This is a genomic window from Ochrobactrum sp. 19YEA23 (assembly GCF_029909865.1).
Lineage (GTDB): Bacteria > Pseudomonadota > Alphaproteobacteria > Rhizobiales > Rhizobiaceae > Brucella > Brucella gambitense.
This window is the reverse complement of the sequence record NZ_JASAMQ010000001.1, coordinates 343,718-459,060: the sequence shown is the minus strand read 5'-3', so window position 1 is coordinate 459,060 and position 115,343 is coordinate 343,718. Positions and strand designations below refer to the sequence as shown.

Sequence of the window (115,343 nt, the reverse complement as noted above, 5' to 3'; positions counted from 1 at the left end):
GCGTGTCGTAGGCGGTGAGGCCTGCGAAGATCAGAACGCCGATCACCGAGATTGCAAACTGCAATGCCGAGGAGCCGAGGAAGATATTGACGACCGAAGCCAGGATCAGGCCGAACAGGCCCATGATCAGGAACGAGCCCATAGCGGACAGGTCACGCTTGGTCGTATAGCCGTAGAGCGACAGCGCACCGAAGGACGCAGCCGTCACGAAGAAGGTGCGAACGATGCTCTGGCCGGTGAAGACCAGGAAGATCGACGACAGCGACAGGCCGACGAGAGCTGCATAGCCCCAGAAGACGGCGTTAGCGGTCGAGACCGAAAGACGTTCGATGCGGAAGCTCAGGAAGAACACTGCCGCCAGCGGCGCAAGCATCACCACCCAGCGCAGCGGCGAGGTGTAGAGCGCGACGCCAAGGCCCGTGAGCATCTTGCCGTTAGCAAGCTGCGCGACGGCTGCGGACGGGTCCGTCGTCGTTGCGAGTGCCGCAACGGCGAATGCAGCAAGGCCGGTAACGGCCAGGCCGATAGCCATCATGTTATAGACGCCCAGCATATAGCTGCGCAGACCCTGATCGATGCCTGCATCGGCGCGAGCGCCGCCTACCGGCCTCTGCTGCGCCTGAATATTGCGAAAGTCAGCCATGACTTAAATCCTCTTGCCATGTCCCGTCCGGTGTCGGGGCGCTCATTCCGGCGAGCCGCCGCCAGGCGCCGCTGGCGGGACTCCAGCATGCCTGCCTGACATTATGGGGATTATGGCCCTCACGTACAAGTACCGCCTGTAAAAAAACGCGAGGGTCACGGCGAAAAACCGAACCGCATTCTCCATACGATCCAATGGCTTATGCTTTTTGAGCCCTCCACATTACAAATCGCTCATATAGTCCGGAGCACTTGTGCAGGCTTCTGGCCCAGCACGCGCCATGTACCGGCCAATCCGAAACCGACCGTCAGCACCAGCGCAACCGCCACGGTCATCAGCGCCACATCAGGCAGGAAGCTCGCCTTGAGCTTCATGATTTCCACCACGACATACCAGCCAGCCGCACTGCCGGCGGCAAGTGCAAAAAGGGCTGTCGCGAGACCGAGCAGCATATATTCCATGACATAGGCTGCGATCAGCGTGCCGCGTGTGGCCCCCAGCGTCTTCAGGACGACAGCATCGTGCACCCGGGCGCGGTTGCCCGCAGCCAGCGCACCGCCCAGCACCAGAACCGAAGCGGCAAGCGCAATGGAAGCCGCAGCGCGAATGGCCGTCGCCAGCTGACTGATGAGATCGTTGGCGACATTCAGCGCATCGGTCACGCTGACGGTCGTGACAGCGGGCCATGTCTTGGTGACTTGTCGGAGCACATCGGGCGCGCGGTTTTTCTGGCCGTCCGGAATGGTCAGCGTCGCAAGCCATGTCGCGGGCGCACCGGCGAAGGTGTTTGGCGAAAACACCATGACGAAATTCATCGCCAGTGTTTCCCACTGCACCTGCCGGAAGCTCGCGATCTTTGCGGTGATGTTGCGGCCCAGCACATTGACCGTCACCTTGTCACCGAGCTTCAGGCCCAGTTCCTTGCCTTCCCGTTCGGAGAAAGAGACCAGCGGCTCACCGCTATAATCGGCAGGCCACCATTCGCCCTCGCTCAGCGTCGAATTATCCGGCACCTTGTCGGCAAATGTAATGCCGCGGTCGCCACGCAGCACCCATACCGCCTCGGGCGGAATGGTCATGTCGCGCACATTGGTTCCGTTGAAAGCCACGATACGCCCGCGCAACATCGGGCCGGAAGTGAGCTTGCCGTCTGGCACGATGCCGCTCACCAGCTTGGTGAAATCGCCAATGTCGCGGTTCTGGATATCGACGAAAAAGAAGTCCGGCGCCTGTGCGGGAATATTCTCCGTAACCTGACGGCGCAGGTTGCCGTCGATCAGCGCAATCGCCACCATCAGCGTGAGGCCGAGGCCGAGCGAAAGCACCACCGAAGGGGTCAGCGCGCCGGGGCGGTGAATATTGCCGACTGCAAGCCGAAGCGCCGTCGAGCGTACACGCGGTGCGCGACGGGCGAGCCAGCGAATGCCATCAGCCACAAGCCGCAGCACGCCGAAAGCGGCAATGGCCGAGACGATGAAGATCGCCGCGATGCGCCGGTCATAGGCAACGTAAAGCGCCAGAGCGGCCAAAGCCGCAATCAGCAGAACCGCCAGCCCCAGATAAAGCAGCGGCGGCAGGCCACGCTGCTCAAAACCCTGCTCACGGAACAGGGCCGTCGCCGGAATATCGCGGGCGCGACCAAGCGGAATGATTGCAAAGGCGAGCGTGGTGATCAGGCCGAAGACGGCAGCAAGCGCCAGCGCGCCGGGAAAGAAACCGCCGCCACCGGCAACCGGCAGATAATTGGCCAGCACTATCCCAGCAGCAAACGGAATGATCGCCGCCAGAATGAGCCCAAGCACAATGCCGATCAGGCCGATCACCATGATCTGCACCAGATAGACCAGAACCGCAAAGCGCGCAGGCGCACCAAGCGACTTGAAGGTCGCAATCACGCCGCGCTTGCCATCGAGATAGGCGCGCACCGCATTGGCAACACCGACACCACCGACGATCAGCGCCGTCAGGCCTACCAGCGTGAGGAACTGCGAAAAGCGCTCGATATTAGCGCTCAGCGCCGGAGCGGCATTGGCACGGGAGCGGATATTCCACCCTGCATCCGGAAAATCGGCGGTCGCCAGACGTCTGACTTCGGCAATTGCCGAATCTGGCGCGCCATTGGGAAGCGCGACCTTATAAACATGGTCGACAAGGCTGCCCGGCTGGATCAAACCCGAAGCCCGCAAGCCATCAAGCGAAACCAGAAAACGCGGTGCAAAATTGAAACCGGACGAAAGAAGGTCCGGCTCGCTTTCGATCACACCACGCAATTCGAATGTTTGAGAACCGAGCAGCACCTTTGCACCGAGCGACAATCCCATGCGATTGAGAAAATCCTGGGAGACCGCAGCGCCGTAAACATCGCCTTTGACAGCCGTCATATCGGCCAGCGACTGTTCTGGTGCGACCTTCAACGTGCCATAGAGCGGATAGGCAGCATCGACCGCTTTCACCTCGACCAGCGACTGGTCGGAACCATCCGGCATGCGGGCCATGGAGCGCATTGTCGCGCTTTCGGCCATCCTGCCCTGCTTTTCGATGAAGGCGCGCTCTTCCGCCGTTGCTTCGCGCTGATTGAGCGCAAAACTGACATCCCCGCCAAGAATGCTCTGTCCTTCCGACGCAATGCCGGTGCTGACCGACCGCGCCACGGAATTGACACCGCCAATGGCCGCCACGCCAAGCGCAATACAGGCCAGAAAAATATAGAACCCGGCAAGCCCGCCGCGCATTTCGCGCAGTGCAAAGCGGAGTGCCAGCGAAAGCGACGTCGCAGATTTCATGCGCCAGCCACCAGTTTCTCAAGCACCGCACCACCCTTGGCAGGTTCTTCGATGCGACCGGAACGGACGGGAATCTCGCGGTCGCAACGCGCAGCCAGCGACGGATCGTGGGTAACGAGCACCATGGTCAGCCCGTTTTCGCGCTGTTTGGCGAAGAGCAGATCGGTAATCTGCCGCCCCGTCGTTGTGTCAAGATTACCGGTCGGCTCATCGGCGATCAGAATTTTCGGCGACGGCGCAAGCGCGCGTGCAATCGCCACGCGCTGCTGCTCGCCGCCGGACAGTTCGGACGGATAATGCGTCAGACGTTCGCCAAGTCCGACGGCCTTCAACTCGCGTTCCGCAACTTCGAAGGCATCGCGGCGCCCGGCCAGTTCCAGCGGAACCGCCACATTTTCCAGCGCGGTCATATTGGGAATCAGGTGAAACGACTGGAAGACGATACCGATATTGGCCCCGCGAAAAGCAGCTGCCTGATCCTCGCTCATCTGGCTGATCGTCTCGCCCGCAATCTTCACAGTTCCGTTATCGACATGCTCCAGCCCTGCCAAAACCATGAGAAGTGTGGATTTGCCCGAACCGGACGGACCGACAATGCCCACCGACTGGCCGCTGGCAATATTGAGGGAGACACCCTTCAGCACATGCACCGATGATGCAGCATGGCCAAGCGTCAGATGAACATTCTCAAGTTCGATAATCGGGCCAACAGCCTGTTCCGTCACGCGGTTTTCTTCCTATATGAATACTAGTGGTCTGATTTCGACATTTGCCTACGGTGTTACAAGCGCCGAGCAAATGTCGAAATCAAAAAGACCACTAGCAAGTTTATGTACCTAGTGGATTTTTCGAATTTGACGTTTGAACATGTGTCTCTGTCGTGCGGTTTCCAAACGTCAAATTCAATCCACTAGAACTGAAGAGCGCGCCACAAATTTGAACTTATGTTGCGCCAACACTTGAATAAATCACGTGAGCTGTCGCTCACCCTTTTACCGAATATGGGTTGCCAACGATGCGTTTCAAACTCTCAATTCCGGCATGGCTCTCGATTTTTGCGATCCTCGGATCGGTTTTTGCTGGCAGCGTCTATGCCCAGCAGGAGCCGGCACAGGAAGACCCGACGGGTCTTGAAGACGCTCTGCCGACCGAACAGCTTTCGCAAGTCAAAATTGTCGGCTTCGGTGACAGCCTGATGGCCGGCTATCTCCTGCCCGTCAACGCCGCCTTTCCGCAGCAGCTTGAAAAGGCGCTGAACGACAAGGGCGTCGAGGTTTCAATTGAAAATGCAGGCGTGTCGGGCGATACGACCACGGGCGGCCTGTCACGCATCGACTGGTCCATCCCCGATGGAACCGATCTCGTCATTCTTGAACTCGGAGCCAACGATGCCCTGCGCGGCATCCAGCCCGACATCACGGAAAAGAACCTCGACGATATGCTGGCGCGTCTCAAGGAACGCGGCATTTCCGTCATTCTGGCAGGCATGATCGCCCCACCCAATATGGGCAAGGACTATGCCGCCAAGTTCAACCCCATTTATCCGAAGCTGGCGCAGAAATATGGCGTACCGCTCTACCCGTTTTTCCTCGACGGCGTAGCAACGAAGAAGGATCTTCTGCTCGAGGATGGAATGCACCCCAATGAAAAAGGTGTCGAAGCAATGGTGGCAAACTTTATGCCTACTATCGAAAAAAGCCTGTCCGACGTACAAAACAAGGGGACATCGGGAGGCTGAAACCCGTGAGGCACATAAACAGCTTGCTCCGGGACTCAAACGATGATTCGCTACAAATGCATCGACTTAGCCGAATCGATTTCTGACAGGTACGATGTTTTGACTCTCTAGGTTAGAGTGTCCTTTATGCGTCCACGACGCATAGCGCTCTGACACAGAACGCTTCGAGGAGGATGCCTTATGCCGCGTCTTTTCACTGCCCTCGAAATCCCGCGCGATGCTGCGCTCTCGCTGTCATTATTGCGAGGCGGTCTCCCCGGCGCACGCTGGATTGATGTCGAAAACTACCACATAACGTTGCGTTTTATCGGAGATGTGGAAGGCCATGTGGCCGATGAGGTTGCCAATGCGCTTGATCGTGTGCGGCGACCCGAATTCATGCTCAACCTGTCGGGTGTCAATGCGTTCGGCTCCAAAAAGCCGCACAGCATTTATGCGGGGGTATCCCCGTCGCCTGAACTCAACGCATTGCAGGCGGAAATCGAACGCATCTGCCAGCGGTTTCACATTCCCGCCGACCCGCGCAAATTCACACCCCATGTGACGCTTGCGCGGCTTCGCAACGCTCGCATCGACGATGTCGTGCGTTACCTCTCCTCACGCGGCAATTTCGCGACGCCATCCTTCAAGGTGGGTCGCTTCGTGCTGATGTCGTCGCGCGATTCCGTGGGCGGCGGACCTTACATTGTTGAAGAAGCCTGGCCTTTGGTGGCATCCGCCCGCCAGAACTGGTCGGCCAGCGCTTTCGAGGAAGCCAGAACCATTCGGTAAACCAGCTCGAAATCCCCGGTTCCGCCATAATAGGGATCGGGGATCTCAACCGCCTTTCCCTCTGCAATCTCGGTGAACAGCCCAACATGCGCGCTTGCATTTGCAGGCTGTCGTTGCGCGATCATCCGCATGTTGTAGCGGTCCATCCCAAGGATCAGGTCGAAACGGCTGAAATCGGCGGAGATCAGCTGGCGGCATCGTTGTGCGCTGATGTCGAGACCATGACGGGACGCAACGCTGATGGACCGTTCGTCGGGTTCTTCTCCCGTGTGATAACCGTTCGTCCCTGCCGAATCGATCAGCACATTGCGGATGCCACGCGCTTCAAGAACATGTCCCATCACGCCCTCAGCAAGCGGTGAACGGCAGATATTGCCTGCGCAGATGAAAAGAATGCTGGTCGGTTTCTCTATGGTCACGGAACCCTCGCGCTCATGATAAGTTAGTTCAAGAACCGCAACATAGGCGAAAGACGATGGCACGCAACCGGCTGACTGCAGACGAACTGAAACAGGCGCTGGCCGAACTGGAGGGCTGGCAGAAGGTGGAGGATCGCGAGGCGATCACCAAGAGCTTCAAGTTCAAGGACTTCAACACCGCTTTCGGCTTCATGACACGGGCGGCACTTTATGCCGAAAAACTCGACCATCATCCCGAATGGTTCAATGTCTATAACCGCGTCGATGTCACACTCGCGACCCACAGCGAGAATGGCGTTACCGAGCTGGACATCAAGATGGCGCGCAAGATGAATGCGATTGCCTGACCATGATGATCATCGCCTAGACCTTTGAAATATAAACCATGATAGTCTTCTTCTGGTAAGTGAAGCTGCCATCGCGGTTCCGGCATGAATAGGGCAGCGCTTTGGTGAGATCGATGCGATCACTCCAGTTCTGGCCAAGCGCGCCGCCATTGATGCTTCGGATAAAGACATCACCGACCGCAATGGCCGAGTGGAAAATATGCCCGGCCCTGACATCGTAGAACCCGATGGCGCGGCCATAGGTGATGGCGGAATAGCCGTTCCATTGCTCTCCGGCGCGGAAGTTCAGCAGTGGAATCCAGTTCTGCCCGGAGGTTCCGCGTAAGGTATGTTCGGAAATGCCCGCCCCCAGAAGAAAACGCATATAGGCCGTTGCGTCGTAGCAAACATTGTCTTTCACATCGACGGTGATGTGGTCGCTTACATCCTGCGCCGATGCAAGCTGGTTTCCGCGATAGAACTGACTTGTCCGGTCAGCACGGACAAAGTTCTCTCCATAGCCGGTAAGATGCATGAACAGTCTCCATTCAATCAGGTCAAGAAGCTGACCCAGACCCAAAACTGACCTTGGGCTGGCCGGACCTATAATCCGGTGATTTGGGATAGAGGTTGTAGCTGATGGTTCTTGCAGGATGCTCCCTGCCCTGAACGGGCAAAAACTTGAAAACCGGGGCGTTACCCCCCATTTTCGATCATGTCATTTTCGGCCCCTCATACGCCGCGATCTGACTGACAGGAGTTTGCTCGACGATGGATAGCGTCAAAATTGGTGAAATCCTTGAACCCGGCAGCGAAAGCGATTTCAAGAAACGCAGCGAACGGGTGAAACAAGGTTTCTGGAAGGCCGCGCGCCGCGCCGGTCGGATGGTGCCCTTCATGGATGAAGTGGTGGCCGCCTATTATTGCGCGCTTGACCAGAACACACCGACACGCGTGCGCATGACGCTGATGGCGGCGCTTGCCTATTTCGTGCTGCCCTTCGACATTATCCCCGACATGCTGGTCGGTATCGGCTTTACTGACGATGTCGCCGTGCTGATGGCGGCCCTGACCGCCGTGCGCACGCATATTACGCCCGCACACCGGCTTGCGGCGCGTCAGGCGCTGGAAGAGGCTGAGGGAGTAAGGGAGTAAGGGAGTAAGGGAGTAAGGGAGTAAGGGAGTAAGGGAGTAAGGGAGTAAGGGAGTAAGGGAGTAAGCTCTTACAATCCTGAACCCGTACAAGCCCTTAAAACGGCGAGAAGCCAGAGCATATTTGTCGTCATTGGCGGCCCGGATGGCGACTTTCGGATCAGACACTTAATTGTGAAGCCGCAGCTTCGCCCTTTATCCCCTATTCCCTTATTCCCCTACTGCCCTACTCCCCTCCTGTCATATTCCAGCCGCTTTCTTTGCATTGATGTGGAGCCTGGGGTGGCGATCAGCCCTTGCTCGTTCAAGTTTTCTTTCAAAACTTCACCGTTTGGTAACCCAGATTAAGGCACTTTAATCGGCAACTGAGCGGGGCGGCGTGTAGAACGGCGGCATCCCGATATTCGAGTTTGAAGCAAACGAAAGAGAACCGGTAAAAGACCATGCTTGGAAAATCGATCGTCGCGGCTTCGGTGTTTATGATTGCAATGGCGGGCTCGGCCCTCGCCCAGACACCGACCCAGATTAAACAGTTCGACGCCTGGGGCGCCTATAGCTACAAGGCGGGCAACGGCAAGGTTTGCTATGTCCTCTCCGTCCCGACTGTGAAGGCTCCGGCCTCGGTCGACCACGGCGACAATTTCTTCCTGATCAGCCAGAAGCCGGGCCAGAACATCTCGTTCGAGCCGCAGTTCATGGCGGGTTATGACCTGAACCCCAATGCCAAGGTTACCGTCGGCGTCGGCAGCAACCGTTTCACCATGTTCGTGAACGGCAAGTCGGGCTGGATGGAAAATGCCGCTGAAGAGCCGAAGCTCATCGCAGCCATGAAGTCCGGTCAGGATCTCAAGGTCGAGGCGCAGTCGAAGCGCGGCACCAAGACTAATTACACCTATTCGCTGAAGGGTGTTTCGGCAGCTCTTGCCGCGATCCAGAACTGCAAGTAATCGACGTTTCGTCGAATACGGACTGTTTTTCAGAGCCGGAGCCTTTGCTCCGGCTTTTTTCTTTTGTGTCAGTTCCGCCAATCTTGCATGACAGCCGGGATGATCGAACGGGATGACGGACGCCTTATTCTATGCTAAGAGCGCGCGGAACAAGGCTCGCATATGCTGATGACAGAGCCCATATATACTCCTTGCAATCACGGCAATCGGGCCCAAATTGATCGGCGCGCGTCATCGCGGTCGCCCCTTAACAGTTGAAAACAGATGTCTATTTCGTTCGACCTTACCATTGATGATACGCGCGACCAGCTTGCCCGCCATGTGCGCGCCAATCTGGAAGCAAAGCCGTCGCTCATCGGCATGTCGCGCGAGGAGATGGCCGAAGCGCTCATCAAGGCCGGTGTGCCGGAGCGTCAGGTGAAGATGCGCATCAGCCAGCTCTGGCACTGGCTTTACGTACGCGGCGTTTCCGATTTCGCCGACATGCGCAATATTTCCAAGGATCTGCGCGCCATGCTGGCGCAACATTTCACCATTGCGCGCCCGGAAGTGGTCGAAGAACAGATTTCGCAGGACGGCACCCGCAAGTGGCTGTTCCGCTTTCCGCCGCGCGGCGCAGGTCGCCCGGTCGAGATCGAAAGCGTCTATATTCCCGAAGAAGGTCGCGGCACGCTGTGCGTTTCCAGCCAGGTCGGCTGCACGCTCACCTGCTCGTTTTGCCATACCGGCACGCAGAAGCTGGTGCGCAATCTGACCTCGGAAGAAATTCTGGCGCAGCTTCTGACCGCCCGCGACCGGCTCGGCGACTTCCCGGACAAGGATACGCCCGACGGCGCCATGGTGCCTGCCGAAGGCCGCAAGATCACCAATATCGTGATGATGGGCATGGGCGAGCCGCTCTATAATTTCGAGGAAGTGAAGAAGGCCCTGATCATCGCTTCCGATGGCGACGGCCTGTCGCTTTCCAAGCGTCGCATCACGCTTTCGACCTCGGGCGTCGTGCCGGAAATCTACCGCACCGGTGATGAGATCGGGGTCATGCTCGCCATTTCGCTGCACGCCGTGCGCGACGAATTGCGCGACATTCTCGTGCCGATCAACAAGAAATATCCGCTGGAACAGCTGGTCAAGGCCTGCCGCGAATATCCCGGCCTGTCGAATGCCAAGCGCATCACGTTCGAATATGTGATGCTGAAGGACATCAATGACAGCCTTGAAGATGCAAAGCTTCTGGTGAAGCTGTTGCAGGGTATTCCGGCCAAGATCAATCTCATTCCGTTCAACCCGTGGCCCGGCACCAACTACCAGTGCTCGGACTGGGAGCAGATCGAACGTTTCGCCGATTACGTCAACGCTGCCGGTTATGCCTCGCCGATCCGCACGCCGCGCGGTCGCGACATTCTCGCTGCCTGCGGCCAGTTGAAGTCGGAATCCGAACGCATGCGCAAGAGCGAACGCCTTGCGCTGGAAGCCATGATGATCGCCGGACACGGCGAATAAACCGGACAAGCGAGCGCGCGTGAACGATACATTCGACTACATAATGCGCTTCGTCGTTATTCTCTTTGGCTATTGCTGCGGCCTTCTGGCAACCGGCTGGTTTCTGGCTGCCATCCTGTTTCGCAGCATCGGCGTGGATGCGCTGATGGACGATTTTGCCATGATGGCTGGTGCCGGCAATATGGAAGCCGCCACCCTTTGGGCGACGACCAGTTTCTGGAGCAGCGTTTTCGTCGGCGGTATCGTTGTAGCCATGCTGGCGGGCGGCATCAGCTTTCTGCCTGCGGCAATCGTCATTCTGCTCGCCGAAGCGCGCGGCTATCGCTCGTCGGTATTTTATTGCGTTGTGGGAGCCATAATCGGTCTTGGAACCGCTGGAAGCAGCATTCCATTTCGCGGATCCGACGAGTGGCCGGAAATGCCGCTCTGGATCGCGGCCTTCGTCGGCGCGGGTATTGTAGGCGGCTTCATCTACTGGCTGATCGCAGGCCGCAATGCCGGACGGCTTTCCGACCGCCCGACAGGGTAATCAAGACACAAAGCTTATTTCGCCTGCGCGGTGATGATTTTCAGCGCGAAAGCCGAGAACACACCGGCAAACAACCAGTCCACGATGCGCGTCACCGTCGGGTTCTTCTTCAGAAGGCCCGCGAACCTGTCGGCTGCGACGACCATTGGTACGGTAAAGGGCAGCGCCAGCGGAATGAAAGACAGGCCGAGGAAAAACAATTTGCCCATCGCATGCGGGTCAGTTACCGAGACGAACTGCGGCAGGAAGGTCATGTTGAACAGAATGATCTTCGGGTTGAGCAGATTAATGCCAAGCCCTGTCGCCCAGTTCTGAACCAGCGTGTGCTTTTTACCGCCGTTCTTTTCCGGCGAGAACGCCGAGCCCTTGCGGATTGCCTGTACGGCGAGCCAGACGAGATAGCCCGCCCCCACCACCTTCAGCACAGTAAAGGCAGCCGGAGACGCAATAATCAGCGCCGAGAGGCCCAGCGCCACCATGGTTGTATGGATGACGATGCCGGTATTTGCGCCCGCCATGCAGGCGAAACCGGCCGCCTTACCTTCGGACAAGGCGCGCCCCACGAAGAGTGTCATGTCCGGGCCGGGAGTGATGGAAAGAATAGCGGTTGCAATCGCGAACTGGACGAAAATGGTCCATTCGGGAATGAAGGTCAGGTTTGTCAGGAATGACATGCGCGTAGCTCCGAAAATTCGCGGCAAGCTAACGCGATTTCGGCTTTACTGCTACTGGATTCTCTCGTCTTTTCGATAAGTCGCAGCCATCCTGCTTGCACGTGGCTTAGCAACTGATAAAAGGACAGCAACATCCAATTCCCAAGCCCTGCGGATGCTCTTCCCGAGCGGACAATGGGGCATCCATCGTATCGGAAGTTGACTATGAGCAAGTGGAAAGACGTTAAGAAGGTCGTGCTCGCCTATTCGGGCGGTCTCGACACCTCGATCATCCTGAAATGGCTTCAGACGGAACTCGGCGCGGAAGTCGTGACTTTCACCGCCGATCTGGGCCAGGGCGAAGAACTTGAACCGGCCCGCAAGAAAGCTGAAATGCTGGGCATCAAGGAAATCTTCATTGAGGACGTGCGCGAAGAATTCGTGCGCGATTTCGTTTTCCCGATGTTCCGCGCCAATGCCGTCTATGAAGGCGTTTATCTGCTCGGCACGTCGATTGCCCGTCCGCTTATTTCCAAGCACCTCATCGAGATTGCCAGGAAGACCGGCGCCGACGCCATTGCGCACGGTGCGACCGGCAAGGGCAACGATCAGGTTCGCTTCGAGCTTTCCGCTTATGCGCTGAACCCGGACATCAAGATCATCGCCCCATGGCGCGACTGGTCGTTCAAGAGCCGCACGCATCTGCTCGAATTTGCCGAACAGCACCAGATTCCGGTTGCCAAGGACAAGAAGGGCGAAGCGCCGTTCTCCGTCGACGCCAACCTGCTGCACTCCTCGTCCGAAGGCAAGGTTCTGGAAGATCCGGCACTCGAAGCACCGGAATATGTGCATATGCGCACCATTTCCCCGGAAGCAGCACCCGACAAGGCAACGATCATCAAGATCGGCTTTGAAAAGGGCGATGCCGTTTCGATCAATGGCGAGCGTCTTTCGCCTGCGACGCTTCTTGCCAAGCTCAATGACTATGGCCGCGACAACGGCATCGGTCGTCTCGACCTCGTGGAAAACCGCTTCGTCGGCATGAAGTCGCGTGGCGTCTACGAAACGCCGGGCGGCACGATCCTGCTGGCAGCTCACCGCGCCATCGAATCGATCACGCTCGACCGTGGTGCTGCTCACCTCAAGGATGAGCTGATGCCGCGCTATGCGGAGCTGATCTATTACGGCTTCTGGTTCTCGCCAGAACGCGAAATGCTTCAGGCCGCAATCGATCTCAGCCAGAAAAACGTCGAAGGCGAAGTCACTCTCAAGCTCTACAAGGGCAATGTGATGGTGATCGGCCGCGAATCGGACAAGTCGCTTTATTCCGACAAGCTCGTGACCTTCGAAGACGATCAGGGCGCTTACGACCAGAAGGATGCAGCGGGCTTCATCAAGCTCAACGCGCTGCGCCTGCGTACGCTGGCTGCACGCGACCGCAAATAAGCAGACCCAGTATTGAGAATATGAAACGCCCTCCCTCATCGGAGGGCGTTTTTCTTTGTCCTGAATTTTCTTTTCTATGAAGAATCCGACACGCTGACAGGGATCGGACGTTTCCCCGCTTGACTCTTTTCAGAGTCGATTCAATACTGGAACAAATAGAGAACGAAAGCGACTTCGGTAAAACCGGCAGGCAGGCTTGCCTCCGGAACCGCGCAATCAAACACAGACAGATTACAGGAATTTCGACGTGAGCGGCATCGACATCGCGACGTTGCGGCGCATGGTTACCGCCATTGAAGGCAACGATCCGCAAGGAAACTTTTCTGGCGATACAGGTGCCGGTTTCGGGCGCACAAACAGTTTCGCACTGGGCCACGCGGCGACGGACGCAGCCTTTCCGCATGGGCTTGCTGGCGATGCCTTGCATGAGGTTTTCGCTGAAAATCCCGGTGCGCATATGGCGGCAACCGGCTTTGCGCTCGCCATGGCATTGCGAGCCACACAAAAGCAGCGACCGATCATCTGGATCGAGGAGGAAACGGCGACAAGCGAATATGGCGGGCTCTATCCGCCGGGACTGAATGCTTTCGGCATCGATCCGCACCGGTTGCTGATCGTACGCTGCCCGAATGCGCAGGATGTGCTGAAGGCCGCCAATGATGTGCTGGAAGCAGGAACCGGCGGCAAGGCTTCGCATCTCGTTTCCGGCATCGTTGCCTCGATAACCGGCCAGCCGAAATGCCTCGACCTGACGGCCTCGCGCCGCCTGCTGCTGGCAGCGGAGACAGCGCAACTGCCGGTCATCCTGCTTCGAAGCCATCGCACCGGCGTGCAAAGTGCTGCCGTCAGCCGATGGCGTGTGGCCCCTGCGCCCTCGCGCTCCAGCGGAGCCAATGCGCCCGGGAAACCGGCTTTTCTAGCCGTCCTGGAGCGCAACCGTCATGGCACATGCGGCCAGTGGATCATGGAATGGAACAATGAAACCCTTGAATTCGGCATCAGAGAACGGGAAGGAAGCGGTAGCGTCGGCATTCATGGCGTCCTCCATGGCGTTCATGGCGCTGTGGTTTCCGTTCCTGCCGACGGACAGGTTGCACCGCGCCGGGCGATCTGATGCGTCCTCCAGGCAAGCATCCGACGCGCTGCCGCTTGTCATTACCGAGCGCACCGCCAATGCGCTGCGGCTGACGGCCATCGACGTCAAGGCCGCCAAGCTCGGGCTTTATCCCGGCATGGCGCTGACCGATGCGCGAGCGCGCGTGGAAAGGCTGGATGTAGCCAATGCCGAGCCGGAGCGCGATGCCGCCCTGCTCAATAGCATGGCCCATTGGTGCGAACGCTATACGCCGCTTGTCGCCTTCGATCCGCCGCACGGGCTGATGCTGGACATTACCGGTTGTGCGCATCTGTTCGGCGGATTGGCCGCCATGCATGCCGATGTGATCCGGCGCATCGAGCGCGCCGGTCTGCACATACAGGCGGCCATTGCCGATAACAGCTTTGCTGCGCGGCTTCTCGCCCGTGGCACGAGAGGCGGTGTCTTCGACAAAGTGCAAGCCGACGCCGTGTTGCCGCGCCTGCCGCTTTCCGCACTTGAACTGGCCAATGCCGCTGAAACAGGCCTCAAGCGTGCGGGCCTGAAACGGATCGGCGATGTGATGGCGCTGCCGCGTGCCGCACTCACCGCCCGCTTCGGCCCCGATCTCGCCACCCGTCTCGGTCGCCTGACACGGCAGGAGCGCGCGCCCATCTCGCCGCTGCGCATGGTGCCGCTCGCAACGACTGAACGTCGCCTGTCCGAGCCTCTGACCGCCATGGAACTGGTGGAGCGCATCCTGCAGGAACTGGCGCTGGAACTGTTCGCCCGGCTTGAAACAGAAGGCAAAGGTGCGCTTCTGATCGAAGCGTCCTTCTTCCGGGTCGATGGCGCGATACGCCATATTCATATTGAGACTGGCCAGCCTCTGCGTGATGACAGGGTTTTTCTGCGCCTTGCGCGCGAAAGGCTCAACGCCCTTACCGATCCGCTGGATGCCGGGTTCGGTTTCGACATGATCAGGCTTGCCGCCTTGCGCAGCGCCGCGGTCGCACAACGCCAGACCGGGCTGGACCAGCATGAGGAAGACGATGCCGGTTTCAGCCAGCTGATCGACCGGCTCTCGGCGCGTCTGGGGCCGGAACGCGTGTTGGTGCCCTTCGCGCGCGATACGCATATGCCGGAGCGCGCTTTTGGCCTGCGCCCTGCCCTACATGGCAGCCGCGCAAACGGGACCGACTATGAAAGCAGTGCGGTATTAGCCGGTGATCCGCCAGCACGCCCCATAAAACTGTTTCGTCCGCCGCAGCCCATCGAAAGCGTGGCGGAAGTGCCTGACAGCCCGCCCTCGTTTTTCCTGTGGCGGCGGGTTCGCCATCATATTCGCCTTGCCGAAGGGCCGGAGCGGATCGAGCCGGAATGGTGGCTTTCCATCGGTCATGACGTACCGGAGCTGCGCGATTATTACCGGGTGGAAGATGAGAACGGCCAGCGCTTCTGGATTTTCCGCGAAGGGCTTTATGACGGCGCCAATCATCCACGCTGGTTTCTGCATGGGTTGTTTGCCTGATGACACAGATCGGCAAAAACCCCGCTTATTATGAAATGGCTGTCGCCAGCAATTTCTCCTTCCTGTGCGGCGCATCGCATCCGCAGGAACTGGTATTGCGCGCGCACGAACTTGGTCTGTCCGGCATCGGCATTGCTGATCGCAACACGCTGGCCGGTGTGGTGCGGGCGCATGCCGCATGGAAGGATTTTCGTGACAAAAGCGACTTCCGGCTTTTCATCGGCTGCCGCCTGTCCTTCATCGACGGCACGCCGGATATGGTCGTCTACCCGCGCGACCGGCCTGTTTATGGGCAATTGTGCCGCCTCCTGACCGAGGGCAAAAGGCGCGCTGCCATCAAGGGCGAATGCCATCTGCTCTGGGCCGACCTGTTGTTTCGCGCCCGACAGTTTCAGATCGCCGTCATGCCCCCGGAAGACAACGATCCTGACTTTCCGGCGCGCCTGTCGGAAATTGCCACGGCGGCACAAGGCTGCGTCTGGCTGGCGCTGGCCATGCCGCATCAGGGACATGATGGACGCCGGGCCGAGCGCATCGCCCGTTTTGCAGCAGACGCGGGCGTGCCGCTTCTCGCCACCAATGACGTGCTCTATCACCACCCCGACCGCCGCGCGCTTCAGGATGTGCTGACGGCGACCCGCCATCACAGCACGGTTTTTGCCGCCGGGCGGCTGCTGGAGAAAAACGCCGAGCGTCATCTGAAGCCAGCGCGGGAAATGGTCCGGCTTTTCCGCGCCTATTCGCAGGCGATTGCTGCGACCGCCGATTTCACCGCGCCCATCACCTTCCAGCTCGACGAGTTGAAATATGATTATCCCGACGAGCCCGTGCCGCCGGGAAAGACGCCGCAGCAGCATCTGCATGATCTGGCCTGGGAAGGTGCCGCCCGACATTACGGCGCGGACAGCATACCGGAAAAGGTGCAGGCGCTGATCGTCAAGGAACTGGCGCTGATCGAAAAGCTGCAATATGCAGCCTATTTCCTGACCGTCCATGACATTGTGCGCTTTGCCCGCTCGCAAGACATTTTGTGTCAGGGGCGCGGTTCGGCGGCAAATTCGGTCGTCTGCTTCTGTCTTGGCATAACCGGTGTGGACCCTACCGAAGTGGACCTGCTGTTCGAGCGTTTCATCTCCGCCGAGCGTAAGGAGCCGCCGGATATCGACGTCGATTTCGAGCATGAGCGGCGCGAGGAGGTGATGCAATATGTCTATAATCGTTACACCACTGATCGCGCGGCAATTGTCGCGACCGTCATCAGTTATCGTTCCCGCAGTGCGATCCGCGATGTCGGCAAGGCGCTGGGGCTGACCGAAGATGTGACAGCGGCGCTTGCCAATACGGTCTGGGGCATATCCGGCGGCGGCATCGACAAAGAACATATTCGTCAGACGGGCCTCGATCCGGAAAATCCAGTCATCCGGCGCGCTGTGGAACTGGCCATAGAGCTGATCGGCTTTCCGCGTCATCTGTCGCAGCATGTGGGGGGCTTTGTGCTCACACGCGACCGTCTGGACGAGACTGTGCCCATCGGCCCGGCGGCGATGGATAAGCGCTCTTTCATCGAATGGGACAAGGATGACATCGATGAAGTGGGGCTGATGAAAGTGGATGTGCTGTCGCTCGGCATGCTGACCTGCATTCGCAAGGCCTTCGACCTCATTCACCAGCACAAGCCGCAGCTTTATGGCGGTCAAAAAATGACCCTCGCCACCCTGCCCCGCGACGACAAGACTGTCTATGACATGCTCTGCAAGGGGGATTCGCTCGGTGTGTTTCAGGTGGAAAGCCGCGCGCAGATGAACATGCTGCCGCGTTTGCGCCCGCGCGAGTTCTACGATCTTGTCATCCAGGTCGCCATTGTGCGCCCCGGTCCGATTCAGGGCGATATGGTGCATCCCTATCTGAGACGAAGAAACGGACAGGAGCCCAACACCTTGCCGTCGCCTGCCCCGGAACATGGCCCACCGGACGAGCTGCGGCAGATACTGGACAAGACCAAAGGCGTGCCGCTGTTTCAGGAACAGGCGATGCGTATTGCCATCGAGGCGGCAAAGTTCACGCCCGACGAAGCCAACCAGCTGCGCCGGGCCATGGCAACTTTCCGCAAGATGGGCACCATCCACACCATGCAGGAAAAGATGATCGACGGCATGGTGAAACGAGGCTACGACCGGACCTTCGCCGAGAATTGCTTCAACCAGATCAAGGGTTTCGGTGAATATGGGTTTCCGGAAAGCCATGCGGCAAGCTTTGCGCATCTGGTCTATATTTCCGCGTGGATCAAACATCACCACCCGGAAGTCTTTGCCGCCGCGCTGCTCAACTCGCAGCCGATGGGTTTTTATGCGCCAGCGCAGATCGTGCGCGATGCGCGTGAGCATGGCGTGACGGTTCTGCCGGTCGATGTGAATTTCAGCCAGTGGGATAATCTTCTGGAAGACATTCCCGGACCATATCCAGCTGTACGGCTTGGCTTCCGCCAGATCGACGGCTTTTCCAAGGATGACACAAAGCTGCTGCTTGCCGACCGACATGAGCCTTATCGCACCATTGAGGATATGCATCGCCGCCTGCGCCTCGACCGGCGCGCTTTCACCGCGCTCGCCGATGCGGATGCTTTCGGCTCGCTCGATATCGACCGCCGTGCAGCACTCTGGGCTGTGCGCCGCCTGCCCAATGATGAGACCCTTCCGCTGTTCCGGGCTGCGGCCACAAGCGAACTGGCGGAAGAACCGCGCACCAAGCTGCCCGAAATGGCCGCCGCTGAACATGTCATTGCCGATTACGAAACGACCCGGCTTTCGCTGAAAGGGCATCCGCTGCAATATTTGCGCGAGGGGCTGGCAGCGGAAGGCGTTTCCACCTGTCGCGCCGTGCAGGAAGGCACCGATAGCCGCCGCATGAAGGTGGCAGGTATCGTGACGGTGCGGCAGCGCCCCGGCAGCGCGAAGGGCGTTGTGTTTCTCACCATCGAAGACGAGACTGGCATCGCCAATATCGTCGTCTGGCCGAAGATCATGAAAGCATTTCGTCGCGAGGTGATGGGCGCGCGTCTGGTCCGCATCGAAGGTCGCGTCCAGCGAAGCCCGGAAGGCGTGGTGCATGTGGTGGCGGCCAAGATCGAGGACCGCTCCGGTGCCTTGCTGGATCTGAGCGGGCGCGAAGCACAACGCCTCGTCGCACCGTCACAAATGGCACATCACCCCAGAAATGTGCGGATCATGCCGAAGTCGCGAGACTTCCATTGAGAGTTTCAGTTCCACGCGCCAACAAAAAACACAGCACAATAATGCAGCATCGCCCCAACGACGACAAAGCCATGCCAGATAGCGTTCTGGAAACGCAGCCGCTGCCAGACGTGAAAGATCACACCCAGCGAGTAAACGATGCCGCCTGCTGCGATCAGCCAGAACACGGTGGTCGGCAGCGATTGAGTGATCGTGTCGTAAACCATAATGCCGCTCCATCCGAGCGCCAGATAAAGCAGGATCGACAGCCGATCGAAACGACCGGGCAGAAAAAGCTTCAGCATGATGCCAACAAAAGCCACACCCCACACGAAGAGAAGCAGCGGCACGGCGCGGTCGCCCATATGCATGGCGAAAGGCGTGTAGGTCCCGGCAATCAGCAGGTAGATGGCCGAATGATCGAACCGGCGCAGGAACCATTTGGTCGGCGACACCGGCCAGATATTATAGACTGCCGAAATACCGAGCGCGCCCAGAAGGCATGCCAGATAGACACTGGAGGAAATCGATGTCGCCGCAGGACTGTTCGGCAGGAAATAGATCAGCATGGCGATTGCACCGGCAAAGGCCAGCGCCACGCCGAGCACATGGATGACCCCATCCGCCCAGAGCTCCGCCCTGTCGTAATGCCATTTGATTGTATCTGGCAGTTTCATAGTCTTCGCCCTGTCCGATTTTCAGACAGAAAACTGCCATTGCTCTGCAGCGTCAATATGACAGTTAAACGCATCGTTCTTTCCAAAAATCGATTCCGATTTTTGGGCCGATGCTCCAGTCTATATCGGGAATTACACCGGCGACCAAGCCGCCGCCGGGAGAAGCTTATTGTGCAGGGGCGTAAGAGGCCTGAATCGGCGCAACACCCGGCAACGGGGCCGAAGAACCGCTTGGCAGGGAAACCGGCTCGATAGAAGCCGCAGCATCGCGTGTCGGACCGTTACGGAAACCGCCATCCATGCCGGTTTCTTCCAGCATACCCTGACGCTTGGCGTCGTAATAATAGCCGCGTGCATAGTAACGCACGGCCTGGCTTTCATTGCCGCCGGCAACCTTATACGCGCCCGACAGATAGCGAACGGCATATTTCAGGTTCGTTTCGGCATCGAGCAAGCCCTTCGGCGCGCCCTTATAGCCCATGCCGCGTGCCGTCGGATGGCTGATCTGCATCAGACCCCAATAAGGTCCATTGCGCGCACCGGGATTGAAGCGGCTCTCGCGATGCACGACCCGGCGCACCAGACGCTCAGGTACATCATAAGCGACGGAATATTTGGCAATCAGCGCGTCGATATCTTTCGGCGCATGCTCCGGCGTCTCAAAAGCCATATTGGCGGCAACCGAGGCAGGCGAAGCCGCAGCACGTGCGCCAGCATAGGCCATCATCGGCTGCGAAACGCCACGTTCGCCTGGAATAGGAACGACAGCTGGCAGGGCAGGTTCGGCGGAAGCAACTGCTTCTGCACCCGCTGCGGGAACACCGGGAACGGCAGTGCCGTCCGTCGCGGTGGCTGCGGCAATAGCGGCAGCGCCGCCCGTTGCAGCCGGACCAGCAGCCATGGCCGTAGCAGTCGTGCCGACAGCCGCATCAGCGGCAGGCGTAGCCCCCGGAACCGTAGCAGCACCAGCGGCGGCGGCAGGCGTACCAGCCACAGCAACAGCCTGCGGCGCAGCAGTAGCGCCGACAGCGGCACCCGCTGCACTTGTCTGCGGTGCGGTATCGGCTGGAGAAATCAGAGCCGTTTTGACCGGCTTGCCATCATTGGTGGTATTGCAAGCACTCAGCGCCACGGCGCAGCCCAAAAGCAGGACACCCTTGCGTGCAAGGGAAGCGGATGCAGAAGAAAAAAGCGCGAAACGCATAGCTGGACCCGTTCTCAGGAATCGAAATCTTTTTCGATGCGTTTTTCAAGCTCGACCAGATCGTCAGGCAGCGGCAAACCGTTCGCACGGAGCGCATTCAGCTTTTCGCGAACCGTTTCGCGGATTTCATGGGCGTCCTGCGGCTGATTCACCATTTGCTCAAACAGCAGCGCAATTTCCGCCTTGATGTCCTCGAATGCCATCCAGATCCTCTTGGCTTAACGGCCTCCAGGAAGCCCGTTGCAGTCAATATTCTTTCGGTCGATGACAGTTCTGTACCACGCAAAAGACGAAAAACGGAAGCGCTAAACGTCAGGGTCGCGCCAAAATGAATATTTCAAATGGTAACAAAAGGATTAACGCGCTCAGAGAATGCGCGGCAGCATCGTATCTATGATATTGAAATCCAAGGCGAAAATTCCAAGATCGTCGAAGTCCAGCCCCCCGTTCGGATCGAAGAGATAAATGCTCATCCAGACAAGCGCGATGACCAGCAAAATGGCAAGAATCGTGAGAATCAAAAGGCGTTTGCCAAGCGCCGCCTTGCGACCCGCGCCCTGATTTGAATGCTTGGCCATCGTCACTTGTCGCCCCGGCTCTGGTGCTTCGGCGTTGTGTCGGACGCGCTAATCATCATTGGTCGCATTCAGTTCTTCCGGCGGCGTGCCATGTTCCGGCGCCGTCGGCAGATAGCCTTCATGGACCAGCCACTTGCGCAAAATCAGCGTTATGGCTTCTGTCAGGTTCAGACCCGGATGCTTCTCAGCGATGACGCGCTCCAAAGCATCATGCACATCATCGGGAAGATAGGTGCTCATTCTGCCTCCTCCGCTCAACAATAAACCTCAGGCAACCGTTACGGACAGGCTGCCGACACCATCCACCTTGCCCACGAGACGGTCACCGCGCTGCACGGGACCAACGCCTGCGGGCGTGCCTGTGAATATAAGATCGCCCGGCTGCAGCTCAAAGAGCGACGAAAGATAGGAAATCGTTTCGGCCACTTTCCAGATCATCTGGTTGAGATCGCCGGACTGGCGCGTCTCACCATTGATAGACAGCGAAATCGATGCCGATTGCGGATGGCCCACATCTGACACAGGCGCAATGGCCGAGCACGGTGCGGAATGTTCGAAAGCCTTGGCGACCTCCCACGGGCGCCCCGCCTTTTTAGCGACCGCTTGCAGGTCACGCCGCGTAATGTCGATCCCGACCGCATAGCCGTAAACGTGATCCAGCGCCTTCTCGACCGGAATGTCGGTGCCGCCGGTCTTCAATGCGATCACCAGCTCGATCTCGTGATGCACATCCTCGGTCTTGGGCGGATAGGGAAAATCACCGCCATTGATGACCAGATTGTCCGGATTCTTCTGGAAGAAGAACGGAGGATTGCGGGTCGGATCGCCGCCCATTTCGATGGCGTGATCGGCATAATTCTGCCCGACGCAATAGATGCGATGCACGGGAAAAAGCGCGTCTGTTCCCTTCACGGGCAGAAAAGGCTGCGGGCGCGGCGCGAAAACGTAATCGGTCATTGGGGATTATTCCGATCGGAAATTGCAGGTGACTATGAATTGACCCCCATCATGCAGACGCAAGCGCATCCTCGCAAGCCTTGAAAGCAGCAATTCCCCGTTATCGCCCGTCCGAGACCACGACAAAATCCGCCTGGCGCGATTGTTCCACGACGAGCTGGGCATTGGGAATGTCGTTGGAAAATGCGCGGCTGCGCGCCGTCTCCTCGTCGAAACCATAGGAAAGCCAGCGGTCGATCAATCGGCGCTCCAGCACCGGAAAAGGCACATCAAGGCGGATCGTCATGTCGAAAAACGGCTCCAGTCTCGACCATGGTTGCTGGTCGAGCAGTAGATAATTGCCTTCCACCAGAAGCACCCGATGCTCAGGGCCGACCACCGAGGCCGCCGCACGGGAAAGCTCCAGCGCACGGTCGAACACCGGAATGAACACTTCCTCCCGCGCGTGTTTCAGCCGTTCGAGCAGCGCTGCAAACCCGGCGCAATCGAAAGTCGGCGGCGATCCTTTGCGACTGCGCAAACCGCGCTGATCCAGAATCACGTCATCGAGGTGAAATCCGTCCATCGGCACCACAATGGACGGCGCGTCTTCACCCTTGTTGAGCGCGGCGCGAAGCTCTTCAGAGATGGTGGACTTGCCTGCACCCGGAGGGCCAGCAATGGCGACGATCAGCCGGCTGTCATCCCTGGCAAGCCGCGCAAGAATTTCTGAAGGCAGGTCTTCGCGCTCGATAGGCGTCATGTCCAGTTTCCGTTTCGTGGTCGTGCGGACAGATGTCCCGATTCGAGCGGTCCACTCAAGAAAACTATGCGGCCTCGGCCTTCGGTCGCATTGCGCCCGTCATCAAAGCCACAGCGTCAGACATCGAATATTCCTTCGGATCAATAACCGTCAGGCGGCGTCCGAGCCGGTGAATATGAATGCGGTCGGCCACTTCGAACACATGCGGCATGTTATGTGAGATGAGCACGATCGGCATGCCTCGCGCCTTGACGTCCTGAATCAGTTCCAGCACGCGGCGCGATTCCTTCACGCCGAGCGCTGCCGTCGGCTCATCCATGATCACGACCTTGGACCCGAAAGCGGCTGCGCGCGCCACCGCAACGCCCTGACGCTGCCCGCCGGACAGCGTCTCCACCGCCTGACCGATATTCTGGATGGTCATCAGACCCAGCTCCGTCAGCTTGTCGCGGGCGATCTTCTCCATCGCGCCTCGGTCGAGCATACGGAACACCGAACCGAGCGGTCCCTTGCGGCGGATTTCCCGCCCGAGAAACAGGTTGTCGGCGATGGAAAGCGCGGGCGACAAAGCAAGGTTCTGGTAAACCGTCTCGATACCCGCATGCCGGGCTTCCATCGGCGAATGGAAGCTGACCGGCTTGCCGTCGAGCTGGATTTCGCCTTCGTCGGGCTTGATCGCGCCGGACAGCGCCTTGATGAGCGATGATTTACCGGCGCCATTGTCGCCGATGACAGCGAGGATTTCGCCCGGATAGAGATCAAAATCGGCATGGTCGAGCGCGGTGACGCGCCCATAACGCTTGACCAGACCTTTTGCCGAGAGAACAGGTGTAGCCGAGTTTGTCATGCGGCAGCCTTTCTGATCCATTGGTCGATGGCGACAGCAGCGATGATGAGAACGCCAATCAGGAGATAGGTCCATTGCGGATCGGTGCCCCACAGACGCAGGCCCAGCGAGAACACACCGACAATCAGCGCGCCGAACATGGTGCCGAGGATGGAGCCGCGCCCGCCGAAGAGCGAGATGCCGCCGATCACCACGGCTGTGATGGATTCAATATTGGCAAACTGGCCTGCAGTTGGTGACACGGAACCGAGGCGACCAATCATCGCCCAACCGGCCAGAGCACAGATGATACCGGCCAGAACATAGACCGACATCAGGATCGGCTTGACCGAAACGCCTGAGAGCTTTGCGGCCTCCGGATCATCGCCAATGGCATAGACATGGCGACCCCAGGCGGTGTGGTTCAGCACATACCAGAGCAGCAACACCAGCAGCACCATGGCGATCACGCCATAGGTGAAGACCGCGCCGCCGACACGAATGCTTTCGCCGAAAAACTGCAGGATTGGCGCTTGCGCAGTGATTTCCTGCGCGCGGATGGTTTCATTCGCCGAATACAGGAAATTCGTGGCGAGAATCACCTGCCACATGCCCAGCGTGACGATGAAGGGCGGCAGGCGAACATAAGCGACAAGAAAGCCGTTGATAAAGCCGCACAGCGCACCGGTTGCGAAGCCAAGCACGATGGAAAGCTCGGCTGGCAGGCCATAGCGAAAGGTGAACTGGCCCATCACCACCGACGACAGTACCATGATCGCGCCGACCGAAAGATCGATACCGGCGGTGAGGATAACCAGCGTCTGGGCCACGGCAATGATGCCGGTGATGGCGACCTGCTGGAGAATGAGCGTAAGCGCAAAGGCGGAGAAGAATTTGCCGCCCAATGTGACGCCGAACACCACCAGCGACAGAACCAGCACGATCAGCGGCACGGCTGCCGGATTGTGATGCAGGAACTGGCGGACGCGGTAAACGGTCGAACGATCGCCCGCATCGAAGGAGGCGACGTCGGTTGCGCTTTGCGACAGGGTTGTTTCAAACGCCTGCATCGACGGTTTTTGTGCAGCGGATGCCGCCTGTGGCTCACTCATGATTGTCTCCTGCTTTCGCCCGCAGAGCGGTCCGGCAAATCTGACACTACAGTTGCATTCTTCGTGATGCCGGTCTGCAACGAGCAATTTCCTGTGCTCCGGTGCTCACGTACATTGAAGTACGCTCCGCTCCGGTGCTCGGAAATCACTCGTTTCGCCACGGCCTGACGAATTTGCAACTGTAGTGCTAACAACCCGCCAGGCCGTCATTTCAACGAAGGATCAGCCCCAGCACTTGCCGAGCGCCGTCTTGGTATCGATGGACGGCACGCCATCGACAGGCTTGTCGGTGACGAGCGTCACGCCCGTATCGACGAAGGTTTTGCCTTCGGTCGGCTTTGGCTTTTCACCGGTATCGGCAAACTTCTTGATCGCCTCGATGCCAAGCGACGCCATCTGCAATGGATATTGCTGCGAGGTTGCGCCAATCACGCCAGCCGCAACGTTCTTCACGCCGGGGCAGCCGCCATCAATGGAAACAATCAGCACGTCCTTTTCACGCCCCACGGCCTTCAACGCTTCATAAGCGCCAGCGGCGGCAGGTTCGTTGATCGTATGCACGACATTGATGGTCGGATCCTTCTGGAGAAGGTTTTCCATGGCGCGGCGGCCGCCTTCTTCATTGCCATCGGTCAGATCGCGACCGGCAATGCGCGGATCGTCCTCATCGCCAAGCTTGCTCTTGTCCTTCGGGTCGATACCGAAACCGACATCGAAGCCCTGATCGCGCAACACGTCGACGCTGGGCTGCGAGGCTGTCAGGTTCAGGAAGGCGACGCGCGCATCCTTGGCCTTGTCGCCAAGCGTTGACGCCGCCCATTTGCCGACCAGTTCGCCAGCCATGAAATTATCGGTCGCAAACGTCGCATCTGCCGCATCTGCCGGTTCCAGCGGCGTGTCGAGCGCGATGATCAGAAGCCCAGCGTCACGCGCCTTTTGCAGCGTCGGCACGATGCCCTTGGTGTCGGAAGCCGTGATGAGAATGCCCTTCGCGCCATCGGCGATGCAGGTTTCAACGGCTGCAACCTGACTCTCGGAATCGCCGTCGATCTTGCCCGCATAGGTCTTGAGGTTGACGCCCAGCTCCTTGGCCTTGGCGACGGCGCCTTCTTTCATCTTGACGAAAAAGGGATTGGTGTCGGTCTTGGTAATGAGGCACGCGCCGACATCGGCGGCATGCGCAGGCAGTGCTGCAACACCAAGCGTGAAGGCAGCAAAGGCCGCCGACAGAACTGTCTTCTTCATGAACTCCTCCCAGAGTGAAACCGGTCCTTTTCCCCCGGCATGCCATGAGGAAAACACGGCTTTGAAACAGAGTCAATTAATAAATCCACTTGATTTATTAATGTGCTGTGTCACTCTCGGCCCCGGAGGAGAGAGCCATGGGAGGCTGGAGGCCGCACTCAAAAGCGCGAGCATCTTGCCGCATAAGCTTTTGTTTTTATTTCATATCCCTAAGAAGAAGGCTTTTTCTCCTGCGACGAATGGGTTAGGAACCTCGCCGTGCCATATGCGTGGGATCTGGGAGAGAGAATGGTCAGGCATCATCCGGAACAAGACGTTTCCGAGCCGAGGGACGGACCGGCAGGTTCACCCGGCCCCGCCATGCAGAAATTTGCCGAACCGGGCGCGAACATCAATCGCGGTTCCAACCAGATCGGCGTGCGCGCCTATAATGAGCGGCTGGTTCTGGCGCTCGTTCGCAGGCATGGCGCACTGGCCCGGGCCGATATTGCGCGCCTGACCGGCCTTTCGGCGCAGACCGTTTCCGTCATCATTCGTGCTCTGGAGAAAGATGGGCTGATCACCCAGGGCGAGCGCGTGCGGGGGCGCGTCGGCCAGCCTTCCATGCCAATGCGGCTTGCAGCCGACGGCGTTTTCTCCTTTGGCCTCAAGATCGGACGACGCAGCGCGGAAATCATATTGATGGATTTTCTGGGCGCGATCCGTGAACGCAGGCACATCACCTATCGCTGGCCGGTGCCCGACGAAATTCGCCATTTCGCCTTTGACAGCATTGCCGCTTTCACCGCCGCACTTGATCCGGACAAGCGCGATCGCATTGCGGGTCTCGGCATCGCGCTGCCTTTTGAACTGTGGAACTGGGTTGAGGAAGTGGGCGCCCCCGCCGCCGACATGAATGCGTGGCTCGATGCCGATCTCGTCAACGATTTCGGCGCGGTCTTTCCGTTTCCAGTGTTTCTCCAGAATGACGGCACAGCGGCCTGTGGCGCGGAACTGACCTTCGGGCGCGGGCCGGAATTCACGGATTTCGTCTATTTCTTCATCGGCTCGTTCATTGGCGGCGGCGTGGTGCTGAACAACACGCTCTATCCGGGCCGCACGGGCAATGCCGGTGCGCTTGGTTCCATGCCGATGCGCATGCGCAGCGTCGAAGACGGCCGCGCGACATTGCAGCTGATCGATACCGCCTCGCTTTTCGTGCTGGAGCGGCTGTTGCAGGAGCAGAATATTTCATCCGACGATCTCTGGCTGTCGCCCGAAAGCTGGCACAATTTCGGCGAACCGCTGGATGCCTGGATTGCACTCGCCGCACGCGGGCTTGCCCATGCGGCGGTTGCGGCGGCGTCGATCATCGATTTCCCTGCAGCCATCATCGATGGATGGCTACCGGAAGGTGTTCGCCATCGCATTGTCGAAGCGACGCGGGCCGAACTTTCCCGCCTGGACCTTCAGGGTCTGAGTGCGCCGGAAATCATCGAAGGCAAGGTGGGCGTCCACGCCAAGGCGATGGGCGCTGCAAGCCTGCCGCTTTCCAATCGCTATCTGTTCGACCAGAGCGTGCTGTTCAAGGATGCAGGCTAGCGCCCACAAACTCAAAAATTGCATTTTGTATAGAATCCTGACGTCGCCTGAAAGAACTCACACGCCCCTTATTTCATCCATCCCAATTAAAATGGAATAAAATTCTTTATTATTTGGGATAAACGGATTAATAATTTTATGATTTAATTATAAAACCATCAGAATCTATAATTATTGATGGCAAAAATTAAAACACTACAGCTTTATATTGAAATTAAAATCAACATGTATTTTTGGAGAATAAAGATGATCTCTAAGAAATTCCATAGCGACAAAGTCGATAAAATCGTTGGAACGACGACAAAAATCAACCCAACAAAATCAAACCACTACACAAGCTTCTGCACATGCTGCTACCAAGTTTGTATTTAATATTTATATTATAATATATGCATTGGGCCCGTAGATAGAGCCCAATGCACACCAATTATTTAAACTATATTATTTAAGTATTCAAATGAACTGTAAATTTACAAAAGATGACGTATTTTATTACGTATACAAAAATATTACTGACGGAATTATTCTAAAAATCAAAGAGATTGATAATAAAATTATATCTAATAAATTATTCAGTAAAATCGCGAAAGAAGCGTTATTCCCAATATTCAAAAGAAAATGGGAAAGGGTACTGATACTGGAGATGAACTTTGTAGACGAAGACGGATTACTGCAAGGGGACACGGAGAACATCCGGTTTACATTTTTTATCCGAGAGGTTTGCAAACAAGAAAATTTGTCGGCGCTTTACGAAAAGTATCCCAGACTATGGTCGACGTGGCAGCAAGAGATAAGTATTTTTTCGATTTCTTTGCAACAGTTCATGGACCGTATCGAGACGGATCTGAACGTGGCCGCGAAGTATTTCCATAGCGATAATGCAATTACGAGAATTAATGATATCCGTATGATAGGCGACCCTCACCGAGGGATGCAGCAAACCGCGCGGCTCGAGTACATAAATGAAGAAGGCCGCAGCCGTTTACTTTACTACAAACCGCGTAGTATCGCCATAGATGAAGGCTACTACAACTTCATTGCATGGTGGAACAAGCACTCACCAATTGATCATATTCTCCCGCGTGCAATCAACAATGGAGACTACGGCTGGGCTGAAGCCATTGTTCCGAAGGAATGCCAAACTGCGGAACAAGTGAAAAACTTTTATCGCCGCTATGGTTCATTAATAGCGCTCGCTCATCTCTGTTCCTCGACCGACCTTCATATGGAAAACATCATCGCCTGTGGCGAATATCCAGTCCTTGTCGACCTGGAGACGCTTTTCTCATGTACCCTGGAATCAGAACGACACAATCCAACGAATAATCACCTGTACAGCTCACTGCTTTTGCCCACAGAGACGTTGTATGATGAACTGGAAATAAGCGCATTGAGCGCCCAATCGAACGTTCAAACGAATATCGACATTCTGGTGAATCCCCAAAAACGCGTTTCCTCCCTTAAAATGGAACGGAGAAAACTACATACAGGGGAATACCAAAGCCAAGTTATCCTTAACGGAAATGTAGTCGATTTTATTCAACACGAGAGCGATATCCTTTCCGGGATGCGGGACACCCTAATTTTCGTCCACGAGAACCGAGACGAGGTTCTCGGGGCTATACGGGACAATATTGGTCGCGCTCCTATTCGTATCATCAAGCAATCAACAGAAGAATATACAAAGATACTATATAATTGCGGCCATCCCTGTTCTTTGAAAAAGGATAGCGCAGCGCAAGAGCTGCTAGCTCTTTGCGATCCGAGCCGGGATACAAATATTATGGAGTCAGAGCTATTAGAACTGACTCGCGGCGACGTTCCTTATTTTTCTATGCGGTTCGATTCTTCTGTTCTGCTCAATGGATTTGGAGAGAAGCTCCCAACGATCATTCATCAGTCGCCCCGGCAAAAACTCGAGAGCCAGTTCTCGCGACTAACACCTGCCTTTATCCAACAGGTCATGGAGGACGCCGAGCAGGCATTCCTCGTTTATCGCTTGAGGAAAGGGGAGAAATGGGTCGCGAGAAAAACAATTTATAAAGATGAAACGCAAGAGGCGGTATCCACCGAGCAATGGATCGATAAACTGGCTTATTTTGCAATGAGCAAGGTTATGGACTGCGCGCTGATGATCGACGAAAAAATCAATTGGCGTACAATCCACATAAAAGACGATATAATTCATGCGGGTTTGAGTGGAATTGACCTTTATCAAGGCATTTCCGGCATTGCTTTGGCCTTCCATATTACCGGTCAGCGTTTGTCTTGTCCCCGTTTCACGGAATTCGCTGGCAGGATTTCCGACCAAACTATCGAACAGCTCCAAGACACGCCTTCGGCTGAACTCGGTGCATTGAGCGGCACGGCTGGAACTCTGTGGAGCCTCTGCGTCATAAACAATGCGCGCCTGATCAAGCTTCTGCCTATTATTGATCGAGAACTGAGTAAAATTTCTTATTGCTTGCTAACAGAGACAGTAGAGCATTACGAGCAGATCGAGTTTGTGAGCGGCATTGGGGGCACTCTAAGTATGCTGCTGAGGCTACACCAACACTTCCGCGATTATCCAATTGCAGAGAAAATCACCAAGCTAGCTGATTTTTCATTCAATCTTTTGAAACGCAAAGCCGGATCTCTGGTCGACGACCAAACCACGTTACTGGGCTTTGCTCACGGAACGGCGGGCGTGTCGGCGGTACTTGCTGAGTACATGACCTATTTCCAGCAAGAAGATGATGAGGCGCTTTCAGTCATATTCCAAAATCTTGAGCGAGAGACCAAATACCGCACAGAGCTGGGATGGCCCCGTATTGGAAAAGACGGCGTCTACAGCACATCCTGGTGCCATGGCACTGTTGGCATCGGCTACTCAAGACTGCATTGCCGCCCATATATTCCCGCCGAAACCTATGGCTCCGATATGGCCATCGTAACAGCGCGGCTTGGTGAAATACGCTCTTCTCACGGCATCTGCCACGGAATGATGGCGGATTATTACCTTGCACGAACCCTTGGGCTAGACGGTATGGATATTCTGCATCAAGTGCGGAAAGAGGTCGAGATGGGTGGTATCAGAACAGATTTCGGACTAAGCGGATTCGAAATGGCTGGGGCCATGACAGGTGTCACCAGCCTATTCATGGGTGAAGCAATTTTTTCCAACAAGTACTAAAGTTCTGTTGTAGCTCACCAAACCAGCTATCGAGTGAATAGCTATTATAAGAAGCCCCATCGTTTACGATATTTCGTACGATTTAGCCCTTCCCTCTTCACAATCGAGCACACGATTCACTCTTAAAAGCCAAATTTGACTTCAAACGCCAAATGATGTGCAACAACCCTGGCTTGCGTTTCAAACGGGGGTTGCCTGTGTCCCTCGCGAAATTCGTGTCACAAACACACGCTTTGTTATTTTCAAACAATAAGTTTGATCTATGTTGTCTTGCAATGACCGCAAATGGCAACACATTGACTGCTTAATTCATTGAATCGAACGGGAAAGATATGACCGTCAAGACGATCGCGACCAAACCTTTTCAGGACCAGCAACCGGGCACTTCAGGCCTACGCAAGAAGGTTCCTGTTTTCCAGCAGCCCAATTATGCCGAAAACTTCATCCAGTCGATTTTCGATGTGCTGGAAGGGTTTGAAGGCAAGACGCTGGTGGTTGGCGGCGACGGACGCTTCTACAATCGTGAAGTGATCCAGAAGCTTATCAAGATCGCGGTTGCCAACGGCTTCGGTCGCATCATGGTTGGTCAGGGCGGCATTCTCTCGACACCGGCCGCGTCCAACATGATCCGCAAATACAAGGCATTCGGCGGCATGATACTCTCGGCCAGCCATAATCCCGGCGGCCCGAAGGAAGATTTCGGCATCAAATACAATATCGGCAATGGCGGCCCGGCACCGGAAAAGATCACCGAGGCGATCTTCGCTCGCTCCAAAGTGATCGATCAGTACAAAATCGCCGAGGTGGCCGATGTCGATATCGACAAACTCGGCAGCACCAGGCTGGGTGACGCCGAGATCGTCATTTTCGATCCAGTGACCGACTATGCCGAACTGATGGAAACCCTGTTCGATTTCGACGCCATCCGCGCCATGATCAAGGGCGGCTTTGCGCTCAAATTCGACGCCATGCATGCCGTGACCGGTCCTTACGCCAAGGAAATCTTCGAGCGCCGTCTCGGCGCGCCGGATGGCAGCGTCGTCAATTTCGTTCCGCTGCCGGATTTCGGCGGGCATCACCCCGATCCGAACCTCGTCTATGCAAAAGATCTCTACGATCTGCTGATGTCGGACAACGCCCCGGATTTCGGCGCAGCCTCCGACGGCGACGGCGACCGCAACCTGATCATCGGACGCGGCATTTTCGTCACCCCTTCCGATTCGCTGGCCATGCTCGCCGCCAATGCGCATCTGGCGCCCGGATACAAGGGCGGCATCAAGGGCATCGCGCGTTCCATGCCGACCAGCGCCGCCGCCGACCGCGTGGCGGAAAAGCTCGGCATCGGCATGTATGAAACGCCGACCGGCTGGAAGTTCTTCGGCAATCTGCTGGACAATGGCAAGGTCACGATCTGCGGCGAAGAAAGCTCCGGCACCGGTTCCGACCATGTGCGTGAGAAGGACGGTCTCTGGGCCGTGCTGCTCTGGCTGAATATTCTGGCGGTCCGCAAGGAAAGCGTGAAGGCCATTGTTGAGGAACATTGGGCGCGCTTCGGGCGCAACTATTACACCCGCCATGACTATGAAGCGGTCGACTCGGATATCGCGAACAAGCTGGTGGCCGACCTGCGCGCCAAGCTTTCGAGCCTGCCGGGCACCACGGTCAACGGTCTGAAGATCGAGAAAGCGGATGACTTCGCCTATCATGACCCGGTCGACCATTCGGTGAGCGAGCATCAGGGCATCCGCATCTATTTCCCTGATGGCGGGCGCGTCGTGCTTCGCCTGTCGGGCACCGGCACATCGGGCGCAACGATCCGCATCTATATCGAGCGCTATGAAGCGGACACCGCCAAGCACAATCTCGATACGCAGGAAACGCTCTCAGCATTGATCGACGCAGCGGAACAGATCGCCGAAGTGAAAAAGCGCAGCGGACGCGATGCTCCGTCAGTGGTGACGTGATCAGTTAGGGGAATAGGGGAATAGGGGCATAGGGGCATAGGGGCATAGGGGCATAGGGGCATAGGGGCATAGGGGCATAGGGGCATAGGGGCATAGGGGCATAGGGGCATAGGCTAGTAAGGCCGAAACTTTGTTCAAGCGCTCTCTTCACTTATTCCCCTACGGCCTTACTCCCCTACTCCCTTAATCGAAGACAATCGCCGGGGCTGGCCGACCGGCCCCGTTGCCGCCCTTCATGTTTTCCCAGACCTTGGACGCGATATCGCGGTAGATTTTCGCGTGTTCGCTGTCCGGCTCGACCACCGTGACCGGCGTGCCATTATCCGAATGCGCGCGGATATCCATATGCAGCGGTACTTCGCCGAGGAACGGCACATTGAGGCGCTCGGCCTCTCTGCGCGCGCCGCCGTGACCGAAAATGTCGTAGCGCTTGCCAGTATCCGGCGCGATGAAATAGCTCATATTCTCGACGATACCCAAGAGCGGAACATCCACCTTGCGGAACATGGACAAGCCCTTGCGCGCATCGATCAGCGCCAGATCCTGTGGCGTCGAAACGACGACCGCACCAGCGAGCGGCACCTGTTGGGCCATCGTCAACTGCGCATCGCCGGTGCCCGGAGGCATGTCAACGACAAGAACATCAAGCTCGCCCCAAGCCACTTCGCGCAGCATCTGCGTCAGCGCCGACATGACCATCGGCCCGCGCCAGATCATCGGCGTTTCCTCATCGACCATGAAGCCCATGGACATGACCTTGAGGCCGTAATTTTCCATCGGCTTCAGGATGCGGCCTTCAATCGTTTCCGGACGACCGGTAAGGCCCAGAAGACGCGGCATGGACGGGCCGTAAATATCGGCGTCGAGAATGCCGACCTTCAAGCCATTGGCCTGCAAGCCGAGCGCCAGATTGACCGCGGTGGTGGACTTGCCAACGCCGCCCTTGCCGGATGCGACAGCGATGATCGCGCCGACGCCCGGAATGCCGGGCTTTTGCGCTGCACGTTGCGGCTGCGGCGGATGGCGATGCTGCGCAGGTGCTGCGGCAGCAGGGCGTGGTTGCGGCTTTGGCGGCGGCGGGGCGTCGTCACTGGTGCGACCGCCTCGCTTTTCTGCTGTCAGCGTGACCAGCGCACCGGAAACGCCGGGGATTTCCTTCACGGCTTTTTCCGCTGCAACCCGCATGGGTTCCAGCCCGTCTGCGCGTTCCGCCGGAACTGTGATGGAGAAGAAGACCTTGCCGTCGGCAATAAAGATATCCGATACCAGTCCGAGCGACACAACATCGCTTTCGAAGTCCGGTCCCGTCACGGTCTTCAGCCGCTCCAGAACCTGTTCGCGCGTTACGCTTGCCATTTCGATTCCTTTAGTGAAGGCAGTAAGGGAATAGGGAGTAAGTGAGTATGTATCAAACATATTGCCCTACTGCCCTATTCCCCTACTCCCCTATTCCCATTTCACCAAGAGGCCAATACCTCATTCAGGCCGCTTCCTCGCAGACCGCAGCTTCGGGGCGGTGCCCCATGAGATAAAGCGCGCAGGTGGTACGCAGCATGGAGGCAAAATTAGGGATCGCGCCATTGGCCTCCAGCGCTTCATCATAGAGTGTCGAGATGAAGCGCGGCGTGGTCAGATTCTGGCTGGCTGCGATTTCATCCAGCAGACGCCAGAACGTGGCCTCCAGCTGAATGCTGGTGGAATGCCCGCCAATGCGCACGGAGCGATTGATCTGCCGGTAACCTTCCGGATCCTGCTCGGCGAAAACCTTGCACATGGGTTCCTCCATCCTTGAGAGCACGAACTGTGCTGTGGTAGCCGATTGCCACCACGCCGTCGTTTTTTCTTTCATAATCGACAACCAGTGAGACAATCGCAAGCCGCTTTTGCCGAAGCGCTGCCAAAAATGACATGCAAGAAATAGGAGTCACTTGTGGCTAAAGCCATTCATTCGATGATCCGCGTTCTCGACGAGGAAAAATCCGTTTCCTTCTACCACCAGGCCTTCAAGCTCGACATTGCAGAACGCATTGATTTCGAAACATTCACGCTGATCTATCTGCGCAATGCAGAAGCCGACTTCGAAGTCGAGCTGACCGTCAACAAGGGCCGCACCGAACCCTACAATCTGGGCGACGGATACGGTCATCTTGCTGTGGTCGTGGACGATGTCGACGCCGAACATGCGCGCTTTACCGCGCTTGGCTTCAAGGTCGGCAAGCTTGTCGATTTCAAGAACAACGGCGTGCAGCTCGCCCGTTTCTTCTTTGCCGAAGACCCGGACGGGTACAAGATCGAAGTTCTGCAGCGCGGCGGCCGTTACCAGTAAGCCGCCCGACGCCAGTATCGCCTGTCATGGCCGAGAGGAGCGGCCACGACAGACGCCAGCGTTCCCGGTGGCGACAATTCGCCGGGGGCGCGCAGCCAGTCCATCCATTCCGGATGGGCAAGCAAAGGAGGAGAACCGAATGACAACCGTTTTCGACGGTCTTTCCACCCACGAAAAGAAGAAGCTCTCCCGCCGCGACCTGTTGAAGCGCGGTGCGGGCCTGAGCCTTGGGGCCATGCTGGTAATCAGCGGCAATGCCGTTATCTGCCCGCAATTTGCATGGGCGCTTGAAACAACCACGCTCAAGCCCGAGACCATGGCGACGCTGATCCAGCTCGCACGCGATATCTATCCGCATGACAAGCTTCCCGACCGGTTTTACGCCATTGCCGTCAAACCCTATGACGCGGATTCCGCCAAGGATGAAACGCTGAAAAAGCTGATCGAGGACGGTGTTGCCGATCTGAACAAACGGGCCGGAGCCGGAGGATATCTGGGGCTGGGCTGGGAGGAAGAGCGCGTGGCGATCCTGCACGATATCGAAGACAGCCCCTTCTTCCAGAAGGTGCGCAGCGGACTTGTGACCGGCCTTTATAACCAGAAGGATATCTGGCCGCTCTTCGGATACGAAGGCGAATCCTATTCCAAGGGCGGTTACATCAAGCGCGGCTTCGACGACATCGAGTGGCTTTAGAGCATTTCCAGCAAAAGTGCGTAGCGGTTTTGCGTAGGATAATGCGTAAAAACAAAAGAGCCGGATCAAGCTCAACCGAACCAATTTCACAGCGGCATCACCGTCCGGCAAGCGCCATGCGCTTTGCGGAAACGGCGAAGCATTGGGAGGAAACCATGGCTGCTCCATATGATCTCAAGGACGACAAAGTCGTCGTCATCATCGGTTCAGGTGCTGGCGGCGGCACGCTCGGCAACGAGCTGGCGCAAAAAGGCATCGACGTCGTTATTCTGGAAGCCGGAAAGCGCCACGAATTCGAAGACTTCATCAATGATGAATGGGACAGCTTCGCGCAGCTTGCCTGGCTGGACAAACGCACCACATCTGGCGACTGGCAGGTGGCGAAGGACTTCCCAAACCTGCCCGCATGGATCGTCAAGGCAGTGGGCGGCACCACCACGCACTGGGCTGGCGCATCGTTGCGTTTTCAGGAGCACGAATTCCACACGCTGACCAATTACGGCAAGCTGGAAGGCGCAAACCTGCTCGACTGGCCGATCACCCTTGCCGATCTGGAGCCTTATTATACCAAGGCCGAGGACAAGATGGGCGTGACGCGCACCAACGGTATTGAAGGCCTGCCTGGCAACAACAATTTCAAGGTGATGAAGGCCGGTGCCGACAAGCTCGGCTACAAGGAATGCCATACCGGCCGCATGGCCATCAATTCCGCGCCGCGCGATGACCGCATGGGCTGCCAGCAGACCGGCTTTTGCTTCCAAGGCTGCAAATGGGGCGCGAAATGGTCGACGCTTTACACCGAAATTCCAAAGGGCGAAGAGACCGGCAAGCTGGAAGTTCGTCCCGAATCCACCGCGCTCAAGATCGAGCACGATGCGGCTGGCAAGGTGACGGGCGTGCTCTATGCCGACAAGGACGGCAAGCAGCATCTGCAAAAAGCGCGTGTCGTCTGCGTTGCGGGCAATTCGATCGAAAGCCCGCGCCTGCTGCTCAATTCGGCTTCATCCAAATTTCCGGACGGACTTGCCAATTCATCGGGACAGGTCGGGCGCAATTACATGCGCCACACGACCGGCTCGGTTTACGCCTCGTTTGAAAAGCCGGTTCACATGTATCGCGGCACGACCATGGCCGGTATTATCCGCGACGAAGCGATCCACGATCCGAAGCGCGGCTTTGTTGGCGGTTATGAAATGGAGACTATTTCGCTCGGGCTTCCCTTCATGGCGGCGTTCCTCAATCCGGGCGGCTGGGGCCGCAGCTTTACCTCGGCGTTGGATGATTACGTCAATATGGCAGGTCTCTGGATCGTCGGCGAGGACATGCCGCAGGTGAACAACCGCATCACATTGAGCAAGGATGTGAAAGACGAGCACGGCCTGCCGGTGCCGGATGTGCATTATAGCGATCATCCCAACGATATTGCGATGCGCACGCATGCCTATGCGCAGGGCAAGGCGCTTTATGAAGCGGTGGGGGCCGTTCGCACCTTTCCGACGCCGCCCTACCCCTCAACGCATAATCTCGGCACAAATCGCATGAGCGAAAAGCCGAAGGACGGCGTGGTGAACAAGCATGGGCAGACACATGACATCAAGAACCTGTTCGTTTCCGACGGTAGCCAGTTCACAAGCGGCGCTGCGGAAAACCCAACCCTTACTATCGTGGCGCTTGCCATCCGTCAGGCGGACTACATTGCCGAGCAGATGAAAAAGCGGACGATCTAGCAAGACAGAGAGCATTCTCCCCCGACTGCACCCGAGCGAACCGGCGCGACCAATTCGCGCCGGTTTCGTTTGGCGCTTGGCAAAGATGCAGCGTTTAGACTAGATAGGCTCTGCGACACAGGGAGATGCCGTAGGTTGAAGTTCAGCGCGCGCCAGTTTCGGAGCAGTCTTGCAATACGCCTGTTGAGCGTATTGGCTTTGATGCTCGTGGCATTCGCGCATAAGCCTGTCGACCTGAATGCTCTCGACAGTTTTCAGCTGGCGCAATACCAGCTGCCTGATGGAACCTATCCTGTCATCTGCATCAGCGATCAGGGTGAAAATCAGGATCACCACGGCCATGACAAGCATCTGAGCAGTGAAAGCTGCGAGGCCTGCCGTATTGCCTCCGGTTTCCTTTGTCCAACGCCTGACAGCTCGACCGGCCCTTCGCCGCATATCGCGATGGCTGATGGCGTTGTGCCGCCACAGCCGGTTTTGCGCCGCGCGGTCTATCCGCCTTCGGCACCGCCGCAAGCACCGCCTCTCGCCTGAACACGTCCCGTTTGAACGAATGCGCCTGACAAAGACTGGCGCGTCTTCCTCACGACTATTCAGGTAATTCAATATGAAAAACTATCGTCTTTTTGCGTCCGCAATTTCGCTGGCAGCCCTTTGCGTTTCCGCTGGCATGGCCAATGCCCATTCGTCGCTCGACCAGAGTGAAGCCAAGGCTGGCAGCTTCTACAAGGCCACATTCCGCATTCCGCATGGCTGCGACGGCAAGGCCACAACTGAAGTGAAAGTGGAGCTTCCGGAAGGCTTTATCGCCGCGCAGCCGCAAGCCAAGGCGGGCTGGAAAATCGAAACCACCAAGGGTGATTATGCCAAGACCTACAAGGTGCATGGCAAGGATGTCACCTCCGGCGTCAAGGAAGTGCGCTTCACCGAGGGCAATCTGCCGGGCGAGTTCTATGACGAGTTCACCGTCGTCGGCCAGTTGGCCAAGTTCGACAAGGACACCACGCTTTCCTTCCCGGTAACGCAGGTCTGCGGTAGCGACGCCTCCGTCGCCTGGACAGAGATTGCCAAGGATGGACAGAACCCGCACGAACTCGAATACCCCGCACCGCAGCTTCTCGTGCTGGCCGCGACCGGCTCTGACGAGCATGCAGGCCACGGCGGCCATGGCGACCATGGTGACGCGCACGGCAGTCATGCAGCAGAGCCGGTAAAACTCGGCGATCTCACAATCACGTCACCTTCGGTTCGTGCCATGGTGCCCGGCGCCAAGGTGGCAGGCGGTTTCCTGACAATCGCCAATGCCGGCAAGGATGCCGACAAGCTCGTATCGGTCACGACTACAGGCGTGAAGCGCGTGGAAGTCCATGAAATGAGCATGGAAAACAACGTGATGAAGATGCGCAAGCTTGATGGCGGTCTCGACGTGCCTGCGGGCGAAACCGTCGAACTGAAGTCCGGCGGTTATCACCTCATGTTCATCCAGCCGGAGAAGCTTTACACCGAAGGTGAAACCGTGCCGGTCACGCTCGAATTCGAAAAGGCTGGCAAGGTCGAGATCAACTTCCCCGTCACGGCCCAGAATGGCCAGATGGGCGAGCATTCCGGTCACTAATTCCCGGAGCATGGGGCGCAGTGCTTCTCTCCCCCCTCCACCGGCATTGCGCCCGTTTGCCGCAACCGCTGCTCCCCCACAGCGGTTGCGTAATCATTCAAATGCTGTAAACATGACTATTCTAGTCTAGAATAATTCTACAGTATTGAAATATCTAAGCTTTTTAAAAGTTGACTAATTGACTCCAGATCAATTTGCGGCTTTTATACACTCCGCGCAATCCTGCGCACCTTTGATGTCTGGGCCTTGAACCCTTTCGATTGGAGGACCCAATGGTTGGTCTCAGCGAATGCTGGTCCGCAAATATCGACGGCCTGCCCTGGCAGCTCAGTCTTTTGCCGACCGGATACTGCAATATACGCGGTGAAACGGAACGTCCCGTTCAGCGCAAGCAGGGCAAATGCCTTGCCTCGTATCCGTCCTCCGATGTTTCATCGTGGAGGCGCACATGAATATGCGTATATCGCAGCTGAACGGCGCCAATACCGCAGGCTATTTCGACCGCCTGCCGGAAAAGCTGGTGCTGGAAGGTTATCGTCGCTGGACTGCGGGTTTCGAGACTGGCTCGATCATCCCGTGGGAAATGACCTGGGGTCTCTATTCGGAAGTGCTCGGACCATCGGAGGCGAAGCGTGCTGTCGGCGAGCTTTCGCACTTCATCCGCGTGCTGCGTCATTGTGCAAGCTGCCAGTTGCGCGCTTTCCCGTTCGACTCGCATCATGTCTGCCGCGAGGAATGCCTGACATTGGGGCTGATTTCCGGCCTGCATAATCAGGACGCTCTGTTGCTCGACACGTGTCTTGAAGCCATTGCCTGCAAAAGGCGCTGCGACGATGTGGCAGCTGCGGCAAGCAATTTTGCCGAAGCTTTGGCCGATTTCGGCCAGACTTTGCTGCCAATACCGATTCACGCCATCGACACCGCTTTGAACATTACGCATCGCGCGACTTTTCACTGATCTGAACAAGTCGAACCCTTTGTGAATAATAACGATTCTGATTTTTAAGTCGCTGCGACGCGGCGCAAGGAGATAGAAATGCAGGCCAGAACCGAACGACGCCTCGGCATTGCCGCTGCCCTCGTACTGACCGCAGCAGCATTTGTCATGCCGGGCGTATCCACCCAGATTGCGCAAAACGACATTGCGCCACAAAAGCAGATTCATATGGCTTCTGCCGACACACTGCGCGCCGAGTTCCGTCATTTCGTCAGGCTTGGCGAAGCGATGCCGAAGTCGGTTCGCTACGAATAGAGTACAAAAAAGGCCGTCTCTGACGGCCTTTTGTTTAAGCATATATCTCGACGGGCCGGTTAGCCGACGACAATCGGCGCCTGCCCCTGTACGCGATTATACAGGTCGATAATGTCCTGATTCATCAGGCGGATACAGCCTGACGACATGGACTGGCCGATGGACCACCATTCCGGCGAGCCATGGATACGATAGCCGGTGTCGCGACCATTCTGATAGATGTAAAGCGCACGTGCGCCGAGCGGGTTCTGCGGGCCGGGCTCCTGACCATTGCGGTATTTTTCGAGTTCCGGCTTGCGCTGGATCATTTCCGGTGGCGGCGTCCAGCGCGGCCACTGCTTCTTGTATTGCACATTGGCGCGGCCCTGCCATTCAAAGCCCGCCTTGCCGATGCCGACGCCATAGCGTAGCGCTTCGCCGCCCGGCAGAACATAATAGAGGTAATGGTCTTTCAGGCTGACGACGATGGTGCCCGGCGCCTGACCGGTCGGATCCGGTACGATCTGGCGGCGGAATTGCTTCGGCACTTTGTCATAAGGAATGGCAGGCAGCGCATAGGGCCCCTCCTGCACCGATGCATACATGACATCCGGCGTCGTGATGGCGCGGTCGACACTGATTTGCGGACGCATCGGCGAGATGCCGCCTGTCGACATCGTATCTACCTGAAAGGCAGACATGTCCATCGTCTGCGAGCAGCCTGCAACACCACTCAGAACGACGGCCCCGGTGCCAAGCAGAAAGCGGCGGCGGCTCAGATCATCACTCAACTTTGACATGCAAAACGCCCAAAACACAGGTGACAGGGAGCAGGCATCATGCCGCTCGGTATTAACCGTAATTTGCAGTCTTATGGTTGAGGAACCGTTAAACTAAGCGTTCCCATACTCAGAAAAGAATAGCACCAGCACGAAAGTTCAACCGAGGGATGCAGAATTTGAAAAGAAAAAGCCGGACGAAACGCCCGGCTTTTTCAATCAAATCAAGAGAACGATCAGTAGTCTTTTTCGTAGAAGATACCGCCGCTGGAATCGCCCTCTGCACCAAGCGCACCCTTCGCTTTGAGGTTTCGCGTGATGTCGAGATTGACGGTTCCCTTGGTCGAGCCGCCAGAACCCGCTTCCACACCCAGATAGATATTGTCGCGGATGTAGCGCCCGGCGCGAACAGCAGTCTGTCCGTTGCTATCGGTCACAACATCTAGATCGTCCAGTCCCGTTCCGGCGCGCAGCTTGTTCATGAGCGAATTACCGCCGGGACCGCCAGCAAGTTCCGCTGCAGCCGCCGCGAGCTGAGCGATCTGGAATGCCGACAATTCACTGATGGAGCGCTTGAAGATCAGCTGCGCCAGCACTTCATCCTGCGGCAGTTCGGGCGATGAGGAGAAGACGATGTTGAGATTATCGACAGTACCTGTAACCGTCACAATGGCAGTGATATCATTGCCTTCTGAACTGGCCACGAAATTAAGCTGCGGATTGAGATCGCCGACCAGCGTGACATGGCCTTCATCGAAGGTGATACGCTGGCCGAGGATACCAATGCGACCACGGATCAGGTCAAAGGAACCAACCGGCTTGATATCGCTGATCGGGCCAGTGAGCCGCACGCGACCGCCCAGTTCCGTATCGAGACCGCGACCGCGTACGAATATCTGGTTCGGCGCATTAACGACGACATCGAGGCGCGGTCCGGCGGAATTGGTCCGCGCCACCGACTTGGCCTTGCCCTTGCGGGTTTCGACCTTGGCGCGCTCCAGCGTTTTCGCGACATTCTTCGGCGTATTCTTGTGCTCGACGGGCACATAGGTTGCGCCGCCGCCCAGATTTTCAGGCACCGAGATTTCCGCACGTTCCACATCGATGCGACCGCCGATCAGCATATCGCCCGCCAGCGGCCCGGTGATCGAAATGCCGCCATTGACCGTTGCGACGACCAGCTTGCCATCTGCATAACGCGCACGGTCGAGCTTGATATTGATATTGGCCGGGAAATTCGCCGCCGCATTGGTCGATATCGTGCCGCTTGCCGACACGGAACCGCCGCTGCCAAATGCAGCATTGACCTGCCGGAGCGTGATGGTTTCGCCGTCCATGCTGCCCATGATGTTGATGTTATTCACACGGACATTGGTTTCTGGATCGATGAAAGTTGCGCTGCTGGTGGAGAACATGCCGCGCAATTGCGGACGATCGAAACCACCGGAAACGCTTGCGGTCAGCGTCAGTGTACCACTGGCCTGCGCACCGCGATCCGCCAGGAAGCGATTGGCAAGCGCCAGCGGGATGTTGCCGTTGACGTTGACGCCGAGCCCCTGACCGGAGAAAGGCACCTTCCCGCTCGCCGTGACATTGAGGCCTTGCGGACCGTCCACCGTCAGCGATGAGATATCGACTGCCTTGGCGGCATAGCTGCCTGCTGCCTGCAAGCTGAGCGGGGCAAGGCCGTTGTCGCGCAGCGGCTTGGCAGCAAGGCCGGAGCCCTTGAGATTGAAGGTCGCGGCAGGATTGGTCAGCGGGCCTGTCACGCGCGCCGTGCCGGTGACGTTACCTGCGAGGTCCTGCCCCTTGACAGCGCCGTTGAGAATACCGAGCGGCAGATTGGCCAGCGTCACGTCAACGGCGAGATCGCCCTTGCCGAGCGGCACGCCGCCTTTCGCTGTGACGTCGATACCATTGCCGCTTGCTGCACCCCCGGTGACCCGGGCGTCGATGTTGAGCCGATCATTGGCAGAGGTGCCCTTGGCGTCGGCATTCAGCGCGGCAATGCCCTGTTTCTTGAGTTCCGCTGCTGTCACGCCACGCGCCGTCATATCGAAAGCGACATTGGGCGCTTCGCGGGAGCCAGTCAGACGCGCCGTGCCGTTGACAGTGCCGCCAAGGCCGAGGTCCGGCTTGAAGGTGTTGGCAAGCGCCAGCGGTAGATTGGACAGCGCCACCGACAGGTCAAGCTTACCATCGACAGATCCGTTGACCTTGACCTGTCCTTGCGTGCCATTGGCGCCGGTGTTGATCACGATATCGCCAAAGGAAATCTCGCTTCCCTTCATGACGATATTTGCCGGCGCAGCCAGATTGGCGCGCAGTGCGCCCTGCTTTACATCAGCGGATGCGAGGCCAAGCTCAAAGCCGCCATCTTTCGGCTCAAGCGAACCGGCGGCATTAGCCACCGTGCCAATCTTGAGCTTCGTATTGGCGCTGAAATCGGTCTTGGTTCCGGTGGCGTTGGCCTTGGCATCGAACGTGTCGATACCGAAAGTGCCGACCATGATATCGCGCGCGGCAGCGTTGCCGTCCACGACCGGCACGCCGAACAGGTCCTGCGCGGTCAGCGCGATAGTGGCGGAAGCAATATGGTTGCCATTGACCTTCACGCCCTTGGCGTCAGCCGAAATGGTCGCATTCTGACGGTCGCCATCGGCTTGTAGCGCGATATCAGCATTGGCAGCACCGGTTGCTTCGGCAAGAAACAGCGCGGCGGCAGTGGAGATATCCGGCGCGTCGAGCTTCAGCGCGCCATTGAGCAAGCCCTTCGGGGTCTGCGTGACATTGCCGGAGAGATGCGCCCCGCCAGCATTGAACAGGAGATTGGTCAGGCGCTTCTCGTCATTGACAATGTCGATCAGCGTGCCAAGTTCGATGCGCTCACCGTTGAGGAAGGCATTGCCCGCCAGCTTGCCTGACAAAGCCGCGCCCGTGGTGGCGTTGCCGTCGAGCATGGCGTTGAAATCAAGACCGGCATCGGCAAGCTTGCGGCCTGCCAGCGTGCCCTGTGGCGCGTCGGCGCGCAGCGCAAGCGCGATCAGCTTGTCGTCGCCGCGCGCACTGCCCTTGATCGTCATGCGACCGGAGGCCTGTTTCGAAACCAGCTTCAGATCGGACAGCATCACGCCAAAATCGAAATTCGCCTTGTCCGATGCGAACGAGCCATTGGCCGTGATTTCGGTCAGTTCGTTGCCGATCCGGAAGTCGCGGGCCGAGAAACCTTCGGCGCTACGACCGACTGCACCGGCCAGACGCACCTCGCCGTCGAGAATATTGTCGACCGCCTCAGTGCCCGTGCGCATGTTCTGCGCGGTACCGTCAAGGTCGAGATAGAATGCGCCGCTGATCGGACGAACGGTGCCTTTGGCCTTGACATCGATACTGCCAGCCAGTTCCTTGTCAGCCAACGCGCCGAACGGCGCAAGGCTTGCGACCTTGGCGGCGATATCGCCATTGAAGACGAAGTCGTCAATATTGCCCTTGAGATCGAGGCTGAGTCCGTTGCCTTCGATATTGGCCTGTGCAAGCTCCACCGGAGAACCGGCGCGCCAGCCGCCATCGATGAGAAGCGCAATCTTGCTGCCCAATGCTTCGGCCAATTCCGCGCGCGGCGATGAAATTCCATCCATGCCGCCAGTCACCTTGAAAGTGATGTGGCGGTTTGCGGCATCATTGAGGTTTTCGGCAACGCCGCCCATATCCAGCGCCACGCTGGAAGCGGAAATGGTTGCATTCTTCAAGCCATTGACAGCGAGCTTGCCCGTCCAGTCATTGGTCGGACGGTCGCCGTAGGAAACCTGAAACCGCGCATTGTCGATATAGGTTTCCGCACCCTTGACCGGCAGCAGGACGCGGCCCTTGCTTTCATCGGCAATCGACGCGTCGATGCTGAGCTTGTTCAGAAAATGATCATTGCCGGATTCGGCAGCGGCCTTCAGCTTCAATGCGGCGCTTGTCAGCGCCAGATCATCAAGGCGGAACCCGCCTGCATCTTTCAAGAAGCCATCAGCAGAAAGCACGGTTTCAGACCCGAAGAAGTCGCGGAAAACCGGCGGCACCAGAACAGCGATCGGCCCATTGAAACGGGCTGCGAAAACGCGGCCGCCATTCGGCGCTTCGCCTTGACGGTTGAGCGTGAATGCACCGGTCAGCGTGCGGCTGCCATTGGTGTCGAGCGCCAGATCCACTTTCAATTCATCGAGCGGGCCAGCGCCCGTCAAGGTGAGATCGACCGGAGGGCGGCCATCAATATTGAGCAAGTTGGCCACGATGCCATTGGCCGGTTCGGCAACTTTCAGATCAAGGTCGACCTTCTGATCGGCATTGGCATAGGCCGCGCGCAGGGCAAAACTGCCGCCGGGGCCGTCAAGACGCTTGATGTCGAAGGTCGAATTGAGCGAGCCGTCGGCAAGCGAAAGACTGCCGGTCGCAGAGACTTCCGATTCGAGGCCGAAAATCTCCTGTCCGAAATGCAGGCGCGCCACATCGAGCTGATCGAGACTGATGGAAATCGGCAGTTCGGGCAGGCTGAAGCTCGACGATTCCGGCGACGGCAGGCTGTTGTCCGGCAGCGGCTTGCGGGCGATATCGATCCGTTCCGCGCTCAGTGACTGGATGCTGAGGCGACCAAGCAGCAACGCGGTGCGGCTCCAGTTCAGCTTTGCATTTTCAATGCGCAGCCAGACGCCTTCGCGGTCGGCAATGGTGATCGAGCCGATGGAAGCTTCCGACGACAGAACACCGCTGATGCCCGACAGCGAAATGCGGCGGTTCGGCGCGGAAAGCTGGCTTTCAACGAAAGACAGGAAATAGGATTTTTGCTCTTCGTTGCTTTCAGACGCTTCGGCCTGCTGCGTGCTCTGGCTCTGATCCTGCGCCTGTGCGGGCGCGACAATCGATGCCGTGGTCTGCGTATCCACGCCGACAAGCGTAACCCATGCGCCTGGGATGGCCAGAACGGCCGCCGCAACAGCGAGAATCAGGAAAAGGAAAACTGCGATAAATCTGGTCAAAACGCCTGTCCTATGCCCACGTAGAATGCATAGCTCGGATCACCCGAGCGGCGGTTAAGCGGTATGGCGACGTCGAGGCGGATCGGCCCGAGGCCGGTCAGATAGCGCAGACCGCCACCCGCACCCACGCGCATTTGTTCGGAGAAATCCGGGAACGATTTTTCGCCGACATAACCCGCATCGACAAAGGCGACTGCACCGATGGAATCGGTAATGCGGGTGCGCACTTCGCCCGAAGCTTCCACCAGCGACCGACCGCCTACAATGTTGCCGTTTCCGGCATCGACGCCGATATTGCGATAGGCATAGCCGCGCACCGAGCCACCACCGCCCGCAAGGAACGACAGGCTCGGCGGCAGGTCTTCGATGGAAGCGCCAACGATTGACCCCACCTTCACGCGCCCGGCCAGAATCACGCGATCCTTTGCGCCGATGCCATAATAGGTGCGGCCTTCCGCGGTGAAGCGGGTGGCGAAATTGCCATAATGGAATTCGTAGAAGGGCTGGATGTTGCCTTCCAGATAAAAGCCCGAACTCGGGTCCGGCTTGTTGTTGCGGCTGTCGTAAAGCACACTACCTTCCAGACCCGCAGTCGTGAAGTCGCGTGGGCCGAAAGGATAGTCGGTGTAGCGGCCCTGGCTTGCCTTGGCATAGATCGCGCCCGACAGTTCGTCGCTGAATATCTGCGTGAAGCCGGTCTTGCCGTTAATCGACGTCTCGGTATAGGCGTCGAGCACTTCGCGTTTGGCATCAAGCGACAAAACGAAATCCGTATCAGGCGTATAAACGCCGGGCTTCTTGAACGTGCCGCCAAGAAGATAGGAATAGTTTTGCGGGCTGAACGAATTATCCTGTGATCCGCCGATACCGCTGATCTTGGCGTCGAAACGCAGATTTTCGCCCTTACCGAACAGATTGCGGTGCATCCAGTAGCCGGTGACACCAAAGCCGTCGATGGTCGAATATTCCGCACCGAAGCCGAAACGGCGGGGCTTACGCTCCTGCACATTGAGCGTCATCGGCAGGCTGCCGTCCGGCTCAATGGTTTCCGCTTCCTCGAAACTCATCGCACGGAACACTTCCATGCGGCCAAGACGCTTCTTGGCCTTTTCGATGTCGTCGGGGTCATATTCCTTATCGGGCGTCAGTCCCGTCATCCAGGCGACGAATTGCGGGTCCATACGCGCCGTGCCAACCACGCTGACCGGCCCGTAATGCGCCTTGCGGCCCGGATCGAGCGAAACATCGGCGGCAACCGTATTGCCATCATGGTCGGCGACCACATCCTCGCCCGTCACCCGCGCCTTGGGATAGCCCTGCTGACGCCACGCCTCTACGGCAAGACGCTCGGCCTTGATGATTGTCCCAGACCGCGCCACCCGACCGGGTGCGAAACCTGCATCCTCGGGCGATTGCACGATATCGCGCTTGTCCGTGGCAGGCGGGGCGATATTGGAAATAGCAGTGCGCGAAAACAGGAATTGCGGACCCGGATCGACCGAGATCGCCACTTTCGCATTGTTGGGAATATCAGCATCCGGCGGAATATCGTTCGCTTCGCGGCCATCGACCAGAATCGAGATCGTGCCGCCATAGCGGCCTTCGCCATAAAGGGCCGCCAGAATACGCCGATAATCACCGCGCGCCTTGGCAAGCAGACCAGCTGAACCTGAAGCGGGCTTGTCCGCATCTGTAACCAGACCGGATGCACCTTCGACAACGGACTTCAGATCGGCTTCGGTGCCATCCGCATTTTTGCGATTACCGGTTGTGGCAACCTCGACCTCATAGGTCTTAGGATCGATGATATCTGGATCGGTTTTCTTGTCTTCGCCCCAAAGACGGACGCCAAAAAGCTCAAACGCCAAAGCGGGCGACACTGTAAAGGAGGAAAAATGAGCAGCCAGCAAAAGCATGGCGATGCCTTTTCCCTGTATCGTCCTGTTACTCCAAGTCATACGCGCTACTGTCCGGTTCCTGTCTTTGCGGTCGCCTGGCAGCGTCCCGTTTATTCCCCACCCAGGACGATTTAGGGATTACCACAGGGAGGCCGGGGGGCCAAGCAACAACCTAAAGATTAGTCTCTAGATATGAACGGATTCAGTCAAAGGAGTGTTAACGTTACCACAGCTTTACGCAACGCTTGGTCGCAAGACACACATAGCTCGCGCCGGAAAATGCAAAATATGAAGAGGTTTTAAAAAAGGGAGGCGCTCCGGAGGGAACCGGAGCGCCACGCGGCTTTGGGGGGAGAGAGGGAGGATAAAGCCGCGATACAAACCGTGCGCGGATCAAGATCCGGCGCACGGGAGAAACGGTAGCTCAGCGGGGACATGTCAAAGACCAACCCCGCCAGGCGTGAACTATTTAAGGCAGGTTGCGCACGTCGTCAGGCGACATGTACATCGGCATCATATTGGTATCGAGGTGATGCATGACCCAGATGGAGCCAGCAAGCACGATAGCCAGAATGATGACCGTGAAGATGAGCGCCAGAATATTCCAGCCGCCTTCCGACTTCGGATCAAGGTGCAGGAAGTAAACCAGATGCACCAGGATCTGAACGACAGCGATGCCGAGAACAACGGCTGCGGTCGTGGCAGGCGTGAAATAGCCGTTCATCGCCAGAAGGAATGGAACGACGGTGAGAATAACCGCCAGCACGAAGCCGATCAGATAGGACTTCAGGCTGCCATGCGCGGCATGATCGTGTGTTTCGTGTGCAGAACTCATCACAGTACACCCAGCAGATAGACAAGGGTAAAGACGCCAATCCAGATGATGTCCAGGAAGTGCCAGAAGAGGCTGAGGCACATCACGCGCGTCTGGTTCTTTTCCGTCAGACCGTCACGCAGAAGCTGGGCGGAAAGCACCAGAATCCAGATCAGGCCGGACGTGATGTGAAGACCGTGGGTTCCGACCAGCGCAAAGAAGGCCGAAAGGAACGCGCTGCGGCTCGGACCGGCATCTTCGAGGATCAGGTGATGGAATTCATAGACTTCCATCACGAGGAACGCCGCGCCCAGCATGAACGTTACGCCCAGCCAGAACAGCACGCCTGCACGGTTCTTCTTGTACATGGAGAGCGTCGCCAGACCGTAGGTCAGCGACGACACCAGCAGCAGCATGGTTTCAGTCAACACAAACTGCAGGTCGAAGAGTTCACGGCCGGTCGGGCCGCCCGCGAACTGGTGCGCCAGAACGGCGTAAGTTGCAAACAGGCCCGAGAACAGGACGCAGTCGCTCATCAGGTAGATCCAGAAGCCGACCAGCGTGGTCGACCCTGCATCGTGATGATCCTCGTGAGCAGGATGCTCGTTGCCGCCCTTGAATGGACCAGCAGTTGAAATGCTAGCGCTCATGGATCAAGCCTCCTGAGCCGTCAGTTGCCGGGTGCGAAGGTCTTCGACGCTCTGCACTTCTTCGGCCGAGACGTAATAGTCTCTGTCATTGTTGAACGAGTGGAAGATCGCCACGGCCAGCACACCCACGGCAGCGGCAATTGCCAGCCACCAGATATGCCACACCAGAGCAAAGCCGAGCGGAATGGTCATGATGCCGATGATGAAGCCGGTACCGGTGTTCTTCGGCATGTGAATGCGGGCGAACTTTTCCGTGCGGCGCACATAACCGTTCTGCTTCATGTCCCACCAGCTGTCGTGATCGCGGACATGCGGCACTTCAGCGAAGTTGTAGAATGCAGGCGGCGAAGCCAGCGACCATTCCAGCGTACGGCCCGTACCCCAGCTGTCGCCGTTGTTGTCGCGCAGCTTTTCACGGTCACGGATCGAAACGGCGATCTGCAAAACCTGGAACACGATACCGCACATGATGATGGCAACGCCGACGGCGGCGATGATCAAATAGATGTGCCATGCCGGATTTTCGGTGTGGTTCAGACGACGGGTCATGCCCATCAGGCCGAGCACGTAGAGCGGCATGAAGGCCATGATGAAGCCGACCAGCCAGCACCAGAATGCGTTGCGACCCAGACGTTCGTTCAGCTTGAAGCCAAAAGCCTTCGGCCACCAGTAAACGAGACCGGCGAAGCAGCCGAACAGCACGCCCGAGATGATCACGTTGTGGAAGTGGGCGATCAAGAACACCGAGTTGTGCAACACGAAATCCGCAGGCGGAACGGCAAGCAGAACGCCCGTCATACCGCCGACCACGAAGGTGCACATGAAGCCGATGGTCCACAGAACCGGCGTTTCCATGCGGACGCGGCCCTTATACATCGTGAACAGCCAGTTGAAGACCTTCGCCCCTGTCGGGATCGAGATGATCATCGTCGCCACGCCGAAGAAGGCGTTGACGTTGGCGCCGCCACCCATGGTGAAGAAGTGGTGCACCCAGACGAGGAACGACAGGACCGTAATGGCAACGGTTGCGTAGACCATCGACTTGTAGCCGAAGAGACGCTTGCCGGAGAAGGTCGCGATGATTTCGGAGAAGACACCGAAAGCAGGCAGAATGAGGATGTAGACTTCCGGGTGACCCCAGATCCAGATCAGGTTCACATACATCATCGGATTGCCACCAGCATCATTGGTGAAGAAGTGGAAATCCAGATAACGGTCCAGCGAAAGCAGGGCCAGCGTGACGGTGAGAATCGGGAAGGCCGCGACGATCAGCACGTTCGAGCAGAGCGCGGTCCAGGTGAAGACCGGAACCTGCATCATGCCCATGCCGGGCGCGCGCATCTTGATGATCGTGGTGATCAGGTTGACGCCGGAAAGCAGCGTACCCATACCCGAAATCTGCAAGGCCCAGATATAGTAATCCACGCCGACATCCGGGCTGAATTCCTTACCCGACAGCGGCGGATAAGCAAGCCAGCCGGTCTTGGCGAATTCGCCGATGCCGAGCGACAGGTTGATCAGAACCGCACCGGCGACCGTAAGCCAGAAGCTCAGCGAGTTGAGGTACGGGAAAGCAACGTCGCGTGCACCGATCTGAAGCGGAACTGCAAAGTTCATCAGACCAACGACGAAAGGCATCGCCACGAAGAAGATCATGATCACGCCATGGGCAGTGAAGATCTGGTCATAGTGATGCGGCGGGAGAAAGCCTTCATTCGCGCCCGAAGCAAGAGCCTGCTGCGCGCGCATCATCACGGCGTCCGAGAAGCCGCGGAACAGCATCACGAAAGCCAGAATGATGTACATGATGCCGATACGCTTGTGATCGACCGACGTCAGCCAGTCTTTCCAGAGCGGGGCCCATTTTCCGTAGTAGGTGATGGCTGCCAGAATAGCGAGCGCACCGCCAGCCACCGCGGTCAATGTGACCATGATGATCGGCTCGTGGTACGGGATCGCTTCCAGCGTAAGTTTTCCGAACATTTTTATCACGCTTCGATTGGAGCAATTCCGGGAAAGCCAGTGACGGCCTTCATTCCGGAACCGCGTGAAACAAAAGATTGAATGCGAATGGCCGCGACCTCATGCGAGATCACGGCGCAAAGGCAGATCAGTTTTCGAGCTGCGACAGACGCTGCGGCGCGACTGCACAGATGATGTCGCTCGCCCACTGGCTGAAATCGACAGGCGAAGACTTGCGCAGGTTTGCGCGTGCTTCGCGGATCATCTGCTGACGGTGCATTTCGTCATCCATGCAGACGGACTTGCCGTCCCAGCAGCGGTTCACGATGTCGTGGAACAGCGTCTGGTCATTATAGGTGAAGAACTGCACTGCATGCTTTTCGCTCGGCTGAACCAGCGATGCATAACGATCGCGGCCCAGTTCTTCGCCCTTGGCCTTCACGTCGGCAACCCACTTGTCAAAGTCGGCCTGATTATAGGAATGCGCCTTGAAGCGCATCTGGGCAAAACCCTGACCGCTATAATTGGCGGAAATGCCGTCGAACTCGCCTTCATGGTTGGCGACGAGATGCAGCTTCGTCTGCATGCTCGGCATGGTGTAGACCATGCTGCCCAGCGCCGGAATGAAGAAGGAATTCATGATGTTGCTGGAGGTCAGCTTGAAGTTGACCGGAACATCGACGGGCATGGCCATTTCATTGACGCTGGCGACGCCCAGATCGGGATAGATGAAAAGCCATTTCCAGTCGAGCGCGACCACTTCGACATTGATCGGCTTTACGCTGGATTCCAGCGGGCGGTACGGATCAAGCTTATGCGTGCTGATCCAGGTAACCGAGCCGAGAACCACGATGATCGCCAGAGGAACGAGCCAGACGCCCAGTTCGATCTTCGTCGAGTGATGCCAGTCGGGCTGGTAATCCGCCTTTTCATTCGTGGCGCGGTACTTCCAGGCGAAGAACAGCGTCATGAAGATGACGGGCAGCACGACGAGCAGCATGAGGCCGGTCGCAAAAAGGATGAGATCGCGTTCTGCCACGCCGACCTCTCCCTTTGGAGAAAGAAGAACCTGGTTCTCGCAGCCGGCAAGAAACGCAGTCAGGGCCAGTACGGCGAACGAAGCGATCGTCCGAGGGGTGCCGAGTTTCATTTGTCTTTCCATCCTGCACCGATGCGATCTGAAAATCTGAAACCCGCTGCCGCGGATGATTGCGGTCAGGCGTCTCAGTTCTTCAGATCGCACCAGAGCGATTTCGTCGTCAGTGTGGCTTTGAACCTGAAATCCCTTTCAGGCTGCCCTGACAGTGGAACCGCAGAGGTTCATCATGTCGCGAGCGTCAAATCCGGCACGTATGTCGTTTTTCAGTTTTCGGTAAATTCTGAAAATTCCAAAAGTACCGTTATATCGAATAATTCCGTTTGTCACCTGTCTGGCGAGATTTGTGCTGGATCGTAATGTCGCGGTCAAAACCCCGCAAAACGGACTCCAATTGGCGGAAACAGATGGCTCCGCAAGCGTCTGATCACGGGGAATGGAACCCCTGTAGCGCCGACGCGGCGGTGAATTAACCGCTCTTCTCCGCGCGTGCAAGTGCGAGCAATGGATAAAATCCGGCTTTTCCACCCTGCGGCGAGACAACAAACAACATTGTGAAGTCGCCAAGCCGCGACTAAGACAATCTGGATAGTGAGAAAGGGGCCCCATGATTTTCGCAGACTTGCCGCTCGATGAAGCCGAAGGCGCCGTACTCGCCTATGCGGTAACGGCAGGTGCGCTCGTCCTGCGCAAGGGGACCGTGCTGAACAGCGATTATTGCGCAGCCTTGCAACAAGCGGGCCTCACAAGCGTTCTCGCTGCCCGTTTCGAACCGGGCGATATCGGCGAAGATGAAGCCGCTCAGGCAATCGGGGCTACCCTCGCCTCCTGCACGATCCGTACCGGCGCAGCGACCACCGGACGCATCAACCTGTTCGCCAGTGAAGATGGTGTCTTTTGCGTCGATGCGTCCCGTATCGACGCCGTCAATGCGCATGATGCGCGCATTTCTCTTGCGACGATACGCAATCATATGCGTGTGGAAGCGGGCCAGATGGTCGCGACCGTCAAGATCATTCCCTTTGCCCTACCGAAGAGCCTGATTGACGACATATGCCCCCTGCTCCTTGGAAACCGGGCGATGGAGGTCAAGGCGTTTCGTCCTCTGCGTATCGGCCTGATCCAGTCGCGCCTCCCCTCGATCCGCGAAACCGTACTCGACAAGACGCGTGAGCTGATGGAAAAACGCGCGGCGCGCAACGGCGGTACATTGGTCGCGGAAAAACGCGTCATCCACGAGACGGAAGCGCTCGGCAGCGCCATAGCGGACCTCAGCAACAGCTGCGATATCCTCGTGATTTTCAGTGCATCGGCAGTTGCCGACGCCACCGACATCGTGCCGCGCTCAATCCTGCGAAGCGGCGGACAAATTCTGCGCGTGGGCATGCCGGTCGATCCCGGTAATCTGCTTGTGCTGGGAAAGCGCGACGAAAAATATATCGTCGCCGCGCCCGGTTCCGCCCGCAGCATGCGGGAAAACAGCCTCGACTGGGTGCTCGACCGCCTGATGGCAGGCATGGACCTCAGTTCGACAGACCTGTCCCGCATGGGTGTCGGCGGTCTTCTGTTATAAGCTATTGCTGAGAGCGCGTTTCAATCTGATTGGATCAGATCGGCGCTCTAACAGTTTGTCATGACGCGCATCTTGTCCGAAAACCGTTTCACACTTTTCGGGATGCGCTCTCAATTTCGTAATCGAAGACTAGAATGCCATCAAGACCGCCTTCGGCGGCTTCGACGAGACCTGTGCCAACCTTCACGTGTTCTGGATGCGGGAGATAGGCATCGCGTGCCGCAGCATCGGTAAAATCCACCACAAAGCCTTGGCGAAAGCCTTTTTCCAGTCCTTCGGGGCTGTTGTTGGTGCCAGTCGTGACAGAAATGATGCCGTCGATCTTGCCCTTGAGAGCAACGACCGAAGCCAGCGCCTGATCAATGGCTGCGCCGTCGAGTTCCGGCTTGAACTTGATAAGAACGATGTGGCGTATCATGAGGTTCACCGTTGTTTGGAAACAGTGTTTCTTACGCCAGTTTGCACCGGACGGAAAAGCAAAAACGCCAACGACAAGAGTGCTCAAAAACGAAAAAGGCCGGGATGAACCCGACCTTCCGCTTTCACCTGAGTTGACGCCGGTTCATCCGCGGTCGTCTTCCCAAGTGAATTCCCGATACGGAGGTAGATATAGGCCCTCTCCGTTTCAAGTTTGTGACATCCCGGAGATTTCTACCATCAGGTAGAAAATCACCTGCCGAGGCAAGCCGCCTGATATCAGGCCGCCATCGCCGTTTCGGCATATTCCGGATGATTATAGTTCCAAACCTCGACCAGACACTGATGCATCAAGTCGAGATCGACCGGACCAATCCGGCTCAAGACCAGATCAAGATCATCGCGCTCAACACCACGGTTGAGAAGCTCGACAATCGCTTCCGTCAGAATCATTTTATCGTCAAATCTGTAGCGCTGCATAAACCTGCTCCGCTATCTGCCCCAGCTCATCATGATTTCAGACTAGACACTTATGGTTAACCGAGGCTTAAGCCACGGAAAACTTACGCAACTTTGACCGACACCACGCAACTGACGCTAATATTTACCCCTGACGGCTTATCGCCGCCGCCCAATATGAATTATGAAACGTACGCTGTAAAAAACACGATCAGAATATAGTCCGACCGAACAAGAATAAGTCTCATTCTTACTCTATGTTTCGATAAAGCCAAGCAAAAACTGGCGATGGTATTTATTTCATATAACTCTTTTAAAGCGTTCACATGACTTTTTTCAAAACATACGCCCGTTGGTCGTTCAACAGCACCAAACTCGGTGGCCTCGCTGCTTTGGCGAGTGCAAGTCTTTTGGGCGGTTATCTCTATACGATCCAGTATAACGGCAATGTCCACGCGATAGTGCCGGGACAGGCCTACCGCTCAAATCAGCCCGATCCGGCTCGAATTGCAGCGCTGCAAAAGGCCTATGGCATCAAGACCATCATCAATCTGCGCGGCCCCGAAGCCGGTTCTCCCTGGTACGACAAGGAAGTCGAAGCCTCCGATGCTCTTGGCATCCAGCATGTTGATTTTGAAATGTCGGCCAGCAAACGACTGACGCCCCAACGCGCGCGGGAATTGATTGCGCTGATGCAGAGCGCAGAAAAGCCGATCCTCATTCATTGCAAGTCAGGTTCGGATCGCACAGGTCTTGCTGCGGCGCTTTATGTGGCAGCCGTCTCCAAGGGCGGTGAACGCAAGGCGGAACAGCAGATGTCGATTGCCTATGGGCATTTCGGTTTTCCGGGCAGCCCAACCCACGCGATGGAAGACACTTTCGAAGAGCTGGAACCGGCCCTCGGATTTCCCGATTCCTGACGGTTCGCCGTTTAACCAGATCCTGAATACAAAAACGCCGGGACAAGCCCGGCGTTTTCTTATTTGCTCGATAAAGTCTTATTCGAGGCCGACGATCTTGCCGTCATCCCACTTGAAGATATCGAAGCTCGGCGAGCTAAGGTCGCCGTTTTCGCCATAGGTCAGCGTGCCGATTGCGGTTTCGATCGGCTTGCCGTCATGCAGAGCCTTGGCAACGGCAGCCGAATCATCAGCCGAACCAGCGGCTTCGATGCCAGCCTTGATGACTTCAACAGCAGCATAGGCGTTCATGGTGAACGCCTCAGCCGGGATGCCCTTGGCCTTGAGCGCTTCGATAGCGTCCTTGGAAGCCGGGTTCTTCGTGGCGTCCTTGGCGTTGGTGAAGAGCGTGCCCTGCGCGTTGGTGCCGCCGATTGCCCAATATTCGGTGTTGGAAAGGCCTTCGCCGCCGAGAACCAGTGCCTGCATGCCAGCGTCATGCAGCTGACGCGACAGCAGACCGCCTTCAGCATGGTAGCCGCCGAAGTAAACGACTTCTGCGCCTGCCGACTTCAGCTTGGTAACCAGTGCGCTGAAATCCTTGTCGCCCGGCGTGACGGAGTCGTAATGAACTTCCGTAATGCCGCCCTTGTTGATCGCAGCCTTGAAAGCGTCGGCCAGACCCTTGCCGTAAGCGCCCTTATCGTGGATCACGGCGACCTTCTTGTCCTTCATGGTCTTCAGGACAAAATCAGCCATGACTTCAGCCTGCTGGTCGTCGCGGCCGCAGGTGCGGAACACGTTTTCCAGCTTGCGTGCGGTCAGATCCGGGCCGGTAGCGGTCGGGGTGACCATCAGAACGCCGTTTTCCGAGAAAACGTCGGATACTGGAATGGCAACGCCAGTCGTGACCGGACCAACGACGAACTTGATGCCGTCGCCGACAATCTGGTTGGCGGCGGAAACGCCCTGCTTCGGCTCACCGGCATCGTCGGCGAACTTCAGAACGATCTTCTCGCCCTTGATGCCGCCAGCCTTGTTGATGACTTCGGCAGCGGTTTCTGCGCCCTTCTTCACCTGATCGCCGAAAGCGGCAACCGGACCCGTCAGCGGTGCAACAACGCCGATGGTGATATCCGCATAAGCGGCGCTGGCAAAACCGAGTGTAGCTGCGAAAGCTACGCTGGACAGAAGTTTCAGGTTCATTCTTTTTCTCCTTTGGTGGGGCGCCGTCCAGGGACGCGCCCTCATCTAACCCATGATGGCAACCCATCCGGCCAATTCTCCACGCTGATAAGCTGGTGAATGACCGGGCCCTCCCTTTTGTTTCATCTTACGATTTCAAAGGGTCGATCCAAAAGCGCGCCGCACCGCACCCAAAAAGGGACTGGAGCCATAATATTATCCAAAACAGCCTCGGCGGTTTCGGAAAACTGCTCCAAAACGGGAGCCGCTTTCGTGATGTGCTAAGAATGCATTTCCGGCTTTCGATTGCAAGGGGCCAAGTACCCACAATTACAACGAAAATCGGCTCCTCCCTTTTATGCGTTCCCTCCCTTCCATGATGGTGATTGTTTCGCAAAAAAGGCCGCGATCCCTTCCGCGGCCTCCGGTGTTTCCCAAGTGTCTGCAAGACGGGTCAGCGTCATATCGATGACGGCTTCGTCAATCGGCGCGACCAGCGCATGCACGAGCCGTTTCGACGCCGCAACTGCTGCCGGTGCGGTGGAAAAATACGGTTTGATTTCCGCCTCCATCGCCGCGTCCAGTTGTTCGGGTTCGACCACGTCATGCAGCAGGCCGATGCGCATTGCCTGCTGCGCGTCGAGCAATCTGGCAGAGGTAAATGTGCGCAGGGCATTCGCCTGCCCGATGCGCGCCACGACATAGGGGCTGATGGTTGCAGGTATCAGGCCAAGTTTTGTCTCGGTCAGCCCAAAGCGCGCGCCAGCGACGCCGATGGCGGCATCGCAGACGCTGATGAGACCGATACCGCCGCCATAGGCCTGACCGTTGACGCGCCCGATCAGTGGCTTTGGCAAATCGCGGAGCGCCTTCAGCATCAAAGCGAGCTTGCGCGCTTCTTCAATCCGCTGCGCACGGCTGGCATTCACCTGCGCCTGCATCCAGCCCAGATCGCCGCCCGCACAAAAGCTTTTACCCGCGCCGGTTAGAACAACAATCCTGACCGTGGCATTATCGGCGAGATGCAGCGTCGCGGTGGTCAGTTCATCGATCATCAGGCCGGACAGCACATTATGCTGCTCAGCCCGGTTCAGCGTCAGCGTTGCAACGCCGCGCGCGTCAATTGAAACACCGATGGTCTCAAAGTCGCTCATGCTGCTTTATCCTGACGCAGCGCCTGCGCGAACAATGCCGCCGACCGCAGCTTGTCCAGATCAAGCCCGGTTTCAAAGCCCATTTCATGCAGCATTTCGACAACGGAAACAGTATCGACATTGCCCTTGGCGCCCGGCGCAAACGGGCATCCACCCAGACCGCCGACCGACGCATCGAAAACCCGCAAGCCCTTTTGCAGACTGACACGGATGTTGTCGAGCGCACGACCGCCCGTGTCGTGATAATGGCCCGCCAGACTATGCGCAGGCGCAATGGCAAGCACCGCATGCAGCATGGCCGCGACCTTGTCCGGAGTCCCGCGCCCAATCGTGTCGCCAAGGCTTACCTCATGGCAACCGAGCGAGAAGAGTTGCTCGGTGACATCGGCAACGGCCTGCGGCGCGGTCGGCCCGTCATAAGGACATTCGACGACGCAGCTGACATAGCCGCGTATGGCAAGACCGTCATTGATCGCCGCACCGATAACCGGCGACAGACGCTCAATGCACTCGGCAATCGTGCAGTTGATATTGGCTTTCGAAAAGCCTTCCGAAGCGGAAATGAAAACCGCGACTTCATCGACATTGGCTGCTGCCGCCGCCTCATAGCCTTTCATGTTCGGCACGAGCACCGAATAGCGCACGCTGTCAGCGCGATGAATGCCCGCCATCACCTCTGCCGCATCGGCCAGTTGCGGCACCCATTTCGGGCTGACGAAACTCGTCGCCTCGATGCGGGCATAACCGCAACCGGACAGGCGATCAATCAGCGCTATCTTGTCAGCCGTCGGCACAAAGCGCTTCTCGTTTTGCAGCCCATCGCGTGCCGCCATTTCAACGATTTCGACATGGTCAACCATGTTCTTCCTCCCGAGCGGGATATCGTAAACCGCTCATTATCCCGCTCTATTTTTTGTTTGAGTATGATCTTCTCCGATCGAAGCGGGATCAGAAATCAGTCCAGTGGACTGATTTCCCCGCGAAGACGGTTCCCACTTTTCGGGATCATACTCGAGTTCGACAAGCAGCGCGCCTTCCTTGATCTGATCGCCCGCTGCGACCGTCACCGTCGCAACCTTGCCGTCGCGCGGCGCGGTCAGTGACAGTTCCATCTTCATCGCCTCCATCGTCACCAGCGGATCGCCTTTGGCGACGCTTGCGCCCTCCACGGCGGATACAAGCCGAACCAGTCCCGGCATCGGCGCCAGAATGCGACTTTCGGTGGCAACATCGTCTTCCGCTCCGGCAGACAGCACATGATGAAATATGGTGTCGCGCCCGTCGAACTGCACCGTCACATCCTGACCGATCCGCACAGCAGATGCTTGCGCCACACGACCATCCAGGCCGAACCGGACCACACCGTTTTCGTGACTGCGGATTTCGACCAAGCCGAAGTCGAAGCCGAAATGCCCTTGTTCATCGATCGTGAAGCGGATCGTCCGGCGATCACCTTGATGATCCAGCGTGACCGACCGCGATGCATCGCCCCAAAGGCGGAAACCGCGCAGGCTGGTCCATGGATCATTCTTTGCCGGCGCATCCAAAAGATCGAGCGCCGTCAATGCCGCCAGTGCAAAGGCGATTTCCGAGGGCCGCTCATCGGCAAACAAATGTGCCGCTTCCCGCGCAATCAGCCCGGTATCGACATCGCCGCTGCGAAAAGCATCCAGCTTGCAGAGTGCCGACAGAAACTGGCGATTGGTGACAAGACCGGCAATGCGGGTCTTGTCCAGCGCCGTATCCAGCCGGTTCAGCGCTTCGTCGCGATTGCGGCCATGGACAATGATCTTGGCGATCATCGGATCGTAGAACGGTGTGATCGTATCGCCGGACCGCACGCCGGAATCGGTGCGCACCTGTTCCGGCGGAGCAAATAGCGCAAGCTTGCCTGTCGCAGGCAGGAAGTCGCGGGCTGGGTCCTCGGCATAAAGACGAGCCTCGAAGGCCCAGCCATGGATGGCGAGTTCGTCCTGTCGCTTCGGCAAGGTTTCGCCCGAGGCCACGCGCAATTGCCACTCGACCAGATCGAGGCCGGTGATCGCCTCCGTCACCGGATGCTCCACCTGCAAGCGTGTGTTCATTTCCATGAAGAAGAACCGGTCAGGCCGCAGCCCTTCTGACACATCGGCAATGAACTCCACCGTGCCTGCGCCGGAATAGCCAATGGCCAAGGCTGCCTTCACTGCAGCCTCGCCCATCGCCGCGCGCATATCCGGCGTCATGCCGGGCGCCGGCGCTTCCTCAATCACTTTCTGGTGGCGACGTTGCAGCGAACAATCGCGCTCGAAAAGATGCACCGCATTGCCGTGATTATCGCCGAAGACCTGCACTTCGATATGGCGCGGCTTGGTCATGTATTTTTCCACCAGCACGGCGCTGTCACCGAACGACGCTTCGGCCTCGCGACGCGCACTGTCCAGCGCCGCTGCAAAATCCGCCGCCTGATCGACACGACGCATGCCCTTGCCGCCGCCGCCTGCGCGTGCCTTGATCAGCACGGGATAACCGATCCGGTCCGCCTCACTTTTAAGGAAAGCGCCATCCTGATTGTCGCCGTGATAACCGGGAACGACCGGCACACCGGCCTTTTCCATCAACGCCTTGGCAGCATCCTTCAACCCCATGGCGCGGATGGCTTTCGCCGATGGGCCTATGAAGGTGAGACCCGCCGCCTCGACGGCGTCGACAAATCCGGCATTTTCCGAGAGAAAGCCATAGCCCGGATGAATTGCCTCCGCGCCGGTTTCCAGTGCGGCTTTGATGATCGCCTCAATATTCAGATAGCTTTGCGCCGAAAGCGCCGGGCCGACACGAACGGCCTCATCGGCCATTTCCACATGCAGCGCACTGGCATCCGCATCCGAATAGATCGCCACCGTGGCAATACCGAATTCACGCGCAGTGCGGATGACCCGACAGGCAATTTCTCCGCGATTGGCAATCAGTATTTTCCCAAACATCTGATCGCCCTCTACATTCTGAACAAGCCAAAACGCGTCGGCTCGACCGGCGCGTTCAGCGTTGCGGAAAGCGACAGTCCCAGCACTTCGCGGCACTTGCGCGGATCGATGACACCATCGTCCCAAAGTCGCGCAGAGGCATAAAGCGGGTGGCTCTGGCGCTCGAACATTTCGAGTGTCGGGCGCTTGAACTCCGCTTCCTCTTCCGCCGACCATGTTCCGCCGGTGCGTTCGATCCCGTCGCGCTTGACGGTTGCCAGTACGCCCGCCGCCTGTTCGCCGCCCATCACCGCAATGCGGCTGTTCGGCCAGGTCCACAGGAAGCGTGGCGAATAGGCCCGCCCCGCCATGCCGTAATTGCCCGCGCCATAGGATGCGCCAATCAGCATGGTGAGCTTCGGCACATTGGCCGTCGCCACCGCCGTCACCAGCTTTGCGCCGTGCTTGGCGATGCCTTCGGCCTCATATTTGCGCCCGACCATGAAGCCGGTGATATTTTGCAGGAAAATCAGCGGAATATTGCGCTGGCAGCAAAGCTCGATGAAATGCGCGCCCTTGGTTGCCGCTTCGGAAAACAGCACGCCATTATTGGCGATAATCCCGACCGGCATGCCGTAAATGCTCGCGAAACCGCAAACCAGCGTGGCGCCATAGCGCGCCTTGAACTCATCGAAATCCGAGCCGTCGACCAGCCGTGCAATCACTTCGCGCACATCATAGGGAATGCGCGTATCGGCAGAAACCACGCCAAGCAGTTCTTCCGGGTCGTAAAGCGGAGCAGCACCCTCGCCCTTGGGGATAAAGGAGCATTTTTCGCTGTTGAGATTGGCCGCGATGGCGCGCGCGATCTGCAAGGCATGGGCGTCGTCATTGGCCAGATGATCGGCCACGCCGGAGAGCCTTGTATGCACGTCGCCGCCGCCGAGATCTTCCGCCGTCACCACTTCGCCGGTTGCAGCCTTCACCAGCGGCGGACCGGCCAGAAAGATCGTGCCCTGATTACGCACGATCACCGTCTCGTCGCTCATGGCGGGCACATAAGCGCCGCCTGCGGTGCATGACCCCATGACCACGGCGACCTGCGGAATACCCGCTGCCGACATCTGCGCCTGATTATAAAAGATGCGTCCGAAATGGTCGCGATCCGGGAATACCTCGTCCTGATTGGGAAGATTGGCCCCGCCGGAATCAACCAGATAAATGCAGGGCAAGCGATTTTCGCCCGCAATCTCCTGCGCGCGCAGATGCTTTTTCACGGTCACCGGGTAATAGGTGCCGCCCTTCACCGTCGCATCGTTGCAGACGATCATGCATTCGCGACCCGATACGCGCCCGATGCCGGTGATGATGCCGCCGGACGGAGCCGCACCGCCATACATGCCGTGCCCCGCAGTCAATCCGACTTCCAGAAAGGGCGAACCCGGATCGAGCAATTGCGCAACGCGGTCACGGGGAAGCAGCTTGCCGCGAGAAATGTGACGTTCGCGCGCTTTCTCACCGCCGCCATCAATGGCAAGGCGAGACGCCTCGGCCACGATATCGATGGCCTCAAGCATGGCTTTGCGGTTGGCCTGATAGGTAGTGCCGCGCGTCGATATCTCGGATTTCAGAACCGGCATTAACGGGTCTCCTGAAACAATTCCCGTCCGATCAGCATACGCCGGATTTCCGACGTGCCTGCACCGATTTCGTAAAGCTTGGCGTCGCGCAGCAGACGCCCGGTCGGATAATCATTGATATAGCCGTTACCGCCCAGCGACTGGATTGCCTGCAACGCCATCTGGGTCGCATTTTCCGCGGTATAAAGAATGCAGCCAGCCGCATCCTTGCGCGTGGTCTCGCCCCGGTCGCAGGCCGCCGCCACTGCATAAGTATAGGCGCGCGAGGCGTTGAAGGTCACATACATGTCGGCAAGCTTACCCTGCATAAGCTGGAACTCGCCAATCGGCTGATCGAACTGCTTGCGCTCATGCACATAAGGCACCACGACATCGAGACAGGCCGCCATGATGCCGAGCGGACCGCCCGCCAGCACCACGCGCTCATAGTCGAGACCGGACATCAGCACATTGACGCCCTTGCCGACCTCGCCGAGCAGATTTTCAGCCGGCACTTCGCAATTTTCGAAAACCAGCTCGCAGGTGTTAGAACCGCGCATACCAAGCTTGTCGAGCTTTTGCGCTGTCGAAAAACCGGCAAAACCTTTTTCGACAATGAAGGCGCTGATCCCGCGCGAGCCAGCCGCCGGATCGGTCTTGGCATAGACCACCAGCACATCCGCGTCCGGGCCGTTGGTGATCCACATTTTGTTGCCGTTAAGAACATATCTGTCGCCCCGCTTTTCAGCGCGAAGTTTCATCGAAACAACGTCGGAACCGGCCCCCGGCTCAGACATGGCAAGCGCGCCGACATGTTCGCCGGAAATGAGCTTTGGGAGATATTTCGCGCGCTGTTCGGGCGAACCGTTGCGCTTGAGCTGATTGACGCAGAGATTGGAATGCGCGCCATAGCTGAGGCCAATCGAGGCCGAGGCGCGGCTGATCTCTTCCATGGCCACGCAATGGGCAAGATAACCCAGACCCGCGCCGCCATATTCTTCCGGCGCGGTGATGCCGAGCACACCAAGCTCACCCAGTTCACGCCACAGATGCATGGGAAATGCGTTATTGCGGTCGGTTTCGGCGGCAAGCGGCGCAATGCGGCTTTCAGCGAAACGGCGCACAGTATCACGAAGGGCTTCGATCTCCTCGCCAAGACCGAAATTCATGCCCGAAGCAAACATACTCGTCCTCCACAAGTTCTGCCCGGTATCCGCCTTTCGCAAGACGGTTATGTTTGGTCAGAGTGTCCCGTGGCGGCCAAATAGGCAATGGCTTTACGCGGCGTTCTGTGGCTATTTATTGCCGGATAACGCAATTTTGTTGCGCATACTATCCGGCGACCTTCGTCGCCGGTTCAGACTTTTTTTCGCATTTCCGAACGCAAAACCGCTTCACACTTTTGCTGGAAATGCTCTCGATCAATCCTCCTGAAGCTCGGCAACATCCCGATAAAGCTCCAGAGCTTCCGGATTGGCCAATGCCTCACGGTTTTTCACGTCACGGCCATGCACAATGTCGCGGACGGCAAGCTCGACGATCTTGCCGGATTTGGTGCGCGGAATATCCGCAACTGCAACGATCTTTGCCGGAACATGGCGCGGCGTTGCGCCGGTGCGGATCTTGGTCTTGATCCGCGCCTTTAGATCGTCATCGAGCGTCACGCCTGCGGCAAGCCGCACGAAAAGCACAACCCGGACATCCTTGTCCCAGTCCTGACCGATGCAGAGCGCCTCAGCGATCTCCGGCATTTGTTCAACCTGATTGTAGATTTCCGCCGTACCGATGCGCACGCCGCCGGGGTTCAGCGTTGCGTCCGAACGACCATGGATGACGATGCCGTCATGCTCGGTCCATTCGGCAAAATCGCCATGACACCAGATATTGTCGAAGCGCTCGAAATAGGCTGCTTGATATTTCGCTCCGTCCGGATCGTTCCAAAATTGCAGCGGCATGCATGGAAACGCCTTCGTGCAGACCAGTTCGCCTTTCTGCATGCGCACAGGCTGGCCGTCATCGTTCCAGACATCGACAGCCATGCCGAGGCCCGCGCCCTGAATTTCGCCCAGCCATACCGGCTCGGTCGGCACGCCCAGCACGAAGCAGGACACGATATCCGTTCCGCCGGAAATGGACGCAAGATGCACATCCGGCTTGATCGCGTCATAAACGAAGGCAAAACCTTCCGGCGACAAGGGCGAACCGGTGGATGAAACGGTGCGCAGCGCCGAGAGATCGTGCGTCTCTCCGGGCTTCAGTCCGGCTTTCAGCACGGCATCGATAAATTTCGCCGACGTGCCGAAATAGGTCATGCCTTCGGCGGCGGCATAATCGAACAGCACATTGCCATCAGGGTAGAAAGGCGAGCCGTCATAGAGCAGCAATGTGGCGCCAGAACCGATGCCTGAGGCAAGCCAGTTCCACATCATCCAGCCACACGTGGTGAAATAGAAGAAGCGGTCGCCTTCGCGGATATCCGCATGGAGCTGCTGTTCCTTCAGATGCTGCAACAGCACCCCGCCAGCGCGATGAACGATACATTTCGGAATGCCGGTCGTGCCGGAAGAAAACAGAATATAGATCGGGTGATCGAAAGGCAGGCGCGTGAATTCGACAGGCTTGGCGGCAAAGGCGCTCAGTGCTTCGTCAAGCGCAACGCCCTTCTCGGCTTTCTGGGCGACGGCTTCCGCTTCGCCCAGATAGGATACGATCACTGACTTTCGCAGTCCCGGTAGCTTTGCCGTTACCTGCGCAACCTTGTCGGCCACGTCGATGCGCTTGCCATTGTACCAATAGCCATCGCAGGCAAAGAACAGTTTTGGCTCGATCTGGCCGAAACGGTCGAGTACACCCTGTACGCCGAAATCCGGCGAGCACGACGACCAGACGGCGCCGATGGAGCTTGCAGCCAGCATTAGCGCAACCGCTTCCGGCATATTGGGCATCATGCCCGCAACGCGGTCGCCGGGCTCAACACCTTCCGACAGCATGAATTGCTGGAGCTTTGAAACCAGCGCGTGAAGATCATTCCAGCTCAGGCGACGCTCGACCTTGTCCTCGCCGCGAAACACAATGGCGTCTTCATGCCCCTGCTGACGGAGAAGATTCTCTGCGAAATTGAGACGCGCTTCGGGGAAGAATTTCGCCTCGCGCATGTGTCCCTTGTCGACAAGGGCCGTCTCGCCGCGCTCACCGATAACGCCACAGAAATCCCAGATGAGCGTCCAGAATCCCGCGCGATCTTCCACCGACCAACGATGCAATGCCGCATAATCCGACAGATCAAGGCCGGTGCGCTGTTCAGCGCGAATGCGAAATTGCTCCAGCGTGCTGGCTGCGATGCGCTGCGCATCTGGCTGCCATAACGGATGATCCTGCGAAAACTGCGTGGAAACTGCCTCGGTGCTCATCATTCCTCCCTGAAACAGACGCAGCCAATAACCTGTCGCGGGCTGCGTCGTCAGAGTTTTCTAAAATAGACTTCCCGGCAGGTCCATGCTTTTCAGACTCATGCGTCGCGTCGGCGCATCACTCTTGCGTTTTCATTCTGCTTGTCCGCCCACATATCGATGCGCCGCACCGCCCAGCGATGAACCGGATTTTCAAACATATGCCATGCGACGATGGCGGCAGCAATGCTGACGAGAACGCCCATACTGATCAGCACAATTGCACTGAATGTCGTTTGCCCCCAACTACCGGGCAGCATTTTGAAAAAGATCCCGCCGACCAGCGGGTGGAGTATGAAAATACCGAAACTATAGCGCGACATCTTCACGAAGCCGCTCCATTGCAATGGCGTGTAGAGATTCTGCCGGCTGGCGGCGAAAAGCACATAGACGCTGACATAGAGAAAAACGAGCCGCCACGGCCCCTCAAGCGTTGCCGTGTCCGGCATTCCGCTTACCGGATGATAGAACAGGAAGACCACCAGACAGGTGGCAAGCGCGAGTTTGATGAAGGTCTTCGGCAAGTCGCCGTGTTGCTGTCGTGCAAGCCACATGCCGAACAGGAAGGACGGCAGCACACGAAGCACGCCGAGATCGGCAAACTGCACCCGTGTCAGCGAGGGGGTCGCCAGCATCCGCGCCGCATATTCGCCGCCGAGTAACGCCGCGACGACCAGAACAAGCATCCAATCGCCAAAGCGCTTGCAGAGCCAGTCGAACAGCGGGAAGCACAAATACATCAGGAAAAGCGCGCTGAGCGACCAGCTGACATAATTGTAGGAAAGGCTCTGCCCCATTCCCCAGCTGTGAACGAGCAGCAACTGAGCCAGGCCGTCTCGCCAGTTCATATTGGGTGGAGTTGATGGGTGAAACAGCCCCGCCGCTGCCAGCAGCGATATCAGCGCGAAGCACGAAAACGCGACCACATGCAACGGGTAGATTCGCGCAAGCCGCTTGCCAATGAAGGAGGCATAGCGGACAAGATTCCAGTCGTAATTGGAACGAAGCGCCAGAAACAATCCGGATAGGACAAAGAAGATATCGGTAAAATAAGCAAAAGTTAATATAACAGAATGTATCTGTTCGTTACCTATGGGGAACTGAAAAGAATAGTGAAAAAATGCGATCCCAGCACATAACAAAAACCGAAGACCGTCGAAATCAGGAAGTCTCTTCATTTCAAAACATCGCACAAATACTTATTAGGCAATGTCAGTATCTGCTTCTGCGATAAAGTCGAGCGTGAAATGAACTTAATTGCAAAAATTCGACGAAAGCCGAATTGAACCAACAGCAAGTTTGCTGATCAAAAAGCGTTTTGAAGTTTTCGATTGGGAAAATTTGGTGGAGCCAAGCGGGATCGAACCGCTGACCTCCTGCATGCCATGCAGGCGCTCTCCCAGCTGAGCTATGGCCCCATCAGACCTCTTTCGAGGTGGGCCAGACAGAACTTGCTGTCTGGTGTGGCGGCTTATTAAATGGCGTTTGCCAGAAGATCAAGAGCTAAATCGCAACTCTTTTCACATCTGCGAAAATAATTTGCCGAATGCCCGCATCCGCCGCCGGAGGCTGTGGAAAGCGCTCCCTTGTCACGCCAAAAAGAAAGGGCAGCCCGCTGGGCTGCCCTTTCTACAATTCCAAAAATTCGAAGCGGTTCCCGAAGGATCAGCCTTCTTCGTCGTCGCCGCCGACGCCACCGCCGAGGATACCCGACATATCGTCGTCCTCGTCTTCCTCTTCTTCGAGGAAGGTGTCGTCATCGTCGTCGCCCAGATCGACATCATCGTCGTCGTCGCCCATATCCGGCAGATCGTCGCCGCTGCCCTTTGCTTCGTCGTCGGCATCCTCGAGAGAAACGAAATCCGGCTTTTCCATTGCCGTATCCAGTTCTTCCTCTTCGGCTTCCTCTTCTACGACGCGGGCTTCTGCATTCGCGTCGAAATAGGAACGCGGATAGGAGATGCCGGTGTAAGGCGAAACGATCGGATCGCGATTCAGATCGTAAAACTTCTTGCCCGTTTCCGGGTCGATGCGCTTGGTACCAAGTTCAGCTTTTGCCACGTTGAGCCTCGTGAGTTTTATTCCCGTTACGCCCGTGGCGCGTGGCCACTTTTATAAGGGGGGCATAAATTCATTTCAAAAACGCGCCTGCTGAGCTTCTCAGGCCACCACTATGGTTCTTATTATACCCCGGAGCCCGTTGCATAGCGAGAAAAGTGGGTGGTGCGCGCCTTAACTGTGTTGTTCGGTGCATAAACGCAATTTGGCGCATTTGTCAAAGCGAAAGACTCCGAATAACGCAGACTCTTTCTTATGGCAGCGTCCGACAGCCTGTCAGCGGCGTATTCGCGGATGACCGCTCACTATTACTATGCTAGTGAAGCCCCGCTTATCTCTCAATCCCGGCGCGTGTTCGCGCCAAAAATGCGACAGTGAAAAATCCATGTCCCATTCCGCTTCCCCGAAACCTGCAGTCGCCCGCCGCTCGGAGGCACTGGCCGGCGAAATTCGCATTCCGGGCGACAAGTCCATTTCTCACCGCTCCTTCATGTTCGGCGGCCTGGCATCGGGCGAAACCCGCATCACCGGCCTGCTTGAAGGTGAAGACGTCATCAATACCGGTCGCGCCATGCAGGCGATGGGCGCCAGGATCGAGAAAGACGGTGACGTCTGGATCATCAATGGCGTCGGCAATGGCTGCCTGCTCGAGCCAGAAGCCCCGCTCGACTTTGGCAATGCCGGCACCGGTGCGCGCCTGACCATGGGCCTCGTCGGCACCTATGACATGACCACCGCCTTTATCGGCGACGCTTCCCTTTCACGCCGCCCGATGGGCCGCGTGCTCGACCCGCTGCGTCAGATGGGTGTGCAGGTGAAGTCGACCGATGGCGACCGCATGCCGCTGACCCTTGTTGGACCGAGTGTCGCCAATCCGATCACCTATCGCGTGCCGATGGCGTCAGCGCAGGTGAAGTCGGCAGTGTTGCTGGCCGGCCTCAACACGCCGGGCGTCACGACGGTTATCGAGCCGGTCATGACCCGCGACCATACCGAAAAGATGCTGCAAGGCTTTGGCGCTGACCTGACCGTCGAAACCGATCACGACGGCGTGCGCCATATTCGCATTACCGGACAGGGCAAGCTGATCGGCCAGACCATCGATGTTCCGGGCGATCCGTCCTCGACGGCATTCCCGCTGGTAGCGGCGCTGCTGGTCGAAGGTTCGGATATCACGATCCGCAATGTTCTGATGAACCCGACCCGCACGGGCCTGATCCTCACCTTGCAGGAAATGGGCGCGGATATCGAAGTCTTCAATGAACGCCTTGCCGGCGGTGAAGATGTCGCCGATCTGCGCGTGAAATCGTCCCGACTGAAGGGCGTCACCGTTCCGCCGGAACGCGCGCCTTCGATGATCGACGAATATCCGGTGCTGGCCATCGCCGCGAGTTTCGCTGAAGGCGAAACGGTGATGGACGGGCTTGATGAGCTGCGCGTCAAGGAATCGGATCGTCTGGCGGCCGTTGCTCGCGGCCTTGAAGTCAATGGCGTCGATTGCACGGAAGGCGAGATGTCGCTGACCGTTCGCGGACGCCCTTACGGCAAGGGGCTCGGCGGCGGTGTCGTCGCAACCCATCTCGATCACCGTATCGCGATGAGCTTCCTCGTAATGGGCCTCGCATCGGAAAAGCCTGTGACCGTTGACGACAGCACGATGATTGCAACCTCCTTCCCGGAATTCATGGACCTCATGACGGGAATGGGCGCGAAGATCGAGCCGAGCGAAGCCGAATGAAGCCATTCATCGTCGCCATCGACGGACCGGCAGCCTCGGGCAAGGGAACCCTTGCCCGGCGCATCGCCACACATTACGGCATACCGCATCTCGACACCGGGCTGACTTATCGTGCAGTCGCCAAGGCGCTTCTCGACAAGAACCTGCCGCTCGATGATGAATTGCTGGCCGCCGATGCCGCACGTCATCTCGACTTACGCGAAATGGACAAGACCGTGCTTTCCGCGCACGATATCGGCGAGGCCGCCTCCAAGGTAGCGGTCATGCCAGCCGTGCGGCGTGCGCTTGTCGAAGCCCAGCGCCATTTTGCGGCGGCCCTTCCGGCCAGCGTTCTCGACGGTCGCGATATCGGCACCGTGGTCTGCCCCAAGGCGGAGATAAAGCTGTTCGTCACCGCCTCGCCGGAAGTGCGTGCGGAGCGGCGTTTTGACGAGATCGTTTCGAAGGGCGGCGCTGCCGATCTTGGCGAAATTCTCGCCGATCTGAAGAAGCGTGACGAGCGTGACACCAACCGTACTGATTCTCCGCTGCGCCCTGCTGAAGACGCGCACTTGCTTGATACAAGCGAAATGAGTATAGAAGCGGCATTTCTGGCGGCGAAAAACCTCATTGATGAGGCTCTCGCGCGTCACAAGGCATGATGATCAGGCATATTAGGGCTGTTTGGCCTGAATTTGCCCCGGAAATGCTGGAAAAATGCCAGAACAGTCCTATATAGGCTGCTCTGATAGAACATGGCCTCGAAAGCTGCGAAACGGTTTTCGAGAAAGGTCATGCCGAATAATGAATAGTCTGACTTCGCGTTCCACGCGCCGGTTGTCTGCAAAGACGGAGCCGAGGTCGGACAGTGTACAACACGAACCCCCGGCGCCGCATCCGATGAATTTTCCGGATGCATCAGGAGTATATATGTCTCAATCCAACCCCTCCCGCGCAGATTTCGAGTCCCTGCTGGCAGAATCCTTCGCGCAAAACGATCTTGCTGAAGGCTATGTCGTCAAGGGCCGCATCGTCGCCATCGAAAAGGACATGGCGATCATCGACGCCGGTCTGAAGGTCGAAGGCCGCGTACCGCTGAAGGAATTCGGCGCAAAGGGCAAAGACGGCACGCTGAAGCCGGGCGATGAAGTTGAAGTTTACGTCGAGCGTATCGAAAACGCTCTCGGCGAAGCTGTTCTCTCGCGCGAAAAAGCACGTCGTGAAGAAAGCTGGGTCAAGCTCGAGCAGAAGTTCGCCAATGGCGAGCGCGTCGACGGCGTGATCTTCAATCAGGTCAAGGGTGGTTTCACCGTCGACCTCGACGGCGCTGTTGCCTTCCTGCCGCGTTCGCAGGTCGACATCCGTCCGATCCGCGACGTCACCCCGCTCATGCACGTCCCGCAGCCGTTCGAAATCCTCAAGATGGACAAGCGTCGCGGCAACATCGTTGTCTCGCGTCGTACCGTTCTTGAAGAGAGCCGTGCGGAACAGCGTTCGGAAATCGTCCAGAACCTTGAAGAAGGTCAGGTTGTTGAAGGCGTCGTCAAGAACATCACCGATTACGGTGCGTTCGTTGACCTCGGCGGCATCGACGGTCTCCTGCACGTTACCGACATGGCATGGCGCCGCGTCAACCATCCGTCGGAAATCCTCACCATCGGCCAGACGGTCAAGGTGCAGATCATCCGCATCAACCAGGAAACCCATCGTATCTCGCTCGGCATGAAGCAGCTCGAGAGCGATCCTTGGGATGGCATCGGCGCGAAGTACCCGATCGGCAAAAAGATCACCGGCACTGTCACGAACATCACCGACTACGGTGCATTCGTGGAAATCGAGCCGGGCATCGAAGGCCTCATCCACGTTTCCGAAATGTCGTGGACCAAGAAGAATGTCCATCCGGGCAAGATTCTCTCCACCACTCAGGAAGTCGAAGTCGTTGTGCTCGAAGTTGATCCGGTCAAGCGCCGTATCTCGCTCGGCCTCAAGCAGACCCTCGACAATCCGTGGACGACGTTCGCTCAGAAGTACCCGACCGGCACCGTTGTTGAAGGCGAAGTCAAGAACAAGACCGAATTCGGCCTGTTCATTGGTCTCGACGGCGACGTTGACGGCATGGTTCACCTCTCCGATCTCGACTGGAACCGTCCAGGCGAACAGGTTATCGAAGAGTACAACAAGGGCGAAGTGGTCAAGGCTGTCGTTCTCGACGTCGACATCGACAAGGAACGCATCTCGCTTGGCATCAAGCAGCTTTCCGGCGACAAGGTTGGCGAAGCAGCAGCTTCGGGCGAACTGCGCAAGAACGCCGTTGTAACCTGCGAAGTGACTGCTGTTACCGATGGTGGCCTCGAAGTTCGCCTGGTCGATCACGACCTGGATAGCTTCATCCGCCGCTCGGATCTTTCGCGTGATCGCGAAGAACAGCGTCCGGAACGCTTCACGGTCGGTCAGAAGGTTGACGCTCGCGTCATCGCTTTCGACAAGAAGACCCGCAAGCTGCAGGTCTCGATCAAGGCGCTCGAAATCGCTGAAGAAAAAGAAGCTGTTGCTCAGTACGGTTCGACCGACTCCGGCGCTTCGCTCGGCGACATCCTCGGTGCCGCTCTGAAGAAGCAGGAAAAGAACTAATCTTTTCTCTTCTGGTAAACACGGAAAAGCCCGCCTTCTGGCGGGCTTTTTCTTTGCGCTCAGGCGAGGCGCGGGCTTGGTCTGGTAATATCAATACGCCACCCCAACTATGAGCGCCCTCGGACGCAACCGTTGCCCGTATTCCGGCCTCCGAATTTAGGTTCATCCAGAATAAGCAAACAACGATGTAGATAAATGAAGAATACCCCAATTTATTGCGGGATTTAACTTCTGAAATTTAATAAAATTAAGAATTATCATATTTTAATCAATTCTAAAATTGAATTGACTCTTTCATTCATCCGATTTATCTCGAATTGTTTCTTATATTTGCTTTACTATATTTAGGAGAACTATATTGGGTGCAAGAATTTCCATTATCGCGTCCGGAGTTTTAGCTTTACTGGCCACTGGCGCCCACGCTGCGGATGCCATCGTTCCGGAAACACCTCTGGCGCCAGCCGCGCCGATTGCCACGGACTTCAACTGGAGTGGCGCTTACATTGGCGGACAGGTCGGCTATGGCTGGGCGTCTTCGAAATTATTGGTGGACCCGGCAGCTGCCTTCAAGGGCAACATGGGTGGCTTCCTTGGCGGCGTCTATGCAGGCTATAATTTTGACACCGGAACAAATGTGATTCTGGGCGTGGATGGCGACTTTACGGGGACATCGGTTGGTGAAACCATCGCCCATGGAGACCTCGCATCGGCGAAGACACGATTGCGTTGGTCTGGCGCCGCACGCGCACGTGTGGGTTACGCTTTTGACCGGTTCCTGCCTTATATCGCTGGCGGCGCGGCTTTCGGCAATATTGGCGATAAAGCGCACATTCTGGGAACGCGGCTCATCTCGCAGTCAAAGACGCAGACCGGTTGGACCGTCGGCGGCGGCGTTGACTATGCGGTAACCGACAATATCGTCACGCGTTTTGAATATCGCTACACCGATTTCGGCAAACGCAATCTTGATCTTGCCGTTCCCGGTCTCAAGGCCAACGAGAAGATGAACTCGAATGATATTCGTCTCGGCGTTGCTTATAAATTCTGATCGAGAGCTGACCTCTGTTCAGGAAACGGCCCTGATCTCTCCTTGAGGCAGGGCCGTTTCGATCACACGACGCCAAGCAGGTGAATCAGTCCAAGACTGATGACGCCAAGCGATAAGAGCGAAAGCACCGCCGTCAGTGTCACGCGCCCGCCAGCCTGCGCGACCGACCGCACATCGACACCAAGACCGAGCGCCGCCATCGAAATGATGGTGAGGAGCGTCGAGGCATATTGAATGCCGGGCAGCAATGTTTCCGGAATAAGATGCAGCGAGTGCAACGCCATCATCGCAAGAAAGCCGATGATGAACCACGGTACCAACTGGAAGAAGCCCGGCTTCGCACCCGCATCCTTGTTGCCCGCAAGCACAGCCAGCGCCAGAATAACCGGGCCGAGCATCAGTACCCGCACCAGCTTAACCAGCGTGCCGAGCTGCACACTAATCGTCGCAACGGGAGCCGTCGCAGCCAGCACCTGCGGTACGGCATAGACTGTCAGCCCTGCGAGCACACCATATTGAGTATGGGACAAGCCAAGAAGCGGCACCAGCAGCGGCAAGCACAGCACCACGACCACACCAAGAATTGCCGTGAACGCGATGGAGGCGGCAACATCCTCGCTTTCAGCTCCGATGACCGGCGCCGTTGCCGCAATGGCCGAGTTGCCGCAAATCGAATTGCCGCAGGCTACCAGCACCGCCATGCGATGAGGCAGCTTCAACAGTCGCCCGATACCATAGCTCAAGGCTATCGCCACCACCACGACGCAGGCAATGCCAAGAATAAGGCCGGAACCTGCCGCGATCACCGCGCTGACGCTGATGGATGCGCCGAGAAGCACCACAGCGATTTCCAGAATCATCTTTGCCGAAAAGCCGATGCCTTTGCTGAACTGCTTGCCCGGACGTAGGAACGTGCGCACCATCGTTCCGAGCAGAATTGCAATCACCAGCGCTTCAAGCCAAGCCCTGCCAGCGTAATGCGCCTCGATCTTTTCAAGACCGATGGCCACTGCGGCGACACCGATGCTGAGTGCAAGTCCGGGGAGGATGTTCTGGGTTTTTGAGTATGTCATTATCGGCATTTCATATCGAAAGAGAATTCCATTCCGATTTGATGCCTTATTTTCTCTGTTCAATCCATTTCATTATATGGCATAAATCGTTCTATTAAATCGAACGGTTGATGCTATGACCCTGGAACAACTGCGTATTTTCATTGAAGTTGCGGAGCGCGAGCACCTGACCCGCGCCTCCGAGGCGCTACATTTGACGCCATCAGCAGTCAGTTCGGCGATCCGCAATCTCGAAGAACGTTATGGCGCGACATTGTTCAACCGTATCGGTCGCCGCATCGAACTGACCGGCGACGGTCGTCTGTTTCTCGATGAGGCGCGCGCAACGCTGGCGCGCGCGCGTTCTGCCGAACGTATGCTGTCGGAATTTGGCGGCGGCAAGCGCGGCATCCTCTCGATCCACGCCAGCCAGACCATCGCAAGCTACTGGCTACCGCCCTTTCTGGCGCGATTTCACAGCGCCTATCCGATGATCGAAGTGCGCCTGACACTGGGCAATACGGAAAGCGTGACTGAAGCGACGCAGGACGGCGCAGCTGATATCGGTCTGGTGGAAGGTTCCGTACAGGCCCCATCGCTTTCCATCAGCAGAGTGGCAACCGATCAGCTTATTCTGGTGACACGCCCCGACCACGCATGGAGCGACGCAGGCCGCCTTTCCTGGGACCGGCTGTTTGAAGGAAAATGGATTTTGCGGGAACAGGGTTCGGGCACGCGCAGCGTCTTCGAAGATGCGATGGGCGCCAGCGGCTACAACCCCGCACGATTGAATGTAGCGCTGGAACTACCGTCCAATGAGGCGATTTGTTCGGCAGTGCGCTCCGGTGATTATGTCACCGCCATCTCCGAACTGGTAGCTGCGCCTCACCTTACCGCCGGCACGCTCGTCAAGGCGGACTTTGCCCTGCCGCAACGCCAGTTTTTACTTATCACGCATAAGGAGCGGCACGGCACAAAGGCCCTGAGCGCATTCTTGCAGCTTATCACCGATGAAAATTAACCCGCTCAATGGGAATGCAGTTATAGATCTGAAAGGAATTCAGCGAATTGAATAACGATGAGAGAAATGATCGACAGATACTGAAAGGTTATAGATCTGAAATAAATAAACAAAAACATGGCTACATAGAATAATACATTCAATAAAGAATAATAGTAAATATTATCATGCTTATATATGAAGAAATCGTTGAAGAAATTTATAGAATCCATAATGACAGAGATAAAAAATATCCAATACCTTTTTTTCAGAAAATAATTTTTATAATCGCCATACTCAGAAACATCAGACGGCGTCATTATGACACAAAAGAAATATATTCCGAATACGTTAATTATACTTATGACATATGATAGATACCCATATCCGATTTCGGATTTGTAATTCAGAAACCCCCACCAATATTCTATTATGAATAGGAATATATAAAAGACCCAAAGGAAGTGAAGGATAGAAACCCTATGTTTTCCAGGATGTTGAACGAAGTAAGATAAAAATACGAGTATTCTGGAAAGGCATAAACCAATGCCAATTCCGTTTATAATACGAACGTGAGCAAAAGAATCGGCAGCCGATATAGCGAAATCCATACAGCTCTGCAAATTTTACCTTCGTAATATAAAAATAATATCGCAAATATATCCCAACATTAAGATAAAATACTTAAACAATCAAGTGCAGGACAGAAGGTCTCATTAGTTTATTACATAAATGCCATTATAATATAAAAGCGCTGCAGGCCATTGCCGATGTGATTGGCTCTGATTCCAGTCAGCGTATTTGACGCAACAGTTCAGGCTGCGGGAAGCAAGTCGAAGCCATGCCGTTCTTTGCCTGCCACAAGCCAATCGAGCGGCGCGTCTTGAAGCCCGGCAACCCATCCGGTTTGCCAACATCATAGCCCTGTGCCTGCAGGCGCTTCTGCATCGCACCGATATCCGAGCGATACATCGTGCCGACATTGCCCCATGACTGCTGGAAATCACCCGCACCATAAGCAACGCGGTCGCCGACATGGCCGATGAAGAGCGCGTAGAGATCGCTCATATTATAGTCCTTGAGCACGTAGAAATTTGGGCTCACGATGAAGGCTGGGCCGAAGCGGCCGGCAGGCATGAGCAAAAAGCTTTCGCCCTTCATTTCACCAGCGGGAAATGCCTTGCCGTTGACGCGGGTGATACCAAGCTTGGACCATTCGGCAATCGGTTTGCCCTGATCCGGGCCTTCTAGCGAACATGACACGCTCTGCGGGACATTGACCTCGAAACCCCAGTCACGCCCTTTCTGCCAGCCATGCAAATTCAGGTAATTGGCGATAGAAGCCAGCGTATCCGGCACCGAATTCCAGATGTCGCGCTTGCCGTCGCCATCGAAATCGACGGCATGTTTGAGATAGGACGTCGGCATGAATTGCGGCTGGCCCAGCGCGCCAGCCCAGGAGCTTTTCATAGCGCTTTCGTCGATATAGCCTTTCGAAGCGATTTCGAGCGCGGCGATCAGCTCCTTGCGGAACATGTCCTTGCGCGTCGCCATAAAGGCCTTTGTGCCGAGAACCTCAAACACATTGTAGGGAATCTTGACCGTGCCGAAACCAGATTCACGGCCCCATATCGCAACGATGATCGGGCCCGGAACACCATATTTCTTCTCGATGCGTTTCAGAAGGCTGGCATATTGGCTGTAACGCGCCTGACCGCCGCTCGTAACCGACTCCATGGTTTTGGCATTGAAATACTTACCCGGTGCGCCGAACTCGGCCTGTTTCTGCTCTTTCGGCGTCGACGGTTTTTCACCGGGGATGACCAGATCGGGCAATTTCCAGTTGATCGTCACGCCCGCAAAAGCCTGATCAAAGACGGCGCGGGAAACACCCGCCGCCTTTGCTTCCGGCCAGAGATCCCGCTCAATCCAGTTGCGATACTGGCCTTCGACCTGCGCCTTGGAGGGCGCTGCGACGGCAGGAGAAACAGCAAGAATGACGGCAAGACCCAGAGCAATTTTCAAAGCATGCTTCCAACGGCTTGCTGCCATGTTTTTCTCCCGAATAACTAAAGGGTGGTTCGTGCTCGCAAGGCGGCAGCCAGCGTGCCTTCATCCAGATAATCGAGTTCGCCACCCACCGGCACGCCATGAGCGAGCCGTGTGACGCGAACCTCGAAATTTGCCAATTGATCGGTAATATAATGGGCGGTGGTCTGACCTTCGACGGTCGCATTGACCGCGAGAATCACTTCCTTGATCTCACCGGTTGCCACACGCTCCACCAGCCCCTTGATGTTGAGATCGTCGGGACCGATGCCATCGAGCGGCGACAGGCGACCGCCCAGAACATGGTAGCGCACATTCATCGTGCCCGCCCGTTCCAGCGCCCAGAGATCGGAGACGTCTTCCACCACGATCAGCGTGGTCGGGTCGCGGCGCTCGTCCGTGCAAATGGTGCAGGGATCGGACGTATCGACATTGCCGCAGCAGGAACAGATGCGCACTTTCTCGGCAGCTTCCTGCATGGCGCCGCCCAACGGCACCAGAAGCGCTTCTTTCTTCTTGATGAGATGCAGCGCCGCACGGCGCGCCGAACGCGGCCCCAGACCCGGTACGCGGGCCAGAAGCTGGATCAGACGTTCGATTTCAGGACCGGCGATTCGTTTGGACATATGCCTAAGGGAGTAAGGGAATAGGGGAATAGGGGAATAAGTGAGTAGGGGAAAGGAATGAGGGAATATGCGACATGGCGGCAATCAGCCGACCAAACATACTCCCCTACTGCCTTATTCCCCTACTGCCTTAAAACGGCAGCTTGAAACCCGGAGGAATCGGAAGACCCGCCGTCAGCGACTGTGTCTTCTCAGCCATCACAGCTTCCAGTTTTGCCTTGGCATCGTTATGCGCCGCGATGATCAGGTCTTCGAGGATTTCCACCTCGTCTTCCTTGGCCAGCGACGGATCGATCTTCAGTGCCGACAAGGTGCCCTTGCCGGACAAGGTGATCGTCACCAGACCGCCGCCAGAAGAGGCCGTGGCTTCAAGATTGGCGATTTCGTCCTGCATGGCCTTCATCTTGGCCTGCAATTCCTTCGCCTGCTTCATCATGCCCATCATGTCACGCATGGGTTTACTCCATAGTCTTCGATAATTCAGTCGTCTTCAGACGGCACGCCGGGCACTTCAGCAACGGCGTCGAGGTCAATGTCCTCGTCATCGTTCTGTTCCGCCACGGCTATACGCACGTCGGTGATTTTCGCGCCCGGAAAGGCTGCGAGAATGGCTGCTACATCCGGATCGGCGCGGGCGTCGGTCACGAGATTGTCGCGACGCTCCGTTTCCGCTTCGGCAACGGTCTGGCTCGCAACATCACGCGCCACAGTCACCACCCAGCGAATGCCAGTCCAGTTCAACAGATGTTGCGCAATTTCGCTCGGCAGCGATTTCGGCGCATCGTCGGTCAGGCCGATTTCAAGGCGTCCAGGCGCGATGGACGCCAGACGCACACAGTTCTTGACCAGAATCTTGAACTGCATGTTGCGATGCTTGTCGGCCATCGCAACGATGTCGTTCAGGCTGTTGACCGGCACGGAAGGCTGCGGCGCACTCTCGGCAATGGGCTGCGGAGCAGGCGGCTGAACCGGTTGCGGAGCCGTTTCCACGATGCGCATAGCCGTGGCCGGTCCGCCCGAGGCGGATGCCATGGAGGCCGAACCGACGGCATCGGCGGCGAAACGTGCTTCCGGCGCACCATTGCCACCCGACCGTGGATTGCCCGAAGGCTGCGAGCGCCCTGCGGAAACGGAACCGTTTTCGAGGCCGCGCAACGCTTCGTCCAGCGTCGGGAGATCGGCGGCATGCGCCAGACGGATCAGCAACATTTCGGCAGCCTGTACCGGACGGGTTGCCGTATCGACTTCCGAAATGCCCTTGAGCAGCATCTGCCAGGTGCGAGACAATACGCGCACCGACAGTTTTTGCGCAAAATCGCGACCGCGCACGCGTTCATCTTCCGACAGCGACACATCTTCCGCCACATCGGGCGTGAAGCGCAGGCGCGTCACCAGATGATTGAAGTCCGCAAGATCAGTCAGCACCACGGAAGGGTCGGCACCGACGTCATATTGCGCGCGAAACTCGGTAAGAGCGGCAGCCACATCGCCGCGCATCAGCATTTCGAAGAGATCGATGATCCGGGCGCGGTCGGCAAGCCCCAGCATGGAGCGCACGGCTTCCGCGCTGACCTGACCGGCGCCATGCGCAATGGCCTGATCAAAGATCGACAGCGAATCGCGGGCGGAGCCTTCGCCGGCTCGCGCAATCATGGCGAGCGACGTGTCGTCGACTTCGATCTGCTCGGCTTCCGCAATACGGCGCAAATGCTGGGCCAGCGTGCCCGATTCGATGCGGCGCAGGTCAAAGCGCTGGCAGCGTGACAGCACCGTGATCGGCACCTTGCGGATTTCGGTGGTGGCGAAGATGAATTTCACATGCGGCGGCGGTTCTTCAAGTGTCTTCAACAGGCCGTTGAAGGCCTGATTGGACAGCATGTGCACTTCGTCGATGATGTAGACTTTGTAGCGCGCCGAGACCGGGCGATAGCGCACCTGTTCGATGATCTCGCGAATATCGTCAATACCGGTGTGCGAGGCGGCGTCCATCTCGATCACATCGACATGGCGGCCTTCCATAATCGCCTGGCAATGCTCGCCGGGCGTGGAGAGGTCAATTGTCGGCTGATCGACAGTATCGGTCTTGTAGTTGAGCGCCCGCGCCAGAATGCGCGCCGTCGTCGTCTTGCCAACACCGCGAACGCCGGTGAGCATCCAGGCCTGCGCAATGCGCCCGGTCTCAAAAGCGTTTTTGAGCGTGCGCACCATCGGCTCCTGGCCGACGAGATCGTTGAAATTCTGCGGACGATATTTGCGGGCGAGAACGCGATAGGCCCCATCGGCAGCTATGCCAGCGGATTTCGTATCCATGGCGACCCTTCCGTTCTTCCTGTTACGCTTTTTTCTCGACCGCCAGTTTGGACCGGACCTATGAGTGACGTCAACAACGGACACTGTCCATCAACAGGGCCATCAAAAGCCGCCAGACAGCCAGAAAAAATGGCGAATGAGAAAAGGGTGGGAGGCTGGCACGGCGACCCGTGCCTGGCTCGTTAGGGCTGCTTCCTTCCGGACCTGACCCGGTTGGCGAGTGGCTCGTCCACCAGCAACCTCCCACGCTGCATATCGTCAATCGCAGCGCAAAAAGCAAGCGCAGAACGAAAAAAACTGGTAGGAATCAACCTATGACACAGTTCGAACTCGATAAACGGCTTGATGCCGACACTTTTTCAGTCGCCGTGCTCGGCCTTTGCGAGTTGCGACTGATGAATGACCGCCGCTGGCCGTGGCTTATCCTCGTGCCGCGCAGGGCCGATCTTTCCGAAATTCACGATCTGACGCCGCTCGACCAGACAATCCTGACCTTCGAGGCCGGACTGGTTGCACAGGCGCTGAAGACGGTCACCGAATGCCAGAAGATCAACACCGGCGCGCTGGGCAATATCGTGCGCCAGCTTCATCTGCATGTCATCGCCCGCAACGAGGGTGACGCCGGATGGCCCGGCCCCGTCTGGGGCCATGGCACGCGTGAGACCTATGACGAAAAAGACGCCCGCAAGCTGATCGCCGACATTCGCGCGGCGCTGTAACTCCCTCCCCATCCGATCAAACGTTTATTCGAGAGCATCATGGCTTTCCGCCTCTACGACCTGCCGGAAATCGAACCGAGCCGCCTTGTCGGCTTTGGCGGCAACCGCATCGACCGCCAGTCCGAAAAGCGTCACGACGATTCGGCTTTCACTGCGCTGGAGCTGCCTGAAACCCGCGTCATGGTACTGGGCGGCAACAAGCTGCTGCTCGACTATACGGATGAGAAGACGCCCCGCGCACTCTTCCGCTTCAGCGAAGCCAGGGATTTCGCGCCCGATCTGCACGAGCCGGTGTTTCTGGGGCTTCAGGACGGCGCGCCGCTCGTCGCCCTGATGGCGCCGATTGATCCTGAAACTCTGGAAGCGCCATTCCGGGCACAGGACTACCGCAGCATCTATATGGAAGGGCTGGTTTCACCCGATCTGCTTGGCGCGCTGGCGCAGGCGGCAGCGCTGACGGCATGGCACAACAACCATCGTTTCTGCGGGCGTTGCGGAACAAAGACCGAAATGCGGGCCGGTGGGGCCAAGCGCCAATGCCCGAATTGCGGGGCCGAGCATTTTCCGCGCACCGATCCGGTGGCGATCATGCTGCCGGTGCGCGGTGACAAATGCATTCTGGCGCGCAGTCCGCATTTTGCCGCCGGTTCCTATTCTTGCCTTGCCGGTTTCATCGAACATGGCGAAACCATCGAAGCGGCAGTTCGTCGTGAAAGCCAGGAGGAAATGGGGCTCGCCATTGGTCGTGTCGGCTATCACGCCAGCCAGCCCTGGCCGTTTCCCTATTCGCTGATGATCGGCTGCCATGCCGAAGTGCTGTCGGACGACTTCACCATCGACCGCTCGGAGTTGGAAGACGGCCGCTGGTTCGGCAAGCAGGAAGTCCGCAGCATGCTGGCGGGTACACATGAAAATGGGCTGCGGGTGCCGCCATCCGGCGCCATCGCAACCCATCTGATCAAGGCATGGGCGGAAAACTGATTCCGCCCGATATTTTCTGAATTATTCGGCGGCAAGCAATTGCGTGCCGCGAATGTCGCTGCCCTTATAGACGCCCAGAATGCGCACTTCCTTGGAGAAGAATTCGAGTTCTTCCAAAGCCAGCTGCACGTTGCGGTCTTCCGGATGTCCTTCGATATCGGCATAGAACTGCGTGGCGATGAAACGCCCGCCGATCTGATAGCTCTCAAGCTTGGTCATGTTGACGCCGTTGGTGGCAAAGCCGCCCATCGCCTTGTAAAGCGCTGCCGGAACGTTGCGCACGCGGAAGACGAACGTCGTCATGATGCGTTCGCCGTTTTCCGGGCGCGGGGCCCATTGCTTTTCCTTCGAAAGAACGACGAAGCGGGTTACATTGTCTTCCGCATCCTCGACATTTTCTTCCAATATATCGAGACCGTAGAGATCGGCGGCCAGACGCGGTGCAAGGGCAGCCATCGAACGGTCCTGCGTGTCGGCAACGAGGCGTGCAGCACCCGCTGTATCGCCAGCAATGACCGGCTTCCAGCCATTCTGGCGGATGACCTTGCGGCACTGGCCCAGCGCATGGATATGGCTGTGTACCGTCTTGATTTCTTCGCGCTTGACGCCCGGAAGCACCATCAGCTGAAAATGAATCGGCAGGAAATATTCGCCAACAATATGCATATCGGCCAATGGCAGCAGATAATGAATATCCGCAACACGGCCCGCCAGCGTGTTCTCGATCGGAATCATCGCCAGATCGGCAGCGCCGGTCTCGACCGCGTTGAAGGCGTCTTCAAAAGTCGGACACGGCAAAGGCTCCATACCGGGAAACATGTTGCGTGACGCCGTATCGGAATTGGCACCCGCTTCACCCTGAAAAGAAATCCGGTTGGTTTTCATCGTCGTCGTACTTTCTCAAACGCCCCTAGCATGCAGCAGGGGCTTTTCTGGTTTTTAACCTTGTCAAAGACCCTTTGCGACAAGAAGTCGGGCTCGGTCAAGGTCAGCTGGCGTATCGACGCCCAGCGGCACCGTCTTCACCACTTCAACATCGATGCGCATGCTGGCTTCCAAAGCGCGCAATTGCTCAAGCTTTTCACGCTTTTCGAGCGGCGACGGCCCGAGCTTCACGAATTTCTCCAGCGCTGACCGCCGATAGGCATAGAGACCGATGTGATGATAAAGCGGGCCTTCGCCATAAGGTGCGGTGGCGCGGGTGAAATAAAGCGCGCGCAGACGCGAACTGCCAGCCAGCGGCGAGCCGACAATCTTCACCACGCTCGGATTGGTCTTTTCCGATTCTTCCTCGATCTCGACGCCAAGCGTCGCAATATCAGCCGGGCCATCTTCGAGCGGCAGCAATGCGCGACGGATGATATCGGGATCGATGGTCGGCAGGTCACCCTGCACATTGACCACGGCATCGACCTCACCAGCCGGATCAAGCTTCAACAATGCTTCATAAATGCGGTCCGAACCCGATTCGTGATCGCTGCGCGTCATGACGGCTTCATGACCATGGGCGGTAACGGCTGCAAAAATCTCCTCACTATCGGTCGCAACGACGGCGCGCCCGAGCTTCGCGGCGGCTGCCCTTTCGGCCACATGCACGATCATCGGCTTCCCGCAAATATCGGCCAATGGCTTGTTCGGCAGGCGCGTAGCGGCCAGTCTTGCCGGAATAAGTGTCAGGGTCTTTAGGGTCTGAAGCATGCTCGCCTCTTGTTGTCTCGCCGGATCGTAACCGTCCTTTGAGGAGTTTTATCCGCACTGTAAATGCTGCAAAAGTGTCAAAAAGTCACGGGTGTGGTTACCCTTATAGGTGTTGCATCGCCCTGGTAAAAGACCTAGTTTCCGCCCGATGCCGCGGAGAGAATTGCAACCTCACATGAGGTGCGCATGTCGGCTGAGGAGAGCGTTCTCGGGGAGAGCGTTTTGGTAGAGGGAGCGCTGACCGGCGATGAATTCAACGCGGACTAACAAGTTTATCATGGCTTTTCTGGCAACGGTTTTCGTTGTCATGACGACGGGCATCCTGTCCGATGCGCTGTTTCACTCGCCTGCACCGGAGAAGCCCGGCTTTGCAATCGAGGCAGCGGAAGCTGCGACCGGTGAAGGGGGAGCTGCACCGGCCAAGGAAGAAGTTTCTATCGCAACATTGCTGCAATCCGCTGATCCAACGCGCGGTGAAACAGTTTTCAAGCGCTGCCAGGCCTGCCATACGGGCGAAAAGGGCGGCGCGAACAAGGTCGGTCCGCATCTCTGGGATGTGCTGAACCGCCCGGCTGCTTCCGTCGAAGGCTTCGGCTATTCGTCCGCCATGAAGGAATTTGGCGCAGGCGGCAACAAGTGGGACTACGAGCACCTCAACAAGTTCCTGACGTCGCCGAAGGCCTTCATCAAGGGAACGGCCATGGGCTTTGCGGGCGACAAGAAGGATAATGAGCGCGCCGATCTGATTGCCTATCTGCGCACGCTTTCGGATAGCCCGGCTCCGCTGCCAACGGCAGATGCTGCACCGGCTGGCGGCGACGCCAAGCCTGCGGATGCAGCGCCGGCCAAGGAAGGCGAAAAGCCAGCCGCACCGGCAAACTAAGCACTGTAAAATCTATCGAAAAGCCCGGTTTTGACCGGGCTTTTTCATATTACCAATAAAATTTATTGTTCCGGTGCCTTTCTTCCTCCGCAAAAACCCATAAGACTCATACAGATGATCCGAAGCAGAAACGGAGAGACTGGATGAAAGCGTTTTGGGCGGGTGCATTTGCGGTTGCCATGCTTGCAAGCACAATATCGTCAGGCCACGCGGCCGATGCGGAACCCAAATGGCGCGCCTCTTCCAGCCTGCTCGGCGAGCCCAAATATCCGGCTGACTTCAAGCATTATGACTATGTGAACCCCGATGCGCCGAAGGGCGGCACGCTCAATCAGGTGTCGGTCGGCACCTTCGACAGCCTCAATCCGTTTGTCGTGCAGGGCGTTCCCGCCGCAGGCCTGTCCGACTTCGGCGGCGGCATGCTCTACGATACGCTGATGACGGATTCGCTGGATCAGGGATCGACCCAATATCCGCTTATTGCCGAAGCCCTGCAGTATCCCGACGATTATTCCTGGGTGAAGTTCAAGCTCAATCCAAACGCTAAATGGCATGACGGCCAGCCAATCACCGTTGAAGACGTGATCTGGTCCTTCAATGTGCTGAAGAAGCAGTCGCCCATGTACAACAAATATTATGGCGACGTGGAAAGCGCGGAAAAGACCGGCGACCATGAGGTGAAGTTCAACTTCAGCCAAAAGGGCAATCGCGAACTGCCGCAGATCATGGGCCAGCTTGCCGTGCTGCCGCAGCATTGGTGGGAAGGCAAGGACGCGCAAGGAAAACAGCGCGACATCACCCGCCCCACGCTGGAAATTCCGCTCGGTTCGTCCGCCTACAAGATCGACAGTATTTCGCCGGGACGATCCATCACCTGGGCGCGCGTCGACGATTACTGGGGCAAAGACGTTGCCGTGAATGTCGGCCGCAACAATTTTGACCGTGTCGTTTACGAATATTACTTCAATGAGGACGCGACCTGGGAAGCCTTCAAGAAGGGCGGCCAGTACGATTATCGCAACGAAAACCGCGCTCAGCGCTGGGCGGAGCAGTATAATTTCCCCGCTGTTCAGCGCGGCGACGTTATCAAAAAGTCCTTCCCGTATAACGCCGTCGGTCGCATGCAAGGCTATTTCCTGAATATGCGCCGCGACAAGTTCAAGGATCCGAAAGTCCGCGAAGCTTTGACCTATGCGTTCGACTTCGAATCCATGAACCGTCTGCTGTTCTTCAATCAGTATAGCCGCATCAACAGCTATTTCGCTGGCAACGAATTGCAGCTGAGCGGGCCTCCGACCCCGGCGGAACAAGCCATTCTTGAAACGGTGAAGGATTCTCTGCCCGCAGATGCCCTGACCAAGGAATTCAAGCTGCCTGTTTACGATACACCGCAGGCGACCCGCGATAATCTGCGCACGGCTTTGAAGCTGTTTTCGGAAGCGGGATGGACATTGCAGGGTAACAAGCTGGTCGATGCAAAGGGTAATCCGTTCACCATCGAATTTCTGGGCAAGGACCCGACGGACGAACGCATCTACAACCCATTCGCGGCGAGCCTGCGCAAGATCGGGATCAATGCGACGGTGCGCATTGTCGATACCGCGCAATATCAGGCGCGCGTCAATGATTTCGACTATGACATCATCACCTCGGTCATCGCGCAGAGCGGCTCGCCAGGCAATGAACAGCGCGATATGTGGGGCTCCAAGGCCGCCGATTTCAAAGGCAGCCGCAATTATGCCGGCATCAAAAGCGAGGCAATCGACAAGCTGATCGACCGCGTGGTCTATGCCAAGGATCGCGATGAACTCGTGGCCGCCAGCCATGCGCTCGACCGGGCGCTTTTGTGGAACTATTACGTTATTCCGCAATGGTATTCCGACCACCTTAATGTGGCCTATTGGAACAAGTTCGGCATGCCGGAAAAACAGCCGGACTATATGGGCATCGATCCATTCTCATGGTGGATTGATCCTGCGAAAGAAGCCAAGCTGAAGACCGGCGGCGAATAAGAGGCGCGAAGAATGACGATGCTTCGCATGAACCGCCGCCATTTTCTGGGGGCCTCGGGCAGCGCCGCAATTGTGGCCTGCCTGCCGGGCCAGAGCGTTGTAGCGACCGCCTTTGCGGAAGTGCCGACCGGCAAAGCCCTGCACGGCCTGTCGGCCTTTGGTGAACTGAAATATGGCGGCGATTTCACCCATTTCGACTATACCAATCCGGACGCGCCCAAAGGCGGTACATTCAGGTTCGCCCCGGCAAGCTGGACCTGGAATCAGAACACGCTGACCTTCAACACGCTCAGCACCTTTACCTTCAAAGGCGATGCGCCCCCGCGCATGGAACTGACCTATGACAGCCTGATGGTCCCGGCTCTCGATGAGCCGGATTCCGTCTACGGGCTGATCGCTGAAAGCGTCACGCTGTCGAAAGACCGTCAGTCCTGCACCTTCAAGCTGCGCAAGGAAGCGCGCTTTCACGACGGTTCTCCCATCACGGCAAAGGACGTGCTGTTCACCTATACGGTGCTGAAGGAAAAGGGTCATCCGATCATACGCCAGTCGCTCGCCGGGCTGGAAAAGGTGGAGCTGACCGGAAAGAACGATATTCGCCTACGCTTTGCGGCGGATCGCGGTCCCAATGCCATTCTCGATGCGGTGGTGCTACCGATCCTGTCGGAGAACTGGTTCAAGGACCGCAATTTTGAGGCGACGACCATGGAGCCGATACTCGGTTCCGGCGCTTACAAGGTCGGCAATTTCTCCGCCGGTCAATTCATCGAATATGATCGCGTCGAGGATTATTGGGCCAGGGATCTACCCGTCCGGCGCGGCTCTGGTCATTTCGACCGCATCCACATCGAGTTCTTCCGCGACCGCCAGCCGGAATTCGAGGCCTTCAAGAAAGGCGATATCGATTTCCGTTCGGAAAGCGTGTCGAAGAACTGGGCGACAGGATACGACTTCCCGGCCATTCAGCAGAAGAAAGTCATCAAGCGGACCTTCCCGAAAGAGAAGAGCCCGCTCATGCAAGCCTGGGCGCTGAACCAGCGGCGCGAGCGTTTTCGCGACCCCCGCGTGCGGGAGGCGATCAGTCTCTGTTTCGATTTTGAATGGACCAACGAGACCTTCTTTTTCAATACCTATGAGCGTTCGCAATCAAGCTTCAACGGGTCGGAGTTTCAGGCCAAGGGCCTGCCCTCCCCGGATGAGCTGAAAGTGCTGGAGCGCTATCGGGGCAAGCTTCCCGATACAGTTTTCGGCGAGGCCGTCACCATGCCGGTTTCGGATGGAACGGGCCGCGACCGTGCGCAGTTCGGTCGCGCCATCAAGCTGATGGAAGAAGCCGGTTTCGAGCGGCGCAACGGCCAGTTCCACGATAAGGACGGTTCAAAATTCGGGCTCGAAATCCTCAGCGATTCTGAAGCTTTCACCCGCGTCTACAATCCGTTCATCCAGAAACTACGGGCCATCGGCGTTGATGCAACCTTGCGGCTGGTGGATGCGAGCCAATATCAGGCGCGCTTGCAGGATTTCCAGTTCGACATGGTTGGCCTTGCCATGCAGTTCGGCGCAACCCCGACCAGCGAATCGCTTGCCAGCATGTTCGGTTCACAAGCAGCCAAAACGCCGGGAAGCTATAATCTGCCCGGCACGGCTGACCCGGTGATCGACGCCCTGATCAACGATGCCGGAAAGGTTTCGACCCGGGACGATCTTGTCGCTACGATCAGAGTGCTGGATCGGTACTTGCGTATCCGGCGCGACTGGATTCCAAATTGGACAACAGCGAATCATCTCGTCGCCTATTGGGACCGGTTCGGTTTCAAGGAACCGAAGCCCGATTATGGCTTTCCGGTCGAGACGCTGTGGTGGATAGAAGAAGAAAAGGCAAAAGCTGTTGGTAAGCCATAAGAGAAACCCGGATCTAACGAGAGAGCCAAGCTGATGGGCGCTTATATCCTCCGCCGCTTGATCTTAATGATCCCGACCATCTTCGGCATCATGGCTATTTCCTTCGCCGTTGTTCAGTTCGCCCCCGGCGGTCCGGTTGAGCGCGTGATCGCGCAGCTTTCCGGTCAGGGCGGCGATGCGCTGGATCGCCTTTCCGGCGGTGGCGGCGACTTCGGCCAGAGCGCTGTCGATAGCGGCTCGGTCAACTCGAAATACCGCGGTGCACAGGGACTGGACCCGCAATTCATCGCCGATCTGGAAAAGCAGTTCGGCTTCGACAAGCCGCCGCTGGAGCGTTTCGGCCAGATGCTGTGGAACTATCTGCGCTTCGATTTCGGGCGCAGCTATTTCCGCGATATCAGCGTGATCGATCTCATCAAGGAAAAGATGCCGGTTTCGATCTCGCTCGGCCTGTGGCTGACGTTTCTGTCCTACATGATCTCGATCCCGCTTGGCATTCGCAAGGCGATCAAGGAAGGCACGCGCTTCGACACTTGGACCAGCGCCGTCATCATTGTCGGTTACGCTATCCCAAGCTTCCTGTTTGCCATCCTGCTGATCGTGCTTTTCGCGGGCGGATCGTTCTTCGACTGGTTTCCGCTACGTGGCCTCACCTCGCCTGATTTCGCGCAGATGTCATTCTGGGGCAAAATCGGCGACTATCTCTGGCACATGGTTCTGCCGGTTACGGCGCTGGTGCTTTCAGCCTTCGCCACCACGACGCTTCTGACGAAAAACTCGTTTCTCGAAGAAATCCGCAAACAATATGTGACGACGGCGCGCGCCAAAGGCCTTACCGAGAATCAGGTGCTTTATCGCCATGTTTTCCGCAACGCCATGCTGATCGTCATCGCCGGTTTTCCGGGCGCTTTCATCTCGGCTTTCTTCACCGGCTCGCTTTTGATTGAAACAATCTTCTCGCTCGACGGTCTTGGCCTGCTCGGCTACCAGTCGGTCATCAACCGCGATTATCCGGTTGTGTTCGCCAATCTCTTCATCTTCTCGCTGATCGGCCTGCTTGTCGGGCTTCTGTCCGATCTGACCTATACGTGGATCGATCCGCGCATTGATTTCGACCGGAGGGACGTGTGATGACAGACGCCGCCCTCACCCCCGCCGCCAAGCCAGTGAAACGCCCTTGGCTGTCGCCGCTGAACCGCCGCCGCTGGCAGAATTTCAAGGCCAACAAGCGTGGTTACTGGTCGCTGTGGGTTTTCCTGTTTCTGCTCATTGCAGCGCTTGGCTCCGAATTTATCGCCAATGATCGCCCCATTCTCGTTTCCTACAAAGGCGAGTTGCTGACGCCGGTCTTTGTCGATTATCCGGAAGAGAAATTCGGCGGCTTCTATGCCGTGACCGATTATCGCGATCCGGTGATACAGGAAGAAATCGCCAATAATGGCTGGGCGATCTGGCCGCCCATTCGCTATTCCTACAACACCGTGAATAACGAAATCCCGGAGGCCGCGCCTTCAAAGCCCTTCTGGCTCTTTTCCGCCGAGGAGCGCTGCCAGCGCTATGCGCAAGGTGTCAGCGATCCCAATTGCCGTTTTGGCAACTTCAACCTGCTTGGCACTGACGATCAGGCGCGAGATGTTTTTGCGCGCGCGCTTTACGGCTTCCGCATTTCGGTGCTGTTCGGCCTGATCCTCACCTTCTTCTCAGCCATCATCGGCGTGACGGCAGGCGCGGTTCAGGGCTATTTCGGCGGCTGGGTCGATCTGATCTTCCAGCGCGTCATCGAAATCTGGTCGTCGATCCCCGTGCTTTATCTGTTGCTGATCATAGCGGCGATCCTGCCGCCGGGCTTCTGGGTGCTGCTCGGCATCATGCTTCTCTTCTCATGGGTGGCATTCGTCGGCGTTGTGCGCGCTGAATTTCTGCGCGCCCGCAACTTCGAATATGTGAATGCGGCGCGCGCGCTCGGCGTGAAGAACGGCACCATCATGTGGCGTCACCTTCTGCCCAATGCCATGGTGGCTACTCTGACCTTCCTGCCGTTCATCCTGAATGGATCGATCACCACGCTCACCTCGCTCGACTTCCTCGGCTTCGGCCTGCCACCCGGCTCCGCCTCGCTCGGCGAACTTCTGGCGCAGGGCAAGAACAACCTTCAGGCACCGTGGCTCGGCATTACCGGCTTCGTGGTCATCTCGGTCATGCTGTCCCTCCTGATCTTCATCGGCGAGGCGACACGCGACGCATTCGATCCGCGAAAGGCATTTCAATGAGTGGGTCAATGAGCGGATCCCTGTCCGAATCAGGCAACAAAACCCTGCTGTCCGTCCGCGACTTGTCAGTGGCCTTCCGCCAGAATGGCGAAGAGCGCATTTCCGTCGACCGCGTGTCCTTCGACATTGCCGAAGGCGAGACCGTGGCTCTGGTCGGCGAATCCGGCTCGGGCAAGTCCGTTTCCGCCTTGTCTGTGTTGAAGCTTCTCCCCTATCCGGCGGCAAGCCACCCTTCCGGTGAAATCCTTTTCAACGGCAAGGACTTGATGAAGGCCTCCGAACCGGAATTGCGGCGCGTGCGCGGCAATGACATCGCCATGATCTTTCAGGAGCCGATGACCTCGCTCAATCCGCTGCACAGCGTCGAGCGGCAGGTCGGCGAAATCCTGCGTGTGCATCAGGGCATGGGCGACGCCCAGGCGCGGGCGCGCACGCTGGAGCTTCTGAACGAGGTTGGCATTCGCGAGCCGGAAAAGCGCCTGTCGGCCTTTCCGCATCAGCTTTCGGGCGGGCAACGCCAGCGTGTGATGATCGCCATGGCGCTGGCCAACAAGCCGAAACTGCTGATTGCGGACGAACCGACCACGGCGCTCGACGTGACGGTACAGGCGCAGATTTTGAAGCTGCTTGCCGAGTTGAAGGCCGCTCAGGGCATGTCCATGCTGTTCATCACCCACGATCTCGGCATCGTGCGAAAGATCGCTGACAAGGTTTGCGTGATGAGCAAGGGCAAGATCGTCGAAGCTGGACCGACCAGGGAAATCTTCGACAATCCGCAGCATCCCTATACCAAGCATCTGCTTGCTGCCGAACCGAAGGGCGAGCCGCCCGCTGCCGACCCGGCAGCAAAAACGGTGATGGAAGGCAAGGATATCCGCGTCTGGTTCCCGATCAAGAAGGGCTTCATGCGCAAGACCGTCGACCATGTGAAGGCGGTGGACGGGATTGATGTCAATCTGCGTGCCGGTCAGACGCTCGGTGTCGTCGGCGAATCGGGGTCCGGCAAGACCACGCTTGGCCTTGCCCTTTCGCGGATGATTTCATCCAAGGGCGATATTCGCTTTGAAGGGCGCGATATCGCGAAATTCAGCTTCAAGGATATGCGCCCGCTGCGCCGTGAAATGCAGATCGTGTTCCAGGACCCGTTCGGCTCACTTTCTCCGCGCATGACCATTGCAGATATCATTGCCGAAGGTTTGCTGGTGCATGAGCCGAAGCTCTCGGCCGACGACCGCGATGCGCGCGTCGTGGCGGCGCTTCAGGAAGTGAACCTCGATCCCGAAACCCGCTTCCGCTATCCACATGAGTTTTCCGGCGGCCAGCGCCAGCGCATTGCCATTGCGCGCGCCATGGTGTTGAACCCGCGCTTCGTCATGCTGGATGAGCCAACCTCGGCACTCGATATGAGCGTGCAGGCGCAAGTGGTCGATCTTTTGCGTGGATTGCAGAAGAAGCATGATCTCGCTTATCTTTTCATTAGCCACGATCTCAAAGTGGTGCGGGCACTGGCCAATGATGTGCTGGTGATGCGCAACGGCAAGGCGGTTGAATATGGTACGGCGAAGGATGTCTTCGCTAATCCCAAGACCGACTATACCAAGGCGTTGATGGCGGCGGCCTTCCATATGGAGGCTACCGAGGGAGGAGTGAGGCAATGACCACGAACAACGACAAAGGCAATATTCTTCTGGCGATCACCGATTGGGACCCGGAAATCTGGCTGAAGACATTCAAGGACAATGCGCCGGATCGCCCCGTGGTGACCGAGCGCGCCGAGAATGATCCTTCCGTCAAATACGCTCTCGTATGGAAGCAGAAGCCAGGCTCGCTCGCCAATCTGCCCAATCTGAAAGTCATCTTCTCGCTTGGCGCTGGTGTGGACCACGTGTTCCGCGATGACCGCATCCCCGATGTACCGCTGGTGCGCATCATCTCCGACGATCTGACCATGCGCATGACCGAATATGTGGTCTGGCAGGTGCTGGATCATCACCGTCTGGGATCGCGCTATCGCAAGCAGCAGCAGAACCATGTCTGGCATGAAGATCGCCGCCAGCCTGCCGCCCATGAGGTGACGGTGGGCATTATGGGGCTCGGCGTTCTGGGCCGCGATGCGGCTGAAAAGCTGAAAGCGCTGGGTTTCAACGTGACCGGCTGGAGCCGCCGCCAGCAGGAAATCGCTGGCGTGAAAACCTATCACGGCCGCGATGGCTTTGGCGCGTTCCTCAAGACCGCCGATATTTTCGTCTGCCTGCTGCCGCTGACGCCGGACACCAAGGGCATCCTGTCCATGTCGATGTTCGCGCAACTGAAAAGTGACGGGCCATTCGGCGCGCCGGTGCTGATCAATGCCGGTCGCGGCGGCTTGCAGAACGAGGCTGATATTCTAGCGGCGCTCGACCGTGGGCTGCTTTCGGCAGCATCGCTCGACGTGTTCAATCAGGAACCGTTGCCGACCACCAGCGCGCTCTGGGACCATCCGAGAGTGACGATCACGCCGCATGCAGCGGCAAGCTCGTCAGCAACGGCGCTGGTACCGCAGATCATCCGGCAGATTGAAGCCTTCGAGCGCAATGGCACGCTGGAGCACATCGTCGACCGCAATACGCAATATTGACGTTTCGGCCTAGAGGATCGGCAGCGACACGCTGCCGGTCGTCTCCTATCCCAGCACGATCTCCTTGCGCATGGTGATGGAGGTCGTTCGCGTATAGCCGGGATGCGCCGTTTCCGCGATCTTGCAATAACCGAGCTTTTCAAACACCGCCCGATTGCGCGTCAGTTCGATACGCACCTGCAATTCAATCGCCAGCTTGCCCTTCGCGATAGTTTCAGCCTCCGCACGCTGCATCAGGGCGCGAGCGATTCCCCGCCCCTCAAAGGCGGGCGCAACGGCAAGCTTGCCGAGATAGAAGCTGTCACTTCTTTCCTTGATGAAAACACAGCCCGCCAGTTCCTCGCCAATCAGGGCTGCAAAGCCGGTCTCTTCCCCGGCCTTTTGTTTCAGTCCTTCCGCAGTCAAAAGATGCGCAGAAGATGGCGGATCGATCACGCCGTCCATATAGGCAAAGCTGTCGCGGATGAGTTTCAGAAGTTCGTCCCAGCGGGCGAAATCCTGATTGATCGGCGCAACGCGGAGCGCAGTCATTTGGGCGTACGCGCGTTGTAACGAATGGTCTCGAAGCGGACATTCAGCGCGTTATAGAGCAACAGGCGACCAACCAGCGGTTCGCCAATACTGGTGACGAGCTTGATCACCTCCATCGCCTGCAAGCTGCCGATCACGCCCGGTAGCACGCCCAGCACACCCGCTTCGGCGCAGGTGGGGACAGTTCCCGGCGGCGGCGCTTCCGGGAAGAGATCGCGATAGGAGGGATTTGGTGTTCCCTCTGGTCCGGTCAGATAGGGCATCAGCACTGTCACCGTGCCATCAAAACGGCCCATCGCGCCGGTCACCAGCGGTCGCCCGACCTTGGCCGCCGTATCCGCCAGCACATAGCGCGTTGTGAAGTTGTCGGAGCCATCGACAATCACATCGTAATCGGTAATCAGCGCTTCGGCATTGTCCGCGTTGAGGCGCAGGGCATGGCCTTCGACCGTCACATGCGGATTGATGCGAGCAATGGCGTTTCGCGCGCTCTCGACCTTTTCCTGACCAACGCTTTCCGTGTCGTGGATGACCTGTCGCTGGAGATTGGACAGCGAAACCGTATCGTCGTCGACGATGCCAAGCGTCCCGATGCCCGCAGCCGCCAGATATTGCAGCACGGGCGCTCCGAGACCACCCGCACCAACAACCAATATACGCGCTGCCTTCAGCTTCTGCTGGCCCGGCCCGCCAACTTCCGGCAGCACAATATGGCGCGCATAGCGTTCAAGTTCTTCGGACGAAAATGGTCTGGATGGTGCATTCATGATGGCCAACATATGCCTCCGCGATGATGCTGTCAGCGGATAATTTAGCTCTTGGTGAGAACGCCGCCTGCAACACTGAAAAACTGCGCATCGCCGCCAAGCGTATCGAACAGCCCCCTGTCCGTACCAGTCATGAAGGCCTGCCCGCCGAGATCGTCGAGAATGCCGAACAAGGCAGCACGACGGCCCGAATCGAGATGCGCGGCGATTTCGTCCAGTAGGAGAATCGGCGCCATGCCGGACAATTCGCCCGTCAGGCGCGCATGGGCCAGGATAAGACCTATGAGCAGCGCCTTCTGCTCGCCGGTCGAGCAAAGGGCGGCTGGCATGGCTTTAGGCCTATGCTGCACGATGAGATCCGTACGGTGCGGCCCATCCAGCGTGCGGCCTGCCGCGCGATCCCGGATGCGCCCGTCGCGCAGGGTGCGGCGGAAATCTTCTTCCAGATCGAGCGCCGCTTCGAGACCGATCCGCTGTTCCAGCGAGCCTTCCAGAAAACAATCCGCCTTCGGGAAAGGACCTTCTGCTGGCAACCGTTCGATCATGGCCGCGATCAGCCGCATGGCTTCCGCCCGCGCTGCGGCAATGGCCGTACCAAGCTCTGCCATCTGGCTCTCGATGGCATCAAGCCAGCGGTCGTCATTATTGCCTTCGCTGAGCAGCCGGTTACGACTGCGCATGGCCTTTTCATAATCAAGCACACGCTTGCCGTGTCCGGTATCGATGGCGAGGACCATACGGTCGAGAAAACGCCTCCGGTCCGACGCCCCGCCGGTAAAAAGCCCGTCCATGGAGGGAACGACCCAGAGAATGCGGGCATAATCGAGAAGCTCGTCGCCAGAGGCTGCAACGCCGTTGATGCGAACCTTGCGCCCGCCTTCTCCGCCGCCCGCCGTTCCCGTGCCGATTTCGGCTTCGCCGTAGATCATGCAATCCAGCGCTGCGTGGATTGCAAAGCCGTCATGCGCGACCGTTCGCGCTACATCGTCATAGGACGCGCGTCGAAGGCCGCGCCCAGGCGACAGAAAGGAAAGTGCTTCGATGAGGTTGGTCTTGCCCGACCCGTTCTCGCCTGTCAGCACCACATGGCCGGGGCCAAGCGGCAGCGAGAGTTCCGCATAATTGCGGAAATCAGTCAATTTAAGCCGCCGGACCGAAACCCGGTCGGGGCGGCTCACTATATCGTCTTTTATATCCACAATCGGGTTCTTTGAGAGGCCTCTTCCAGCGAGATGCCGGGGCTGTCGAGATTTTGGCTATGGCGTGCCGAAAATGGTGGGATTTGAGAACCGGAGCGCAGCGTACATACTGTACGTGAGCACCGGAAGCGAAAAATCACGCCATTTGCAGGCCGCCAGAGTCGAAATATCCCAGCCCTAGACGCGCATGGGCATCAGGACATACAGCACATCTTCGTCGCCGGTGTCGCGCACCAGTGTCGGCGAACCGGCATCGGCCAGCATGAAGACAGCATCCGAACCTGAAAGCTGGCTGGTGATGTCGAGCAGATATTTGGAGTTGAAGCCGATATCCAGCGGATCGGAATCATAATCCGCTGCCAGCTCGTCCGTGGCGCTGCCCGAATCGGGATTGTTGACCGTCAGCGTCAGCTGGCCATCGGCGATGGAAAGTTTGACCGCACGGCCACGCTCGCTCGAAATGGTTGAAACGCGGTCCACCGACGCGGCGAATTCCTGACGCCCGATGGTGAGTTTCTTGTCATTGCCGGATGGAATGACACGCTGGTAATCCGGGAAGGTGCCGTCGATGAGCTTGGAGGTGAGCACCACCGAACCGACCGTGAAGCGGATCTTGGCATCCGATAGTTCCACCGTTGCCATCACATCAGGCGTATCGACCAGCTTTTGCAGTTCGGCAACCGTCTTGCGCGGAATGATAATGCCCGGCATGCCTTCCGTACCGGACGGCGCTTCCAGTTCGGCGCGGGCCAGACGGTGACCGTCGGTCGCCACAGCGCGCAGCTTCAAAGCGCCGTCGCTTTCAATGGCATGGAAGTAGATGCCGTTCAGATAATAGCGGGTTTCTTCCGTCGAGATCGCAAACTGGGTGCGGTCGATGAGGCGCTTCAGCGCCTGCGCTTCGATGCGGAAGGAATGGGTGAAGGACCCGGCCGTCAGCTCCGGGAAGTCCGACTGCGGCAGGCACTGGAGACGGAAGGACGACTTGCCGGAAATAACCGACATGGAGCCGCCATCGGGATTGGTGGACAGCATGACTTCCGCGCCATCGGGCAGCTTGCGCACGATATCGTAGAGCAGATGCGCCGGGACCGTCGTCGCGCCCGCCTGCTCGACCATGGCGGCCGTTGCTTCATTCACTTCGAGGTCGAGGTCGGTCGCCTTGAGGGCAAGGCTTGCGCCTTCGGCCTGCAAAAGCACGTTCGACAGAATCGGAATCGTGTTGCGACGCTCCACGACGCGGTGGACGTGGTTGAGAGATTTGAGAAGGTTCGATCGCTCTAGGGTAACACGCATGTTCAAACGCACTCGCTCGCTAGGACAAGGCGCTTGCATCTGACGGGCAGCGGCCCTCGTCGGTAAGGCGCCAAAGACGCCAGAAAGGTCCGTTAAAGTGGCAGATTTTTAAGGAGAAAAGCAAGCCCGCGCCGTGTCGTAATGCGACAGGGCCCGGGCTTTTTGTTGATAACCGCTCTTGATAGCGGGGAAGCTTCGTTATCAGGCAGCCTGATCGTTGATAAGACGCTTCAGAAGCTCCAGTTCCTGTGCCAGCTTGGTGTCGGCGCCCACCAGATCTTCGATCTTGCGCACGGCATGCAGCACGGTCGTGTGATCACGTCCGCCGAAGCGACGGCCAATTTCCGGCAGCGAACGCGGCGTCATCATCTTGGCGAGATACATCGCCACCTGACGCGGCTTCACGATGGTGCGGGTACGACGATTCGAGAGCAGATCCTGCTTCGAAACATTGTAATGGCGCGCCACGATACGCTGGATTTCCTCGATACGGATACGCTTCGGCTCGCCTGCACGGGTCAGATGGCCGAGCAGCTCGTCCACGCGGTCAATCGACAGATTCGGCTCGAAGGACTGGCGGAACAGAAGCTGGTTGAAAGCGCCTTCCAGCTCACGGCCCGATCCGGTGACGGTGCGGGCGACATGCGAGAGAATCTCGTCGCCAATGTTGAGGCTCGGATCTTCAACCTGTGCCGTGTTCAGACGACGGCGCAGCATTTCAACGCGCATGTCGTAATCCGGCGCAGCCACTTCGAGTGCAACACCGCCCTGAAGACGCGAACGGACGCGGACGTCGAGCGATTCCAGTTCCGACGGCGCACGATCAGCGGCAACAACGACCTGCTTGGCGCTGTCGAGCAGCGTGTTCAGCAGATGGCAGAATTCGTGCTGAATGGACTTGCCCTGCAGGAACTGCATGTCATCGATGACCAGAAGGTCGATGTCGCGCAGCTGTTCCTTGAAGGAAAGCGCATTGTTGTCACGGATAGCGGTCGCAAAGCGCCACATGAAATATTCAGCGGTCAGATAAACGACGCGGGCCTTTTCCTGACGCTGCAGCGCTGCGGCTGCAATGGCCTGAAGAAGATGCGTCTTGCCGAGGCCGACCGATGCATGAATGAAAAGCGGGTTGAAACGCACGGCGCTGGAACCGGCTTCAGCGATGGTGCGGGCTGCGGCAAGCGCCACACGATTCGATGCGCCGTCGACGAAACTGTCGAACGTATAGCGCGGATCAAGCGGCGAACCGAGAACCGAGCCCGAAGCGGCAGCCGATTCTGCGACCACGGCGGAGCCGCGCTTGTCGCCGATATGCTGCCCGGCAAAGGACTGGCCGACCGGGAACATCATCTTTTCGCGTGGAGCCACGACAGGCTTGGCTTCAGCCGATTCCGTCGTTTCTGCGGGCGCTGCGCTGCGAACCACACGGTTCATGCCGCGCACCACGACTTCGACCTTCAGGATCTGGGCGTTTTCTTCCTGCCAGAGTTCGGTCAGGAGTTCGGAATAATGATTGTTGATCCAGGAGCGCAGGAAAGCGGTCGGAACCGACAGACGCACAATGCTCTTGGAAATATCGTCAAGTTTCAACCGGCCGAACCAGCTCGAATAGATTTCGCTGCCCACACGGGCTTTCAGCTTTGCCGTAAGGCGCTCGAAAGCCTCTTCGCTGACTGCAGCGTCCATGTTCGTCAGGCTCTTGTCATTTCCGGTAGCAGAAGATCCATGGATACGGTTCGCATGTGCATCATCACCCATCGTTGCCGTCGCCTTGCCGCTCGTCATTGCCATCGTCTCGCCTGCCTTCACATTCGTACGCGCCATTTTCCAGCGCTTGTCATTTTTTCCAGCTCGTCGTTCCGGATCTGTCGTCCTTCAACGCCGGCGGTACTCACTTATACACTCAGGCCCGCAACATTCGGGCCAAACACAAACTCAATCGGACCCGACAGGTCCCGAACCGAAATACTCCTTTCCGGTTACCCGCGAACGACTCATACAACTGTTCACCGAAGGCTGATTGCCCGGAACCCCTTCCACGACAACCACTCAATTGCCCGCCATCTGTCCAAAACGACTTTCCGGTTAATGGCCAGTTAATGGCCCGGTCATTGAATGATAAGCAATCACCCGAAAGAAAGAGGACCTTTGAGACCAGAAAATAGCGCCCGCGGATTCAACATCCACGCTGACATTCGACAGCAATTAGCGCTAACTCCGGGCCGGTGGCCCACCCCTCTTGATGACCTGACTTTAGCGAAGGGCCGCCGTAAAGAGCAAGCCTAGGATTGCCAGTTTTTTTTCATGAAACCCCTTGCATAGGGTGGTGCAACAGACAGGGAATCGGACGCCAGCGAATTAACGCCTTTGGATTCAATGTGTTTTCTACGTGGTCAAATTAGATGGTCCTGATCTGTTCCGCCTGAAAAATAAATTTTAAAAATCTGCTTGACTCAAACGGCCTTCCGAGTCCCATCGGACCCCTGTGGATAACTCCGTCAAAAGTTACGCAAATGATTGAAATTACAGTCGAAAATTACCCAGCCATTACTTTCTGAAACCTCGTAAACTTGCCTCTTCACATTGAAAAATATGCGAAAAAAATTGCGACCTTACGTTGAGCGGAACCGGCCTGAACGCCGAAAAAAAGAAAACCCGGCTAACAATGAGCCGGGTTTCAGAACTTGCTTATAAAAATAGGCAATAATTAGGCGTTGAGAGCCTTCACGCGCTTGGCAAGGCGAGACACCTTACGAGCAGCAGTGTTCTTGTGCATCACGCCCTTGGTAACGGAGCGCATCAGTTCAGGCTCAGCAGCCTTGAATGCGACTTCCGCAGCCTGCTTGTCGCCGCTCAGAAGAGCGTCTTCCAGCTTGCGCATGAACGTACGAACGCGCGAGCGGCGCGACTTGTTGATTTCGGTGCGGGCAGCGATCTTGCGCACTGCCTTCTTGGCCGAAGGAGTATTGGCCATAAATGCCTCTCTTTTTCTGTCAGCTAGCCAGGGGCTTAAACCGCCGGGCACAAAACCTCTAGGGCAGCCGAAATCCCTTGAAATCCCGGGTGGCCGCCGATCCGTGGCGGGCTTATAGATCAGCTTTGCCCTCACGTCAACGAGGATTCTGCCGCGACTATCAATCAAAAAGCCGGTTTTGCGCCTGCGCGCGGGCCTTTCAGCCCTCCAAACCAGCCTTCATCCAGCCCTCATGTCGCATCGGGCAGCGGCAACCGCCGCCCGAAACGCTGTCCGTCTTATCGATTCTTGAAGGATGGCGTGCGCTTGTCGACGAATGCCGCCATGCCTTCCTTCTGGTCTTCCGTTGCAAAAAGCGAATGGAACAGGCGACGCTCATAGCGCAGTCCTTCGCTCAAGGTCATTTCGTAGGTGCGGTTTACCGCTTCCTTGGCCATCAGCACCGAAGGACGCGAGAAGGACGCGATGCGCTCTGCAGCCTTCAGGGCTTCTTCCAGCAGGACTTCCGGCTCCACGACACGCGAAACGAGACCAGAGCGCTCGGCTTCCGCTGCATCCATCATGCGTCCGGTCAGGCACATATCCATAGCCTTGGACTTGCCGACGAAACGGGTCAGGCGCTGCGAGCCGCCCATGCCCGGAATGACGCCGAGCGTAATTTCCGGCTGGCCGAACTTGGCGTTACTGCCCGCAATGATGAAATCGCACATCATGGCAAGCTCACATCCGCCTCCCAGCGCATAGCCCGACACAGCAGCAATGATCGGCTTGCGCGTGCGATCCACCTTCTGCCAGTCGGCGAACATATCCTGCAGATAGGCGTCGACGAAATCGATCGACTGCATTTCCTTGATGTCGGCGCCCGCAGCAAAAGCCTTTTCCGAACCTGTCAGCACCACGGCGCCAATCTTGTCATCAGCATCGAAGATCGCGAGCGCATCCGTCAGATCATTGAGCACACCGCTATTGAGCGCATTGAGCGCCTGCGGGCGATTGAGACGGATAAGTCCGACATTGCCGCGCGTCTCGACGATGATCGTTTCATAAGCCATGGAATTCTGCTCCTCCTTCATCAGGCATCGCCATCGGGTTCAGGCCCATATAAGGCCGAGACCATGACAGCTTCAATTTCCGGGCGGCAAGGTGGACCGGCCATCCCCGTTTGGCAAGGTCCTATGTCTGGCAGGAGGCACAGAAAAAAGTCGAACGTCCTGCCTGTACTGCACGCTCCACCACGCCATTGCAGGCCGGGTTACGGCACGGCTCCCCTTCCCGGCCATAGACCGAGAAGGAATGCTGGAAATAGCCAAGCGCTCCGTCAGCCTGAATGTAATCGCGCAGGCTCGATCCGCCCGCCGCAATGGCCTCGGCAATCACCGTGCGAATATCGCTGGCCAGGCGTTCCATAAGCGCCATATCACCCGCCACGGCGCCTGCTGCTCGCATGGGCGACAGGCCGGAACGCCACAGGGCCTCGCAGACATAGATATTGCCGAGACCGGCGATCAGCCGTTGATCGAGAAGCGCTGCCTTGAGCGGCGTGCGCCGCCCCTCAAACAACTCCGCCAGTATCGCCCCCGACAGGAGATTGCCAGTCGGCTCGATACCGAGGTTGCTCAAAAACGGATGCGTATCAAGCGCGCCTTTTTCAGCAAACAGCATGAAGCCGAAACGGCGCGGATCATTATAGATGATGCGCGCGCCCGAACCGCCGTGGCGTGACAGATGAAACACCACATGGTCATGAGCGCTGTTCTTCGATCGCTCGTGATGGAACTGACCGGGCGTGTCTGCGCCATCATCGGCCTCGATGCGAAACGAACCGGACATGCCGAGGTGGCTGATGATGGAAAGACCGTCATCGAGATGAAGCGTCAGATATTTCGCGCGGCGACCGAGCGCCTCGATCCGATGCCCGGTCAGGCGCTCGACAAAATGGTCTGGAAAGGGAAAGCGCAGATCGGGTCTGTTCTGATCGACACGTTCGATGGTTGCCCCTTCCATGAAGGGTTGCAAGCCGCGACGAACGGTTTCTACCTCTGGCAATTCTGGCATTGAAAGCAAATCCTGAAGGGGCCGGTCTGGCCTTTATCCTTATATGTTGGGTTTTGCCCTTATTGCCAAGGGGGAGACGTGAAAGAGGGTGTCAGCACCCGTTGCAGGGGATACTGTTGGTATAGCGTGGGGAGAGGTAATAGGTCTCGCTCATGGGAATGCTGGTCGATATCCACGAGTTCAGCGGCTTATAATCAAGCTGCACATCAACCTTGATAAAATAGGCGTCGGTCGCGATAAGCGCCGCAGGAAGGTCCCCCTTGCTCCCAGCCACAGCGGCGAAGTTGGCGACATTCGCGCGCGACCAGTCCACCGTCACGGTATAGGTGCTCGACGACTGTGCCTTGGTGACTTTCAGCGCCGTTATCCTGATCTTTGGGTTCGTCCGGCGATAAGGCAGCAGCGATGTGTTGCCGATGGCAAACATATCGTCGATATCGGCAGCCGAAACCGATATCTGGCGCGTGACCAGATCGGCGAGGCTGCTTGCAGATCGCGAAATCTTCTTGTTGACGTCGAGACCATCCGCAAGATCGGTGGACCCCAGATAAATCAGGAGCAAGACAGGAGCGATCAGCGCGAACTCAACTGCACTGACCCCGCGCCTGTCACGCAGAAATTGTCTCAACAACCGGAATGATGCTGTTCGCATGGCGATATGGGTCCAGTCCGGGCCGCAACCCGATATTCGTCGTCAATTGGGAAAGGGCTCGTTCTGCCATGTCAGCGTGGAAAACAACGGCATGGTGCCGCGCTTCGCATCAGCACTGTCAGTCAGATAGAGAATGTTGGTCAGAACCGGCCAGCGATAGAGCACGTTAAGCTGGTTGATAGTCGAGGTGCCGTTAGTGCCGCTGATGCCGGTGCGCGCAAGATCGCCATTGGCGGTCAGAATGCCGGTGGTCGGCACCGTGGAAAAACCGGAATAGGTGCCAAGATTGAATGTCAGGCCCTCGCAGCCGGTCTTCACCATGAACTGGATCTGATCGCACAACATGGTCTGGATCTTGGTCTGCGTAAGATCGCTTCCCCTGACCTGTCCGGTCTGGATCTGGCGCGCGACGTTTTGCGTCGCGTTCCACAACACCTGTCGGGCCGTGAAATTCATGCCTGTTTCGATGGTCGAAAAGACGATGATGAGGAACGGGATGAAGAGAAGCGTGAACTCGATTGCGGTTGCGCCTTCACGCGCCCGACCAAACAGCCGCAAGCGTCGCAAGGCAGCGCGTAGCCACGTTCGTTCTTCTCCGCGCCTATCCTGACGGGAATCCTTGAATGTCATGCCCCACCCAAAACCTGCCGGTTTAAAACATGGCGCATGAATACATCAGGACAACCTGAAAGAGTATTAACGGCAAATGCGGGATTTTAGCGAGGTCTCTTATTTATCGTCGCCGATCTTGGTCGAAGCCTTTTCGCAATAGGGCGTGCAGGACAATGTCTGAACCTCGGCCCGACGATAGACGCGCGTTGTACCCCGGCCATTGCTGGAGACGACGAGTTCCCGGTCGATGATCGGCTCGCCCTGCTTGTCCATGACAACGATGTTGGTCACGCCAAAATCCTTGCCGGTCAATACGATGGTCTGGGAATCCTGAACAACCGCATCCGCGATGGCTGGATTGCCGATCACCACCGTGTCGGCGGGGCGGGCCAGACGAAGGATACGCGCCCGACTTGTTTCCAGCTTGATATATTCTTCCGCATGCGCGGTCTGAATTCCGGCTGAAGACAGCACTATCGCTGCCAGGACAAATGCCTTCCGCAACTTTTCCGAAGAGAAAAACCGACGCACCACTCTACGACCCCCGTAATATGCCTAGCAAATAATGAAGAGGATTGGTGAAAGAACCATTAAGTCACCGGAAGGATTGATGCGCTCTGGGCGTCAGAGATGTTAATTACAAAACAACACTTCATTAACCCTGATTGTTAAGGGGCCTACAATGCCTGCCGATTATGCTTCAGCCATCCGAATTTGATGACGGCCATTCCAGGGGCAGCCGTCTTCGGAGAGGCGAAGGAGCGTGCAATGCCGACATTGATGACGCGTTTTTTGAAGAACCGGGCCGGTTCCACAGCGATTGAATATGCGCTGATCGGCACGCTGGTTTCTATCGCGATTATCAGTGGTGTAGCGCTCATGGCCGGTAGTGTCGGCAAAAAATTCGACTCCGTTGCCACAAGCGTCCAGAACGCGACGAACGGTCAATAATCGGCAACGAAACTCTATCGGGGGGGGCTTTGATGCTCATAGCGGCGCTGATGACGGCGATTTTCGTGGCGGCGATGGTCACGGCCATGATCACCGATCTGCTGTCGATGACCATTCGCAACCGGGTTTCAATTGGCCTCGCCGCAGGTTTCCTCATTCTCGCACCGTTTTCCGGTCTTTCGCTTGCTGATTATGGCTGGCATGCGTTGGCTGGCGCGCTGATGCTCGGCATCACTTTCCTGCTTTTCTGCCTGCGGACAATGGGCGGCGGCGATGCAAAAATGATTGCCGCTACGACACTGTGGTTCGGCATCAATCCGGGCCCTGCGGATTACATCCTCAAGTTCTCCATCCTTGGCGGCGTTCTCACGCTTCTCATTATTCTTTACCGGCTGATGCCGCGCCCGGTCTATGCGGATCGCTATGTCTTTCTGGAACGCTTGTCGCGCAAGGATGTCGGGATTCCCTACGGTATCGCTTTGGGCGCCGCCGGTCTGTGGAGTTATCCGCTTTCGCCTGTTGGCCAGTCAATGAAGTCGTTTTTCATCGCCTTAGCATAATTCCTGGCACTAAATTGCCCGGTAGAACTTATATTTCTTGATACGAATAAGATTATATTAACCATAATTACACGATTGCCGGTGCAATTTTGGAACACGTCGTTCGGACGTGGGGACTTGCACGGGGCACATCATGAAATCAGCTCGTCTGCTCATTCTGGGAGTAGCCGTTATCGCTGCTGGCGGTGCGGGCTATATCGCCATGAATCTGGCGGCTCCGCCGCCGGCACCCGTCGTGGTTGCACCAGAGACCCCACAAATCCAGTTGGAAGAAGTGCTTGTCGCCACAGAAAATCTCGGCGTCGGTGCGGAACTGACCTCGCAGATGCGCTGGCAATCATGGCCGAAGGAAGCGATATCCGACGGCTACATCACCCGTACCAGTGAACCGGATGCCATCAACCAGTTGAATGGTGCAACCGTCAGGCTGCAACTTTTCCCCGGTGAACCCATTCGCAAGGTGAAGCTGATCGGACCGGGACAAAGCTTCCTGTCCTCGATCCTGCCGCCCGGCATGCGTGCGGTTGCAACCCAGATCAATGCCGAAAGCTCGGCTGGCGGCTTTATCCTGCCCAATGATTTTGTCGACGTCATCATGACGCGGCGCAAGCCGGACAATGCGGGCAGCACGTCCATTGCGCCTTTCACGACCGAGACCGTGCTGCAAAATGTGCGTGTGCTCGCCATCGACCAGACGATTCAGGAAGACGAACAAGGCCGCAAGGTCATGGTCGGCCAGACGGCGACACTGGAACTGACGCCCAATCAGGCGGAAATCATCACCGTCGCCCAGCAGATGGCGGATCGGCTGACACTGGCGCTGCGATCCATGCACGACGCCGAAGACAAGGACATCAAGCAAGCCGACTATCTGGTTTCCTCGCCGACGCACAGCGGAACGGTCAAGGTCATCAAGTCCGGCAGCATTATAGAAGTAGGACCGCGCTCATGAGACAGGGAAAACGCGTGCGCCCGTATTGGACCAAATCCGCTCTCGTTGCCGCAAGCCTGACGCTCGCAGCGCAGCCCTTCTTCGAAGCGCCTGCCATGGCGGCTGGCGGCATCGTCAAGGTCGGCACGCAGGGCCGCGCCCAGCAGATCAGTCTCGGCCTCAACAAATCGATTATTCTGGATCTGCCGCAGGACGCCTATGACGTCCTCGTTTCCAATCCATCGGTCGCGGATGCTGTCACTCGTACATCGCGTCGCATCTATTTGTTCGGCAAGCAGGTCGGACAGACAAATATCTTCGTATTCGGCGCGAATGGCGAACAGATCGCTTCCATCGATATCTCAATCGAGCGCGATGTGAGCAGTCTCTCGGCACAATTGAAACGTCTCATTCCGGGCTCGGATATTCGGGTCGAACTGATCAACGACAACGTCGTTCTGACCGGTTCGGTACAGACACCGCAGGATTCGGCACAGGCCGCAAAGCTTGCAGGTCTTTTCGTGACCGGCGGTGAAGCAACGACCGGCCAGTACACATCCACCGCTTCGGCTCCGACCGATGGCGGCGGCGTTGCAATCGACAATCCCGACAGAGGTCGTCGCACCAGTGCGATCGTCAACATGCTGACCATTGTCGGTGAAGATCAGGTAACGCTCAAAGTGACCGTTGCCGAAGTCAGCCGCAACGTCATGAAGCAGCTCGGCGTTAATATGACCGGCAGCGGGACCAGCAATGGCATCTCTTATGGCGGCATTTCAGAAAGCCTGCCCGGAGCCATTGGCGATACCCTGTCAAATACGGGCTTTGGACTGGCGACCAGCAATTTCTCTGCCTATCTGCGCGCGATGGAAACAGCAGGCGTCATGAAGACGCTGGCCGAACCAACGCTGACTGCGATTTCCGGCGAAAAAGCTGCATTCAATGTGGGTGGCGAATTTAATGTCATCAACAGTGTGACCTATGATGACGACGGCAAGCGCACCAACCAGCTGGCCAAGATCAACTATGGCATCGGACTGGAGTTCATGCCGGTGGTGCTCGGCCCCGGTCGCATCAGCCTGAAGATCAGAACATCGGTTTCCGAACCCACAACGGAAGGTTCCTCGTCGGCCAACCAGGCAGACGGCCTCGGCGCGAGCATTCTGTCGCTGCGCAAACGCGTGGCGGACACCACGGTAGAGCTGCCATCGGGCGGTTCGATGATGATCGGCGGCCTTATCCGCGATGAAGTACGCCAGTCGGTTTCCGGCTTTCCGGGGCTCACCAAGATTCCCGTGCTTGGCGCGCTGTTCCGCAGCAAGGACTTCATCCGCAACGAATCGGAACTGGTCGTCATCGTGACACCCTATCTGGCTCGCCCGGTTGCGCGGCAGGCGCTTGCGCGTCCCGACGACAATCTCAATCCGGCCAGCGATGGCGCAGGTTACATTCTCGGCAAGGTCAACCGCGTTTACGGAACGATGGAGACCAAGCTGCCGCCCGGCCGTTACAACGGTGTTGTCGGGTATATCTACAAATGAGCGGGGAAACGGGTATGACAATTCGGGGCAACAGAGTTTCCATCACGCCAGCCTTGCTGGTCCTGTCGGTCGCTATTCTGGCCGGTTGCGCCAACCGGCAGCATGTGACCGTCGGCGCATTGCCGGACGATTACCGCACCAATCATCCCATTACGATTGCCGAGCGCGAGCAGGTGACGGACATTCCGGTCGGCAGCGCCGATAGCCGGCTCAACACCATGCAGCGCGGCATCATCGAGAGCGCGGTCGCCAACTACCGCTACAAGGGTTCGGGCATGGTCTATGTGCTTGTTCCTGCTGGAGCGCCCAATCAGGCCGCAGCCTATCGGTTAAGCACAGAAGTTGCGACCGCCTTGCGCAAAGGTGGCGTAAAGCAGACCAACATCGCCATTGAAAACTATCCGGTTTCATCGCCGGATGCCGCAGCGCCGATCCGCATCAGCTATTATGCGATGACGGCGGGCACGACGCCTTGCGGACGCTGGCCGGACGATATTGCGACCACGCCTGAAAACAAGCATTACGCCAATTTCGGCTGCGCATCGCAGAATAATCTCGCAGCTCAGGTGGCCAATCCTGCCGATCTTTTGGGACCGCGCGCCTCCTCTCCAATCGATTCCGACCGCACAGTACAACGCCTCAATGGCACTCAGGGCTACACGAAGATGTCGCCTGCGCGGACGGATAACTGGAAGGAATCCCGCAGCGAACAGGCAAACTATTAAGAGGGCGCCATGACAGATATCGCCTTCGAACAGGAAAACGGCAACGACATTGCCGAACATCGCGCGCCAATCATGCTGGAGAATGTGCGGCCGATTCCGCGCATCTCCATCCAGGCCTTTTGTGAAAATGAAAGCGTCGCTATTCCCATCGAACGCGCCGGCAACGACCGGCGCATGGCGAAGACGCATCTGAAGGTCTCGCCGGGCGGAATAGAGGCCGCAATCGACTTTTATCAGACGGCTTCAACGCCCAATCTGATTATCGTCGAATCGTCGTCGGAACCGAATGTTCTGCTCGATGAACTCCAGCGCCTGTCGGAAGTCTGCGACCCGGGTTCCAAGGTGCTTGTCGTCGGGCATTCCAACGAGGTCTGGCTCTATCGCGAATTGCTGCGCCGCGGCGTCTCGGAATATATCGTGGCACCGGTTTCGCTGGCCGATGTGCTCGCCATCGTCTCGTCGATCTTTCTCGATCCGGGCGCTGAACCGCTTGGACGCTCCATCGCCTTTATCGGCGCAAAGGGCGGCGTCGGCGCGTCGACCATCGCCCATAATGTCGCCTGGTCGATCTCGCATCTGTTCCGGCACGACGTCGTTCTCGCCGATATGGACTTGCCCTTTGGCACAGCCAACATCAATTTCGATCAGGACCCGACGCTTGGCATCGCCGACGCCGTGTTTTCTCCGGAACGCGTTGACGAGGTCTATCTCGACCGCCTGCTGGTGCAATATGGCGAACATCTCTCCATTCTTGCCGCGCCCTCTAGTCTGGAGCGCACCTTCGATTTTCAGGAGGATGCGTTTTCCGAGATAATCGATGTTGCCCAGCGCACCTCGCCGCTGATCGTTCTCGATCTGGCGCATGGCTGGAACGGCTGGACCCGCACCACATTGATGCGGGCGGATGAAGTGGTGATCGTGGCCGCGCCCGATCTTGCCAATCTGCGCAATACGAAGAACCTGCTCGATACGCTGGCGCAACTGCGACCCAACGATCTGAAGCCGCATCTGGTGCTCAATCAGGTCGGAGTTCCGAAACGCCCGGAAATCGCGTTGTCGGACTTTTCCGAACCGCTTGGCATTGATCCGATTGCGGCCATTGAGTTTGAGCCGCAGCTTTTCGGCAATGCCGCCAATACCGGTCGCATCATCGCCGAAACCAGTCCTGAAAGCCCGGTTTCTGCAACGATTACACATATCGCGCATGTACTGACGGGCCGGGCGGATGTCCAGCCGCGCAAGAAGAATGGCATCTCCGGTCTTTTGGGCAAATTCGCGCGCAAGACGAAGTAACGGCGGGAAATCATGTTCGGCAAAAGAGGCAACGAATCAGGAAGCAAACAGGACAGCAGCGTTGCGAAAGCAATTGCGCCTCAGCCTGTGCAGCGCACGGAGCCCGTTCAGCCGTCCCGCATGCAGGCCGCTGTTCCAAGCACGCCTGCCAGACCATCTGCACCGCCAAGCAGCGGGCGCGAAAAGAACGAAGGCTATTACGACACCAAGGCGCAGGTCTTTTCGGCGCTGATTGATACAATCGACCTGTCGCAGCTTTCGCGCATGGCGCCAGATACTGCGCGCGAAGAAATCCGCGATATCGTCAATGATATCATTGCGATCAAGAATTTCGTCATGTCCATTGCCGAGCAGGAAGAACTGCTCGACGATATTTGCAACGACGTTCTCGGCTACGGCCCGCTGGAGCCTTTGCTCGCCCGCGACGACATTGCCGATATCATGGTCAACGGCTCGCGCCGGACCTATATCGAAGTCGATGGCATGGTGCAGGAAACGGGGATTCGTTTTCGCGACAACCAGCAGCTTCTCAATATCTGCCAGCGCATCGTCAGTCAGGTCGGCAGACGTGTCGACGAATCGAGCCCGATCTGCGATGCACGCCTGCCGGACGGTTCGCGCGTCAACGTCATCGCGTCGCCGCTGTCGCTCGATGGCCCGACCCTGACCATCCGCAAATTTCGCAAGGACAAGCTGACGCTCGACCAGTTGGTACGCTTCGGTGCGATCTCCAATGCCGGTGCGGAATTGCTGCAGATCATCAGCCGCGTGCGCTGCAATGTCATCATTTCCGGCGGTACGGGTTCCGGCAAAACCACGCTGTTGAACTGCCTTACCCGCTATATCGACACGCATGAACGCATCATCACCTGCGAAGATTCCGCCGAACTGCAATTGCAGCAGCCGCATGTGGTGCGCCTTGAAACACGCCCGCCCAATCTGGAAGGCGAAGGCGAAGTGACCATGCGCGATCTGGTCAAGAACTGCCTGCGTATGCGGCCTGAACGAATCATCGTCGGCGAAGTGCGCGGACCGGAAGTGTTCGACTTGTTGCAGGCCATGAATACCGGCCATGACGGTTCGATGGGCACAATCCACTCCAACAGTCCGCGCGAATGCCTGAGTCGTATGGAAGCCATGATCGCCATGGGCGGTTATACGCTGCCGCAGAAGACCGTGCGCGAAATTCTGGTCAACTCTATCGATATCATCATTCAGGCGGCGCGCCTGCGTGATGGTTCGCGCCGCATCACCCATGTAACGGAAGTTGTGGGACTGGAAGGTGATGTCATCATCACCCAGGACCTCATGCTTTACGACATCAAGGGCGAGGACGCGTCCGGCCGTATTCTCGGCACGCACAGCTCGACCGGTATTGGTCGTCCGGCTTTCTGGGATCGCGCGCGCTACTATAATGAAGACAGCCGCCTCGCCTCTGTCCTCGACGGTATGGAGAGCATCGACTCATGACCGCCTCTCCCGCCAGCATACTGATCTTCATTCTTCTGGCGGTGGTCTCCTGTGCCGCGATGGCTTATGTGTTGTTCTACGACCGGCTGGCCAGCAAGGACCCTGCATCGCGACGGCTGGAAACCGTGCGCAACTATGCCGAACGCAGCGTCACCCGCAGCGAACGCGACAAAAACAACGATATTCAGAAGCGCCGCAAGCTATTGCAGGACAATATCAAGGATCTTGAAGCACGGCAGAAACAGCGCGAAAAGAATCAGAAATACCCGCCGCTGCGCATCATGCTGACGCAGGCGGGACTGACCATTACGCTGCGCCAGTTCTATATCTATTCGGGCGTAACGGCTTTTGTCGGACTTTTTATCGGCTTTATTTTCGGGCTTCCGCTTTTGCTTCTTCCCGGCATTGCCATCGCCTGTTTCTTCGGCCTGCCCCGCTGGTTCGTGCTGCAGAAGCGCAAGCGTCGCTTGAAGAAGTTTCTGGAAGAATTTCCAAACGCACTCGATGTCATTGTCCGCGCGACGCGGGCCGGTCTACCGCTCAATGACGGGCTGCGCCTGATTGCCAGCGAAGCGCTGGAGCCGGTGAAGGGCGAGTTCAAAAAGGTGGTCGAGGCCCAGCAGATGGGTCTTTCGATACCAGATGCCGTTGGCAAAATGCCCGACAGCATGCCGTGCCCCGAAACCAATTTTTTCGCTATCGTCATCCAGATTCAATCTCAGGCCGGCGGTAATCTGTCGGAAGCGCTGAACAATCTGTCCAAAGTGCTGCGTGACCGCAAGAAGATGAAGGCGAAGGTCAATGCGCTTTCCATGGAGGCGAAGGCTTCTGCGGCCATTATCGGTGCGCTGCCTTTTATCGTCATGGTGCTCGTCTATCTGACCAGCCCGCAATATATCACGCTCCTTTTCACCACATCGACCGGCCATATGCTGCTTGGAATCGCTGCCGTTCTGATGAGTACCGGTGTCTTCATCATGAAGAACATGATCAATTTCGATATGTGAGGCGCAGACCATGTTTTCTCACCTCACTGAAAAACTGACCGACCCGCAATTCCTGATCGCCATGCTGATCACCATTGCGGTTTTCGCGGCCCTCGTCACGGTTCTGATGCCGATACTCAGCACCAGTATATTGAAATCGCGCATGAAGTCGGTTGCCACCGAACGCGAGGCGATCCGGTCTCGCGAGCGCGCCCGGCTGGCATCGGAAAGCGACCGGCGCAACAGCCTGCGGCATCAGCAAAAGCAGGGCATTCGCGACTTTGTAGAACGGCTCGATCTGAAAAAGGCGCTGGCCGACGACAAAACGATTGCCGCGCTCAGAACCGCCGGTTTTCGCGGGCAAAACCCACTCAACATCTTTCTGTTCATGCGCTTCGTACTGCCATTTGGCGCGATGACGCTCGCCGTCTTTTACATCTTCGTGCTCGGCAATATGCCGGACCACTCGTTCTTCGTCCGGCTATTGGTGTGCATTCTTGCAGGCTACGCCGGGTTCTATGCGCCGAACCTCTATGTTTCCAACAAGGCCGCCAAACGCAAGCAGTCGATCCGCCGCGCCTGGCCTGATGCGCTGGACCTGATGCTGATCTGCGTGGAATCCGGCATGTCCGTCGAAGCAGCCTTCCGCAAGGTAGCCGACGAAATCGGCATACAATCGGTGGAACTGGCCGAAGAACTGATGCTCACCAATGCGGAGCTGTCATTTCTGCCTGAACGGCGTCAGGCTTATGACAATCTGGCCATCCGCACCGGCGTCGATCAGGTGAAATCGGTTTCGCAGGCACTCATTCAGGCAGAGCGCTACGGCACACCGGTATCGCAGGCGCTCAGAACACTTTCTCAGGAAAGCCGTGATCTGCGTATGCTGGAGGCGGAAAAGAAAGCGGCAGCCCTGCCGCCAAAACTCACCGTGCCGATGATCGTGTTTTTCCTGCCGGTGCTGTTCATCGTCATTCTCGGCCCGGCTTTCATCCAGCTTAGCGCGCAAGGCGGACTGTTCGGCGGACACTGATCCGCCGACCGAGAAAAGCTGGCACGAAGAATGCGGTTCTCGTATCAGCCCTTGGGCTTATCCTTGAGCATGTTCCAGGAATTTTGCTGCGCCAGCATGGAGCGCAGATAATCCGTGTTGGCCTTGGCCTGCTGCGGAGAAAGTTCCTGTGCGGCGATGGTTTCAGCTTCCTGAAAACGACCTTGCAGACCAACCGACAGCGCCAGATTCTGGCGCACGCGGCTGTCTGCTCCCGGCAGCACAGATGCCTGCCGGAAATAATTTTCCGCCGTCTTGGAATCACCGGCGAGAAGATAGGACATGCCCATATTGGAAAGGATCGACGGCTCGCCCGGCTTGATCTGCAGCGCCTTTTGGTACATGGCGCGGGCCTGATCGCGGTTACCCATCTGGTCGAGAATAGCGCCTTCGGCGGATACCAGTTTCCAGTCAGGATAGGCCGGGTCCTGCGCACGGCGGATCGCATCGAGCGCGGTGTCAAACTGACCGGCACCGGCAAGCGCCTTGCCATAGGCGGCGAGAACCTGCTGATCCTTGGGATAGCTGATGACCAGCGCGCGCATGACGGCGAGAGCCTGATCGTTGCGCCCCAGACGGGTCAAGGCGCTGGCATAATTGAGCGCGGTGCCACGGTCCTTGGGATTGCGCTCATATTGCGCGCCGAGACGGCCCGCCATTGCGGCAAGCTGCGTGTCGTTCATGTGATCGAAAGTGGCGGCGGTTTCGACCCGTCTCACCGAACCTGTCGTGGTGCGGTCCACCGTATTACAGCCGGTGAGGACGAGCGCTGAAAGGACAGAAGCCACGCCAAGGCGGAAACCAGCGCCGCCCATTAACCCCAAGTTGAGCATCCCGCCTCCATATGCGGCCGGACATTGCACACCGAATGCCCCAGCCCCTCAAGCCCGATTTCTCCTTCATCAATAATCCGTTAACCCTAATGATTGGTTAACAAGCCCTGAATGTGCCTGTTTCCAAACGGGGCGAAGCGTTCTATCTGTTTTCAAAGCTGCCTTGATGAGCCCAAACTGCCTTGATCAGAAAGAGTGCCATGTCTGTCGAAATCATTGCCCAAAAGTCGGAACAAAGCCGTCCAATCTGGTTTACGAAAAAGGGACAGCTGGAAGAGAACACGCTTCCGGCCCACGCTGTCGCCTGGGCCAAAGCCCATGATTTCGACGGTGAAGCGGGCAAGGTTCTGGTTCTGCCGGGACCGGACGGCGCCATCTCCGGCGCTCTGTTCGGCATTGGTGACGGCATCAAGGGCGGCCAGTCGCAGCTGCTTGCCGGTAAGCTCGCGCGCAGCCTGCCGGGAGGTGACTGGCATTTCGAAAACGCTGGCGACGATGCAGGGCTGGCGGCGCTCGCCTTCCTGATGGGAGGCTATAATTTTACGCGCTACCGCAAGGCGAATGGCAAAACAATCCGCCTCGCTTTGCCGGACGGCGTCGATGAAGCCGAGACGAAGCGCATCGCGGCTGCGGTGACGCTCACGCGCGATCTGATCAACACGCCGACCAATGACATGGGCCCCGACGCGCTGGAAAACGCCGCACGCGCACTGGCAACCAAACATAAAGCAGAAATCAGCGTCACGCAGGGAAGCACGCTTCTCGAACGAAACTTCCCGATGATTCACGCCGTCGGACGTGCCGGAGCGATTGCACCACGTCTGATCGACATGACGTGGGGCAAGGAAAGCCATCCGAAAGTCACGCTGGTTGGCAAGGGTGTCTGCTTCGATACGGGCGGTCTCGACATCAAGCCCGCAAGCGGCATGCTGCTCATGAAAAAGGATATGGGCGGTGCGGCCAATGTGCTCGGCCTTGCCTCCATCATCATGGACGCAAAGCTGTCGGTGCGGCTGCGCGTCTTGATTCCGG

The 115,343-nt window shown here is 57.5% G+C and carries 101 protein-coding genes, 1 tRNA gene, 1 other RNA gene and 1 pseudogene (2 of these 104 running past the window's edge); 47 read left to right on the top strand and 57 right to left on the bottom strand.

The genetic code is table 11. The features are described from left to right. The 3 genes from QBD01_RS02090 to QBD01_RS02080 all read right to left on the bottom strand — a co-directional run. Window positions 1–643: the 5' portion of a Bax inhibitor-1/YccA family protein gene (locus QBD01_RS02090; RefSeq protein ID WP_078339693.1), read on the bottom strand. 140 nt of this gene lie to the left of the window's left edge; only the first 643 of its 783 coding nucleotides appear in the window; its start codon is at window positions 641–643; its stop codon lies beyond the left edge, outside the window. A gap of 233 nt (window positions 644–876) precedes the next feature. Continuing rightward, the gene (locus QBD01_RS02085) at window positions 877–3,426 is read right to left on the bottom strand and encodes an ABC transporter permease (protein WP_280991410.1); all 2,550 of its coding nucleotides are present in this window, start codon (window positions 3,424–3,426) and stop codon (window positions 877–879) included. Then, entirely contained in the window at window positions 3,423–4,151 is a 729-nt protein-coding gene (locus QBD01_RS02080; RefSeq protein ID WP_280991409.1) for an ABC transporter ATP-binding protein, read from the bottom strand. The genes QBD01_RS02085 and QBD01_RS02080 overlap by 4 nt, the downstream gene beginning before the upstream one ends. Before the next feature lie 290 nt (window positions 4,152–4,441). Here QBD01_RS02080 and QBD01_RS02075 point away from each other — a divergent pair, with 290 nt between their 5' ends. Then, window positions 4,442–5,164 carry an arylesterase gene (locus QBD01_RS02075; protein ID WP_280991408.1) on the top strand — a complete coding sequence of 241 codons (723 nt, stop codon included), beginning with the start codon at window positions 4,442–4,444 and terminating at the stop codon, window positions 5,162–5,164. 180 nt (window positions 5,165–5,344) lie between these two features. Next, the gene (gene thpR, locus QBD01_RS02070) at window positions 5,345–5,935 is read left to right on the top strand and encodes an RNA 2',3'-cyclic phosphodiesterase (RefSeq protein ID WP_280991407.1); all 591 of its coding nucleotides are present in this window, start codon (window positions 5,345–5,347) and stop codon (window positions 5,933–5,935) included. Here thpR and QBD01_RS02065 read toward each other — a convergent pair. After that, window positions 5,845–6,354 carry a low molecular weight protein-tyrosine-phosphatase gene (locus QBD01_RS02065; protein WP_280991406.1) on the bottom strand — a complete coding sequence of 170 codons (510 nt, stop codon included), beginning with the start codon at window positions 6,352–6,354 and terminating at the stop codon, window positions 5,845–5,847. The two genes, thpR and QBD01_RS02065, sit on opposite strands and share 91 nt — an antisense overlap. A gap of 56 nt (window positions 6,355–6,410) precedes the next feature. Between QBD01_RS02065 and QBD01_RS02060 the strand changes: the two genes are divergently transcribed. Next, entirely contained in the window at window positions 6,411–6,701 is a 291-nt protein-coding gene (locus QBD01_RS02060; protein ID WP_280991405.1) for a 4a-hydroxytetrahydrobiopterin dehydratase, read from the top strand. 16 nt (window positions 6,702–6,717) lie between these two features. Here the strand turns inward: QBD01_RS02060 and QBD01_RS02055 are convergent, their stop codons facing one another. Further along, a complete protein-coding gene (locus QBD01_RS02055; protein ID WP_280991404.1) occupies window positions 6,718–7,215 on the bottom strand; it encodes a hypothetical protein in 498 nt (165 codons plus the stop codon). Window positions 7,216–7,451: 236 nt separating this feature from the next. On the opposite strand from QBD01_RS02055, the gene QBD01_RS02050 reads away from it, so the two are divergent. The 4 genes from QBD01_RS02050 (at window position 7,452) to QBD01_RS02035 (ending at window position 10,808) form a co-directional block, all read left to right on the top strand. Next, complete coding sequence (locus QBD01_RS02050) at window positions 7,452–7,835, top strand: YkvA family protein (protein WP_280991403.1); 384 nt, start codon at window positions 7,452–7,454, stop codon at window positions 7,833–7,835. 440 nt (window positions 7,836–8,275) lie between these two features. Next, window positions 8,276–8,779 (top strand): invasion associated locus B family protein, encoded by a 504-nt coding sequence (locus QBD01_RS02045; RefSeq protein ID WP_280991402.1) that lies wholly within the window; start codon window positions 8,276–8,278, stop codon window positions 8,777–8,779. A 264-nt stretch (window positions 8,780–9,043) separates the two neighbouring features. Further along, the gene (gene rlmN / locus QBD01_RS02040) at window positions 9,044–10,279 is read left to right on the top strand and encodes a 23S rRNA (adenine(2503)-C(2))-methyltransferase RlmN (protein WP_078341295.1); all 1,236 of its coding nucleotides are present in this window, start codon (window positions 9,044–9,046) and stop codon (window positions 10,277–10,279) included. Window positions 10,280–10,298: 19 nt separating this feature from the next. Further along, window positions 10,299–10,808, top strand: coding sequence for a hypothetical protein (locus QBD01_RS02035; protein WP_280991401.1), 510 nt, complete (start codon window positions 10,299–10,301; stop codon window positions 10,806–10,808). Window positions 10,809–10,822: 14 nt separating this feature from the next. Here QBD01_RS02035 and QBD01_RS02030 read toward each other — a convergent pair whose 3' ends face one another. Beyond that, window positions 10,823–11,482: a LysE family translocator gene (locus tag QBD01_RS02030; protein ID WP_182519120.1), complete on the bottom strand. Its 660-nt coding sequence runs from the start codon at window positions 11,480–11,482 to the stop codon at window positions 10,823–10,825. Between the two features lie 204 nt (window positions 11,483–11,686). Here QBD01_RS02030 and QBD01_RS02025 point away from each other — a divergent pair, with 204 nt between their 5' ends. From QBD01_RS02025 to QBD01_RS02010, 4 genes are all read left to right on the top strand, one after another. Beyond that, a complete protein-coding gene (locus QBD01_RS02025) occupies window positions 11,687–12,907 on the top strand; it encodes an argininosuccinate synthase (RefSeq protein WP_280991400.1) in 1,221 nt (406 codons plus the stop codon). A 247-nt stretch (window positions 12,908–13,154) separates the two neighbouring features. After that, window positions 13,155–14,021 (top strand): hypothetical protein, encoded by an 867-nt coding sequence (locus QBD01_RS02020; protein WP_280991399.1) that lies wholly within the window; start codon window positions 13,155–13,157, stop codon window positions 14,019–14,021. Window positions 14,022–14,061: 40 nt separating this feature from the next. Beyond that, a complete protein-coding gene (locus QBD01_RS02015) occupies window positions 14,062–15,513 on the top strand; it encodes a DNA polymerase Y family protein (RefSeq protein ID WP_280992087.1) in 1,452 nt (483 codons plus the stop codon). After that, window positions 15,513–18,764, top strand: coding sequence for an error-prone DNA polymerase (locus QBD01_RS02010; protein ID WP_280991398.1), 3,252 nt, complete (start codon window positions 15,513–15,515; stop codon window positions 18,762–18,764). Before QBD01_RS02015 ends, QBD01_RS02010 begins: the two co-directional genes overlap by 1 nt. Window positions 18,765–18,769: 5 nt before the next feature. Here QBD01_RS02010 and QBD01_RS02005 read toward each other — a convergent pair whose 3' ends face one another. The 10 genes from QBD01_RS02005 to QBD01_RS01960 form a co-directional block, all read right to left on the bottom strand. Continuing rightward, complete coding sequence (locus tag QBD01_RS02005) at window positions 18,770–19,420, bottom strand: hemolysin III family protein (protein ID WP_280991397.1); 651 nt, start codon at window positions 19,418–19,420, stop codon at window positions 18,770–18,772. Window positions 19,421–19,586: 166 nt separating this feature from the next. Continuing rightward, complete coding sequence (locus QBD01_RS02000) at window positions 19,587–20,624, bottom strand: transglycosylase SLT domain-containing protein (RefSeq protein WP_392391303.1); 1,038 nt, start codon at window positions 20,622–20,624, stop codon at window positions 19,587–19,589. A gap of 14 nt (window positions 20,625–20,638) precedes the next feature. Next, window positions 20,639–20,827 carry a hypothetical protein gene (locus tag QBD01_RS01995; protein WP_078339953.1) on the bottom strand — a complete coding sequence of 63 codons (189 nt, stop codon included), beginning with the start codon at window positions 20,825–20,827 and terminating at the stop codon, window positions 20,639–20,641. Between the two features lie 162 nt (window positions 20,828–20,989). Beyond that, window positions 20,990–21,202 (bottom strand): hypothetical protein, encoded by a 213-nt coding sequence (locus tag QBD01_RS01990; protein WP_280991396.1) that lies wholly within the window; start codon window positions 21,200–21,202, stop codon window positions 20,990–20,992. Between the two features lie 48 nt (window positions 21,203–21,250). Further along, on the bottom strand, window positions 21,251–21,442 hold the full coding sequence (locus QBD01_RS01985; RefSeq protein ID WP_138783961.1) for a hypothetical protein: 192 nt from the start codon (window positions 21,440–21,442) through the stop codon (window positions 21,251–21,253). A 27-nt stretch (window positions 21,443–21,469) separates the two neighbouring features. Then, the gene (locus QBD01_RS01980) at window positions 21,470–22,159 is read right to left on the bottom strand and encodes a fumarylacetoacetate hydrolase family protein (RefSeq protein WP_280991395.1); all 690 of its coding nucleotides are present in this window, start codon (window positions 22,157–22,159) and stop codon (window positions 21,470–21,472) included. A 100-nt stretch (window positions 22,160–22,259) separates the two neighbouring features. Next, the gene (locus tag QBD01_RS01975; RefSeq protein ID WP_280991394.1) at window positions 22,260–22,901 is read right to left on the bottom strand and encodes a nucleoside/nucleotide kinase family protein; all 642 of its coding nucleotides are present in this window, start codon (window positions 22,899–22,901) and stop codon (window positions 22,260–22,262) included. A 64-nt stretch (window positions 22,902–22,965) separates the two neighbouring features. Continuing rightward, the gene (locus tag QBD01_RS01970) at window positions 22,966–23,748 is read right to left on the bottom strand and encodes an ATP-binding cassette domain-containing protein (protein WP_078339948.1); all 783 of its coding nucleotides are present in this window, start codon (window positions 23,746–23,748) and stop codon (window positions 22,966–22,968) included. Then, complete coding sequence (locus QBD01_RS01965; protein ID WP_280991393.1) at window positions 23,745–24,839, bottom strand: ABC transporter permease; 1,095 nt, start codon at window positions 24,837–24,839, stop codon at window positions 23,745–23,747. Before QBD01_RS01965 ends, QBD01_RS01970 begins: the two co-directional genes overlap by 4 nt. 222 nt (window positions 24,840–25,061) lie before the next feature. Continuing rightward, window positions 25,062–26,084, bottom strand: a complete 1,023-nt coding sequence (locus QBD01_RS01960) for a sugar ABC transporter substrate-binding protein (protein WP_078339946.1) — start codon at window positions 26,082–26,084, stop codon at window positions 25,062–25,064. Window positions 26,085–26,372: 288 nt separating this feature from the next. On the opposite strand from QBD01_RS01960, the gene QBD01_RS01955 reads away from it, so the two are divergent. From QBD01_RS01955 to QBD01_RS01945, 3 genes are all read left to right on the top strand, one after another. Next, entirely contained in the window at window positions 26,373–27,665 is a 1,293-nt protein-coding gene (locus tag QBD01_RS01955) for an ROK family protein (protein WP_392391302.1), read from the top strand. Between the two features lie 457 nt (window positions 27,666–28,122). Continuing rightward, window positions 28,123–30,840, top strand: coding sequence for a type 2 lanthipeptide synthetase LanM family protein (locus QBD01_RS01950; protein WP_280991392.1), 2,718 nt, complete (start codon window positions 28,123–28,125; stop codon window positions 30,838–30,840). Between the two features lie 332 nt (window positions 30,841–31,172). After that, window positions 31,173–32,804 (top strand): alpha-D-glucose phosphate-specific phosphoglucomutase, encoded by a 1,632-nt coding sequence (locus QBD01_RS01945; protein WP_280991391.1) that lies wholly within the window; start codon window positions 31,173–31,175, stop codon window positions 32,802–32,804. A gap of 183 nt (window positions 32,805–32,987) precedes the next feature. Here the strand turns inward: QBD01_RS01945 and apbC are convergent, their stop codons facing one another. Next, window positions 32,988–34,160, bottom strand: coding sequence for an iron-sulfur cluster carrier protein ApbC (gene apbC / locus QBD01_RS01940; RefSeq protein ID WP_280991390.1), 1,173 nt, complete (start codon window positions 34,158–34,160; stop codon window positions 32,988–32,990). 124 nt (window positions 34,161–34,284) lie between these two features. Then, window positions 34,285–34,578 (bottom strand): ribbon-helix-helix domain-containing protein, encoded by a 294-nt coding sequence (locus tag QBD01_RS01935; RefSeq protein WP_006471202.1) that lies wholly within the window; start codon window positions 34,576–34,578, stop codon window positions 34,285–34,287. Between the two features lie 156 nt (window positions 34,579–34,734). Between QBD01_RS01935 and QBD01_RS01930 the strand changes: the two genes are divergently transcribed. From QBD01_RS01930 to QBD01_RS01900, 7 genes are all read left to right on the top strand, one after another. After that, complete coding sequence (locus tag QBD01_RS01930; protein ID WP_140024504.1) at window positions 34,735–35,130, top strand: VOC family protein; 396 nt, start codon at window positions 34,735–34,737, stop codon at window positions 35,128–35,130. Between the two features lie 139 nt (window positions 35,131–35,269). After that, entirely contained in the window at window positions 35,270–35,824 is a 555-nt protein-coding gene (locus tag QBD01_RS01925) for a gluconate 2-dehydrogenase subunit 3 family protein (RefSeq protein WP_280991389.1), read from the top strand. A gap of 155 nt (window positions 35,825–35,979) precedes the next feature. Continuing rightward, window positions 35,980–37,551: a GMC family oxidoreductase gene (locus QBD01_RS01920; RefSeq protein ID WP_280991388.1), complete on the top strand. Its 1,572-nt coding sequence runs from the start codon at window positions 35,980–35,982 to the stop codon at window positions 37,549–37,551. Between the two features lie 135 nt (window positions 37,552–37,686). Then, entirely contained in the window at window positions 37,687–38,085 is a 399-nt protein-coding gene (locus tag QBD01_RS01915) for a hypothetical protein (protein ID WP_182519102.1), read from the top strand. Window positions 38,086–38,158: 73 nt separating this feature from the next. Continuing rightward, on the top strand, window positions 38,159–39,166 hold the full coding sequence (locus QBD01_RS01910; protein WP_280991387.1) for a DUF1775 domain-containing protein: 1,008 nt from the start codon (window positions 38,159–38,161) through the stop codon (window positions 39,164–39,166). Window positions 39,167–39,614: 448 nt separating this feature from the next. Further along, window positions 39,615–40,124 carry a hypothetical protein gene (locus tag QBD01_RS01905; RefSeq protein ID WP_171058689.1) on the top strand — a complete coding sequence of 170 codons (510 nt, stop codon included), beginning with the start codon at window positions 39,615–39,617 and terminating at the stop codon, window positions 40,122–40,124. 78 nt (window positions 40,125–40,202) lie between these two features. Beyond that, the gene (locus QBD01_RS01900; protein WP_280991386.1) at window positions 40,203–40,418 is read left to right on the top strand and encodes a hypothetical protein; all 216 of its coding nucleotides are present in this window, start codon (window positions 40,203–40,205) and stop codon (window positions 40,416–40,418) included. 59 nt (window positions 40,419–40,477) lie between these two features. Here the strand turns inward: QBD01_RS01900 and QBD01_RS01895 are convergent, their stop codons facing one another. The 7 genes from QBD01_RS01895 to cyoA form a co-directional block, all read right to left on the bottom strand. Next, window positions 40,478–41,197 carry a L,D-transpeptidase gene (locus QBD01_RS01895; RefSeq protein ID WP_280991385.1) on the bottom strand — a complete coding sequence of 240 codons (720 nt, stop codon included), beginning with the start codon at window positions 41,195–41,197 and terminating at the stop codon, window positions 40,478–40,480. Between the two features lie 215 nt (window positions 41,198–41,412). Next, entirely contained in the window at window positions 41,413–46,101 is a 4,689-nt protein-coding gene (locus tag QBD01_RS01890; protein ID WP_392391314.1) for a translocation/assembly module TamB domain-containing protein, read from the bottom strand. Between the two features lie 89 nt (window positions 46,102–46,190). Continuing rightward, the gene (locus tag QBD01_RS01885; protein WP_280992084.1) at window positions 46,191–48,110 is read right to left on the bottom strand and encodes an autotransporter assembly complex family protein; all 1,920 of its coding nucleotides are present in this window, start codon (window positions 48,108–48,110) and stop codon (window positions 46,191–46,193) included. Window positions 48,111–48,561: 451 nt separating this feature from the next. Next, on the bottom strand, window positions 48,562–48,927 hold the full coding sequence (gene cyoD / locus QBD01_RS01880; RefSeq protein ID WP_138783976.1) for a cytochrome o ubiquinol oxidase subunit IV: 366 nt from the start codon (window positions 48,925–48,927) through the stop codon (window positions 48,562–48,564). Next, a complete protein-coding gene (cyoC, locus tag QBD01_RS01875) occupies window positions 48,927–49,556 on the bottom strand; it encodes a cytochrome o ubiquinol oxidase subunit III (protein WP_280991383.1) in 630 nt (209 codons plus the stop codon). Before cyoC ends, cyoD begins: the two co-directional genes overlap by 1 nt. Before the next feature lie 3 nt (window positions 49,557–49,559). Then, window positions 49,560–51,539 (bottom strand): cytochrome o ubiquinol oxidase subunit I, encoded by a 1,980-nt coding sequence (gene cyoB, locus QBD01_RS01870; RefSeq protein WP_280991382.1) that lies wholly within the window; start codon window positions 51,537–51,539, stop codon window positions 49,560–49,562. Window positions 51,540–51,666: 127 nt separating this feature from the next. Continuing rightward, a complete protein-coding gene (gene cyoA, locus QBD01_RS01865) occupies window positions 51,667–52,668 on the bottom strand; it encodes a ubiquinol oxidase subunit II (RefSeq protein WP_182519097.1) in 1,002 nt (333 codons plus the stop codon). A gap of 553 nt (window positions 52,669–53,221) precedes the next feature. Here cyoA and QBD01_RS01860 point away from each other — a divergent pair. After that, window positions 53,222–54,187 (top strand): molybdopterin-binding protein, encoded by a 966-nt coding sequence (locus QBD01_RS01860; RefSeq protein WP_280991381.1) that lies wholly within the window; start codon window positions 53,222–53,224, stop codon window positions 54,185–54,187. A gap of 88 nt (window positions 54,188–54,275) precedes the next feature. Here QBD01_RS01860 and QBD01_RS01855 read toward each other — a convergent pair whose 3' ends face one another. Together QBD01_RS01855 and QBD01_RS01850 are read right to left on the bottom strand one after the other, a co-directional pair. Beyond that, window positions 54,276–54,605: a Dabb family protein gene (locus QBD01_RS01855; RefSeq protein ID WP_280991380.1), complete on the bottom strand. Its 330-nt coding sequence runs from the start codon at window positions 54,603–54,605 to the stop codon at window positions 54,276–54,278. A 278-nt stretch (window positions 54,606–54,883) separates the two neighbouring features. Continuing rightward, window positions 54,884–55,084, bottom strand: coding sequence for a hypothetical protein (locus tag QBD01_RS01850; protein WP_182519094.1), 201 nt, complete (start codon window positions 55,082–55,084; stop codon window positions 54,884–54,886). A gap of 305 nt (window positions 55,085–55,389) precedes the next feature. Between QBD01_RS01850 and QBD01_RS01845 the strand changes: the two genes are divergently transcribed. Then, complete coding sequence (locus tag QBD01_RS01845; protein WP_280991379.1) at window positions 55,390–55,983, top strand: tyrosine-protein phosphatase; 594 nt, start codon at window positions 55,390–55,392, stop codon at window positions 55,981–55,983. A gap of 78 nt (window positions 55,984–56,061) precedes the next feature. On the opposite strand, the gene QBD01_RS01840 is transcribed toward QBD01_RS01845, so the two are convergent. The 10 genes and pseudogenes from QBD01_RS01840 to QBD01_RS01795 all read right to left on the bottom strand — a co-directional run bounded on the left by QBD01_RS01840 (window position 56,062) and on the right by QBD01_RS01795 (window position 68,372). Beyond that, window positions 56,062–57,168: a branched-chain amino acid ABC transporter substrate-binding protein gene (locus tag QBD01_RS01840; RefSeq protein WP_280991378.1), complete on the bottom strand. Its 1,107-nt coding sequence runs from the start codon at window positions 57,166–57,168 to the stop codon at window positions 56,062–56,064. A gap of 335 nt (window positions 57,169–57,503) precedes the next feature. Further along, window positions 57,504–58,301, bottom strand: a complete 798-nt coding sequence (locus QBD01_RS01835) for a crotonase/enoyl-CoA hydratase family protein (RefSeq protein WP_280991377.1) — start codon at window positions 58,299–58,301, stop codon at window positions 57,504–57,506. Beyond that, complete coding sequence (locus tag QBD01_RS01830; protein ID WP_280991376.1) at window positions 58,298–59,161, bottom strand: hydroxymethylglutaryl-CoA lyase; 864 nt, start codon at window positions 59,159–59,161, stop codon at window positions 58,298–58,300. The genes QBD01_RS01835 and QBD01_RS01830 overlap by 4 nt, the downstream gene beginning before the upstream one ends. A 150-nt stretch (window positions 59,162–59,311) precedes the next feature. After that, a pseudogene (locus QBD01_RS01825) lies at window positions 59,312–61,264 on the bottom strand (acetyl/propionyl/methylcrotonyl-CoA carboxylase subunit alpha); the annotation flags it as partial. Window positions 61,265–61,275: 11 nt separating this feature from the next. Further along, window positions 61,276–62,883 (bottom strand): carboxyl transferase domain-containing protein, encoded by a 1,608-nt coding sequence (locus tag QBD01_RS01820; protein ID WP_280991375.1) that lies wholly within the window; start codon window positions 62,881–62,883, stop codon window positions 61,276–61,278. After that, window positions 62,883–64,031 (bottom strand): isovaleryl-CoA dehydrogenase, encoded by a 1,149-nt coding sequence (locus tag QBD01_RS01815; RefSeq protein WP_280992083.1) that lies wholly within the window; start codon window positions 64,029–64,031, stop codon window positions 62,883–62,885. The genes QBD01_RS01820 and QBD01_RS01815 overlap by 1 nt, the downstream gene beginning before the upstream one ends. Before the next feature lie 252 nt (window positions 64,032–64,283). Then, window positions 64,284–66,272, bottom strand: a complete 1,989-nt coding sequence (locus QBD01_RS01810) for an acetoacetate--CoA ligase (RefSeq protein ID WP_280992082.1) — start codon at window positions 66,270–66,272, stop codon at window positions 64,284–64,286. 98 nt (window positions 66,273–66,370) lie between these two features. Further along, a complete protein-coding gene (locus tag QBD01_RS01805; RefSeq protein ID WP_280991374.1) occupies window positions 66,371–67,489 on the bottom strand; it encodes an acyltransferase in 1,119 nt (372 codons plus the stop codon). Window positions 67,490–67,653: 164 nt separating this feature from the next. Then, window positions 67,654–67,729, bottom strand: a tRNA-Ala gene (locus QBD01_RS01800). A 247-nt stretch (window positions 67,730–67,976) separates the two neighbouring features. Continuing rightward, window positions 67,977–68,372, bottom strand: a complete 396-nt coding sequence (locus tag QBD01_RS01795) for a TIGR02300 family protein (RefSeq protein WP_182519087.1) — start codon at window positions 68,370–68,372, stop codon at window positions 67,977–67,979. 382 nt (window positions 68,373–68,754) lie between these two features. Between QBD01_RS01795 and aroA the strand changes: the two genes are divergently transcribed. The 4 genes from aroA (at window position 68,755) to QBD01_RS01775 (ending at window position 73,765) form a co-directional block, all read left to right on the top strand. Then, window positions 68,755–70,107, top strand: coding sequence for a 3-phosphoshikimate 1-carboxyvinyltransferase (gene aroA, locus QBD01_RS01790; protein ID WP_280991373.1), 1,353 nt, complete (start codon window positions 68,755–68,757; stop codon window positions 70,105–70,107). After that, the gene (gene cmk / locus QBD01_RS01785) at window positions 70,104–70,748 is read left to right on the top strand and encodes a (d)CMP kinase (RefSeq protein WP_280991372.1); all 645 of its coding nucleotides are present in this window, start codon (window positions 70,104–70,106) and stop codon (window positions 70,746–70,748) included. Before aroA ends, cmk begins: the two co-directional genes overlap by 4 nt. 268 nt (window positions 70,749–71,016) lie before the next feature. Next, window positions 71,017–72,717, top strand: coding sequence for a 30S ribosomal protein S1 (rpsA, locus tag QBD01_RS01780; protein ID WP_109368076.1), 1,701 nt, complete (start codon window positions 71,017–71,019; stop codon window positions 72,715–72,717). 358 nt (window positions 72,718–73,075) lie between these two features. Then, window positions 73,076–73,765: a porin family protein gene (locus tag QBD01_RS01775; protein WP_280991371.1), complete on the top strand. Its 690-nt coding sequence runs from the start codon at window positions 73,076–73,078 to the stop codon at window positions 73,763–73,765. A 62-nt stretch (window positions 73,766–73,827) separates the two neighbouring features. On the opposite strand, the gene QBD01_RS01770 is transcribed toward QBD01_RS01775, so the two are convergent. After that, the gene (locus QBD01_RS01770) at window positions 73,828–74,847 is read right to left on the bottom strand and encodes a YeiH family protein (protein WP_280991370.1); all 1,020 of its coding nucleotides are present in this window, start codon (window positions 74,845–74,847) and stop codon (window positions 73,828–73,830) included. A 106-nt stretch (window positions 74,848–74,953) separates the two neighbouring features. On the opposite strand from QBD01_RS01770, the gene QBD01_RS01765 reads away from it, so the two are divergent. After that, entirely contained in the window at window positions 74,954–75,838 is an 885-nt protein-coding gene (locus tag QBD01_RS01765; protein WP_280991369.1) for a LysR substrate-binding domain-containing protein, read from the top strand. Window positions 75,839–76,609: 771 nt separating this feature from the next. On the opposite strand, the gene QBD01_RS01760 is transcribed toward QBD01_RS01765, so the two are convergent. From QBD01_RS01760 to ffs, 5 genes are all read right to left on the bottom strand, one after another. Beyond that, entirely contained in the window at window positions 76,610–77,869 is a 1,260-nt protein-coding gene (locus tag QBD01_RS01760; protein ID WP_280991368.1) for a lytic murein transglycosylase, read from the bottom strand. 17 nt (window positions 77,870–77,886) lie between these two features. After that, entirely contained in the window at window positions 77,887–78,492 is a 606-nt protein-coding gene (recR, locus tag QBD01_RS01755) for a recombination mediator RecR (RefSeq protein WP_078337776.1), read from the bottom strand. A 130-nt stretch (window positions 78,493–78,622) separates the two neighbouring features. Continuing rightward, window positions 78,623–78,946 (bottom strand): YbaB/EbfC family nucleoid-associated protein, encoded by a 324-nt coding sequence (locus QBD01_RS01750; protein ID WP_078337775.1) that lies wholly within the window; start codon window positions 78,944–78,946, stop codon window positions 78,623–78,625. A gap of 26 nt (window positions 78,947–78,972) precedes the next feature. Continuing rightward, on the bottom strand, window positions 78,973–80,802 hold the full coding sequence (locus QBD01_RS01745; protein WP_280991367.1) for a DNA polymerase III subunit gamma/tau: 1,830 nt from the start codon (window positions 80,800–80,802) through the stop codon (window positions 78,973–78,975). Between the two features lie 147 nt (window positions 80,803–80,949). Then, an RNA gene (gene ffs / locus QBD01_RS01740) (signal recognition particle sRNA small type) lies at window positions 80,950–81,046 on the bottom strand. Window positions 81,047–81,116: 70 nt separating this feature from the next. On the opposite strand from ffs, the gene QBD01_RS01735 reads away from it, so the two are divergent. Both QBD01_RS01735 and nudC read left to right on the top strand, forming a co-directional pair. Continuing rightward, window positions 81,117–81,521 (top strand): HIT family protein, encoded by a 405-nt coding sequence (locus QBD01_RS01735; RefSeq protein WP_182519078.1) that lies wholly within the window; start codon window positions 81,117–81,119, stop codon window positions 81,519–81,521. A 39-nt stretch (window positions 81,522–81,560) separates the two neighbouring features. After that, window positions 81,561–82,502 (top strand): NAD(+) diphosphatase, encoded by a 942-nt coding sequence (nudC, locus tag QBD01_RS01730; RefSeq protein WP_280991366.1) that lies wholly within the window; start codon window positions 81,561–81,563, stop codon window positions 82,500–82,502. 21 nt (window positions 82,503–82,523) lie between these two features. Here nudC and QBD01_RS01725 read toward each other — a convergent pair whose 3' ends face one another. Both QBD01_RS01725 and QBD01_RS01720 read right to left on the bottom strand, forming a co-directional pair. After that, window positions 82,524–83,387, bottom strand: coding sequence for a prephenate dehydratase (locus QBD01_RS01725; protein WP_138784002.1), 864 nt, complete (start codon window positions 83,385–83,387; stop codon window positions 82,524–82,526). 63 nt (window positions 83,388–83,450) lie between these two features. Then, window positions 83,451–84,200: a 3-deoxy-manno-octulosonate cytidylyltransferase gene (locus QBD01_RS01720; RefSeq protein ID WP_280991365.1), complete on the bottom strand. Its 750-nt coding sequence runs from the start codon at window positions 84,198–84,200 to the stop codon at window positions 83,451–83,453. Window positions 84,201–84,447: 247 nt separating this feature from the next. Between QBD01_RS01720 and QBD01_RS01715 the strand changes: the two genes are divergently transcribed. The 7 genes from QBD01_RS01715 to QBD01_RS01685 all read left to right on the top strand — a co-directional run bounded on the left by QBD01_RS01715 (window position 84,448) and on the right by QBD01_RS01685 (window position 93,884). Further along, window positions 84,448–85,083, top strand: coding sequence for a cytochrome c family protein (locus tag QBD01_RS01715; protein WP_280991364.1), 636 nt, complete (start codon window positions 84,448–84,450; stop codon window positions 85,081–85,083). 143 nt (window positions 85,084–85,226) lie between these two features. Next, entirely contained in the window at window positions 85,227–87,095 is a 1,869-nt protein-coding gene (locus QBD01_RS01710) for an extracellular solute-binding protein (RefSeq protein WP_280991363.1), read from the top strand. A gap of 12 nt (window positions 87,096–87,107) precedes the next feature. Continuing rightward, window positions 87,108–88,997: an extracellular solute-binding protein gene (locus QBD01_RS01705; protein ID WP_280991362.1), complete on the top strand. Its 1,890-nt coding sequence runs from the start codon at window positions 87,108–87,110 to the stop codon at window positions 88,995–88,997. A 33-nt stretch (window positions 88,998–89,030) separates the two neighbouring features. Continuing rightward, the gene (locus QBD01_RS01700) at window positions 89,031–90,128 is read left to right on the top strand and encodes a microcin C ABC transporter permease YejB (protein ID WP_078337766.1); all 1,098 of its coding nucleotides are present in this window, start codon (window positions 89,031–89,033) and stop codon (window positions 90,126–90,128) included. Next, the gene (locus tag QBD01_RS01695; protein ID WP_280991361.1) at window positions 90,128–91,267 is read left to right on the top strand and encodes an ABC transporter permease; all 1,140 of its coding nucleotides are present in this window, start codon (window positions 90,128–90,130) and stop codon (window positions 91,265–91,267) included. Before QBD01_RS01700 ends, QBD01_RS01695 begins: the two co-directional genes overlap by 1 nt. Continuing rightward, window positions 91,264–92,925, top strand: a complete 1,662-nt coding sequence (locus tag QBD01_RS01690) for an ABC transporter ATP-binding protein (protein ID WP_280991360.1) — start codon at window positions 91,264–91,266, stop codon at window positions 92,923–92,925. Before QBD01_RS01695 ends, QBD01_RS01690 begins: the two co-directional genes overlap by 4 nt. Continuing rightward, window positions 92,922–93,884, top strand: a complete 963-nt coding sequence (locus QBD01_RS01685) for a glyoxylate/hydroxypyruvate reductase A (protein ID WP_280991359.1) — start codon at window positions 92,922–92,924, stop codon at window positions 93,882–93,884. The genes QBD01_RS01690 and QBD01_RS01685 overlap by 4 nt, the downstream gene beginning before the upstream one ends. 45 nt (window positions 93,885–93,929) lie before the next feature. On the opposite strand, the gene QBD01_RS01680 is transcribed toward QBD01_RS01685, so the two are convergent. The 11 genes from QBD01_RS01680 to QBD01_RS01630 form a co-directional block, all read right to left on the bottom strand. After that, window positions 93,930–94,415, bottom strand: a complete 486-nt coding sequence (locus QBD01_RS01680) for a GNAT family N-acetyltransferase (protein ID WP_280991358.1) — start codon at window positions 94,413–94,415, stop codon at window positions 93,930–93,932. Then, on the bottom strand, window positions 94,412–95,194 hold the full coding sequence (locus QBD01_RS01675) for a molybdopterin-synthase adenylyltransferase MoeB (protein ID WP_280991357.1): 783 nt from the start codon (window positions 95,192–95,194) through the stop codon (window positions 94,412–94,414). Before QBD01_RS01675 ends, QBD01_RS01680 begins: the two co-directional genes overlap by 4 nt. 32 nt (window positions 95,195–95,226) lie before the next feature. Continuing rightward, window positions 95,227–96,381 (bottom strand): DNA replication/repair protein RecF, encoded by a 1,155-nt coding sequence (recF, locus tag QBD01_RS01670; protein WP_280991356.1) that lies wholly within the window; start codon window positions 96,379–96,381, stop codon window positions 95,227–95,229. Window positions 96,382–96,558: 177 nt separating this feature from the next. Further along, entirely contained in the window at window positions 96,559–97,677 is a 1,119-nt protein-coding gene (dnaN, locus tag QBD01_RS01665; RefSeq protein WP_280991355.1) for a DNA polymerase III subunit beta, read from the bottom strand. Between the two features lie 201 nt (window positions 97,678–97,878). Further along, window positions 97,879–99,501, bottom strand: a complete 1,623-nt coding sequence (gene dnaA, locus QBD01_RS01660) for a chromosomal replication initiator protein DnaA (protein WP_280991354.1) — start codon at window positions 99,499–99,501, stop codon at window positions 97,879–97,881. 883 nt (window positions 99,502–100,384) lie between these two features. Beyond that, window positions 100,385–100,651 (bottom strand): 30S ribosomal protein S20, encoded by a 267-nt coding sequence (gene rpsT / locus QBD01_RS01655; protein WP_182519062.1) that lies wholly within the window; start codon window positions 100,649–100,651, stop codon window positions 100,385–100,387. A 278-nt stretch (window positions 100,652–100,929) separates the two neighbouring features. After that, the gene (locus tag QBD01_RS01650; RefSeq protein ID WP_182519061.1) at window positions 100,930–101,703 is read right to left on the bottom strand and encodes an enoyl-CoA hydratase; all 774 of its coding nucleotides are present in this window, start codon (window positions 101,701–101,703) and stop codon (window positions 100,930–100,932) included. A gap of 121 nt (window positions 101,704–101,824) precedes the next feature. Further along, on the bottom strand, window positions 101,825–102,706 hold the full coding sequence (gene mutM, locus QBD01_RS01645; RefSeq protein ID WP_280991353.1) for a bifunctional DNA-formamidopyrimidine glycosylase/DNA-(apurinic or apyrimidinic site) lyase: 882 nt from the start codon (window positions 102,704–102,706) through the stop codon (window positions 101,825–101,827). Window positions 102,707–102,797: 91 nt separating this feature from the next. Continuing rightward, a complete protein-coding gene (locus tag QBD01_RS01640; protein WP_280991352.1) occupies window positions 102,798–103,358 on the bottom strand; it encodes a pilus assembly protein in 561 nt (186 codons plus the stop codon). A 42-nt stretch (window positions 103,359–103,400) separates the two neighbouring features. Continuing rightward, window positions 103,401–103,988, bottom strand: a complete 588-nt coding sequence (locus QBD01_RS01635; protein ID WP_280991351.1) for a pilus assembly protein — start codon at window positions 103,986–103,988, stop codon at window positions 103,401–103,403. Between the two features lie 99 nt (window positions 103,989–104,087). Continuing rightward, window positions 104,088–104,444 (bottom strand): pilus assembly protein N-terminal domain-containing protein, encoded by a 357-nt coding sequence (locus QBD01_RS01630; RefSeq protein WP_280991350.1) that lies wholly within the window; start codon window positions 104,442–104,444, stop codon window positions 104,088–104,090. A 294-nt stretch (window positions 104,445–104,738) separates the two neighbouring features. Here QBD01_RS01630 and QBD01_RS01625 point away from each other — a divergent pair, with 294 nt between their 5' ends. The 9 genes from QBD01_RS01625 (at window position 104,739) to QBD01_RS01585 (ending at window position 113,460) form a co-directional block, all read left to right on the top strand. After that, window positions 104,739–104,921, top strand: coding sequence for a Flp family type IVb pilin (locus tag QBD01_RS01625; protein ID WP_182519057.1), 183 nt, complete (start codon window positions 104,739–104,741; stop codon window positions 104,919–104,921). Between the two features lie 32 nt (window positions 104,922–104,953). Further along, window positions 104,954–105,481, top strand: a complete 528-nt coding sequence (locus QBD01_RS01620; RefSeq protein ID WP_280991349.1) for a prepilin peptidase — start codon at window positions 104,954–104,956, stop codon at window positions 105,479–105,481. A gap of 133 nt (window positions 105,482–105,614) precedes the next feature. Further along, window positions 105,615–106,433 (top strand): Flp pilus assembly protein CpaB, encoded by an 819-nt coding sequence (cpaB, locus tag QBD01_RS01615; RefSeq protein WP_280991348.1) that lies wholly within the window; start codon window positions 105,615–105,617, stop codon window positions 106,431–106,433. Further along, the gene (locus QBD01_RS01610; RefSeq protein ID WP_280991347.1) at window positions 106,430–107,953 is read left to right on the top strand and encodes a type II and III secretion system protein family protein; all 1,524 of its coding nucleotides are present in this window, start codon (window positions 106,430–106,432) and stop codon (window positions 107,951–107,953) included. Before cpaB ends, QBD01_RS01610 begins: the two co-directional genes overlap by 4 nt. A 14-nt stretch (window positions 107,954–107,967) precedes the next feature. Next, on the top strand, window positions 107,968–108,678 hold the full coding sequence (locus QBD01_RS01605) for a CpaD family pilus assembly protein (protein WP_280991346.1): 711 nt from the start codon (window positions 107,968–107,970) through the stop codon (window positions 108,676–108,678). A 9-nt stretch (window positions 108,679–108,687) separates the two neighbouring features. After that, window positions 108,688–109,971, top strand: coding sequence for a CpaE family protein (locus QBD01_RS01600; RefSeq protein WP_280991345.1), 1,284 nt, complete (start codon window positions 108,688–108,690; stop codon window positions 109,969–109,971). Between the two features lie 12 nt (window positions 109,972–109,983). Beyond that, window positions 109,984–111,441 (top strand): CpaF family protein, encoded by a 1,458-nt coding sequence (locus QBD01_RS01595; RefSeq protein ID WP_280991344.1) that lies wholly within the window; start codon window positions 109,984–109,986, stop codon window positions 111,439–111,441. Then, window positions 111,438–112,448, top strand: coding sequence for a type II secretion system F family protein (locus tag QBD01_RS01590; protein WP_280991343.1), 1,011 nt, complete (start codon window positions 111,438–111,440; stop codon window positions 112,446–112,448). Before QBD01_RS01595 ends, QBD01_RS01590 begins: the two co-directional genes overlap by 4 nt. Window positions 112,449–112,458: 10 nt before the next feature. After that, the gene (locus QBD01_RS01585) at window positions 112,459–113,460 is read left to right on the top strand and encodes a type II secretion system F family protein (RefSeq protein ID WP_280991342.1); all 1,002 of its coding nucleotides are present in this window, start codon (window positions 112,459–112,461) and stop codon (window positions 113,458–113,460) included. A gap of 44 nt (window positions 113,461–113,504) precedes the next feature. On the opposite strand, the gene QBD01_RS01580 is transcribed toward QBD01_RS01585, so the two are convergent. Further along, complete coding sequence (locus QBD01_RS01580; protein ID WP_182519048.1) at window positions 113,505–114,311, bottom strand: tetratricopeptide repeat protein; 807 nt, start codon at window positions 114,309–114,311, stop codon at window positions 113,505–113,507. 200 nt (window positions 114,312–114,511) lie between these two features. On the opposite strand from QBD01_RS01580, the gene QBD01_RS01575 reads away from it, so the two are divergent. Further along, window positions 114,512–115,343, top strand: the 5' portion of a protein-coding gene (locus QBD01_RS01575; RefSeq protein WP_280991341.1) for a leucyl aminopeptidase family protein. 551 nt of this gene lie beyond the right edge of the window; 832 of the gene's 1,383 nt are visible here — the first part of the coding sequence; its start codon is at window positions 114,512–114,514; its stop codon lies beyond the right edge, outside the window.

Coding starts and splice junctions, on each gene's coding strand:
- QBD01_RS02085 (WP_280991410.1), bottom strand. CDS start 3,426: ATGAAATCTGCGACGTCGCTTTCGCTGGCACTCCGCTTTGCACTGCGC.
- QBD01_RS02075 (WP_280991408.1), top strand. CDS start 4,442: ATGCGTTTCAAACTCTCAATTCCGGCATGGCTCTCGATTTTTGCGATC.
- thpR (WP_280991407.1), top strand. CDS start 5,345: ATGCCGCGTCTTTTCACTGCCCTCGAAATCCCGCGCGATGCTGCGCTC.
- QBD01_RS02060 (WP_280991405.1), top strand. CDS start 6,411: ATGGCACGCAACCGGCTGACTGCAGACGAACTGAAACAGGCGCTGGCC.
- QBD01_RS02055 (WP_280991404.1), bottom strand. CDS start 7,215: ATGCATCTTACCGGCTATGGAGAGAACTTTGTCCGTGCTGACCGGACA.
- QBD01_RS02050 (WP_280991403.1), top strand. CDS start 7,452: ATGGATAGCGTCAAAATTGGTGAAATCCTTGAACCCGGCAGCGAAAGC.
- QBD01_RS02045 (WP_280991402.1), top strand. CDS start 8,276: ATGCTTGGAAAATCGATCGTCGCGGCTTCGGTGTTTATGATTGCAATG.
- rlmN (WP_078341295.1), top strand. CDS start 9,044: ATGTCTATTTCGTTCGACCTTACCATTGATGATACGCGCGACCAGCTT.
- QBD01_RS02030 (WP_182519120.1), bottom strand. CDS start 11,482: ATGTCATTCCTGACAAACCTGACCTTCATTCCCGAATGGACCATTTTC.
- QBD01_RS02025 (WP_280991400.1), top strand. CDS start 11,687: ATGAGCAAGTGGAAAGACGTTAAGAAGGTCGTGCTCGCCTATTCGGGC.
- QBD01_RS02010 (WP_280991398.1), top strand. CDS start 15,513: ATGACACAGATCGGCAAAAACCCCGCTTATTATGAAATGGCTGTCGCC.
- QBD01_RS02005 (WP_280991397.1), bottom strand. CDS start 19,420: ATGAAACTGCCAGATACAATCAAATGGCATTACGACAGGGCGGAGCTC.
- QBD01_RS02000 (WP_392391303.1), bottom strand. CDS start 20,624: ATGCGTTTCGCGCTTTTTTCTTCTGCATCCGCTTCCCTTGCACGCAAG.
- QBD01_RS01995 (WP_078339953.1), bottom strand. CDS start 20,827: ATGGCATTCGAGGACATCAAGGCGGAAATTGCGCTGCTGTTTGAGCAA.
- QBD01_RS01990 (WP_280991396.1), bottom strand. CDS start 21,202: ATGGCCAAGCATTCAAATCAGGGCGCGGGTCGCAAGGCGGCGCTTGGC.
- QBD01_RS01985 (WP_138783961.1), bottom strand. CDS start 21,442: ATGAGCACCTATCTTCCCGATGATGTGCATGATGCTTTGGAGCGCGTC.
- QBD01_RS01980 (WP_280991395.1), bottom strand. CDS start 22,159: ATGACCGATTACGTTTTCGCGCCGCGCCCGCAGCCTTTTCTGCCCGTG.
- QBD01_RS01975 (WP_280991394.1), bottom strand. CDS start 22,901: ATGACGCCTATCGAGCGCGAAGACCTGCCTTCAGAAATTCTTGCGCGG.
- QBD01_RS01970 (WP_078339948.1), bottom strand. CDS start 23,748: ATGACAAACTCGGCTACACCTGTTCTCTCGGCAAAAGGTCTGGTCAAG.
- QBD01_RS01965 (WP_280991393.1), bottom strand. CDS start 24,839: ATGAGTGAGCCACAGGCGGCATCCGCTGCACAAAAACCGTCGATGCAG.
- QBD01_RS01960 (WP_078339946.1), bottom strand. CDS start 26,084: ATGAAGAAGACAGTTCTGTCGGCGGCCTTTGCTGCCTTCACGCTTGGT.
- QBD01_RS01955 (WP_392391302.1), top strand. CDS start 26,373: ATGGTCAGGCATCATCCGGAACAAGACGTTTCCGAGCCGAGGGACGGA.
- QBD01_RS01950 (WP_280991392.1), top strand. CDS start 28,123: ATGAACTGTAAATTTACAAAAGATGACGTATTTTATTACGTATACAAA.
- QBD01_RS01945 (WP_280991391.1), top strand. CDS start 31,173: ATGACCGTCAAGACGATCGCGACCAAACCTTTTCAGGACCAGCAACCG.
- apbC (WP_280991390.1), bottom strand. CDS start 34,160: ATGGCAAGCGTAACGCGCGAACAGGTTCTGGAGCGGCTGAAGACCGTG.
- QBD01_RS01935 (WP_006471202.1), bottom strand. CDS start 34,578: ATGTGCAAGGTTTTCGCCGAGCAGGATCCGGAAGGTTACCGGCAGATC.
- QBD01_RS01925 (WP_280991389.1), top strand. CDS start 35,270: ATGACAACCGTTTTCGACGGTCTTTCCACCCACGAAAAGAAGAAGCTC.
- QBD01_RS01920 (WP_280991388.1), top strand. CDS start 35,980: ATGGCTGCTCCATATGATCTCAAGGACGACAAAGTCGTCGTCATCATC.
- QBD01_RS01910 (WP_280991387.1), top strand. CDS start 38,159: ATGAAAAACTATCGTCTTTTTGCGTCCGCAATTTCGCTGGCAGCCCTT.
- QBD01_RS01905 (WP_171058689.1), top strand. CDS start 39,615: ATGAATATGCGTATATCGCAGCTGAACGGCGCCAATACCGCAGGCTAT.
- QBD01_RS01900 (WP_280991386.1), top strand. CDS start 40,203: ATGCAGGCCAGAACCGAACGACGCCTCGGCATTGCCGCTGCCCTCGTA.
- QBD01_RS01895 (WP_280991385.1), bottom strand. CDS start 41,197: ATGTCAAAGTTGAGTGATGATCTGAGCCGCCGCCGCTTTCTGCTTGGC.
- QBD01_RS01885 (WP_280992084.1), bottom strand. CDS start 48,110: ATGCTTTTGCTGGCTGCTCATTTTTCCTCCTTTACAGTGTCGCCCGCT.
- cyoD (WP_138783976.1), bottom strand. CDS start 48,927: ATGAGTTCTGCACACGAAACACACGATCATGCCGCGCATGGCAGCCTG.
- cyoC (WP_280991383.1), bottom strand. CDS start 49,556: ATGAGCGCTAGCATTTCAACTGCTGGTCCATTCAAGGGCGGCAACGAG.
- cyoB (WP_280991382.1), bottom strand. CDS start 51,539: ATGTTCGGAAAACTTACGCTGGAAGCGATCCCGTACCACGAGCCGATC.
- cyoA (WP_182519097.1), bottom strand. CDS start 52,668: ATGAAACTCGGCACCCCTCGGACGATCGCTTCGTTCGCCGTACTGGCC.
- QBD01_RS01860 (WP_280991381.1), top strand. CDS start 53,222: ATGATTTTCGCAGACTTGCCGCTCGATGAAGCCGAAGGCGCCGTACTC.
- QBD01_RS01855 (WP_280991380.1), bottom strand. CDS start 54,605: ATGATACGCCACATCGTTCTTATCAAGTTCAAGCCGGAACTCGACGGC.
- QBD01_RS01850 (WP_182519094.1), bottom strand. CDS start 55,084: ATGCAGCGCTACAGATTTGACGATAAAATGATTCTGACGGAAGCGATT.
- QBD01_RS01845 (WP_280991379.1), top strand. CDS start 55,390: ATGACTTTTTTCAAAACATACGCCCGTTGGTCGTTCAACAGCACCAAA.
- QBD01_RS01840 (WP_280991378.1), bottom strand. CDS start 57,168: ATGAACCTGAAACTTCTGTCCAGCGTAGCTTTCGCAGCTACACTCGGT.
- QBD01_RS01835 (WP_280991377.1), bottom strand. CDS start 58,301: ATGAGCGACTTTGAGACCATCGGTGTTTCAATTGACGCGCGCGGCGTT.
- QBD01_RS01830 (WP_280991376.1), bottom strand. CDS start 59,161: ATGGTTGACCATGTCGAAATCGTTGAAATGGCGGCACGCGATGGGCTG.
- QBD01_RS01820 (WP_280991375.1), bottom strand. CDS start 62,883: ATGCCGGTTCTGAAATCCGAGATATCGACGCGCGGCACTACCTATCAG.
- QBD01_RS01815 (WP_280992083.1), bottom strand. CDS start 64,031: ATGAATTTCGGTCTTGGCGAGGAGATCGAAGCCCTTCGTGATACTGTG.
- QBD01_RS01810 (WP_280992082.1), bottom strand. CDS start 66,272: ATGAGCACCGAGGCAGTTTCCACGCAGTTTTCGCAGGATCATCCGTTA.
- QBD01_RS01805 (WP_280991374.1), bottom strand. CDS start 67,489: ATGAAGAGACTTCCTGATTTCGACGGTCTTCGGTTTTTGTTATGTGCT.
- aroA (WP_280991373.1), top strand. CDS start 68,755: ATGTCCCATTCCGCTTCCCCGAAACCTGCAGTCGCCCGCCGCTCGGAG.
- cmk (WP_280991372.1), top strand. CDS start 70,104: ATGAAGCCATTCATCGTCGCCATCGACGGACCGGCAGCCTCGGGCAAG.
- rpsA (WP_109368076.1), top strand. CDS start 71,017: ATGTCTCAATCCAACCCCTCCCGCGCAGATTTCGAGTCCCTGCTGGCA.
- QBD01_RS01770 (WP_280991370.1), bottom strand. CDS start 74,847: ATGCCGATAATGACATACTCAAAAACCCAGAACATCCTCCCCGGACTT.
- QBD01_RS01765 (WP_280991369.1), top strand. CDS start 74,954: ATGACCCTGGAACAACTGCGTATTTTCATTGAAGTTGCGGAGCGCGAG.
- QBD01_RS01760 (WP_280991368.1), bottom strand. CDS start 77,869: ATGGCAGCAAGCCGTTGGAAGCATGCTTTGAAAATTGCTCTGGGTCTT.
- recR (WP_078337776.1), bottom strand. CDS start 78,492: ATGTCCAAACGAATCGCCGGTCCTGAAATCGAACGTCTGATCCAGCTT.
- QBD01_RS01750 (WP_078337775.1), bottom strand. CDS start 78,946: ATGCGTGACATGATGGGCATGATGAAGCAGGCGAAGGAATTGCAGGCC.
- QBD01_RS01745 (WP_280991367.1), bottom strand. CDS start 80,802: ATGGATACGAAATCCGCTGGCATAGCTGCCGATGGGGCCTATCGCGTT.
- QBD01_RS01735 (WP_182519078.1), top strand. CDS start 81,117: ATGACACAGTTCGAACTCGATAAACGGCTTGATGCCGACACTTTTTCA.
- nudC (WP_280991366.1), top strand. CDS start 81,561: ATGGCTTTCCGCCTCTACGACCTGCCGGAAATCGAACCGAGCCGCCTT.
- QBD01_RS01725 (WP_138784002.1), bottom strand. CDS start 83,387: ATGAAAACCAACCGGATTTCTTTTCAGGGTGAAGCGGGTGCCAATTCC.
- QBD01_RS01720 (WP_280991365.1), bottom strand. CDS start 84,200: ATGCTTCAGACCCTAAAGACCCTGACACTTATTCCGGCAAGACTGGCC.
- QBD01_RS01715 (WP_280991364.1), top strand. CDS start 84,448: ATGAATTCAACGCGGACTAACAAGTTTATCATGGCTTTTCTGGCAACG.
- QBD01_RS01710 (WP_280991363.1), top strand. CDS start 85,227: ATGAAAGCGTTTTGGGCGGGTGCATTTGCGGTTGCCATGCTTGCAAGC.
- QBD01_RS01705 (WP_280991362.1), top strand. CDS start 87,108: ATGACGATGCTTCGCATGAACCGCCGCCATTTTCTGGGGGCCTCGGGC.
- QBD01_RS01700 (WP_078337766.1), top strand. CDS start 89,031: ATGGGCGCTTATATCCTCCGCCGCTTGATCTTAATGATCCCGACCATC.
- QBD01_RS01695 (WP_280991361.1), top strand. CDS start 90,128: ATGACAGACGCCGCCCTCACCCCCGCCGCCAAGCCAGTGAAACGCCCT.
- QBD01_RS01690 (WP_280991360.1), top strand. CDS start 91,264: ATGAGTGGGTCAATGAGCGGATCCCTGTCCGAATCAGGCAACAAAACC.
- QBD01_RS01685 (WP_280991359.1), top strand. CDS start 92,922: ATGACCACGAACAACGACAAAGGCAATATTCTTCTGGCGATCACCGAT.
- QBD01_RS01680 (WP_280991358.1), bottom strand. CDS start 94,415: ATGACTGCGCTCCGCGTTGCGCCGATCAATCAGGATTTCGCCCGCTGG.
- QBD01_RS01675 (WP_280991357.1), bottom strand. CDS start 95,194: ATGTTGGCCATCATGAATGCACCATCCAGACCATTTTCGTCCGAAGAA.
- dnaN (WP_280991355.1), bottom strand. CDS start 97,677: ATGCGTGTTACCCTAGAGCGATCGAACCTTCTCAAATCTCTCAACCAC.
- dnaA (WP_280991354.1), bottom strand. CDS start 99,501: ATGGCGCGTACGAATGTGAAGGCAGGCGAGACGATGGCAATGACGAGC.
- rpsT (WP_182519062.1), bottom strand. CDS start 100,651: ATGGCCAATACTCCTTCGGCCAAGAAGGCAGTGCGCAAGATCGCTGCC.
- QBD01_RS01650 (WP_182519061.1), bottom strand. CDS start 101,703: ATGGCTTATGAAACGATCATCGTCGAGACGCGCGGCAATGTCGGACTT.
- mutM (WP_280991353.1), bottom strand. CDS start 102,706: ATGCCAGAATTGCCAGAGGTAGAAACCGTTCGTCGCGGCTTGCAACCC.
- QBD01_RS01640 (WP_280991352.1), bottom strand. CDS start 103,358: ATGCGAACAGCATCATTCCGGTTGTTGAGACAATTTCTGCGTGACAGG.
- QBD01_RS01635 (WP_280991351.1), bottom strand. CDS start 103,988: ATGACATTCAAGGATTCCCGTCAGGATAGGCGCGGAGAAGAACGAACG.
- QBD01_RS01625 (WP_182519057.1), top strand. CDS start 104,739: ATGCCGACATTGATGACGCGTTTTTTGAAGAACCGGGCCGGTTCCACA.
- QBD01_RS01620 (WP_280991349.1), top strand. CDS start 104,954: ATGCTCATAGCGGCGCTGATGACGGCGATTTTCGTGGCGGCGATGGTC.
- cpaB (WP_280991348.1), top strand. CDS start 105,615: ATGAAATCAGCTCGTCTGCTCATTCTGGGAGTAGCCGTTATCGCTGCT.
- QBD01_RS01610 (WP_280991347.1), top strand. CDS start 106,430: ATGAGACAGGGAAAACGCGTGCGCCCGTATTGGACCAAATCCGCTCTC.
- QBD01_RS01605 (WP_280991346.1), top strand. CDS start 107,968: ATGACAATTCGGGGCAACAGAGTTTCCATCACGCCAGCCTTGCTGGTC.
- QBD01_RS01600 (WP_280991345.1), top strand. CDS start 108,688: ATGACAGATATCGCCTTCGAACAGGAAAACGGCAACGACATTGCCGAA.
- QBD01_RS01595 (WP_280991344.1), top strand. CDS start 109,984: ATGTTCGGCAAAAGAGGCAACGAATCAGGAAGCAAACAGGACAGCAGC.
- QBD01_RS01590 (WP_280991343.1), top strand. CDS start 111,438: ATGACCGCCTCTCCCGCCAGCATACTGATCTTCATTCTTCTGGCGGTG.
- QBD01_RS01585 (WP_280991342.1), top strand. CDS start 112,459: ATGTTTTCTCACCTCACTGAAAAACTGACCGACCCGCAATTCCTGATC.
- QBD01_RS01580 (WP_182519048.1), bottom strand. CDS start 114,311: ATGCTCAACTTGGGGTTAATGGGCGGCGCTGGTTTCCGCCTTGGCGTG.